The sequence below is a fragment of the Actinomycetospora atypica genome, assembly GCF_042653685.1.
Classification (GTDB): Bacteria; Actinomycetota; Actinomycetes; order Mycobacteriales; family Pseudonocardiaceae; genus Actinomycetospora; species Actinomycetospora atypica.
Genome location: NZ_JBHSIV010000012.1, coordinates 1 through 114,562 on the forward strand (window position 1 = coordinate 1; position 114,562 = coordinate 114,562).

Annotated in this window: 102 protein-coding genes (1 of these 102 cut by a window edge); 55 read left to right on the forward strand and 47 right to left on the reverse strand. The window is 74.4% G+C overall.

Translation table 11 applies throughout. The features are described 5' to 3' along the window. From ACFPBZ_RS13245 to ACFPBZ_RS13280, 8 genes are all read right to left on the reverse strand, one after another. The coding region (locus ACFPBZ_RS13245; protein WP_378036529.1) for a DUF222 domain-containing protein at positions 1-1,366 on the reverse strand (1,366 nt) is incomplete at its 3' end. Between the two features lie 340 nt (positions 1,367-1,706). Further along, complete coding sequence (locus tag ACFPBZ_RS13250) at positions 1,707-2,798, reverse strand: P-loop NTPase family protein (protein ID WP_378036530.1); 1,092 nt, start codon at positions 2,796-2,798, stop codon at positions 1,707-1,709. Positions 2,799-2,838: 40 nt separating this feature from the next. Continuing rightward, positions 2,839-3,726, reverse strand: a complete 888-nt coding sequence (locus ACFPBZ_RS13255) for a hypothetical protein (protein ID WP_378036531.1) — start codon at positions 3,724-3,726, stop codon at positions 2,839-2,841. Further along, positions 3,723-4,583, reverse strand: coding sequence for an STAS domain-containing protein (locus tag ACFPBZ_RS13260; RefSeq protein ID WP_378036532.1), 861 nt, complete (start codon positions 4,581-4,583; stop codon positions 3,723-3,725). The genes ACFPBZ_RS13255 and ACFPBZ_RS13260 overlap by 4 nt, the downstream gene beginning before the upstream one ends. A 125-nt stretch (positions 4,584-4,708) precedes the next feature. Next, complete coding sequence (locus ACFPBZ_RS13265; RefSeq protein WP_378036533.1) at positions 4,709-5,713, reverse strand: patatin-like phospholipase family protein; 1,005 nt, start codon at positions 5,711-5,713, stop codon at positions 4,709-4,711. Between the two features lie 33 nt (positions 5,714-5,746). Continuing rightward, positions 5,747-7,030 (reverse strand): hypothetical protein, encoded by a 1,284-nt coding sequence (locus ACFPBZ_RS13270; RefSeq protein ID WP_378036534.1) that lies wholly within the window; start codon positions 7,028-7,030, stop codon positions 5,747-5,749. Positions 7,031-7,112: 82 nt separating this feature from the next. After that, entirely contained in the window at positions 7,113-7,346 is a 234-nt protein-coding gene (locus ACFPBZ_RS13275; RefSeq protein ID WP_378036535.1) for a hypothetical protein, read from the reverse strand. A gap of 110 nt (positions 7,347-7,456) precedes the next feature. Next, entirely contained in the window at positions 7,457-8,980 is a 1,524-nt protein-coding gene (locus ACFPBZ_RS13280; protein WP_378036536.1) for a hypothetical protein, read from the reverse strand. 556 nt (positions 8,981-9,536) lie between these two features. On the opposite strand from ACFPBZ_RS13280, the gene ACFPBZ_RS13285 reads away from it, so the two are divergent. From ACFPBZ_RS13285 to ACFPBZ_RS13305, 5 genes are all read left to right on the forward strand, one after another. After that, entirely contained in the window at positions 9,537-10,754 is a 1,218-nt protein-coding gene (locus tag ACFPBZ_RS13285; RefSeq protein WP_378036537.1) for a cytochrome P450, read from the forward strand. Between the two features lie 110 nt (positions 10,755-10,864). Next, entirely contained in the window at positions 10,865-13,129 is a 2,265-nt protein-coding gene (locus ACFPBZ_RS13290; RefSeq protein WP_378036538.1) for a transglycosylase domain-containing protein, read from the forward strand. Positions 13,130-13,386: 257 nt separating this feature from the next. Beyond that, the gene (gmd, locus tag ACFPBZ_RS13295; protein WP_378036539.1) at positions 13,387-14,439 is read left to right on the forward strand and encodes a GDP-mannose 4,6-dehydratase; all 1,053 of its coding nucleotides are present in this window, start codon (positions 13,387-13,389) and stop codon (positions 14,437-14,439) included. A 334-nt stretch (positions 14,440-14,773) separates the two neighbouring features. Further along, positions 14,774-16,333, forward strand: a complete 1,560-nt coding sequence (locus tag ACFPBZ_RS13300) for a tetratricopeptide repeat protein (protein ID WP_378036540.1) — start codon at positions 14,774-14,776, stop codon at positions 16,331-16,333. A 4-nt stretch (positions 16,334-16,337) separates the two neighbouring features. Beyond that, positions 16,338-16,646 carry a Dabb family protein gene (locus ACFPBZ_RS13305; protein WP_378036541.1) on the forward strand — a complete coding sequence of 103 codons (309 nt, stop codon included), beginning with the start codon at positions 16,338-16,340 and terminating at the stop codon, positions 16,644-16,646. Positions 16,647-16,761: 115 nt separating this feature from the next. Here ACFPBZ_RS13305 and ACFPBZ_RS13310 read toward each other — a convergent pair whose 3' ends face one another. Further along, a complete protein-coding gene (locus tag ACFPBZ_RS13310; RefSeq protein ID WP_378036542.1) occupies positions 16,762-17,091 on the reverse strand; it encodes a PASTA domain-containing protein in 330 nt (109 codons plus the stop codon). A gap of 219 nt (positions 17,092-17,310) precedes the next feature. Here ACFPBZ_RS13310 and ACFPBZ_RS13315 point away from each other — a divergent pair, with 219 nt between their 5' ends. Both ACFPBZ_RS13315 and ACFPBZ_RS13320 read left to right on the forward strand, forming a co-directional pair. Beyond that, a complete protein-coding gene (locus ACFPBZ_RS13315) occupies positions 17,311-17,781 on the forward strand; it encodes a hypothetical protein (protein ID WP_378036543.1) in 471 nt (156 codons plus the stop codon). Between the two features lies 1 nt (position 17,782). Continuing rightward, positions 17,783-19,246, forward strand: a complete 1,464-nt coding sequence (locus ACFPBZ_RS13320; protein WP_378036544.1) for a multicopper oxidase family protein — start codon at positions 17,783-17,785, stop codon at positions 19,244-19,246. 161 nt (positions 19,247-19,407) lie between these two features. On the opposite strand, the gene ACFPBZ_RS13325 is transcribed toward ACFPBZ_RS13320, so the two are convergent. Further along, positions 19,408-21,147, reverse strand: a complete 1,740-nt coding sequence (locus ACFPBZ_RS13325) for an MFS transporter (protein ID WP_378036545.1) — start codon at positions 21,145-21,147, stop codon at positions 19,408-19,410. 181 nt (positions 21,148-21,328) lie between these two features. Between ACFPBZ_RS13325 and ACFPBZ_RS13330 the strand changes: the two genes are divergently transcribed. Next, entirely contained in the window at positions 21,329-23,152 is a 1,824-nt protein-coding gene (locus ACFPBZ_RS13330) for an NAD(P)-binding domain-containing protein (protein WP_378036546.1), read from the forward strand. A 68-nt stretch (positions 23,153-23,220) separates the two neighbouring features. Then, the gene (locus ACFPBZ_RS13335) at positions 23,221-24,192 is read left to right on the forward strand and encodes an aldo/keto reductase (protein WP_378036547.1); all 972 of its coding nucleotides are present in this window, start codon (positions 23,221-23,223) and stop codon (positions 24,190-24,192) included. A gap of 28 nt (positions 24,193-24,220) precedes the next feature. Here ACFPBZ_RS13335 and ACFPBZ_RS13340 read toward each other — a convergent pair whose 3' ends face one another. Beyond that, entirely contained in the window at positions 24,221-25,030 is an 810-nt protein-coding gene (locus tag ACFPBZ_RS13340; RefSeq protein ID WP_378036548.1) for a class I SAM-dependent methyltransferase, read from the reverse strand. Positions 25,031-25,370: 340 nt separating this feature from the next. Here ACFPBZ_RS13340 and ACFPBZ_RS13345 point away from each other — a divergent pair, with 340 nt between their 5' ends. Further along, positions 25,371-26,051: an acyltransferase gene (locus ACFPBZ_RS13345; protein ID WP_378036549.1), complete on the forward strand. Its 681-nt coding sequence runs from the start codon at positions 25,371-25,373 to the stop codon at positions 26,049-26,051. A 24-nt stretch (positions 26,052-26,075) separates the two neighbouring features. Here ACFPBZ_RS13345 and ACFPBZ_RS13350 read toward each other — a convergent pair whose 3' ends face one another. Then, positions 26,076-27,698, reverse strand: coding sequence for a hypothetical protein (locus ACFPBZ_RS13350; protein WP_378036550.1), 1,623 nt, complete (start codon positions 27,696-27,698; stop codon positions 26,076-26,078). A 495-nt stretch (positions 27,699-28,193) separates the two neighbouring features. On the opposite strand from ACFPBZ_RS13350, the gene ACFPBZ_RS13355 reads away from it, so the two are divergent. The 11 genes from ACFPBZ_RS13355 to ACFPBZ_RS13405 all read left to right on the forward strand — a co-directional run bounded on the left by ACFPBZ_RS13355 (position 28,194) and on the right by ACFPBZ_RS13405 (position 41,410). Then, positions 28,194-29,732, forward strand: coding sequence for a sugar transferase (locus ACFPBZ_RS13355; protein WP_378036668.1), 1,539 nt, complete (start codon positions 28,194-28,196; stop codon positions 29,730-29,732). Between the two features lie 38 nt (positions 29,733-29,770). After that, positions 29,771-31,108: a glycosyltransferase gene (locus tag ACFPBZ_RS13360; protein WP_378036551.1), complete on the forward strand. Its 1,338-nt coding sequence runs from the start codon at positions 29,771-29,773 to the stop codon at positions 31,106-31,108. After that, on the forward strand, positions 31,105-31,659 hold the full coding sequence (locus tag ACFPBZ_RS13365; RefSeq protein WP_378036552.1) for an LbetaH domain-containing protein: 555 nt from the start codon (positions 31,105-31,107) through the stop codon (positions 31,657-31,659). Before ACFPBZ_RS13360 ends, ACFPBZ_RS13365 begins: the two co-directional genes overlap by 4 nt. A 92-nt stretch (positions 31,660-31,751) precedes the next feature. Beyond that, entirely contained in the window at positions 31,752-33,293 is a 1,542-nt protein-coding gene (locus tag ACFPBZ_RS13370; RefSeq protein WP_378036553.1) for a hypothetical protein, read from the forward strand. Beyond that, positions 33,290-34,000: an acyltransferase gene (locus tag ACFPBZ_RS13375; protein WP_378036554.1), complete on the forward strand. Its 711-nt coding sequence runs from the start codon at positions 33,290-33,292 to the stop codon at positions 33,998-34,000. Before ACFPBZ_RS13370 ends, ACFPBZ_RS13375 begins: the two co-directional genes overlap by 4 nt. A gap of 69 nt (positions 34,001-34,069) precedes the next feature. Further along, positions 34,070-35,629 carry a tyrosine-protein kinase domain-containing protein gene (locus tag ACFPBZ_RS13380; RefSeq protein ID WP_378036555.1) on the forward strand — a complete coding sequence of 520 codons (1,560 nt, stop codon included), beginning with the start codon at positions 34,070-34,072 and terminating at the stop codon, positions 35,627-35,629. Beyond that, positions 35,626-36,417 carry a class I SAM-dependent methyltransferase gene (locus tag ACFPBZ_RS13385; protein WP_378036556.1) on the forward strand — a complete coding sequence of 264 codons (792 nt, stop codon included), beginning with the start codon at positions 35,626-35,628 and terminating at the stop codon, positions 36,415-36,417. The genes ACFPBZ_RS13380 and ACFPBZ_RS13385 overlap by 4 nt, the downstream gene beginning before the upstream one ends. Then, positions 36,414-37,184 carry a hypothetical protein gene (locus ACFPBZ_RS13390; RefSeq protein ID WP_378036557.1) on the forward strand — a complete coding sequence of 257 codons (771 nt, stop codon included), beginning with the start codon at positions 36,414-36,416 and terminating at the stop codon, positions 37,182-37,184. The genes ACFPBZ_RS13385 and ACFPBZ_RS13390 overlap by 4 nt, the downstream gene beginning before the upstream one ends. Continuing rightward, entirely contained in the window at positions 37,181-38,527 is a 1,347-nt protein-coding gene (locus tag ACFPBZ_RS13395) for an MATE family efflux transporter (RefSeq protein WP_378036558.1), read from the forward strand. The genes ACFPBZ_RS13390 and ACFPBZ_RS13395 overlap by 4 nt, the downstream gene beginning before the upstream one ends. Further along, the gene (locus tag ACFPBZ_RS13400; RefSeq protein WP_378036559.1) at positions 38,524-39,243 is read left to right on the forward strand and encodes a hypothetical protein; all 720 of its coding nucleotides are present in this window, start codon (positions 38,524-38,526) and stop codon (positions 39,241-39,243) included. Before ACFPBZ_RS13395 ends, ACFPBZ_RS13400 begins: the two co-directional genes overlap by 4 nt. Positions 39,244-39,262: 19 nt before the next feature. Next, the gene (locus ACFPBZ_RS13405; protein ID WP_378036560.1) at positions 39,263-41,410 is read left to right on the forward strand and encodes a glycosyltransferase family 4 protein; all 2,148 of its coding nucleotides are present in this window, start codon (positions 39,263-39,265) and stop codon (positions 41,408-41,410) included. Here ACFPBZ_RS13405 and ACFPBZ_RS13410 read toward each other — a convergent pair. The 7 genes from ACFPBZ_RS13410 to ACFPBZ_RS13440 all read right to left on the reverse strand — a co-directional run bounded on the left by ACFPBZ_RS13410 (position 41,400) and on the right by ACFPBZ_RS13440 (position 49,341). After that, positions 41,400-42,407 carry a beta-ketoacyl-ACP synthase III gene (locus ACFPBZ_RS13410; RefSeq protein WP_378036561.1) on the reverse strand — a complete coding sequence of 336 codons (1,008 nt, stop codon included), beginning with the start codon at positions 42,405-42,407 and terminating at the stop codon, positions 41,400-41,402. The genes ACFPBZ_RS13405 and ACFPBZ_RS13410 overlap by 11 nt on opposite strands. A 161-nt stretch (positions 42,408-42,568) precedes the next feature. Continuing rightward, positions 42,569-43,441: an LLM class flavin-dependent oxidoreductase gene (locus ACFPBZ_RS13415; protein WP_378036562.1), complete on the reverse strand. Its 873-nt coding sequence runs from the start codon at positions 43,439-43,441 to the stop codon at positions 42,569-42,571. Then, positions 43,438-44,292, reverse strand: a complete 855-nt coding sequence (locus ACFPBZ_RS13420) for an HpcH/HpaI aldolase/citrate lyase family protein (RefSeq protein WP_378036669.1) — start codon at positions 44,290-44,292, stop codon at positions 43,438-43,440. Before ACFPBZ_RS13420 ends, ACFPBZ_RS13415 begins: the two co-directional genes overlap by 4 nt. Further along, positions 44,247-44,699 (reverse strand): MaoC family dehydratase, encoded by a 453-nt coding sequence (locus tag ACFPBZ_RS13425; protein ID WP_378036563.1) that lies wholly within the window; start codon positions 44,697-44,699, stop codon positions 44,247-44,249. Before ACFPBZ_RS13425 ends, ACFPBZ_RS13420 begins: the two co-directional genes overlap by 46 nt. Beyond that, positions 44,696-46,612 carry an AMP-binding protein gene (locus tag ACFPBZ_RS13430; protein ID WP_378036564.1) on the reverse strand — a complete coding sequence of 639 codons (1,917 nt, stop codon included), beginning with the start codon at positions 46,610-46,612 and terminating at the stop codon, positions 44,696-44,698. Before ACFPBZ_RS13430 ends, ACFPBZ_RS13425 begins: the two co-directional genes overlap by 4 nt. Before the next feature lie 18 nt (positions 46,613-46,630). Beyond that, a complete protein-coding gene (locus ACFPBZ_RS13435) occupies positions 46,631-48,163 on the reverse strand; it encodes an acyl-CoA carboxylase subunit beta (RefSeq protein ID WP_378036565.1) in 1,533 nt (510 codons plus the stop codon). Between the two features lie 29 nt (positions 48,164-48,192). Beyond that, positions 48,193-49,341 (reverse strand): acyl-CoA dehydrogenase family protein, encoded by a 1,149-nt coding sequence (locus ACFPBZ_RS13440; RefSeq protein ID WP_378036566.1) that lies wholly within the window; start codon positions 49,339-49,341, stop codon positions 48,193-48,195. A 113-nt stretch (positions 49,342-49,454) separates the two neighbouring features. On the opposite strand from ACFPBZ_RS13440, the gene ACFPBZ_RS13445 reads away from it, so the two are divergent. Further along, positions 49,455-50,036 carry a TetR/AcrR family transcriptional regulator gene (locus ACFPBZ_RS13445; protein ID WP_378036670.1) on the forward strand — a complete coding sequence of 194 codons (582 nt, stop codon included), beginning with the start codon at positions 49,455-49,457 and terminating at the stop codon, positions 50,034-50,036. A gap of 449 nt (positions 50,037-50,485) precedes the next feature. Here ACFPBZ_RS13445 and ACFPBZ_RS13450 read toward each other — a convergent pair whose 3' ends face one another. Beyond that, complete coding sequence (locus ACFPBZ_RS13450; protein ID WP_378036567.1) at positions 50,486-51,286, reverse strand: helix-turn-helix transcriptional regulator; 801 nt, start codon at positions 51,284-51,286, stop codon at positions 50,486-50,488. Between the two features lie 80 nt (positions 51,287-51,366). On the opposite strand from ACFPBZ_RS13450, the gene ACFPBZ_RS13455 reads away from it, so the two are divergent. Continuing rightward, positions 51,367-51,789: a pyridoxamine 5'-phosphate oxidase family protein gene (locus ACFPBZ_RS13455; protein ID WP_378036568.1), complete on the forward strand. Its 423-nt coding sequence runs from the start codon at positions 51,367-51,369 to the stop codon at positions 51,787-51,789. Positions 51,790-51,879: 90 nt separating this feature from the next. Then, positions 51,880-52,461, forward strand: coding sequence for a DinB family protein (locus ACFPBZ_RS13460; protein WP_378036569.1), 582 nt, complete (start codon positions 51,880-51,882; stop codon positions 52,459-52,461). Between the two features lie 70 nt (positions 52,462-52,531). Here ACFPBZ_RS13460 and ACFPBZ_RS13465 read toward each other — a convergent pair whose 3' ends face one another. Further along, the gene (locus ACFPBZ_RS13465) at positions 52,532-52,981 is read right to left on the reverse strand and encodes a GNAT family N-acetyltransferase (RefSeq protein ID WP_378036570.1); all 450 of its coding nucleotides are present in this window, start codon (positions 52,979-52,981) and stop codon (positions 52,532-52,534) included. A gap of 104 nt (positions 52,982-53,085) precedes the next feature. Between ACFPBZ_RS13465 and boxC the strand changes: the two genes are divergently transcribed. Genes boxC through ACFPBZ_RS13480 form a run of 3 tightly spaced genes read left to right on the forward strand, consistent with a single transcriptional unit; the run spans position 53,086 to position 57,895 of the window. Next, positions 53,086-54,798, forward strand: coding sequence for a 2,3-epoxybenzoyl-CoA dihydrolase (gene boxC, locus ACFPBZ_RS13470; RefSeq protein ID WP_378036571.1), 1,713 nt, complete (start codon positions 53,086-53,088; stop codon positions 54,796-54,798). Between the two features lie 4 nt (positions 54,799-54,802). Beyond that, on the forward strand, positions 54,803-56,230 hold the full coding sequence (boxB, locus tag ACFPBZ_RS13475) for a benzoyl-CoA 2,3-epoxidase subunit BoxB (protein WP_378036572.1): 1,428 nt from the start codon (positions 54,803-54,805) through the stop codon (positions 56,228-56,230). Positions 56,231-56,272: 42 nt separating this feature from the next. Then, positions 56,273-57,895: a benzoate-CoA ligase family protein gene (locus tag ACFPBZ_RS13480; protein ID WP_378036573.1), complete on the forward strand. Its 1,623-nt coding sequence runs from the start codon at positions 56,273-56,275 to the stop codon at positions 57,893-57,895. 73 nt (positions 57,896-57,968) lie between these two features. Here the strand turns inward: ACFPBZ_RS13480 and ACFPBZ_RS13485 are convergent, their stop codons facing one another. After that, entirely contained in the window at positions 57,969-58,523 is a 555-nt protein-coding gene (locus tag ACFPBZ_RS13485) for a TetR/AcrR family transcriptional regulator (protein ID WP_378036574.1), read from the reverse strand. After that, positions 58,520-59,446, reverse strand: a complete 927-nt coding sequence (locus ACFPBZ_RS13490) for an alpha/beta fold hydrolase (RefSeq protein WP_378036575.1) — start codon at positions 59,444-59,446, stop codon at positions 58,520-58,522. Before ACFPBZ_RS13490 ends, ACFPBZ_RS13485 begins: the two co-directional genes overlap by 4 nt. Before the next feature lie 74 nt (positions 59,447-59,520). Here ACFPBZ_RS13490 and ACFPBZ_RS13495 point away from each other — a divergent pair, with 74 nt between their 5' ends. Continuing rightward, a complete protein-coding gene (locus ACFPBZ_RS13495) occupies positions 59,521-60,768 on the forward strand; it encodes an oxidoreductase (RefSeq protein WP_378036576.1) in 1,248 nt (415 codons plus the stop codon). Between the two features lie 76 nt (positions 60,769-60,844). On the opposite strand, the gene ACFPBZ_RS13500 is transcribed toward ACFPBZ_RS13495, so the two are convergent. Beyond that, positions 60,845-61,876 (reverse strand): phosphotransferase family protein, encoded by a 1,032-nt coding sequence (locus tag ACFPBZ_RS13500; RefSeq protein WP_378036577.1) that lies wholly within the window; start codon positions 61,874-61,876, stop codon positions 60,845-60,847. Continuing rightward, positions 61,873-62,859, reverse strand: a complete 987-nt coding sequence (locus ACFPBZ_RS13505; protein WP_378036578.1) for a zinc-dependent alcohol dehydrogenase family protein — start codon at positions 62,857-62,859, stop codon at positions 61,873-61,875. Before ACFPBZ_RS13505 ends, ACFPBZ_RS13500 begins: the two co-directional genes overlap by 4 nt. Positions 62,860-63,169: 310 nt before the next feature. On the opposite strand from ACFPBZ_RS13505, the gene ACFPBZ_RS13510 reads away from it, so the two are divergent. The 3 genes from ACFPBZ_RS13510 to ACFPBZ_RS13520 all read left to right on the forward strand — a co-directional run bounded on the left by ACFPBZ_RS13510 (position 63,170) and on the right by ACFPBZ_RS13520 (position 66,471). Further along, positions 63,170-63,724: a thermonuclease family protein gene (locus ACFPBZ_RS13510; protein WP_378036579.1), complete on the forward strand. Its 555-nt coding sequence runs from the start codon at positions 63,170-63,172 to the stop codon at positions 63,722-63,724. Positions 63,725-63,859: 135 nt separating this feature from the next. After that, positions 63,860-64,387, forward strand: a complete 528-nt coding sequence (locus ACFPBZ_RS13515; protein ID WP_378036580.1) for a hypothetical protein — start codon at positions 63,860-63,862, stop codon at positions 64,385-64,387. Between the two features lie 956 nt (positions 64,388-65,343). Then, positions 65,344-66,471 (forward strand): AI-2E family transporter, encoded by a 1,128-nt coding sequence (locus ACFPBZ_RS13520; RefSeq protein ID WP_378036581.1) that lies wholly within the window; start codon positions 65,344-65,346, stop codon positions 66,469-66,471. A 261-nt stretch (positions 66,472-66,732) separates the two neighbouring features. Here ACFPBZ_RS13520 and ACFPBZ_RS13525 read toward each other — a convergent pair whose 3' ends face one another. The 3 genes from ACFPBZ_RS13525 to ACFPBZ_RS13535 form a co-directional block, all read right to left on the reverse strand. After that, positions 66,733-67,194: a MarR family transcriptional regulator gene (locus ACFPBZ_RS13525; RefSeq protein ID WP_378036582.1), complete on the reverse strand. Its 462-nt coding sequence runs from the start codon at positions 67,192-67,194 to the stop codon at positions 66,733-66,735. Between the two features lie 142 nt (positions 67,195-67,336). Beyond that, positions 67,337-68,338 (reverse strand): alpha/beta hydrolase, encoded by a 1,002-nt coding sequence (locus tag ACFPBZ_RS13530; protein ID WP_378036583.1) that lies wholly within the window; start codon positions 68,336-68,338, stop codon positions 67,337-67,339. After that, positions 68,339-69,724 (reverse strand): FAD-binding oxidoreductase, encoded by a 1,386-nt coding sequence (locus ACFPBZ_RS13535; protein ID WP_378036584.1) that lies wholly within the window; start codon positions 69,722-69,724, stop codon positions 68,339-68,341. It abuts the gene before it with no gap. Positions 69,725-69,825: 101 nt separating this feature from the next. On the opposite strand from ACFPBZ_RS13535, the gene ACFPBZ_RS13540 reads away from it, so the two are divergent. The 3 genes from ACFPBZ_RS13540 to ACFPBZ_RS13550 all read left to right on the forward strand — a co-directional run bounded on the left by ACFPBZ_RS13540 (position 69,826) and on the right by ACFPBZ_RS13550 (position 71,893). Continuing rightward, positions 69,826-70,386 (forward strand): superoxide dismutase, encoded by a 561-nt coding sequence (locus ACFPBZ_RS13540; RefSeq protein ID WP_378036671.1) that lies wholly within the window; start codon positions 69,826-69,828, stop codon positions 70,384-70,386. 30 nt (positions 70,387-70,416) lie between these two features. Beyond that, on the forward strand, positions 70,417-70,794 hold the full coding sequence (locus ACFPBZ_RS13545; RefSeq protein WP_378036585.1) for a hypothetical protein: 378 nt from the start codon (positions 70,417-70,419) through the stop codon (positions 70,792-70,794). A 67-nt stretch (positions 70,795-70,861) separates the two neighbouring features. Continuing rightward, complete coding sequence (locus ACFPBZ_RS13550) at positions 70,862-71,893, forward strand: NAD(P)-dependent alcohol dehydrogenase (protein WP_378036586.1); 1,032 nt, start codon at positions 70,862-70,864, stop codon at positions 71,891-71,893. Here the strand turns inward: ACFPBZ_RS13550 and ACFPBZ_RS13555 are convergent. From ACFPBZ_RS13555 to ACFPBZ_RS13565, 3 genes are all read right to left on the reverse strand, one after another. Beyond that, complete coding sequence (locus ACFPBZ_RS13555; RefSeq protein ID WP_378036587.1) at positions 71,862-73,085, reverse strand: MFS transporter; 1,224 nt, start codon at positions 73,083-73,085, stop codon at positions 71,862-71,864. The two genes, ACFPBZ_RS13550 and ACFPBZ_RS13555, sit on opposite strands and share 32 nt — an antisense overlap. Continuing rightward, entirely contained in the window at positions 73,082-73,732 is a 651-nt protein-coding gene (locus ACFPBZ_RS13560) for a GntR family transcriptional regulator (protein ID WP_378036588.1), read from the reverse strand. The genes ACFPBZ_RS13555 and ACFPBZ_RS13560 overlap by 4 nt, the downstream gene beginning before the upstream one ends. An 83-nt stretch (positions 73,733-73,815) precedes the next feature. Then, positions 73,816-74,283, reverse strand: a complete 468-nt coding sequence (locus ACFPBZ_RS13565) for a GlcG/HbpS family heme-binding protein (protein ID WP_378036589.1) — start codon at positions 74,281-74,283, stop codon at positions 73,816-73,818. A 28-nt stretch (positions 74,284-74,311) separates the two neighbouring features. Here ACFPBZ_RS13565 and ACFPBZ_RS13570 point away from each other — a divergent pair, with 28 nt between their 5' ends. The 5 genes from ACFPBZ_RS13570 to ACFPBZ_RS13590 all read left to right on the forward strand — a co-directional run bounded on the left by ACFPBZ_RS13570 (position 74,312) and on the right by ACFPBZ_RS13590 (position 79,042). Further along, positions 74,312-75,943, forward strand: coding sequence for a PP2C family protein-serine/threonine phosphatase (locus tag ACFPBZ_RS13570; protein WP_378036590.1), 1,632 nt, complete (start codon positions 74,312-74,314; stop codon positions 75,941-75,943). Next, positions 75,940-76,962 carry a cobalamin B12-binding domain-containing protein gene (locus tag ACFPBZ_RS13575; RefSeq protein ID WP_378036591.1) on the forward strand — a complete coding sequence of 341 codons (1,023 nt, stop codon included), beginning with the start codon at positions 75,940-75,942 and terminating at the stop codon, positions 76,960-76,962. The genes ACFPBZ_RS13570 and ACFPBZ_RS13575 overlap by 4 nt, the downstream gene beginning before the upstream one ends. Further along, positions 76,959-77,282 (forward strand): STAS domain-containing protein, encoded by a 324-nt coding sequence (locus ACFPBZ_RS13580; protein WP_378036592.1) that lies wholly within the window; start codon positions 76,959-76,961, stop codon positions 77,280-77,282. The genes ACFPBZ_RS13575 and ACFPBZ_RS13580 overlap by 4 nt, the downstream gene beginning before the upstream one ends. A 58-nt stretch (positions 77,283-77,340) precedes the next feature. Continuing rightward, positions 77,341-78,159 (forward strand): crotonase/enoyl-CoA hydratase family protein, encoded by an 819-nt coding sequence (locus ACFPBZ_RS13585; protein WP_378036593.1) that lies wholly within the window; start codon positions 77,341-77,343, stop codon positions 78,157-78,159. Between the two features lie 187 nt (positions 78,160-78,346). Next, positions 78,347-79,042, forward strand: coding sequence for a hypothetical protein (locus ACFPBZ_RS13590; protein ID WP_378036594.1), 696 nt, complete (start codon positions 78,347-78,349; stop codon positions 79,040-79,042). Between the two features lie 10 nt (positions 79,043-79,052). Here ACFPBZ_RS13590 and ACFPBZ_RS13595 read toward each other — a convergent pair whose 3' ends face one another. The 7 genes from ACFPBZ_RS13595 to ACFPBZ_RS13625 all read right to left on the reverse strand — a co-directional run bounded on the left by ACFPBZ_RS13595 (position 79,053) and on the right by ACFPBZ_RS13625 (position 86,732). Beyond that, positions 79,053-80,210 carry a sensor histidine kinase gene (locus tag ACFPBZ_RS13595; RefSeq protein WP_378036595.1) on the reverse strand — a complete coding sequence of 386 codons (1,158 nt, stop codon included), beginning with the start codon at positions 80,208-80,210 and terminating at the stop codon, positions 79,053-79,055. Beyond that, positions 80,207-80,854 (reverse strand): response regulator, encoded by a 648-nt coding sequence (locus tag ACFPBZ_RS13600; RefSeq protein ID WP_378036596.1) that lies wholly within the window; start codon positions 80,852-80,854, stop codon positions 80,207-80,209. Before ACFPBZ_RS13600 ends, ACFPBZ_RS13595 begins: the two co-directional genes overlap by 4 nt. Then, positions 80,847-81,893, reverse strand: a complete 1,047-nt coding sequence (locus tag ACFPBZ_RS13605; protein WP_378036597.1) for an alpha/beta fold hydrolase — start codon at positions 81,891-81,893, stop codon at positions 80,847-80,849. Before ACFPBZ_RS13605 ends, ACFPBZ_RS13600 begins: the two co-directional genes overlap by 8 nt. An 822-nt stretch (positions 81,894-82,715) precedes the next feature. Further along, on the reverse strand, positions 82,716-84,332 hold the full coding sequence (locus ACFPBZ_RS13610) for an acyl-CoA dehydrogenase family protein (protein ID WP_378036598.1): 1,617 nt from the start codon (positions 84,330-84,332) through the stop codon (positions 82,716-82,718). 40 nt (positions 84,333-84,372) lie between these two features. Continuing rightward, positions 84,373-85,020, reverse strand: coding sequence for an antibiotic biosynthesis monooxygenase (locus tag ACFPBZ_RS13615; protein WP_378036599.1), 648 nt, complete (start codon positions 85,018-85,020; stop codon positions 84,373-84,375). Then, positions 85,020-85,586 (reverse strand): nucleoside deaminase, encoded by a 567-nt coding sequence (locus ACFPBZ_RS13620; RefSeq protein WP_378036600.1) that lies wholly within the window; start codon positions 85,584-85,586, stop codon positions 85,020-85,022. Before ACFPBZ_RS13620 ends, ACFPBZ_RS13615 begins: the two co-directional genes overlap by 1 nt. A gap of 81 nt (positions 85,587-85,667) precedes the next feature. Continuing rightward, the gene (locus ACFPBZ_RS13625; protein WP_378036601.1) at positions 85,668-86,732 is read right to left on the reverse strand and encodes an aldo/keto reductase; all 1,065 of its coding nucleotides are present in this window, start codon (positions 86,730-86,732) and stop codon (positions 85,668-85,670) included. Between the two features lie 24 nt (positions 86,733-86,756). Between ACFPBZ_RS13625 and ACFPBZ_RS13630 the strand changes: the two genes are divergently transcribed. From ACFPBZ_RS13630 to ACFPBZ_RS13655, 6 genes are all read left to right on the forward strand, one after another. After that, positions 86,757-87,719, forward strand: coding sequence for a cyclase family protein (locus ACFPBZ_RS13630; protein WP_378036602.1), 963 nt, complete (start codon positions 86,757-86,759; stop codon positions 87,717-87,719). Beyond that, positions 87,716-89,386: a class I adenylate-forming enzyme family protein gene (locus ACFPBZ_RS13635; protein ID WP_378036603.1), complete on the forward strand. Its 1,671-nt coding sequence runs from the start codon at positions 87,716-87,718 to the stop codon at positions 89,384-89,386. Before ACFPBZ_RS13630 ends, ACFPBZ_RS13635 begins: the two co-directional genes overlap by 4 nt. 103 nt (positions 89,387-89,489) lie before the next feature. Then, positions 89,490-90,026, forward strand: a complete 537-nt coding sequence (locus tag ACFPBZ_RS13640; RefSeq protein WP_378036604.1) for a DUF305 domain-containing protein — start codon at positions 89,490-89,492, stop codon at positions 90,024-90,026. A gap of 182 nt (positions 90,027-90,208) precedes the next feature. Next, positions 90,209-93,550, forward strand: coding sequence for an arabinosyltransferase domain-containing protein (locus tag ACFPBZ_RS13645; protein WP_378036605.1), 3,342 nt, complete (start codon positions 90,209-90,211; stop codon positions 93,548-93,550). Positions 93,551-93,632: 82 nt separating this feature from the next. Beyond that, a complete protein-coding gene (locus ACFPBZ_RS13650; RefSeq protein WP_378036606.1) occupies positions 93,633-95,042 on the forward strand; it encodes a PepSY-associated TM helix domain-containing protein in 1,410 nt (469 codons plus the stop codon). A 93-nt stretch (positions 95,043-95,135) separates the two neighbouring features. Continuing rightward, the gene (locus tag ACFPBZ_RS13655) at positions 95,136-97,376 is read left to right on the forward strand and encodes an HNH endonuclease signature motif containing protein (protein ID WP_378036607.1); all 2,241 of its coding nucleotides are present in this window, start codon (positions 95,136-95,138) and stop codon (positions 97,374-97,376) included. Here the strand turns inward: ACFPBZ_RS13655 and ACFPBZ_RS13660 are convergent. Next, the gene (locus tag ACFPBZ_RS13660) at positions 97,373-98,269 is read right to left on the reverse strand and encodes an isocitrate lyase/PEP mutase family protein (protein ID WP_378036608.1); all 897 of its coding nucleotides are present in this window, start codon (positions 98,267-98,269) and stop codon (positions 97,373-97,375) included. The two genes, ACFPBZ_RS13655 and ACFPBZ_RS13660, sit on opposite strands and share 4 nt — an antisense overlap. An 89-nt stretch (positions 98,270-98,358) precedes the next feature. Here ACFPBZ_RS13660 and ACFPBZ_RS13665 point away from each other — a divergent pair, with 89 nt between their 5' ends. The 9 genes from ACFPBZ_RS13665 to ACFPBZ_RS13705 all read left to right on the forward strand — a co-directional run bounded on the left by ACFPBZ_RS13665 (position 98,359) and on the right by ACFPBZ_RS13705 (position 107,283). Then, a complete protein-coding gene (locus ACFPBZ_RS13665) occupies positions 98,359-99,015 on the forward strand; it encodes a GntR family transcriptional regulator (RefSeq protein ID WP_378036609.1) in 657 nt (218 codons plus the stop codon). Continuing rightward, on the forward strand, positions 99,012-99,629 hold the full coding sequence (locus ACFPBZ_RS13670; protein WP_378036610.1) for an isochorismatase family protein: 618 nt from the start codon (positions 99,012-99,014) through the stop codon (positions 99,627-99,629). Before ACFPBZ_RS13665 ends, ACFPBZ_RS13670 begins: the two co-directional genes overlap by 4 nt. Further along, positions 99,630-100,709: an LLM class flavin-dependent oxidoreductase gene (locus tag ACFPBZ_RS13675; protein WP_378036611.1), complete on the forward strand. Its 1,080-nt coding sequence runs from the start codon at positions 99,630-99,632 to the stop codon at positions 100,707-100,709. Positions 100,710-100,749: 40 nt separating this feature from the next. Next, the gene (locus tag ACFPBZ_RS13680) at positions 100,750-101,262 is read left to right on the forward strand and encodes an HAD family hydrolase (protein WP_378036612.1); all 513 of its coding nucleotides are present in this window, start codon (positions 100,750-100,752) and stop codon (positions 101,260-101,262) included. Positions 101,263-101,378: 116 nt separating this feature from the next. Beyond that, positions 101,379-101,759: a hypothetical protein gene (locus tag ACFPBZ_RS13685; protein ID WP_378036613.1), complete on the forward strand. Its 381-nt coding sequence runs from the start codon at positions 101,379-101,381 to the stop codon at positions 101,757-101,759. Between the two features lie 42 nt (positions 101,760-101,801). Further along, positions 101,802-102,389 carry a TetR/AcrR family transcriptional regulator gene (locus ACFPBZ_RS13690; RefSeq protein WP_378036614.1) on the forward strand — a complete coding sequence of 196 codons (588 nt, stop codon included), beginning with the start codon at positions 101,802-101,804 and terminating at the stop codon, positions 102,387-102,389. 26 nt (positions 102,390-102,415) lie between these two features. After that, positions 102,416-104,173, forward strand: a complete 1,758-nt coding sequence (locus ACFPBZ_RS13695; protein ID WP_378036615.1) for an acyclic terpene utilization AtuA family protein — start codon at positions 102,416-102,418, stop codon at positions 104,171-104,173. Between the two features lie 26 nt (positions 104,174-104,199). Further along, a complete protein-coding gene (locus ACFPBZ_RS13700) occupies positions 104,200-105,678 on the forward strand; it encodes a CoA transferase (protein WP_378036616.1) in 1,479 nt (492 codons plus the stop codon). A 120-nt stretch (positions 105,679-105,798) separates the two neighbouring features. Continuing rightward, positions 105,799-107,283 (forward strand): LGFP repeat-containing protein, encoded by a 1,485-nt coding sequence (locus tag ACFPBZ_RS13705; protein WP_378036617.1) that lies wholly within the window; start codon positions 105,799-105,801, stop codon positions 107,281-107,283. Here the strand turns inward: ACFPBZ_RS13705 and ACFPBZ_RS13710 are convergent. From ACFPBZ_RS13710 to ACFPBZ_RS13730, 5 genes are all read right to left on the reverse strand, one after another. After that, a complete protein-coding gene (locus tag ACFPBZ_RS13710; RefSeq protein WP_378036618.1) occupies positions 107,280-107,732 on the reverse strand; it encodes a protein-tyrosine phosphatase family protein in 453 nt (150 codons plus the stop codon). The genes ACFPBZ_RS13705 and ACFPBZ_RS13710 overlap by 4 nt on opposite strands. 19 nt (positions 107,733-107,751) lie before the next feature. Beyond that, entirely contained in the window at positions 107,752-107,949 is a 198-nt protein-coding gene (locus ACFPBZ_RS13715) for a hypothetical protein (protein ID WP_378036619.1), read from the reverse strand. Between the two features lie 66 nt (positions 107,950-108,015). After that, positions 108,016-110,466, reverse strand: a complete 2,451-nt coding sequence (locus ACFPBZ_RS13720) for an ABC transporter ATP-binding protein (protein ID WP_378036620.1) — start codon at positions 110,464-110,466, stop codon at positions 108,016-108,018. Between the two features lie 151 nt (positions 110,467-110,617). After that, positions 110,618-110,758, reverse strand: coding sequence for a hypothetical protein (locus tag ACFPBZ_RS13725; RefSeq protein WP_378036621.1), 141 nt, complete (start codon positions 110,756-110,758; stop codon positions 110,618-110,620). 190 nt (positions 110,759-110,948) lie between these two features. Next, positions 110,949-112,163 (reverse strand): MFS transporter, encoded by a 1,215-nt coding sequence (locus ACFPBZ_RS13730; RefSeq protein ID WP_378036622.1) that lies wholly within the window; start codon positions 112,161-112,163, stop codon positions 110,949-110,951. A gap of 57 nt (positions 112,164-112,220) precedes the next feature. On the opposite strand from ACFPBZ_RS13730, the gene ACFPBZ_RS13735 reads away from it, so the two are divergent. Beyond that, positions 112,221-112,823, forward strand: a complete 603-nt coding sequence (locus tag ACFPBZ_RS13735) for a TetR-like C-terminal domain-containing protein (protein WP_378036623.1) — start codon at positions 112,221-112,223, stop codon at positions 112,821-112,823. Here ACFPBZ_RS13735 and ACFPBZ_RS13740 read toward each other — a convergent pair. From ACFPBZ_RS13740 to ACFPBZ_RS13750, 3 genes are all read right to left on the reverse strand, one after another. Further along, positions 112,799-113,974, reverse strand: a complete 1,176-nt coding sequence (locus ACFPBZ_RS13740) for an alkane 1-monooxygenase (protein ID WP_378036624.1) — start codon at positions 113,972-113,974, stop codon at positions 112,799-112,801. The two genes, ACFPBZ_RS13735 and ACFPBZ_RS13740, sit on opposite strands and share 25 nt — an antisense overlap. A 233-nt stretch (positions 113,975-114,207) precedes the next feature. Further along, positions 114,208-114,513: an NIPSNAP family protein gene (locus ACFPBZ_RS13745; RefSeq protein ID WP_378036625.1), complete on the reverse strand. Its 306-nt coding sequence runs from the start codon at positions 114,511-114,513 to the stop codon at positions 114,208-114,210. A gap of 21 nt (positions 114,514-114,534) precedes the next feature. Beyond that, positions 114,535-114,562, reverse strand: the 3' portion of a protein-coding gene (locus tag ACFPBZ_RS13750; RefSeq protein ID WP_378036626.1) for a TetR/AcrR family transcriptional regulator. Its footprint extends 560 nt past the window's final position; the window shows 28 of its 588 coding nt (coding positions 561-588); its start codon lies beyond the right edge, outside the window — the gene reads right to left on this strand; it ends in the stop codon at positions 114,535-114,537.

Consider the following 114,562-nt stretch of genomic DNA (forward strand, 5'->3'; position numbering starts at 1 on the left):
TAGTCGACGGTGAGGGTGAGCGCGATCCGTTCGCCGCCTTCGTAGTCGGGGCGGGCCCACAACGGCGCGGTCTTCCCCGGGGCTGTGTTCTTCGGTGGCGCATCCGTCGCCGTGGCTGACGGTTCCTGCTGGTCGGGCGCCGGTTCCTGGGCTGTTGTGCCGTCGGGTTCCGGGTCGGACGAGGAATCGACAGGCGGGTCGCCGGGAGTCGGGGCCTCGTCGGCGGCGGCGTCGCTTTCCTCGGGGTGCCGGTCGACCTCGTCGTTGTCGAAGCCGCCGAACGAGGCGTCGCTGTCGCGCTCGCTGTCGCGTCCGCGGTCGTGGTTCGTGTGGTCGTCGGGGACGTTGAGGCCGCGGGTGTGGGCTTCGGCGGCGAGGTCGAGCAGGGCTTGGGCGCGGCGGGCGGGGAGGGTGCGCAGCGCGTTCGCGCCGGGGCTCTCGCCGTGTTCACCGTGGGGGCCGGTCGGCCCGCGACCGTCGGTGTCGGCCAGCGCGGCGGCTTCGGCGGGTGGGGTGGCGGCGGCGAGGCGGCAATCAGCTGTTGGGCGGCGGCGGGGTCGCGGTAGGCGAATTTGCCTTCGAGGGTGCCGTTGTGGCGTTCGCGTAGGTGCAGTTCGTTGTCCGGGGGTGTGCTGTCGTCGGGGGCGGTGCCGTCGGCGTCGAGCAGGGCGAGGATGCCGGTGGCGGCCCGGTTCAGCGCGGCGGGGGAGCGGGTCGCGGCGAGTGTGGCGAGCTCTTCTCCGGTGGTGTCGATGACCTCGTCGGGCAGGGCGGTGTCGGCGGGCAGGGCGCGTAGTCGGGTGATGGTGCGTTCGATGACCTGGACGTGTTCGGCGCCGATCTCGCCGTCGGAGACCCGGGCGGCGGTCGCGGGCAGCGCCGCCGGCACTCGAGTGCCGGACGCGGTGGTGGTGGGGTGGAGGGCGGTGGCGTGGACGGCGAGGCGTTTGACGTGGGCGGGGTCGAGGCGGATGTGGTCCTCGAGGAGCCGCGCGAGGTTCTTGTAGCCGGTCTCGGTGACCGCGTCGGACTCCCGCAGCGCGGTAATGGCCCGGTAGAGCCGGGCGCCCTCGACGCGCATCGCCCGTGCCGCGGCAGTGACCTCCGCCAGCGCGGCCTGCGAGGTCCGCGACAGACCCCCGTCGCTCTCGCCCTCGTCGCTCGGCATGCCTGGGATCGCCCAGCCGGTGTCGTCGGGGTTGGGATCGAGGTCGTCCTCGGGTGGGGCGTCGAGGCGGTCGGTGAGGGCGTGGATGTCGGCGAGGGTGAGGTCGGGGCCATCGTCGTCGAGGGTTGGTTCGGGAATGGGCAGCAGCAGGTCGAAGGCCCCGTGGTCGGGGTCCTCGATCCATCGTGCTGCCGTCATGCCTCTATTGTCGAACAGGTGTTCGAGAAGATCGAGAGGTCATTCGGAGGCATTGCGACTGTGAACGTTCGGAGCAACGGGGAGGCGAATGCGCCGGAACTGTGTGCGTGACGCAATAGCGTGACAGCGACATGTCGAGTCGGCCGGCTGTGTGCGTGACGCAATGGCATGCCTGCGGCATATTGAGCCGGCTGGCCATGTGCGGGGCGCAACGGCATGACAGTGGCACGTCGGGCCGGCCCGCCGTATGCGCGACGCAACGGCGCGACAGCGACACGTCGAGTCGGCCGGCCGTACGTGGGACGCAACGGCTCGTCGACATGAGCGAGCGTCGACGGGATCAGCCCATCGGACCGTGCACTCTCCGGCGGACCACCCACACCGACGCGTCCGCGGCGCGGGCCAGCTCGGCCGCCGCGGGTGACCCGGGTTCGCCGGGGGCGTCGAGGACGATCCGGTCGTAGCGCTCGCGGAGGGCGTCGAGCACCCGCGCGACGTCGGCCCCGGCCAGCGGAGGGCCGGGCCGCCCGGTGGGGAGCACGTCGATCCCGCCGCGCTCCCAGCGTCGGACCGCCCGCGCGACCTCCGCCGATCCGGACAGGACCTCGCGGATGCCCGGGGTCGGGTCGGCCACGCGGCGCACCCGCGAGGACGACGACCCGGGGCCCGACTCCACGAGCAGCACCTGCTCTCCCGCGTCGGCCAGGGCGGTCGCGAGCTCGGCGGCCGCCGAGACCGGGCCCGACTGGGGCTCCACCGCCACCACCGCGACCACCCGCGTCGGGCCCACCGCGGAGCGCACCGCGGCCAAGACCGCGCGGACGGCCGCCGCGGCCGACTCGTCGGCGCCGCATACGGCCGGGTCGCGGGCGGCGCGGGGGAGCCGTCCGAGCACCGGCAGGTCCGGCGACCGGCCTCGTCGTCGGGACCGCACGACCGCGACCAGCAGCCCTGCCGCGAGACCGACGACGGCCCCGCCGACGAGCACCGGCGCGGGCGGCGGGCGCGACCCCTCGTCCCGCACCGCCTCCCCGACGAGCGTCACCGTCGGCCGGTTCACCGGGCGTCCGGCTCGGTCCGCCGACGCGAGCCGCCGCCCGGCCGCGGTCCCGACGGCCCCCGCGACCACCGTGGCCTCGTCGGACGAGGCGCCCTCCGCCCGCACGACGAGGACGTCCCCGGCCGGGGTCACCGACGCGGACCCCGCGAGCTCGTCCGGCCGCGGCACCCCGCCGAGCAGGACGGACGCGTCGTCGAACACCCCGGCGTCGAGCGGCGCGAGCGTGACGCCGGGGGCGACGACCACCTGGTAGGTCTGCGACACCGCGTGCCGCGCCGGCAGCGCCCACAGCAGGAGGCCCGCGGCGAGGAGACCGAGGACGACGCCGACGAGGACGGCGGCCACCGGCACGACTCGCGCGGCGGGCCCCATCACCCGATCGTGTCAGCCGGAATCGATCACCGGTAGTGGATCACCGGGTGCCGGTGAGGACCCGGACCGTCCGGCCGCCGGGCTCGTCGAACACGATGGCCTCGTCGCAGAAGCGGCGCAGGTGGGCGAAGCGCGGGTCGTCGGTGGGGGAGCCGGATAGTTCGAGCGGAGGACTGCCGTGGCATTCGGCGACCACGGCGCTCCCGCTCACGCGCACGTCGAGGCGATGGTCCCCGGGCGGGAGGTCGGCCGGCGGGCGCGACCCGTCGAGCTCCGCGCCGCAGGCGAGCAGCATGGCCTCGTGCGCGGCGAGGACCGCGGCCTCGGCCCGCTCCCCGACGAGCCCCGCGTCGGAGACGACCAGGGCGAACCGGCGGCGGAGGTCGGCGAGGGCGGACCCGTCGGGGACGGGCACGGTGGCGACGGGGAGGCCGAACAACCCGGCCGGGACGGGGCTCGTCGGGCTGGGCGGACGGTGGTCGGGGTTCGCGATGAGCCCCGCCGCGGTCACCAGCCAGGGGTGGGTGCGGCGGGCGAGGGCGACGCCCACCGGGTCGTCGGGGTCGTAGACGCAGAGGACAGTGACCGGCTCGTCGGCGAGGAGCAGGGTCAACGTGTCCTCGGCGAGGGCGGCGCCGTCGGGGTCGAGGACGGCCGCGTCGGCGCAGGCCGTCCGGACGACGACCCGCGGGCGGCGGGCCGAGCCGTGGACGAGGTCGGCGACGGAGGCGCCGACGGGGGAGGGGTAGGTGACGTCGGTGTCGGGCAGCGCCTCGCGGAACGCCCGGACGCACCGCCTCCCGAGCACCGCCTCGACCGGCTCCCCGGCCTCGAGAGCGGGTCGGATCTCGGGGAGCGTGAGGCGGACGAGCTCGTCGGGGTCGGAGCAGAGGACCGCCGCGTGGACCAGGCGCCCGGGCGTGCTCACGCGTGGTCACTGTCGGCGAGCACGATCGTCGCGGGCCGCTGCAGGGCGTCGAGGAGGCGGCGCAGCAGGCGCGGCGGGTCGTGCAGGACGAGCCGTTGGCCGCGGGGCACCGACCGGGCGGCGAGCACCATGAGCTGCGCGCACGCCACGTCGACGAACCCCACGCGGGAGAGGTCGACGTGCAGGTCGGTCGGCGTCGGGTCGGCCGCGTGGCGCAGGGCCCCGGTGAGGGCGCCGCCGAAGCGCTGGGCGACGTGGGCGTCGAGGTCGCCGCGGACCGACCAGCGGCCGTCCTCGAGGACGGCGCCCCAGCCGAGGTCGAGGATCCCGCCGTGGTGCACCCCGAGCGACTCGACGATGTGGACGTCACCCTCGACGGAGGTGGTCAGCTGGCAGAGCACGTGCAGCGGCCACTGGGCGGCGAGCACGTCGTACCCGCCCTCCTGTCGGGCGAAGTCGGCCACCTCGACGTCGTCGACGAGCTCGCGGCGCGACGACTCCTGGGTCATCGCCACCGACGGGAACCCGTCGCGCAGCGCGGAGTGCAGCTCCTCGGCCTGCAGCCGGTGCAGGCCCTCGGTGGTGCCCCCGCAGAGCTCGATGAGCCGCGGGTAGTCGAGGAACTCGAGCTGCCCGGTGCCGAGCGCCCGCCGGGTGCGCACCGTCGCCTGCGGCCCCGCGAGCCAGTGCTTCTCGAGCCGGCCGTCGTCGCCGAGCCAGCCCTTGTAGTAGACCTTCGCGCCGAACGCGAGCTCGTGGTCGACCCAGGCGGCGGTGCCCACGCGCTGCGCATGGTCGCTCTCCGCGACCTGCAGCAGGTGCGCGGATGCCGCGCTCCCGTCCACCGTCCGAGTCACGTCGCTCCCGAGTCGTCGTCTCCCGACGCCGGTCCATGGTGCTCGTCCGGCGCGCGCCGGGGCGACCCGCACGACACTGCGTCACCCGTTACTCGTGAGTTGTGACGGGCTGCGACCGACGACCGCTACCGGATCACCGCATCGGCGCGGAACCGTTCGCGGTAGGCATCCCAGTCGAAGCCGGCGAGGAAGACCTCCGCGGCGCGGTAGCCGCGGCGGAAGAGGGCGTCGGAGCGCTCGCGGGTGATCCCGAAGTCGAGCAGCCCGATCCCGCCCGCGTCGACGTGGATCGTCCGGGCCGCCACCCACGGCCGGTTGAGGTAGGCCTGGTCGCGCCCGACGACCATCGTCGTGAGCAACTGCTCGAGCAGGCGCAGCGCCGTCGGCTGCGGCCACTCGAACATCCGCGCGTGGAAGAGGGCCACGCGGTCGCCGATGCCGGGCTTGGGCGCCGTGGTGATCGTGATCCCGAACGTCGGCCACGCGGGGGCGGCGCCGTCGGTGCGGTCGAGCGAGTCGATCGGGAAGTTCGACAGCAGGCCGCCGTCGACGAGCGTGGAGGTCAGCCCGGTCCCGTGGCGCAGGGTCGTCGGCTCGAACAGGAACGGGATGGCCATCGAGGCGCGGACGGCCTCGGCGACCGGCTGGTCGTCGGCGTCGAGGCCGTAGACGTCGCCGTAGTCCCACGGGAGACGCACGAGCTGGCCGAGCGTGAGGTCCGAGCAGGTCACGACGAGGCGGTAGCGCTGCTCGGGCGGCAGCCCCGGGTCGTCGAGGCGCAGGTCGCCCCACGTCCGCACGCCGAGCGAGGCGAGCTCGGTGGTGATCCAGTCGAGGAGGTACTCGCCGCGGTAGAGCCCGGCGCCGGTCAGCAGCGCGAGCCCGGGACCGACCAGCGGCACCCGGCCCAGGCCGTGGCGGTCGGCGACCGCGCGGAAGTCGAGCCGGCGGGTGATCTCGCCGATCCGGTCGCCCCGGGCGCCCGCGGCGACGATCGCGCCCACCAGCGCCCCGGCGGAGGTCCCGGAGATCCGCTGCGGTTCGTAGCCGGCGTCGGTGACCGCCGCGACCGCCCCCGCGAGGCCGATCCCCTTGACCCCGCCGCCCTCGAGGACCAGGTCAGCGCGCATCGTCCCCGATGATGCCCCTGCCGGGAGCACCGCTCACACGCGGGACCCGCAGTTCCCGCAGAAGGTGGACCCGGGCGGGGCGGCGGTGCCGCAGAGCGCGCAGACCGCGTCGGGCGCGGCCTCCCGGCTCCAGGCCCGTTCGTCGGGCTCCCGCCGCGGGGCCTGCCACGCCTGTCCCGTCTCCGGCGGTGCCGGCGGAGGCCATTGCGACGCCGCGTGCCATCCCGACGACGAGGCGGGCGCCTCGCGCGGCGCGCTGACGGTCGCGTGGAGCCGGTCGAGCCCCCGGGCGACCGCGGGCAGCGGGGCGTCGCCGAAGTGGTGCCGGGCATCGTCGGGAACCCACAGCGCCCCCACGACGACCGCCGCGAGCACCAGCCCCGGCAGCGTCGTCGCGTCGAGGGCGAGAAGGGAGCCGAGCGCGACCAGTCCCGCGAGGACCGTCACGACCACCCGCGCGGGCCGGCTCCGGCGGCCCAGCGCCGCCGTCGCCCAGACCAGCAGTCCCGTGAGCCCGCCGAGCAGCAGGGCCAGGACCAGCGCGAAGCCGCCGATGACCCCGAGCAGCCCGCCCAGGGCCGACCCGAGCTCCGAGCGCGCCGCGCCCGCCGCCGCGGCGAGGCCGCCGACCACGGCGATCAGTCCGAGCACCCCGGTCACCAGCGTGCCCATCGCGGCGAGGATCGCCGCGGTGATGACGGCGGTGCGCGCCACGAGCAGGGAGACCGGGCCCCGCACCGGCCGGGCGTAGGGGCCGGCGAACCAGGCGCGGGCGTCGGGGACCACGACGAGCACCACCGCCGCGGCGAGCACGAGCAGTGCGGCCGAGGCCAGCGTGCCCACGAGCAGCCCGTTGAGCAGGGCGGCGGTGCCGATCGCTGCCCCGACGAGGACGAAGGCGCGGGCGGGGCGGCTGCCGAGGGCGACGAACCACGCGGCGAGGGAGAACCAGACGGTCCCGACGAGGCCGAGGGCGGGTGCGGCCTGGCCGGCGGTGCTGGCGAGCACCTGGAGCTCCGCGGTGGAGAGGGCGCCCGAGGTGGTCAGCGACTCGAGGACGGTCACCAGGCAGAGCACGGCGGCGAGCGCCAACGCCCCGATCGCGGCCCACAGCAGCACCGGCATGGCCTGGGCCCGGCCCCGGACCGCGAGCGCGGTGGGGGCGGGCCGGGCGGCGTGCTGCGGCGGTCCCGTCGTGACGCCCGGGGGCCCGGCGATCGGGGGCCCGCCGACCGGGGACACCGCGGCCGGGGCCCCGCACGAGCGGCACCAACCGCCCTGCACCGGCCCCCCGCCGCACTGGCGGCACTGCTCCATCGACCCTCCGGGCTCGCGCGCGGGATGAGGGCCCATGCCATCACATCCCGCCGCGGCCCGTGGGGCCGGCGGCGCCGCCCTCTCAGGCGGGGAGGAGCGACCGGCGGCGCTGCTCGGGGACCGTCACGGCGGCCGCTGCGGCGACCAGCGCCTCGCGGCGGCGGGCGCGGCGCAGCGTCTCGAGGCGGGCGGCCTCCTCGCGGACGACGGCGCGGCCCTGGTCGTCCAGCGTGCCGCGGCGGGCCATGGCGACGAAGGGCGCGGCGGCCCAGGCGGCGGTCCCGGCGGCGATGGCGGCAACGGCGGTGGTGATCATGTGACAAGTCCCCCGACTCTCGGTGACGCCCCCCGACGAAGCGTCTCGTGAGCTAGGTCGATCCGGGGCGTTCGGGCGTTAGCGGACTCACCTGATCGGACGAGCAACCTTCACCCGACCTGGTTGGCGGCGGCGAGTCCGATGGCGAGCGCGGTCCCCAGGAAGCTCACGACGAGGAGCACGCCGACCACCTGGCCGACCGCGCTCGAGGCCGGACCGAGCCGCCCGCCCCGCAGCGGCGCCGGCAGTCCGGGCGCGACCAGGGCGCCCAGCAGCCCGCCGAGCGAGCCCCACGCGAGACCGAGGACCACCGCCGGCGCGAGGTCGAGTCTCACGGCGAAGGGACCGGCCGAGACGGCGGTGACCACGGCGACGAGGCCCAGCACCACCGCGAGCGCGGGGCCGAGCGCCCATCCGCGGCGCAGCGCGGCGTCGGGGGTGGGCGCGTGCAGCGCGGCGGCCATCCCGCCGAGGGTGCAGACCACGACGCCGACCAGCGGGGCGAGCCACCACGACGGCCCGACCCCGAGCAGGTCGACCAGCCCCGTCCCGGCGTCCCCGAACGGCGTCCGGGCGACCACCGGCACCCCGAGGCAGAACGCGAGGGCACCCAGCAGCACGGCGGGCGCGAACACGACGACCGCGACGACGACCGCCACGGCCGGGGTGCCGGTGCCCTCGCCCGGCACGTCGGGCAGGAGCACCGCGCTCGGGTCGGACGCCCCGGCGAGCGTCCCGGCGACGACGAGCGCCAGCCCGCCGAGCCAGCTCGCGCCCAGGACGGCGCCGATCCCCGCGGTGGGTCCGGCGAGGAGGTCGCGGACCCGCCGGGCGCCGGGCGGCAGGACCTCGGGGCGCCGCCACGCGATGCCCAGCGCGAGCGCCCCGGCGAACCAGAGGAGGCCGCCGAGCACGGTCGGCGCCACGGCGACGGTGAGCGTGCCGCCGCCGGAGGTGCCGCGCCCCGCGAGGGCCACCGCCGTCAGCCCCACGACGAACACGACGAGCGCCCGCACCGCCTGGGCCGGCACCTGCGCGGCGGGGCGCGCCCGGGCCACGACGAGCGAGGTCCCCAGCGCCATGGCGGCGAGCGTCACCAGCAGCGGGGTGCCCGCGCCGTCGAGCCCGAGCCGGCCCAGGTCGACGCCCACCGACCCGCCGACCGCGAGCGCCACGGCGACGGGCACGACCAGCAGCGGCGACGAGTTCGACCCGTCGCTCAGCGCCACCGCGAGCACTGCGCCCGGGATCGCGAGGACGGCGAGAGTCCCGAGGGCGGCGAGCACGGCGGACGCCCACTCCTGCGGGGTGCCGAGTCCGGGGCCGGGCGTGGACGGCGCCGGGGTGTGCTGCAGCGGAGCGGACGGAGGTCGGACGACGCCGGGGGAGACCGCCGGGACGGGCCGGGAGGCCGGGCGCCGCTCGGCCTCGGGTCGGCGCGGGCGGGGGACCGGGGACGGCTGCCGGGGGCGGGGGACCGGGGACGGCCTGGGCCGCGAGCCGGTGGCCGGCACGGCCCGGGCGGGGGTGGCGTGGGCAGGGGTGGCTCGGGCTGGTGTGGCCGGGGCGGGCGTGGCCGGGGCGGGGGTGGCCGGTGGCCGGGCGTCGTGGGCGCCGCCGCGCGGGGCGGGCACGTCGACCGCCCCGCAGGCCCGACAGAAGGTCCAGCCCTCCGTCCGTGGGACACCGCACCGGGGACACGCCCCACCCGCGCTGGTCCCACCCGCCCATGTCCCGGCCGACCCCCGCGCCGTCTCTCCCGCCACCGGTCACACCCCCGTCGTCGTCCGCCCCCCGACGGCGCGGACGGACCGATCCCACGACCTCGGCGCGCCCCGGTGAAGGGACACGTTGGAGGGAGCGCGCCGGGCGGTACGGCCGAACAGGTGGTGGGCCCACGCCGCGAGGTCGTCCTGCCGAGGGCACGGACGACCGTGCGGCAACCGTGTCCGTCGGACACGGTCGCGCGGGCGGTCGTCGGGTCCGGGCCGACCGGCGGCGTCGGAACCGGGTCGTCGTGACCCGGTTCCGATGGGCCGCGTTCCGGACGAGCGGCCCGTCCGTCACCTTCTTCCGTGACGAGAGTGCCGTTCGTCCGGGTCCTGACGAGCCCCGGGACCGAGAGCGGGGTGGGCATCGTCGAGGTGGTCTATCGTTAGCCTCAACAATCATCGAGCCGGGAGGCGGACCATGACGGCGACCGTGGACGGCACCACCCAGGACGCGCCTCACTACCCGATGACGCGGCAGTGCCCGTTCGACCCGCCGCGCGAGCTGGCCGCGATCCAGGCCGACGAGCCGATCCGGCGGGTGACCCTGTGGGACGGCAGCACGCCGTGGCTCGTCACGCGGCACGCCGACGTCCGCACGGTGCTCTCCGACCAGCGGTTCTCCGCCGACAACCTCACGCCCGGCTACCCGGCGACCTCGCCCGCGGTGAGTGCGCGCCGGAAGAACGCGCCGAGCTTCATCGCGATGGACGACCCGCGGCACGCCTTCTTCCGCCGGATGCTGATCAGCGAGTTCAGCGTGAAGGCGATCCGGGCGCTCCGTCCGATGATCACCGAGACGGTCGACGAGCTCCTCGACGCGATGGCCGGCGCCGGGCAGCCCGTCGACCTCGTGCAGGCCTTCGCGCTGCCGCTGCCCTCGCTCGTCATCTGCCGGCAGCTCGGCGTGCCCTACGCCGACCACGCGTTCTTCCAGGCCCGGTCGCACACGCTCATCGACACCCGCTCCGCTGTCGACGAGGCGGTGGCGGCCCCGGACGACCTGCTCCACTACCTCGAGGGCCTCGTGGCCGAGCGGGAGCGGACCCCGCACGACGATCTCCTCGGGCGGCTGGCGCAGAACCACGTCGTCCCGGGGGAGATCACGCGCGAGCAGGCCGCCTCGATGGGGCTCCTGCTGCTGGTGGCGGGCCACGAGACCACCGCGAACATGATCGCGCTGGGGACGCTCGTGCTGCTGCAGCACCCGGAGCAGGCCGACCGCGTCCGCGACGACGCCGAGGCGGTGCCGGGCGCGGTCGAGGAGCTCCTGCGCCTGCTGACCGTCACCCACCTCGGCCGCCGCCGCGTGGCCGTCGAGGACGTCGAGGTGGGCGGGGTGACGATCCGTGCGGGGGAGGGCGTGGTGGCCGCCGGGGAGATCGCGAACCGCGACCCGCAGGCCTTCGCCGATCCCGACGAGGTCGACGTCGACCGGTCCCCGAACCACCACCTGGCCTTCGGGCACGGCGTGCACCAGTGCCTCGGTCAGCAGCTCGCCCGCGTGGAGCTCCAGGTGGCCTACCCGGCCCTGCTGCGGCGCTTCCCGGGCCTGCGGGTGGACACCCCGCTCGACGAGATCGCGTTCCGCGACGCGATGGTCGTCTACGGGGTGCATGCGCTGCCCGTCGAGTGGTGAGTCGCTCACGAGCGCTTTTCCCGGAACGGGGAGAATGGGCGTGAGCGGCGGGCGCGCATCGTCGTCGGGAATTGTCCGGTTTGGTCGGCAGTGAGTGGGTCCAGGGCTCGATGGTGTCCAAGGTGCGGCTGCTGGCCGTGACGGTGATCGCGGGGATTCTCGTGGCGGGGATGGCGTTCCCGCTGGTGGGAGGGCTGGGCCTGCTCTCGAACAACGCGATCGTGGGGGCCCAGGACACCTCCCCGGGCGTGCTCGGCGGCGACATGCCCTCGGTCACCACGGTCACCGACATGAATGGCGCGCCCATTGCCTACCTGTATGACCAGAATCGTCAGATCGTCCGGTCCGACCAGATCGCGGTGACGATGAAGGCGGCGATCGTCGCGATCGAGGACCGCCGGTTCTTCAGCGAGTCGGGCCTCGACCCGCGCTCGATCGCGCGGGCGGTGGTGAACAACGGGACCGGGGGCTCCACCCAGGGCGCGTCGACGCTCACCGAGCAGTACGTGAAGAACTACGACGAGTACGTGGCGGCGAAGACGCCCGCGGAGCAGCTGAAGGCCACCGAGGCGACGCTCGGGCGCAAGCTGCGCGAGGCGCGGGTGGCCGAGCAGCTCGACCACACGCTGTCCAAGGACGAGATCCTCACCCGGTACCTCAACGTGGTCTACCTCGGGAACCAGTCGTTCGGCGTCGCGGCCGCCGCGCGCACCTACTTCGGCACCACGCCCGACCGCCTCACCGTCCCCGAGGCCGCCCTCCTCGCCGGGCTGGTGCAGAGCCCCGCGGCCTACGACCCGGTGCAGCACCCGCAGGCCGCGGCCGGCCGCCGCAACGTCGTCATCGACCAGATGCGCCAGCAGGGCGAGCTCACCCCGGAGCAGGCGGCGGCCGCCGAGGCCGCGCCGCTGGGGATCCAGGCGCCGCTGCGCGGGATCACCAACGGCTGCGTCGGTGCCGGCGACGACGGGTTCTTCTGCAGCTACGTGCTCGACTACCTCGACCAGGCGGGCATCACGCCCGAGCAGCTGCGCTCCGGGGGCTACACCGTCCGGACGACGCTCGACCCCGCGGCCATGGCCGCCGCGAAGCAGGCCGTCGACGCCCAGGTGCCGCCGACGCAGCCGCACGTCGCCGACACCCTCGCCGTGGTGCAGCCGGGCGCGACCTCGCACCCGGTGCGGGCACTCGTCGCGAACCGCGGCTACGGCCTCGACCCGGCGGCCGGGCAGACCACCTACGACCTGCCCGCCGAGCCCGAGAACCTCGGCGCCGGGTCGGTCTACAAGATCTTCACCTCGGCGGCGTTCCTGGCCGGGGGCGGCGGCATCTCCACCGTCGTCCCGGTGCCCGCCAACGGCTACGCCTCGCCGCTGACCCCCGGCTTCGTCGTCTCCAACGACGGCAACTATCCGGGCGCCCTCACCCTGCAGGACGCGCTCGCGCAGTCGCCGAACACCGCGTTCGTCAAGCTCGAGGAGACCACCGGGATCGCCCCGGTGGTCGACATGGCCGTGCAGATGGGCATGACGTCGCTGGCGAAGCCGACCGCGGCGGGCGGGCCGTCGATCGCCGACACCGTGAAGGCGCAGAACCAGGCGTCGTTCACCCTCGGCGTGGCCCCGACGAGCCCGCTGGAGCTCGCGAGCGTCGGCGCCACCCTCGCCTCGCACGGCACGTGGTGCCCGCCCGACCCGGTCCTGTCGGTCACCGACGCCGCGGGCGCCCCGGTCGCGCTCCCCACCACGGCCTGCCACCAGGCGGTCGCCCCGCAGCTCGCCGACACGCTGATGACCGGGATGTCGAAGGACGACCAGCCCGGGGGCACCTCGGCCGCGGCCGCGACGGCGGCGGGCTGGAACCGGCCGACGGCGGCGAAGACCGGGACCACGCAGGTCTCGGAGTCGGGCGCCTTCGTGGCCGCGACCCCGCAGATGGCGGGCGCGTCGATCGTCTTCGACGACTCGGCGAGCCCGCGCCCGATCTGCAACGGCCGCCCGCCGACCACCTGCTCCACCGGCAACCTCTTCGGCGGCAACACCCCGGCGCAGACCTACTACCAGGCCATGACGACGATCCTGGCCGGCCAGCCGGTCGTCCCCCTGCCCGCCACCGACCCGCGCTTCGTCACCGGCGGGAACCGGATCACGGTGCCGGCGGAGATCGGGCAGCCGGTCGACCGGGCGGCCGCGGCCCTGCGGGCGGCGGGCTTCGTCGTGACCACCTCGACGGTCGACAACCGCTCGCCCGCGGGCACCGTGGTGTCCCAGACCCCGGCCGGCGGCACGGGGCAGGCGATCCAGGGGCAGACGATCGCCCTGGTGTCCTCCAGCGGTCACGTGGCGGCCCCGCCGCCCCCTCCCGCCGGCCCCTGACCCGGGAACCACCCGATCGGAGCAGGGCGACGAGCGGTCGCCACTCCATCGGGTGAACCGGCGACGATTCCGCGACATGACGCGCGGCCCCCTCCGTCGATAACCGGACAGCAGCCCACGAGAACTCGGCGCGATATCGAGAAGGTCACGGGCAAATCACGTGACCACGCTCGACCGACGCGGCGCTGTAGCGCGGGACGCATTCCGGGCGATTCACGGCTCGAATCGCACGACATTCCATGCAGGAGGACGCGATAGTGAGCCAGCCGACCGATTCGAGGACCGCGTTCGTCACCGGGATCACGGGCCAGGACGGGTCGTACCTCGCCGAGCTGCTGCTCGCGAAGGGGTACGAGGTCCACGGCCTGATCCGGCGGGCGTCCACGTTCAACACGCACCGGATCGACCACCTCTACCGCGACCCGCACGAGGAGAGCCGGCTCCACCTGCACTACGGGGACCTGACCGACTCCTCGCGCCTGGTGTCGCTGCTCTCCGAGATCGCGCCCGACGAGGTCTACCACCTCGCCGCGCAGTCGCACGTGCGCGTCAGTTTCGACGAGCCGGAATTCACCGGGAACACCACGGGACTCGGCACGATCCGCCTGCTCGAGGCGATCCGGATGATCGGGCTCGAGGTGCGCTTCTACCAGGCGTCCAGCTCGGAGATGTTCGGCTCGACCCCGCCCCCGCAGAGCGAGGACACCCCGTTCCACCCGCGCTCGCCCTACGGCGTGGCCAAGCTCTACGGCTACTGGGCCACCCGCAACTACCGCGAGGCCTACGGGATGTACGCGGTCAACGGCATCCTGTTCAACCACGAGTCCCCGCGCCGCGGCGAGACGTTCGTGACCCGCAAGATCGCCCGCGCCGCCGCCCGGATCGCCCTCGGGCAGGAGTCGCAGGTCTACCTCGGCAACCTCGACGCGGTCCGCGACTGGGGCTTCGCGCCCGAGTACGTCGAGGGCATGTGGGCGATGCTGCAGGCCGACGAGCCGTCGGACTACGTGCTCGCCACCGGCACCGCCTACACCGTCGAGGACTTCGCCCGGCTCTGCTTCGCCCACGTGGGCCTCGACTGGACCCGCCACGTGCGCTTCGACGAGCGCTACCTGCGCCCCACCGAGGTCGACGCGCTCATCGGCGACCCGTCGAAGGCGGCGGACGACCTCGGGTGGCGTCCGCGCACCTTCACCCCGGAGCTCGCCCGGATCATGGTCGACGCGGAGCTCTCGGGTCTGCGGGGCCCGGCCGCCGACGTCTCGCCGTTCCCCGTGCTCGGCGTCGCCGGCCGGTCGATCGCGGGCTGAGTTGTGAGCACCGGAGGGTGGTCGGCCGCATCCGACGAGGACGACCGCTCCGACCCGGGGCCGGTCCGGCGTCGCCGGCGCCGGGCCCCGGTGACCGCGGCGATCCTCGCCCGGCTCGCGCGCCGGGGCCGCGGATTCAGCTTCGTGCGTCTCTCGGACAGTCACGGTCGGTAGCCGGACGGTCTCGAGCCCCGGGGCGCGTCACCCACGCCCGACAACACTGCTCAACCCCGCGTGGACCTGCGGGTCCACCCATCGTGGAGCCACGTCTCGATGGTGGGGAGAAGCGTGACGAACCGTGCCCGACAAGTCCGGGACCCGTCACACTGCGTACGTGGTAGCCCCGACGACGACCGACCGGCAGCGCGCCTGGCAGGACGGCGTCCGTCGGGCGGTGCGCTCCGTGCAGACCCTCCGGACCCGGGTGGCCGACACCCCCGAGCTGCCCGACGGGCCGGGTGACTACCTCCCGCGCCTCGTCGACCCCCGGCTCGTCCACCTGCTCACCGCCGGGGGGAGCACGAGTTCCCCGGTGCTCGTCGTGACCGGGCCGCCGTCGGCGGGCGTCACCCGTACCACCGCCCACGCGGTGCGCGAGGCCCGCCCCGGCGACCACTTCATGGGGATCGACGACCCGTACCGGGTGGTCCTCTCCGAGCTCGTGGACCGCGCCCGGCGGCGGGCGGGCGCCACCCGCCGCGTGCTGATCTGGTGCGACGACGCCCCGCTCGCGCTGCTCGACCAGGTGCGGGCCGACGTCATCGCGGCCTGCTCGGACCAGGGCGAGCCGCTGGTGCGGATGGTGTTCACCGTGCGCTGGGGCCTCGTCGCCCTGTCCCGCGGCGAGCTGGCGGCCCCCCGCTTCGCGCCGGTGGTGGTCGCACCGCTGGCGCCCGCGGAGGTCGTCGGGAAGGAATCGCACGACGTCGTGGCCGCGTGCGGCGTCGACCGCGCGGTGGGCCGGCGGATCGGCGAGCTCGTGTCCCCGCAGGACGAGGCCCGGGCCGCGTTCGCGGGGGAGTCGGGCGACGTCCTGCGGCTCGCCGCGGTCTGGCACCGCCTCGGCGTCCCCACCGCGCTCGACCCCACGACCCTCGCCGCCCTGCGGCCCGACGACGCCGCCGGCGACCTCGACGACATCGTCGGGACCCTCGTGGCGCAGGGCTGGCTGCGGCGCACCGTGCGCGACGGGCAGCGCCACCTCGCCCCGGCCCGGGTGCTGGTCGACCTCGCCCGGCTGCCCTCCGAGGACCTCGTCGAGCGCATCGCCGAGCACCTCGACCACCACGCCCGCTACGTCGCCGCCCGCACCATGCTCGCGGCGGGGTTCGACAGCCTGGCCGCGGTGATCGTCGCCGACCTCGACCCCGACCCGCTCGGGCCCGGCCCCGCCCTGCGCATCGCCCGCGGGTTCGCCGGGCTCGAGCGCGACCGCGAGGCCGCCCAGTGGTTCGCCTTCGTGGTGGCCGTCGGCGAGGAGGACCAGGTCCGCGCCGCGCACCGGGGCCTCGGGCTGGTGTTCTACCGCTACGACCGGCTCGACCGCGCCCGCCGCCACCTCGACCAGGCCGCCGACCAGCTCGGCGTCCAGGTCATCCTCGCCGACATCGCCCTGCGCCAGGGCCGGGTCGACGACGCCCGCGACCTGCTCGTCCTGCTCGGCCGGTCCCGCGACCCGTCGCTCGCGGCGGAGGCGGCCTGCCAGCTGGGCACCCTCGACTCGTCGACCGGGCGCCCCGACTCCGCCCGCGCCGCCTTCACCGCCGCGCTCGGCGCCCAGGACCCGGCGGTCGTCGCGCGGGCGCGCACCGGCCTCGCGGCCCTGCCCGCCCTTCCCGACGAGGAGCCGGTGCCGGACGAGGCCCGGGCCGTCGCGGGTGAGGTGGCAGGCTGACGGCATGGCCGTCACACACGTCGTCTCGTTCAGCTGGGTCGAGGGCACCACGCCCGAGACGGTGGAGGGCATCCGGAGCGCGCTGCAGGAGTGGATCGACCGCAGGGAGGGGCTCGACGGGCTCGTCTCCTGGATCGGCGGCCCCGACCTCGGGCTCGCGGACGGCAACGCGCACTTCGCGGTCTCGGCGACGTTCACCGACCAGACCGCCTACGAGCGCTACCGCGACCACCCCGAGCACCGCCGCATCATCGCCGAGCAGATCGCCCCGCTGATCGCCTCCCGGTCGGCGGTCCAGTTCAGCCACTCCTGATCGCCACCGAGCCCGGACACACGTCGGGCCCGGCGTTCGCCGAGGCGATCCGCCGGGCCCTGGTGGGGGAGTAGCCGGGCTGCTGGGCCTGCTCGGGTTACGTGGCTTGCTCGGGTTACTTGGCGCCCGCGGTGGGCGTGGTGCGCGGGCCGTCGGGCACGCGGGAGCCGCCGCCCCCGCCGCCCGAGCCGTCGTCGTCGGGGCCCTCGTCGGTGCGCGGCCCGGCCGCCGGGTCGTCGACCCAGATCTCGATGGTGTCGCCCGGCGTCGCCGAGGCACCGGCCTTGGGGCGCTGGTTGGTGATGATGCTGCGCCCCGCACCGGTGTGCCGCGCGTTCTGGGGGACCGCCAGGAGACGCGCGTCGAGGGCCGCGTCGTGGGCGTCGTTGGCCGCGAGCCCGACGAGCTCGGGGACCGTGGTCGTGTCGGTGAGGCTGTCGGCCATGACCCCGACGGTACCGATCCGTGACGCGACGTGTCGGAGGCGGTGCCCGTCGGCGGGGCGATAGCCCTGGGGTCACGACTTCGCATCCACTCGAAAAGACTAGGGCTTGGATCACATTGTCGACCTAGAGTAGCCGCCAGTCGCGGAGGCACCGGTGGTCCACGGAGAAGTGCCCCTGATGCGGACGCGCGGCCACCACACGTCACCCCGGGGGTTCCGATGCGCGCCACCTACCGTGTCCTGGCCTATCTGCTCGCGCTCGAGGTGGTGGTCCAGGCCGCTGCCATCGCGTGGGCGGTCTTCGGGCTCACCGCGTGGATCGAGGGCGGGGGCGTGCTCGACAAGGCCGGCATGGAGAGCGAGTCGGTCGCCTTCGACGGGGTCGCCGGCTTCATGGTCCACGGGATGAACGGCACGCTGATCGTCCCGGTGATCGCGCTGTTGTTCCTCGTGGTCTCGTTCTTCGCCCGCTTCCCCGGCGCCGTGGCATGGGCGGGCGCCGCGTTCGTCACGGTCGTCGTCCAGGTCGCGCTCGGGATCTTCTCGCACTCGCTCCCGTCGCTGGGCCTGCTCCACGGCGCGCTCGCGCTCGTGCTGCTCGTCATCGCGCTGGTCGCCGCCCGCAAGGCCTCGGACGTCCCGGCCGCGACCGGCGCGCACCGCGGCGCGGCGACCGCCCCCGTCTCCTGAGGTGCTGACCTCCCCGCGCCCGGCCCCGGTCGAGCCCGCGCGCCCCCCGCGCGGGCGGCGTCGCACGCTCGTCGCGGTGCTGGCCACCCTCGTCGTGCTCGCGCCGCTCGCATGGATGTGGGGCTCGAGCCTCGCGCCCACGACCTGGTCGGCGGCGGAGATGGGGGTTCCCGACGAGGGCGGTGGTCCGGCCGTGATGGCCGGCCACGGGGACATGCCCGGCCGGTCGGTCGACTCGCTGCGGCTGCCGCCGGACGGGCCCGCCGACGTCGACGTCACGCTCATCGCCCGCGCCGCCGGGGCCCGATACACGCTGAACGGGCAGACCCCGGGTCCGGAGATCCGGGCGACGGCGGGCCAGGTGGTGCGGGTGCGGCTGGTCAACCAGGACGTGGCCCGCGGGGTCACGCTGCACTGGCACGGGATGGACGTGCCGAACGGCGACGACGGGGTCGCGGGCGTCACGCAGGACTCGGTGCTCCCGGGCGGGGAGTTCGTCTACCGCTTCCGCGTCGACGACGTCGGGACGTACTGGTACCACTCGCACCAGGTGGCCGACGAGCAGGTGCGCGGCGGCCTGTTCGGGTCGTTCGTGGTGCTCCCGCCCGGGCCGGCCGCGCCCGACGCCACGGCCCTCGTGCACCTGTTCGACGGGCGCCGCACCGTCAACGGCGTCCCCGGCGAGCTCGCCGTCCCGGCCGCGCCCGGCAGCGTCGTCCGGGTGCGCCTGACCAACACCGACGACGGGCCGATGCGCGCGTGGTCGGCCGCGCCGTACCGGGTGCTCGCCGTGGACGGGACCGACGTCCGCGGCCCCACCCCGGTCGCCGGGGCCGCCGTGCAGGTGACCGCGGGCGGGCGCGTCGACCTCGAGGTGACCGCGCCGGCGCGGGTCGAGCTCGGCGGGGCGGCCGTGGTGGTGGGTGGGGGAGGGCCGTCGTCCTCCCCACCGGCCGCGGTGCTCGACCTGCTCTCCTACGGCACCCCGACCCCGCGCGACCGCACGGGCCTCGGGTTCGAGCCCAGCACGCCGACGCGGGTGTTCGACTACGCGATCGGGCGGCGGCCGGGCTTCGTCGACGGGGTGCCGGGGCTCTACTGGACGATCAACGGCGGGATGTACCCCGACGTGCCCATGTTCATGGTGCGCGAGGGCGACGTGGTGCGGATGCGAATCAGCAACTCCTCGGGCGAGGTCCACCCGATGCACCTGCACGGGCACCACGCCGTGGTGCTCGCCCGCGACGGGGTCCCCGCGACCGGGAGCCCGTGGTGGGTCGACTCCCTCGACGTCCCCGACGGGTCGACCTTCGAGGTCGCGTTCGTCGCCGACAACCCCGGCGTGTGGATGGATCACTGCCACAACCTCGCCCACCCGAAGCAGGGCCTCGTCGCGCACCTCATGTACGAGGGCGTGACGACGCCGTACCGGGCGGGCTCGGGGACGGCGAACGACCCGGAGTAGGGGTGTCAGCGATGGCACTCCGCTGACACCGGACGTCCGCGGTGGCACTTCGCTACATCCGGGCCGGGCGCGGGGGAGCATGATCACGACTTCAGGAGCGACACGCCCAAGGGCTGCCGCGACTCGCCGCCGAAGTCCGGATCTCCCCGGGGAGACGCCGCTCAGGCGCGGGTGAGCGGCGCCGCCCGGACGTCCCGCGCCACGGCGAGCTCCGGCGCCGCCACCCGCACCCGCTCGGCGACGGGGCGCCGCCCGGGCGCCGACACGACGAGCAGGTAGTCCCCGGCCCGCGGCACGGCGAGGCGGTAGTGGCCGTCGTCGGCGGTCCGCGCGGTGCCGACCTGCCCGCCCGAGAGCGCGTCGATCAGGGTCACCGTGGCCTCGACCGGCGCCGACCCGTCCAGGACGCGCCCGGCCAGCCCCGAGGGCGAGGGGACCGTGTCGGGGCCGCCCCAGTGGTCGTCGGCCGCCGGTAACGAGCGCTGCGCGGGGGCCGCCGGGGCCGCGTGCGGACGACCCGCCGGGACGAGCGACCCGGCCACCACCGCGCCCACGACGAAGACGATCGAGGCGACGAGGAAGGCGCGGTCGTACCCCGCGAGCGCGGCCGCCGGCGGGGCGAGCCCGATTCCGAGCGCCGACGCCGTGGCCGTGCCGGCGATCGAGGACAGCAGCGCCGTCCCCACCGAACCGCCGACCTGCTGCATCGTGTTCACCGTCGCCGAGGCCACCCCGGCGTCGGCCGCCTCGACGCCGAGGGTCGCCGTGTTGATCGAGGTCGACATCGCTGTGCCCATGCCGAGCCCCATGAGGATCAGCGGGCCGAGGACGCCGCTCGCGTAGGTGGAGTCCGGCGTGAGGAACGAGAACCAGAACAGCGCGCCCGCGCCGAGCAGCAGCCCGACGAAGATCAGCGGCTTCGGGCCGAGCCGGGGCAGCACGTAGGCGGGGACGGTGGTCGAGGCCGTCACGATCGAGGCGACCATCGGCAGGAACGCGACCCCGGTGAGCACGGGGGAGAAGCCGAGCTCGGTCTGCATCACGTAGGCGAGGAAGAGCGAGAGCCCGAACATGCCCGTCGTGAGCACGAGGATCGTCAGGAAGGACCCGCCGCGGTAGCGGTCCAACAGCACGCGCAGCGGCAGCAGCGGGGCGGCGACCCGGCGCTGCACGGCGACGAACACGCCCAGCAGCACCACGCCGCCCGCGAGGAAGGCGTAGACCGGCCAGGCGCCCCAGCCGTCGGTCTCGGCGGAGGCGAAGCCGAACACGATGCAGAACAGGCCCGCCGAGGCGGTGAGGGTCCCGACGATGTCGAGGCGCGGGCGCCGCTCGGACGGCACCGCGGGCAGGAGCAGCAGGGCGCCCACCGCGGCGACCACCGCGAACACCACGTTGACGTAGAGGCACCAGCGCCAGTCGGCGTACTCGGTGAGGGTCCCGCCGAGCAGGAGCCCGATCGCCGCGCCCGAGCCGGCGAGCGCCGAGAAGACGCCGAACGCGCGGGCGCGCTCGGGGCCGGAGGGGAACGTCGTCGTGAGCAGCGACAGGGCGGCCGGGGCGAGCACCGCGCCGAAGACGCCCTGCAGGGCCCGCGCGGCGACGAGCAGCCCGAACCCGGGAGCGAGCCCGCCGAGGACCGACGCCGCCGCGAACCCGATCAGGCCCACGACGAACGCGGGCTTGCGCCCGAACAGGTCCGAGAGCCGCCCGCCGAGCAGCAGCAGGCTGCCGAAGGCCAGCGCGTAGGCGGTGATCACCCACTGGCGCTGGGCGTCGGAGAACCCGAGGTCGGCCTGGGCCGACGGCAGCGCGATGTTCACGATGGAGTTGTCGAGGATGACCATCAGCTGGGCGACGCCGATGACGGCGAGGATCCACCAGCGGCGCGTGGGTGCCACGACTCCCCACGGTAGGACCTGTCCCGGGACCCGGCTCCTCGTCGGGGACGACGCCCGGCGCCGGGATCCGGACATCTCGGCCCCCGCCGTCGCAACACCGCTGCAACCCTTGCTCCGGGTGGCGGTGTCGGGTGACCGTGCTCACGCTGGCAGTGGAATCCGAACGAGGAAGAGGTGCGCCGTGACACAGACCCTGGACCGACCCGGGAGTGACGTGGAGTCCCGCGTCGGGGCGTGGGTGTCGTCGTTCCAGGACGCGCTGAGCGCCCGGGACGTCGCCGCGGCCGTGTCGTTGTTCGCCGACGAGTGCTACTGGCGCGACCTGGTGTCCTTCACCTGGAACATCGCCACCGTGGAGGGGCGCGACGAGGTCGCCGACCTGCTGACCACGGTGCTCGACCGGGTCGACCCCGCGAACTTCGCCGTCGACGGCGAGCCGACCTCGGCCGACGGGGTCGACGAGGCGTGGCTGACCTTCGAGACGGCGGCCGGGCGCGGGACCGGGCACGTGCGCCTCAAGGACGGGAAGGCGTGGACGCTGCTCACCACGCTCGACGAGCTCAAGGGCTACGAGGAGAACCGGCGCGAGCGGCGCCCCTTCGGCACCGAGCACGGCGCGAACCCGGCGCGGGTGACGTGGAAGGAGACGCGGGAGCAGGAGGCCGAGGAGCTCGGCTACACCCGCCAGCCCGAGGTCGTCATCATCGGCGGCGGCCAGGGCGGCATCGCGCTCGCGGCGCGGCTGCGGCAGCTCGGCGTCCCCGCGATCGTCATCGAGCGCAACGAGCGCCCCGGTGACTCCTGGCGCAAGCGCTACAAGAGCCTCGCCCTGCACGACCCGGTCTGGTACGACCACCTGCCCTACATCCCGTTCCCCGAGAACTGGCCGGTGTTCGCGCCCAAGGACAAGCTCGGCGACTGGCTCGAGATGTACACGCGGGTCATGGAGATCAACTACTGGGGCTCGACCGCCGCGGAGTCGGCGACGTTCGACGAGGCCGAGGACCGGTGGACCGTCACGGTGCAGCGCGACCGCGGCGACGGGCCCGAGGAGGTCGTCCTGCGGCCGCGCCAGCTGGTGTTCGCCATGGGTGTCTCCGGCAAGCCGAACCGGCCGACCTTCCCCGGGATGGAGACCTTCCGCGGCGAGATCCAGCACTCGTCGGAGCACGCCGGCCCGGCGGGCTACGAGGGCAAGAAGATCGTCGTGATCGGGTCGAACAACTCGGCGTTCGACATCTGCGGCGCGGCCTGGGAGGTCGGCGCCGACGTGACGATGGTGCAGCGCTCCTCGACGCACATCATCAAGTCGGACACGCTGATGGAGCTCGGGCTCGGGTCGCTGTACTCCGAGCAGGCCGTCGCCAACGGGATCGACACCCGCACCGCCGACCTCGTGTTCGCGTCGCTGCCCTACCGGATCATGGCCGACTTCCAGCGGCCCACCTACGACGAGGCGAAGGTCCGCGACAAGGAGTTCTACGACAAGCTCCGCGAGGCCGGGTTCGCCCTCGACTTCGGGGACGACGACTCGGGCCTGTTCATGAAGTACCTGCGCCGCGGCTCGGGCTACTACATCGACGTGGGCGCGGCCCAGCTCGTCGCCGACGGCGAGGTGAAGCTGGTCAACGGGCAGGTCCAGGAGTTCACCGAGACCGGCGTCAGGCTCACCGACGGCACCGAGCTCGAGGCCGACCTCGTCGTGCTGGCCACCGGCTACCGCTCGATGATCACCTCGGTCGCCGACATCATCGGCGAGGAGATGGCGCAGCGGGTCGGCAAGGTCTGGGGCCTCGGGTCGGACACGACGAAGGACCCGGGCCCCTGGGAGGGGGAGCAGCGCAACATGTGGAAGCCCACCCAGCAGCGCAACCTCTGGTTCCACGGCGGCAACCTGCACCAGAGCCGGCACTACTCGCTCTACCTGGCCCTCCAGCTCAAGGCCCGCCAGGAGGGGCTCGACACCCCGGTCTACAAGCTGCAGCCCTCGCACCACGAGGAGTAGCGACCTGTGAGCACTAATCCGTGTCCAGGCACGGATTAGTGCTCACTGGCCGGAGGCACCCCTGCCTCATGGAGTACACGAAGCTCGGCTCGACCGGCCTCGACGTCTCGCGGATCTGCCTGGGCTGCATGAGCTACGGCCGCCCCGACGCCGGGGGCTGGCCGTGGTCGCTCGACGCCGACGACGCGAAGCCCTTCTTCTCCTCGGCGCTGGAGTCGGGGATCAACTTCTTCGACACCGCCGACGTCTACTCGGCGGGCACGTCCGAGGAGATCACCGGCCGCTGGCTGAACGAGATGGCCGACCGCGACGAGATCGTCGTCGCCACCAAGGTCTACAACCGGATGCGGAAGGGCCCGAACGGGGCGGGCCTGTCGCGCAAGGCGATCCTCAGCGGGATCGACGCGTCGCTGCGCCGCCTCGGCATGGACTACGTCGACCTCTACCAGATCCACCGCTTCGACCACGACACGCCGCTCGAGGAGACCCTTGAGGCGCTGCACGACGTGGTGAAGGCGGGCAAGGTCCGCTATATCGGGGCGTCGTCGATGTGGGCGTGGCAGTTCTCCAAGGCCCTGCACCTGCAGGACGCCAACGGGTGGACCCGGTTCGTGACGATGCAGGACCACTACAACCTCCTCTACCGCGAGGAGGAGCGGGAGATGCTCCCGCTGTGCGCCGACGAGGGCATCGGGGCGATCCCGTGGAGCCCGCTGGCCCGTGGCAAGCTCACCCGCGACTGGGACGAGAGCACCGCGCGCAGCGAGACCGACGAGTTCGGCAAGAAGCTCTACCTGGACTCCGACCGGCACATCGTGGAGAAGGTCGCCGAGATCGCGGAGAAGCGGAACGTCTCCCGCGCGCAGGTGGCGCTGGCCTGGGTCATGGCGAACCCCGTGGTCGACGCGCCGATCGTCGGCGCGACGAAGCTCCACCACCTGTCCGACGCGGTCGCGGCCGTCGAGCTGGAGCTCGACGAGCGCGAGATCGCCGAGCTGTCCGAGACCTACGCCCCCCGCGGGATCGCCGGGCACCAGTGACGCACCGGCCCTGACCGGCGGGGGAGGGCTACCGCCGGTCCGTGGCCACCACGCCGAACGTGTTCGGCCGCAGGAGCCGTCGCCCGACCTCCTGGACCCAGCCACCCTGCGTCGAGAAGTAGGGGTGCACCTCGACGTGGTCGAAGGAGAGGTCCAGGAGGTCGGCGACCGCCTTCTCGTCGACCCCGTCGCGCACCACGTGGTACTCGGACATGTCCGAGGGGATCGACTCGTCGTAGACGCCGCGCAGCCGGCGCGACATCGTCCGGAACCCGCGGCCGAGCTCGCCCTCGGTCACCCGCCAGGCGAGGGTCGCAGCCCGGGAGAGCGCGACGGCGCTGCGCGGCTGCCGGGGGTAGTAGAGCGGGTCCTGGAAGCTGACGACCGCCCCGCCCGGCGCGACGATGCGGCTGGCCTCGTCCAGGGAGGCGAGGTAGTCGGGGATGTGGTGCAGCACCGACATGTAGACGACGAGGTCGACCTCGCCGTGCACGTCGAGGCGGCCGTCGAGGTCGTGGTGGACGCTGACGTGCGGGTTGTGGCGGAAGCGGTCGCGCAGCAGGGCGGCGCTCGGGCCGCTCATCTCCGTCACGATCACCTCGGCGCCGGCGGCGACCAGGGTCTCGGTGAACCCGCCGTGCCCGGCACCGACCTCGATCACCCGCGGGGCGCGGTCCCGGCGGTCACCGAGGGCGGCGACGACGGCGTTGAGCGTGTCGCGCATCCAGCTGTTGAGGTAGGCGTGGCGCAGGTGGGGCGAGCCGGTGATGTAGTCGAAGCCGTCCCCGTGCACGGCCTCCTGCAGGTCGTGCATCGGCACGGCGATGTCGGTCGTCATGTGTCGAGCATCGTCGGGACCCGACCGCGCGTTAGGCCGTTCGGGCTAATCTCACCGGGTCGGGCGTACGGGGTCCCGACGATCCCGCCGGGTCACCGCTCGTCGTGACCCTCGGGAGGCGGGCCGGTCGCGACATCGGGCACGTCCGGTGGCTACACCACTCCTTCGGGCTACTTCTCTCGTCCGGACACGGACACCGTGCGCACAATCGGACGTGTACGTCGGTCCGAGGACTCGGCCGGTCGTGCGCGCCGGCGCCCTCGTCCCGGCGCCCGGCGCCCGGCGCCCCGGTCCGTCCCCCACGGGCCCGAGGTCGTGCCCTCTCTCCCGGAAGGACCCCATGATCCGTCACCGCCCGCTGCGGACCCTGCTCGCCGCCCTCGCCGTCGTCCTGCCGCGCCGGCTCCGCCGGTTCGTCCACGTGCGGCTGCTCGGCTACGAGCTGGCGCCGACGGCGACGATCGGGCACTCCCTGGTCGACGTCGACCGGCTGGTGATGGGCGAGCACGCCCGCATCGGGCACCTCGTGGTGATGCGCGGCTGCGAGCTGGTCCGCATGGGCGAGCGTGCGGACGTGGGCCTCCTGATCTGGGTCAACTCCGTCCGCCGGTCGGCCGGGTTCTTCGGGGGCGTGGAGGACCGGCGCCCGGAACTGATCATGGGCGACCACTCGATGATCACGGCCGTGCACCTCATCGACGCCTGCGACCTCGTCGAGCTCGGCGACTACGCGTGCCTCGCGGGCTTCGGGTCGATCGTCCAGACCCACGCCGCCGACCTCGAGGCGATGGCGCAGGACTCCAAGCCCGTCCGCATCGGCGACTACTCCATGGTCTCCACGCACTGCCTGCTGCTGCCCGGCGCTGAGGTGCCCGCCCGCTCGATCGTCGCCGCCGGCTCCACCGTGTCGCGCCCGCTCAAGGAGGGCAGTCACGTCTTCGCGGGCTACCCGGCGCGGGTGGCGAAGGCCATCGACCCCGAGATGCCGTTCTTCACGCGCACGTCGTCGATCCTGCGCTGACACCTCGTCACGTCCGGCCGGTCGTCAGATCTGCTGGCTGACGCACCCCTCCGGGGCCTCCCCGGGGAGGCGCCACGAGGCCGTGACCCGGTCCCCGACGATGCGGGTGACGGTCACGTCCCTCGCCGTCTCCACGTGGAACGCCTGGCCGGCGGGGGTTCCCGACGAGGCCTGGTCCAGGTTCAGCGTGATGCCCACCGGGTTCGACGGCCGCGGGTCGGTCCAGCCCAGGACCCCGTAGGCGTACATCCCCGGCCGGGTGCGCACGACGAGGGCGAGCGACACGTCCCGCGGCGGGTTGGCCGGGGCCTGGGAGTCGACGACCCCCCACACCGCCTGCTGCGGGCCCGACCCGTTGTGGGTGAGGGAGCCCGAGAACGACACCTTCCCGGTGCTGATGTTCAGCGCGCGGCGGTTGGCCGTGTCGCCCGGGCCGATGCCCACCTGGATCGCCGACATGGTGATGCCGTAGCTCTGCTCGCCGACGTCGACCGCGTCGGCGTCGACCCCGGCCGTCCCCGACGACGGCTCCGCCCAGGTCGCGGACACCTCCCGCACGATGCTCGTGTGCGACGAGTGCTTGAGCTCGATCATCCGGGAGCTGAAGCGGCCGTTGACCCGCTCGATCGTCGAGAGGCACAGGGCGTTGATGCCGATCATGTTCTCGGCGACGATCACGAGGTCGTGGAACCAGCCGCGCCAGACGCCGTTGCGGGCCGTGAATCCCGCGGAGTCGAGCCGGAGCCGGCCCACCTCGATGTTCTGGCAGATCGACCAGGGGATCCCCATGAAGTAGTCCGCGCCGTCGTTGACGCACAGCGTCGGCCCGTCGAGCACGGTCGGGTCGTTCGACGAGGCGACGATCGTCCACGGCACCGGGAGCTCCAGCCCGACGGTGCCGGTGGCGGCGCTGTAGGACGTGACCCGGTTCCACTGCTGGGCGTCGTAGACGGACGCGTCGAGATTGCGCATCGGCTCGTTGTTGCAGCGGACCATGACGATGTCGCCGACCTTGAGCGGCACCGACCCCATCGCCTGGGTCAGCCGGACCGACCGGGCCCCGGCGGTGATCGGCGCGAGGGTGCGGGTCGCCCACGAGATGCCCGCCCGGCCCGGCGTGAAGGCGGCCGGGTGGATGTCGCCGATCTGGAAGCTGTGGGCCTGGACGAAGTCGTAGGCCGTCGTCCGGCCGCGGGTGTTGCGCAGGACCGCGGTCGGGGTGGCGCCCGCGGCGCCCGCCCCGAGGTGGCGCTGGCCGTCGCGCACCACGACCGGCTGCGAGTGCAGGAACGTGCCGGCGGGGTAGAAGACGCCGGCCCGGCCCGAGTCGGTGGCCTTCTGGATCGCCGCCCCGTCGAGCTCGTCGGACAGGCTGCGGGCCGACGGGAAGACCCGCTGGGCGTCCGCGAGCGTCGCGTACCGGGTCGAGAGCGGCCGGGAGGCCCCGTCCCCGACCGCGCCGAAGTCCGTGACGATCGCGTAGCCGGCCGACCGGGCGGCGGCGACCGTCGTCGGGGTGCTCGCGCTGAACCCGGCCGGGGGCGCCGGAAGGGCGGCGGCGGCCGGCACCGCGGAGGCCACCATGCCGGCGGCCGCGAGTCCGCCGGCGGCGACGAGGAAATCGCGGCGGCTCAGTCCAGGGGTCATGGCGGAACAAGTAACCCGCTCGTCCGTCCGAGCGACCCCCGTCGGCGCCGGTTCACCTGAAGGAGCGGATCTTCCCCGCCGCCCCTTGTCAGGTGTCCTCCGCGGTGTCGCGCGCCCCCGGACCGGTGGCCGCGGGCGTCGTCCGGAGCGCCTCCGGTCACCCGGACGGGTGGTTCGGGTGCCATGAGGTCGTACGCAACCTGACTCGTCGCGAACGGCCCGTCCCCGACTCCGTCGTCCTCTATCGGGTGAATCCGCCCCGACCCGCGACAGCCGCGCGCGCCTCGCTCGTCCCTCTGCGCCGACCACCCTCCGAGGCCCCCATTCCGGGCCCGAAAGGGTCCGACGAGGGGTGTGTCGCTCTCCGTGAGTGGCCGTCCGAGGCCGGACGACTGCTCCGTTCGCTGTAGCGCGAGCCGCCGAACGGGCGATGCCTCTCCTGACGGCGCCCGGCGGTGCCGCGTTCACGAGACGAGGTGTTCACCGGTGACGAGCATGCGCGAGAGCGCCCACCCGAGCGGGATCACGGCGCCCCTGCCGCGGGGAGCGGAGTCCGCCTCCGCGACCCTGACGGGGACGCCGTGGGACGTGGCGGTCCCGGGCCGCGACCCGCTCACGGGGACGACCGGCCGCGCCGGGGTCGACGCCGTCCGGCGCCGCCGCCGGGGCTGGGCCCGGCGCGTCATGCTCGCCGACCTCCTCACCGTTGCCGTGACCGGCACCGTCGGGTCCGCCCTGGTGCCCGCCGCCGCGGCGCCCGGGACCGGGGTGACCGCGATGCTCGTCGGCGGTCTCGTCGTGCTCCTCGGGGTCGCCCTGGCGATCGGCCGCTGCTGGCACCCGATCCTGGTCTGCTCGGGCGGGCTCGAGTACACCCGCGTCCTGCAGGCCGGGACCGGGGCGCTGCTCGTCCTCGCGCTGAGCGAGATCGCGCTGCTCGACTACCGCCTCCGCCCCTACACGCTGTTCGTGCTCCCTGCGGCCGTGCTCGCCGTGCTCGCGGTCCGGGGGGTCGCCCGGGCCGTGCTGCACCGGCAGCGGCGCCGGGGGCTCGGGCTGACCCCCGTGCTCGCCGTCGGCTCGCCGGAGTCGGTCGAGGCCCTGGTCACCCGCACCCGCCGCGCCCCGGAGCACGGCTGGACCGTCGTCGCCGCCTGCACCCCGGCCGGTACCGGCTCCTGCGCCGGGGTCCCCGTGGTCGGCGACCTCGACGACGCCGGGGACCGGGTGCGCCGCGTCGGCGCCGAGATCGTCGCGGTGGCCGCGGCCCCGGGCTGGTCGGGCCGGCGGCTGCACCGCCTCGCGTGGCAGCTCGAGGGCACCGACCTCGACCTCGTCGTCGACCCGGGACTCATGGAGATCGCCGGCCCCCGCCTGCACATGACCCCGGTGGACGGCCAGCCGATGATCCGGCTGACCCAGCCCTGCTTCCGCGGCGCCGGCCGCGTCTCCAAGGCGGTCCTCGACCGCATCGCCGCCGCCCTCGCGCTCGTGGTGCTCGCCCCGGTCCTGCTCGGCGTCGCGATCATGATCCGGCTCGACGACCGCGGCCCGGTGTTCTTCCGCCAGGAGCGGGTCGGCCGCGAGGGCAACACCTTCAAGATGGTCAAGTTCCGCTCGATGGCCGTCGACGCGGAGGCGGTCAAGGCCTCGCTGAGCTCCGACGACGCCACCGGCCCGCTGTTCAAGATGCGCCGCGACCCGCGGATCACCCGCGTCGGCGCCACCCTGCGCCGGTTCTCCCTCGACGAGCTGCCCCAGCTGTTCAACGTCCTCGGCGGCTCGATGTCCCTGGTGGGCCCGCGGCCCCCGCTGCCGGCCGAGGTCGCCGAGTACGCCGACGACGCCCGCCGCCGCCTCCTGGTCCGCCCCGGCATGACCGGCCTCTGGCAGGTCAGCGGCCGATCCGACCTCTCCTGGGAGGAGACGGTGCGCCTCGACCTGCGCTACGTCGAGAACTGGTCGCCGGGCCTCGACCTCCACATCCTCGCCCGCACCGTGACGGCCGTCCTCGCCGGCCGCGGCGCGTACTGACACCCGCCCACCACAGAAGAGACCAGGGGGAACCCGCCATGAGCCTCTCCGTGCTGATCCTGGGCCTGAACTACGCCCCGGAGCCCACCGGCATCGCGCCGTACACCACCGGCACCGCCCGCTTCCTCGCCGACGCCGGCCACGACGTCCACGTCGTCACCGGGCTGCCCCACTACCCGCACTGGGAGATCGCCGCGGGCTACCGCTCGGCCCGGGGCGTGCTCCACGAGCGCGACGGGAACGTCCGCGTCACCCGTGTCGCCCACACCGTGCCCGCCGACCCCACCGGCACCGGCCGCATCCGGATGGAGGCCTCGTTCGCGAGCCGGGCCGCCCGGGCCCACCACGGGTCCCGCCCCGACGTCGTCCTCGCCGTCAGCCCCGCCCTGCTCACCGTGGGGGCGGCCCTGCGCTGGCGCGTCCCGGGCCGGACCTCGGTCGGCGTGATCACCCAGGACCTCTACGGCCGGGCGATCGCCGAGACCGGCGCCCTCGGCGGGCGGGGCGCCCACGCCGCCGCGGCGCTCGAGCGCACCCTCCTGCGCCGCGCCGACGGCGTCGTCGCGATCCACGAGAGCTTCCGCCGGTCCCTCGGCGAGCTCGGGGTCGACGACCGGCGCATCACCACCATCCGCAACTGGAGCCACGTCCGCCCGGTGCGGTCGGGCGGGGAGGACCTCCTCGCGCTGCGCCGCCGGCTCGGGTGGCGTGACGACGAGGTCGTGGCGCTGCACGCGGGCAACATGGGCGCCAAGCAGGGGCTGGAGAACGTCGTCGAGGCCGCGCGGGTCGCCGACGCCGCCGGCTCGGCCGTCCGGTTCGTGCTCCTGGGCACCGGCAACCAGCGGGCCCGCCTCGAGCGCCTCGGCGCCGGCATCGAGCGCCTGCAGTTCCTCGACCCGCTGCCCTCGGCCGATTTCGAGCTCGCGATGGCCGCCGCCGACGTCCTCGTCCTCAACGAGAAGCCCGGCGTCGAGGAGATGTGCGTGCCCTCCAAGCTCACCTCCTACTTCGCGGCCGGCCGCCCGGTGGTGGCCGCGACCAGCGCCCGCAGCGCGGCCAGCGCGGAGGTCGAGGCCTCCGGCGGCGGCGTCCGCGTCGACGCCGGGGAGCCCGAGGCGCTCCTGGGCGCTGTGCTGCGCACCGGCCTCGACGGGGCCACGGCCGGGGCGCTGGGCCTCAACGGGCAGCTCTTCGCCCGCGACGCCCTCTCCGAGGCGGCCGCCCGCACCGCCTACGTCGACTGGGTCGAGTCGCTGGCCGAGGCCCGCACCGCGCCCCGGTGGCCCCTGCGCGTGCCGACGCCCCGCACCGCGCCCGAGTCGGCCGCCGCGCGCGGCACCGTGAGCCGCCTCGTCGCCGAGGACGCGTCGTGACCGACCGGCGGCTGCAGCTGTTCACCGGCGCCGGCTACGACAAGGGCCGCTCGCGGGGCTGGCAGGTGGCGTGGTGGGTGGTCTCGCACCTGGTGTTCCAGGCGTGGTGGTGCCCGGCGCGGGTGCGCCCGGTGATCCTGCGGGCCTTCGGCGCCCGGGTGGGCCGGGGCGCGAACATCCGCAACGGGGTGCGCGTGCACTGGCCCTGGAAGCTCACGATCGGCGAGCACTGCTGGATCGGCGAGGGCGCGTGGCTGCTGAACCTCGAGCCCATCACGCTCGGCGACCAGGTCTGCGTGTCGCAGGAGGCGGTGCTGTGCACCGGCTCGCACCGCCGCCACGACCCGGCCTTCGAGTACGACAACGCGCCCATCGTCGTCGGGGACGGGGCGTGGGTGGCGCTGCGGGCGATCGTCCTGCGGGGCGCCGTGGTGCCGGCCGACGGCCTCGTCGCCGCCGGGTCGGTGCTCTCCCGCACGCCCGCGGCCCGGTCCACGCCCTCGGCGGCCCCGGTCCCGCGTCAACGCAGTGCGACCGTTCATTCGCTCTGAGTGAGTATTCGACGTACTGTGTTGCTCCGAACGGCCCAATTTAGTCCTCCGAGCGCGGGGACGACCGCGAGAACGACGAGGGGAGACGCACGGTGACCCTGGCGCTCCTGCCCCCGGTGGCCGCCGAGGCGGACCCCGCCTCCGGGCGACGCCTCACCGGCCTGGAGTTCCTCCTGCCGCTGTTCTCGGTGGTCACCCTGCTCGTCGTCCCGCTGGCCCTGTTCGTCGCGCCCGTCCTCGAGCTCGGGCCCGTCTCCTTCGGCGTCCCCGCGGCCCTGTTCGCGGTGTCGGTCGTCTACTGCGCGGTGCGGCTGGGCTCGCTGATGTGGGAGGCGGAACCGCGCTGGTCGGTGCTCGGGCTCTGGATGTTCTCCTACGCCTGGTTCGCGGTCTCGGGCCTGACCCAGACCCTCGCCGACCGCAACCCGCTCGGGCTCACCCTGCCCCACACGCTCGCGACCGAGCAGGCCGCGCTGCTGCTCGCCGGCCTGCTGAGCTTCGACCTCGCCTCCCGGCTCCGGCCGCGGCGCCCCGGGGGCGCCCTGCCCGAGGCGCTGACCCGCCGGCTGCGCGGCCGGGTCCTCTCGCCCGACCGCGTCCTGCTCCTCGGCGTGGGCACGCTGGTGACGGCCCCGGGGTTCATCGCGCTCCTGGGCGGCCCCCGGGTGCTGCTGGCGGACCGGCAGTCGGTCTACGAGCAGCTCTCCGCCTCCGGGCTCTACTCCTCGGCGTCGAACGCGACCGGCGGGCTGGTCGCCGTCATCGGGGGAGTGCTGCCCTTCGTCGCCCTCATCTGCCTGGCCAAGCTGCTCGTCGACGACCCGGTGTTCCGGCGCCGCGCCGAGGCCTGGGCGCTCGGGGTCGCGCTCGTCGGGCTGAACGTCCTGATGAACAACCCGATCTCCAACGCCCGCTACTGGGCCTTCGCGATCGTCCTCGCCTTCTTCTTCACCTGGCGGGGGTCGGCGCGCCCGGCCGTGCTCACCTCGTTCGTGACGGTCTTCGCCCTCAGCGCGCTGATCGTCTTCCCCTACCTCGACGCCTTCCGCGTCTCCGAGTCGACGATGAAGCTCTACGGCGTCCGCACCCCGGCCTACGACCAGCCGGTCGACTTCGTGCTGGGCAAGACCGACTATGCCTCGATCACCGACATCGCCGTCGCGATCCGCGTCGCCGAGCACCAGGGCCACACGTACGGCCGGCAGCTGCTCGGCGCGGCCACCTTCTGGGTCCCGCGGTCGCTGTGGCCCGACAAGCCCGACAACACCGCGTTCCTCATCGCCGACGAGATCAGCTTCCCCAACCGCAACCTCGACTCCCCGCTCTGGGCGGAGGGCTACGTCGACTTCGGCTGGGTCGGCGCCTGCGGCCTGCTGGCGCTCTGCGGCCTGGCGGCGCGCCGGCTCGACGACGCCTTCGTCGCCCTGCGCGGGCTCCGGACGCGCGCGGTGCCGCTCGTGGCCGTCGCCGTCCCGGTGATCGCGGGCTACGAGTACATCCTCATCCGCGGCTCCCTGCTCCAGGCCATGGCGCGCATCGTCACGCTCCTGGTCCTGCTGGTCGCCGTCTCCCACGTCCCCCGCCCCGCCGCGCGCCACGAGGCGCGACCCGAGCCCGCCGGGAGCCTCCCGTGAGCCGCACGGTCCGAGGGCCCCTGGCCCGCCGCCTGCACACCCTGGTCTGGCTGCTCCCGGCCTCCGGGGTGAAGAACCGGCTGCTGCGCCGGTTCGGGCACGTCATCGCCCGCGACGCCTCCCTGGGGTCGTGCGTCGTCCTCACCCTGGGGCACCTGCACGCGGGGGAGCGCGCCCTGATCGCCGCGGGCAGCTTCGTCCGCGGGATCCGGGAGATGGTCCTGAGCGACGACGCCGCCGTCGGCCCCTGGAACATCCTCACCGCGCACCCGGCCTTCCAGCATGAGGGGGAGAACGGGGTGCTGTGGGTCGGCGCCCACGCCGTGATCACCAGCCGGCACAGCATCGACTGCTCGGGGCGGGTCGTCCTCGGGGCGTTCTCCTCCGTCGGCGGGCACGGCACCCAGGTGCTGAGCCACGAGGTCGACTTCACGGGCCCCGTGCAGACCTGCGCCGACATCGAGATCGGTGACCACTCCTTCGTGGGAACGCGATGCACCGTCCTGTCCGGTGCGCGTCTCCCGGACCGGTCGGTCCTCGCCGCGGGCTCGCTGCTGCGACGCGGACCCGACGAGGGCGCCGGTCTCTACACGGGGTCCCCGGCCCGGCGGAAGCAGGCGCTCGACGGCGCGTGGTTCCACCGGCCCGTCGGCCAGACCCGGTCGCTGTGCGACCGCTCGGGGCAGGTGCTCCACGGTGCCTTCTGACCGGCTCGCCCGTCCCGACGACCGCCCGTACCCGCCCCGCCCCTGCCCAGCCTCCGGAAGGACCACCCGGTGACCGCCCGCGAGTACCTCACCCTCCTCGTCCAGCAGTGGCGGTGGATCGTCGGCGCCGCGCTCGTCGGGGTCGTCGTGGCGGGCGTCGTCGTGCTGCTCACCCCGGCGAAGTACGCGGCGTCGGTGACGCTGTACGTCTCCACGGGGTCGAACGTCAACTCGACCGACGCCTACCAGGGCAGCCTGCTCTCCCAGGACCGCGTCAAGTCCTACACCGAGCTGCTCTCGAGCTACCGGCTCGGCCAGGACGTCGTGGCCGACCTCAAGCTGCCCGACGACCCGCAGGACATCGCCGACGAGGTGTCGGCGAGCGTCACCCCGAGCACCGTGCTGCTCAAGGCCGAGGTCACCGACACCTCGCCCGAGCGCGCGCAGGCCATCGCGGGCGCCGTGGGCCGGCGCTTCCCGGCCCTGGTGGCCGACCTCGAGCGCCCCGCCGACCGCACCCAGCCCGCGGCGGTCTCCGCCCGGGTCGTCGAGGGACCCGTCCTCGAGGCCGGCCCCGTGTCGCCGCGCCCGCTCGTCGACCTCGGTCTCGGACTGGCGGCCGGGCTGCTCGTCGGGATCACGATCGCGGTGGTGCGGCGCTCGCTCGACCGCTCCGTGCTGGGCCTGGCCCAGCTCGCGAAGCTCTTCCCGCGCCCGCTGCTCGGCACCCTGCCCCGCGACCGGCACGTCGAGCGCGCGCCGCTGTTCCTGCGCGACCGCCCGACCTCCCCGGCGGCGGAGAGCCTCCGCGCCGTCCGCACCAACATCGGCCTGGCCGGCTCGGGGGACGCCACCCGGGTCGTCACGGTCACCAGCGCCGTCGAGGGCGAGGGCAAGTCGACCCTGCTGGTCAACCTCGCCCTGGCCGAGGCGAACGCCGGCGCCCGGGTCCTCGTCGTCGAGGGCGACCTGCGCCGCCCGCGCGCCTCGGGCTACCTCGGGCTCGGTGACGGCGACGGGCTCTCGGGGCTGCTGGCCGGGCGCGGCGAGCTCCCCGACGCGGTCCGCCCCGGCCCGGTGGAGCGCCTCACCGTGCTCTCCAGCGGGCCTCTGCCGGCGAACCCCTACGAGCTGGTCGAGTCCGACCGCATGGACGCGGTCCTCGCGGCCGCCCGCGAGCAGTACGACCTGGTGCTGGTCGACGCGCCGCCGCTGCTGCCGGTGGCCGACGGGCTCGCGCTCGCGCGCCGGGCCGACTCCGTCGTGTTCGTCGTCCGCGCGGGCTCGACCGGCGCCGCCCTCGTCCGCCGGGCCTACGAGCAGCTCGAGACGGCGGGCGTCAGGCACGTCGGGGTGGTGCTCAACGGCGTCACCACGGCGATCGAGGGCCAGTACGCCGGCGACTACCACGCCGCGACCGGCCTGCGCCGCGAGGCGCCCGAGCCCGCGGCGCGGGCCGTCCCGAGCAGCCACCGCCGCGCCCGCGGCACGCCCCAGCGCCTCCCGGCGAGCGGCGGCAGCCATCGCACGCCCACCGGCGGCATCGCCGTCGGCGACCTCGTCGGCCGGCTCGCCGCCCGCGAGGCGAAGCAGTCCACCACCCGCCCCCTCCACGAGAGGTCGTCATGACGCTGTCCGCCCCCCGCCCGGTCGCCGCCGCGCCGCGGGACGCCGTGGCCGACCCGCGCTCCGCCGTGTTCCCCGAGGTCAGCGCCGGCGGCTACAGCCGGCTCGACGGCTCCGTCGAGTTCTGGTCGCGGGTGAACGCGGTGCTCCCGCCCGACGCGACCGTCGTCGACCTCGGCGCGGGCCGCGGCTCGTTCCTCGAGGACCCGAGCGGGTTCCGCCGGTCGCTGCACGACCTCAAGCCCCGCTGCGCGCGGCTGATCGGGCTCGACGTCGACCCCGCCGTGAAGCAGAACCCCGCCCTGCACGAGAGCCACGTGATCGACCCGCAGGGCCGCTTCCCGCTGGCCGACGCGTCGGTCGACCTGCTGGTGAGCGACTGGACCTTCGAGCACGTCGCCGACCCGGCACACACCGCCGCCGAGATCGACCGGGTGCTCGCGCCCGGCGGCTGGCTCTGCGCCCGCACCCCGCGCAAGTGGGGCGCCATCGGCATCCCGACGAGGCTCGTCCCCAACTCTTTGCACACCGCCGTCCTGCGCCGGCTGCAGCCGGCCAAGGCCGAGGTGGACACGTTCCCCACCGCCTACCGGATGAACTCCCGGGCCGCGCTGCGCCGGTGGTTCCCCACGTCGCGGTACACCCACTGCGTCTACGAGTTCGACGCCGAGCCCGCCTACGTCGGGCGCTCGCCGGGCGCGCTGCGCACCGGTCTGCTCCTGCAGCGCCTGGTCCCCGCGCGCGCCGCGTCCACCCTGATGATCTTCATCCACAAGGGCGGGTCGCGGTGAGGGTCCCCGTCCGGCAGGCCGACGTCGAGGCCCCCGTCCGCGACGCCCCCGAGATCGACGTCGAGTCGGTCCTCGTCTGTCCCCGCCGCCACCTGCGCAGCCGCCGGCTGCGGCTGCTCGTCGCGCTCGTCATGGTCCTGGCGCCCCGGCGGGTCCGCCGGTTCCTCGCCGTCCGCCTCCTCGGCCACGACGTGCACCCCCGGGCCCACCTCGGGCGGGCGCTGGTCGACGTCGACCGCCTCGTCATGGACGAGGGCTCGGTGATCTCGGCGGGCAACGTCATCCGGGGCTGCGAGCTCGTGCTCCTCGAGCGCGACGCCAAGATGGGGATGTTCAACCTCGTCAACAGCGTCCGGCGCGACACCGGCTTCTACGCCGGGGTCGACCGGCTCCCGTCGCTGGTCATGCGCCGGGCCGCGCTGATCACGACGCTGCACGTCATCGACGCCTGCGCCCGCGTCGAGTTCGGGCCGTGGGGGACCCTCGCGGGCTTCGGCTCGCTCGTCCAGACGCACTCCGTGGACTTCGAGGCCGTGCGCCAGGACGCGCTGCCGGTGTCGGTGGGGGACCACGCCCTGGTGATGAGCCGCTCGGTCCTGCTGCCGGGCAGCTCGGTGCCCGACGCCTCGCTGATCGCGGCCGGCGGGGTGGTCTCCCGGGCCCTGCCCGACGAGCCCGCCCTCTACGGCGGGGTGCCGGTGAAGGCCGTGCGGCCGCTCGACCCCACGGCGGCGTTCTTCGTCCGCCGGGCGGTGGACGTCCATTGAGCAACTCCCGCCGCGCGGTGCTGGGGGTCGCCGACCAGGCGGTCAGCTCCGCCACGAACTACCTCACCGCCTTCGTCGCCTCGCTCGTGCTCGTCCCCGAGGCCTTCGGCGCGTTCGTCGTGGCCTACGCCGTGGTCACCGTGCTCGCGGCGGCCACCCGCGCGGTCCTCTCCGAACCCCTGATCGCCCACCTGCCCGGCGTCGCGTCGGCCGACCGGCGGCGCCTCCTCGCGTCCTCGGCGCTCGGCGCGGCCACCGTCTTCGGGCTCGGCGGCACCGTGGTCGTCGTCGTGCTCGGCCTCCTCGGGGGCCCGCTGCTCTCGTCGCTGCTCGTGTTCGCGCCCTGGATCGTCGGGGCGTTCGTCGTCGACGCCGGGCGCTACGTGCTGCTCTCCCGCCTGCGCACCGGCGCGACGCTGGCCGTCGACGGGGCCTGGGCCCTCGCGCAGGGCGTCGGCCTCGGGGTCGTCGCCGTGACCGGCGTGTGGACGACGGGTTCGCTCGCCGCCGCCTGGGGCGTCGGGGCGCTGGCCGGGCTCGTCGTGCTCGTGGTGGTGGGGGTCGAGCGCCCCGGCCGCCCGGGGGCCTGGCTGCACGAGGGGCGCTACCTCTCGGGCTGGTTCACCGTCGTCTCGATCCTCGGCCAGGTCCAGATGTACGCCGTGCTCCTGCTCGCCGGCGCGATCGTCTCGACCACCGACATGGCCGGGCTGCGCGCGGTCCAGCTGTTCGTCCTGCAGCCGCCGACCACGTTCATGGCCGCGGTGCTGGTGCTCGCCACCCCGATGTTCGCCCGGTTCGCCGTCACCCCGGACGGCGGCCTCCCGGCCGGCTTCCACGCGCTGCGCCACCGCGCGACGATTGCCATGGCCCTGCTGGGCCTGCTGATCCTCACCGCGATCCCGCTGCGCGACGTGCTCATGGGCCTGCTCTTCCCGCGCTACGTCGACTACACCCCGCTCGTCGCCCCCACCGCACTCATGGTCGCCGTGCTCGGGCTCTCGGTGCCGTCGGCCGCCGCGCTGCGCGGCATGCGGCGCGGCCGGCTGCTCTGCGGCATCCAGGTGTTCACCAGCGTCGCGATCGTCGTCGGGGCACTGGCCGGGCTGCTCGTCGACGGCGTCCTCGGGCTCTCCTGGGGGATGGCCGCGGCGGCCGTCCTCGTCACCGTCGTGCAGTACGCCGCCGTCGCGCGGGCCCGGCCGCACCCGGCGGAGGAGGTCCCGGCGCTCGCGACCCCGCTCGACGTCCCGGCGCCCACGGCCTCCCCGGAGGACGAGCCGTCCGAGGTGGCTGCGTCCGAGGTGGCTGCGTCCGAGGTGGCTGGGCGCCCCGTCCGATGACCCGCACCCCCCGGCCCGCCGTGGGGCGCCGCACGGCCCTGGCCCTCGGGCTGGCGGCCCCGGTCGCCCTGCTCGCCGCCTGCGCCACGGAGACGGCGCCGCGCCCCGCGCCCGGCCCCGTCCGGGTACGCACCGACTGGAGCCGCCGCCCCGAGGGCACCGCCGCCGCGGTCGGCGACGAGGGCGCCCCGGTGCGGGTGGTGCTGCGCGACGCGCCCCTGCCTCCCGTGGTCCGGACGGGCGCGCTCGTCGGGCAGCTGCCCGACGCCCACGGCGCCTCCTACGTCAACCAGGACGTCGGGTCGACCGTGGTGCGGATCGGCGCCGACTTCGCGTTCGGCCCCGGCTCGGAGGCCGGCTCGCTGTGTCTCGCGGCGTGGACCGGGGTCCCCTACGAGACCCCGGCCGTGCGCACCCACTGCCACTTCGTCCTCACCCCCGCCCGCTGGATCTACGGCGTGATCGAGGACGGGACGAGCCTGCGGGTGATCGAGAGCGGCACGTACGCCGCCGCGCTGCGCCAGGACGGCACGCCCTGCTCGACCGAGGCCGTGATCACCGGGCCGACGGCCTCGCTGACGCTGCCCGACGGCACGACGAGGGCCGTCTCGGACCCGGCGATCCGGGCGCTCGGCGGGAGCTGGGCGTGCTGGGAGTTCTACAAGGACACCGCGGGAGCGGCCGACGTGCGCCTGCTGCGCAGCTGGGCGGGATGAGATGAGCCGGAGCACGACCGTGGCCTTCGTCGGACCGCTGCCCCCGCCGGTCCACGGGGCGAGCCTCGTGACGGTCCGGCTGCTCGAGCGGGTGCGCGAGCACGCCGGGGACGTGCGGGTGGTCGACGTCGGCGGCTCGGGGACCGGGGTCCGGTTCGCCGCGTCGCGGGTGTGGGCGCACCTGCGGGCCCTCGCGGTCGTCGTCGGGCTGCCGGCCGGCGCCGTCGTCTACCTCTCGCTCTCCGGCGGCCTCGGGCTCTGGTACCAGGTGCCGCTGGTCGTCGCGGCCCGGCTGCGGGGGCTGCGCGTCGTGGTGCACCACCACTCGTACGCCTACCTGACCGCCCGCTCGGTGCCGATGGTGCTCGTGACCCGCCTGCTCGGGCCGGGGGACCGCCACCTGTTCCTCTCCGCGATCATGCGGACGGCGTTCCTGCGCCGCTACTCCTCGCGCGCCGACCACCAGGTCGTCAGCAACGCCCACGTCGTCACGCCCGGTCCGGTCGGTCCGCCGCGCCCCCCGACGGGGAAGCTCGTGCTGACCCACGTCAGCAACCTGGGCGTCAGCAAGGGCTCGGTCGCGGCCGTCGGCGCCGCCGAGGTGCTGCGCCGCCGGCACCCGGGAGCGAGCCTGACGCTCGTCGGGCCGTGCGGCGACGAGGAGACCGCGGCCGCGATCGCGGCGGCGGGCGACGCCGTGCGGTGGCTCGGCCCGCTCCCCACCGCCGGCGTCAACGAGGTGCTCGACGACGCCGACGTCTTCCTGTTCCCCTCGAGCTACGTCAACGAGGCCGAGCCGCTGGTGGTCCTCGAGGCCCTCTCGCGCGGGGTGCCGGTGATCGCGACCCGCCGCGGCGCCCTGCCCGACCTGCTGCCGCCCGAGTGGCTCGTCGAGAGCCCCGATCCCGACGAGATCGCTGCGCGCGTCGAGGCCCTCTGCACCGGACCGACGTGGCGGGCCGACGCCGCCGCGCGCGCCCGGGCCCTGTTCGCGGCCCGCCGCGCCGACTCCGACCCGGTCGGGCTGGTCCTGGACGCGCCGGAACCCGACGTGCCCGTCCCCGGGCCGGCCCGGACCGCCGTGCTCCAGGTGCTGCCCACCTTCGACGACGCCTTCGGCGGGCCCGTGTCGGCCGCCCTCGGGGTGTCGGAGAGCTACGCGGGGGTCGACGGGATCTCCCTGTGGACCCTGGGCGCCGGGCGTCCCGGGGAGGCGTGGGAGCCCTACCGGACGGTGGCCCGCCGGTCGTGGTCGAGCCCCGTCGGGCCGCGGCACACCCTGTCCGTGTCGCTCGGGATGCTCCGGTGGCTGCTGCGGCACCTGCGGGGCTTCGACCTGGTCCACGTGCACTTCCACCGCGGCCTGACGATGGTGTGGGTGCCGCTGCTGGCCCGCCTGCGCGGCGTTCCCTACGTGCTGCAGACCCACGGGACGTGCGCCCCGTGGCGGGGACCGCTGGCCCTCGTCGACCGGGTGTTCACGCGCCCGGCGATCCGCCACGCCCGTGCCGTGTGCGTGCTCAACGCCGCCGAGCGCGACCAGCTGCTCGACCTCGTGCCCGAGGCCGCCGTGGTCGTCGTGCACAACGCCGTCCGCACCTCCGGCATAGCGCCGGGGTCGCGGTCCCGTTCGGACGCCCCGCAGCTGCTGTTCTGCGCGCGCCTGCACCCCCGCAAGGGGCTCGGGTGCTTCCTCGACGTCGTCGAGCGGCTGGCGGCCGAGCGCCCGGGCCTCACGGCGCACGTCGTGGGGCACGACGAGGGGGAGCTCGCCGCGGCCCGCGCCCGGGTCGCGCGGACCGGGCTCCCGGTGACCTTCCACGGCGGGCTGGAGCGCCACGAGGTGGACGGCCGGATGGCGGAGTGCGACGTGCTGCTGCACCCGGCGGCGGGGGAGCCCTTCGGGATGTCGATGCTCGAGGCGTTCGCGGCCGGGCTGCCCGTGGTGGCGTCCGCGACGAGCGACCTGGCCGGGGTGTTCGCCGCGGAGGGGGCGGCCCTGCTCCCGCCCGACGGGGACGTCGACGCGTGGACCGAGGCCGCGCGCCGCGTGCTCGACGAGCCCGAGCTGCGCGAGCGGCTGCGGGCCGGCGGGCGCGCGGTGCTCGACCGGCACTTCTCCCGGGCCTCCCTGACCCGGGTGCTGGCCGGGCTGGTCAGCCGGTAGCCGGCAGCACCGGCGGCAGGGTCACCACCTGGGCGGCGAAGGTCAGCCCGGCGCCGAACCCGCACAGGAGCGCGAGGTCGCCGGGGCGGGCCTGCCCGGAGGTGAGCACCTCGTGCATCGCGAGCGGCACCGAGGCGGCCGAGGTGTTGCCGGAGACCGCGACGTCGCGGGCCACGGTGACGTGCTCGGGCAGGGTCAGGGCGCGCACCAGCGCGTCGGTGATCCGCGCGTTGGCCTGGTGCGGCACGAAGGCGTCGAGCTGCTCGGGCTTGCACCCGGCCTTCTCCAGCGCCTCGGACGTCAGCGACACCATGCGCGAGGTGGCCCAGCGGAACACGGCCGGGCCCTCCATCCGCAGCGCGGGCCGCCGCGGGTCGCCCGCGGCCACCTCGCCCCACGTCGGCTCCTGCCGGATCAGGGTCGACTGCGAGCCGTCCGCGCCCCAGGCGGCCGGCCCGATCCCGGGCTCGGTCGCCGGGCCCACCACCGCGGCGCCCGCCCCGTCGCCGAAGAGGAACGCGGTGGAGCGGTCGGTGGGCTCGACGATGTCGGTCATCCGCTCCACGCCGACGAGCAGCACCGCCCGGTGGCCCGCCGACACCAGCGACGCCGCCACCTCGAGGGCGTAGCAGAACCCGGCGCAGGCCGCACCGATGTCCATCGCCGCCCCGTGGACCGCGCCCACGGCGTCGGCCACCCGGGTGGCCACCTGCGGGCACGTGGTGTCGGCCGACATCGTCGCGACCAGCGTCACCCCCACGTCGGCCGGGGAGAGGCCCGCCGCGGCGAGCGCGTCGCGGGCGGCGGAGGTGGCCATCGCGACCACCGTCTCGTCGGGCTCGGCCATGCGCCGGGTCGCGATGCCGGAGCGGGCGAACACCCAGTCGGCGTCGACCTCGAGGTGTTCGCACACCTCGTCGTTGGTCACCACGCGGCGGGGCCGGTAGGCGCCCAGACCGAGCAGGGCGGCGGGATGGCCGGTGGAGATCGAGCCCACGAGGTGCCTCGTCAGACGCTGGGGGGAGGTCGTCCCCTCCACCGTCACCCCGACCCGTGGTTACTTGGAAGTCCTACTATCCGGTACGGCCATGTCCCTGCTCACAAGGGGTGGGCTACGCCCATGTGAGCACTGATCCGTGTCTCGACACGGATTTCTGCTCACAGGGCCTCGGCCACCCCGCGGATCGCCGTCTCGTGGTCGCCCTCGGCGCACAACGGCCCGAACAGGATCTGCTCCGCGCCGGCGTCCGCGTACTCCCGGAAGCGGGCCACCACCTCGTCGGGCGTCCCGTGCGGCACGCAGGCGTCGACGATGCCGCTCATGTCCTGGCCGTAGATCCGCTGCAGGGTCTCGACGGCGAGGGTCCGTGCCTCAGCCCGGGTGTCGGCCACCGCCGACCAGGCGAGCAGGCCGCCGGTGACCGGCCCGCGGCCCTGCTCGGCGGCGACGTCGTTCGCGAGCCGCAGGCCGCGCTCCACCCGGTCGGGGCTGCACAGGTACGGCATCCACACCTCGCCGGCCCGCCCGGCCCGGCGCATCGCGGCCTCCGAGCGCCCACCCACCCACACCGGCACCGGCCCGGTCGGCAGCGGGTCGAGCCGCGTGGGCCGGCCGTCGACCGGCACGGCGTCGCCGGCGAGGTAGGCGCGGACCACCGGCAGCGCCTCGTCCATCCGGCGGCCCCGGGCGCTCACGGGCACCCCGCAGGCCGCGAACTCGTCGGGGTTCTCCCCGCCGACGCCCACGCCCAGCTCGAAGCGCCCACCCGCGATCCGGTCGAGCGTCGCGGCCATCTTCGCCGCGAGGGCCGGCGGGTAGAGCGGGAGCAGGGTGACCGCGGAGAGCAGCCCCACCCGCGAGGTCGTCGCCGCGGCCGCGGCCAGGGCGACGAACGCGTTCGAGGTGGGGCTGCCGAACAGCACGTGCTCGCCGCTCGCCACGAGGTCGTACCCCAGCTCCTCGGCCTGCGCCGCGAGGGCGGGCACCTCGGCGGCGTCGGCGCCCGAGGGCAGCATCAGGCCGACCCTCACGCCTCGCCCACCTTCGCCAGGATCGCCGCGGCCATCCGGAGGTGCACGTCGTCGACCATCTCGCCGTCGACCACGCCCACCCCGGCGGAGCGTCCGGCCTCCACCACCCGCCGCGCGTGCTCGACCTCGGCGTCGGAGGGCGTGAACACCTCGTGCGCGAGCGTCACCTGCGTGGGGTGGATGCAGATCTTGCCGTCGTAGCCGAGGTCGCGGCCCGCGGCGGCGTCGGTGCGGAAGAACGCCTCGTCGCGGACGTTCACCACGGCCTGGTCGAGCGCCCCGACCCCGCCGACCCGCGCCGCCAGCAGCACCTCCGAGCGCGCGAACAGCACCTCCGCCGACGACGCGGTGCGCCGCCCGCCGACCGACGCGATGTAGTCCTCGGCCCCGAAGTACGCGGCGGTCACCTCGGCGCCCTCGAGCAACTCCCGCACCCGCGCCACGCCCCGGCCGGTCTCGATCCCGACGATCACCGGACGGTCGCCCACCGCGTCGCGCAGGGCGTGCAGCTGGGCCCGGTCCTCGTACTTGGGGAGCACCACGCCGGCTGCCGACCCCGCGACCACGGCGACGTCGTCGTCGTACCAGGGCGTGCCCGGGGCGTTGACACGGACCAGGACGAGGCCCCCGTGGTCCGGCAGGTTCTCCAGCGCCGTGGTGCGCGCGGTGTCCTTCGCGTCCGCGGCGACGGCGTCCTCGAGGTCGACCGCGATCGCGTCGGGGCCCGGGCGCGGCGCCTTCGCGATCATGTCGGCGCGGCCGCCGGGCACGAACAGCAGGCTGCGGGGGATTCTCGGCGCGGGGGTCAGCTCGGCCTCCGGTGCATCAGGCCCGTCCGGCGGACGGTGCAGACGGTCTCGTCGCGCTGGTTCTGCGCGCGGTGGGCGAACACGACGATGCCCGCGTCGGGCCGCGACCGCGACTCCCGGGTCTCGACGACCTCCGTCGACACCCGCACCGTGTCGCCGTGGAAGACCGGCTTCGGGAAGACCGCGTCGGTGAGCCCGAGCTGCGCGACGATCGTCCCGAGCGTCAGCTCCGGCACGCTGAGCCCGACGACGAGGGCGAGGGTGAACATGCTGTTCACCAGCGGGCGGCCGAACTCGGTGCGCGAGGCGTAGTCGTGGTCGAGGTGCAGCGGCGCCGGGTTCATCGTCATCGTCGTGAACAGGACGTTGTCGGTCTCGGTGACCGTCCGCCGGGTGGCGTGCTCGACGACGAGGCCCTCGGGGAGGTCCTCGAACCAGAGGCCGCTCACGCGCGCACCGCCGAGGCCAGGGTGTCGAGCGACGACGGATCCTCGAGCGCCGAGGTGTCGCTGCGGGCCTCGCCGTACAGGAGCACCTCGCGCATCAGGCGGCGCATGATCTTGCCGGTGCGGGTCTTGGGCATGGCAGCCGTGACGATCACGCGGTCGGGCCGGGCGATGCCGCCGATGGTGTCGCCGACGAGCCGGATCACCTCGTCGGCCACGCCGTCGCCGCTGTCGCCCGACACCGTCACGAAGGCCACCGGCACGGTGCCCTTGGTCGCGTCGGGGACCCCGACGACAGCCGCCTCCACCACCCGCGGGTGCGATCCGACCACGGCCTCGATCTCCATCGTCGAGAGCCGGTGCGCGGCGACGTTGATGACGTCGTCCGCGCGCCCGAGCACCCAGAGGTGCCCGTCGGCGTCGACCACGGCCTCGTCGTTGGTGGCGTAGCAGCCGGGGAAGCGCTCGAAGTAGGTCGAGAGGTAGCGGTCGTGGTCGTCCCACACGGTGCGCGCCAGTGTGGGGAAGGGCCTCGTCATGACGAGGTTGCCCTTCGTCCCGTCCGGGACCTCCCGGCCGTCGTCGTCGACCACCCTGCAGGCGTGCCCGGGCAGCGTCGTACCGGTGGAGCCGGCCTTGAGGTCGTCGACGCCCGCCACCGGATAGGTCCAGGTCGACCCGGTCTCGGTCTGGCCGTAGGCGTTGACCACGGGAATCCCGAGAGTGTCGGTGGCCCATGCGAACGTCTCGCCGTCGAGGGGTTCGCCCTGCACGGTCACCAGGGAGAGCCGGGGGAGGGGATGGGCGTGGGCGAGGTCGTCACCGAACTTGCGGAGCATCCGCAGCACGGTCGGCGCGCACAGCACCTTCGTGATCCCGTGCTTCTCGCACACCTCGTAGAAGCGGGCGGAGCTCGGGGTGTCGAGCGCGCCCTCGTAGCAGGCGATCGTCGCGCCGTTGGCCAGCCCGCCGATCACGGCCTGGATCGGGAACGTCAGCCAGCCGACGTCCGCGGCCACCCAGTAGACGTCCTCGTCGGTGATCGCGGTCTGCCAGTGCGCGTTGGCCCAGGTGCCCAGCAGGAAGCCGCCGACGGAGTGCACCACGCCCTTGGGGCGCGACTCGGTGCCGCTCGTGAAGATGAGGAACGCCGGCTCGTTGGGGTCGAGCGCCACGAGCTCGCTGCCCTCGGGGTGGTCGGCCACCAGCGCGGCGTAGGAGGTCTCGCCGTCCTGCAGCGGCACGCCGTTGCCGGTGCGGTCGACCACCACGGTGTGCTGCAGCGTGGGGGCGTCGGGGCGGGCCGAGCGCAGCGTGTCGAGCAGCGGCACCGGCTTCCCGCGCCGGTAGATCGCGTCGGCCACGACGACCACCGTGGCGCGTGCCGAGGCGAGCCGGGAGGCCACGGCGTCGCGGCCGAACCCGGAGAACAGCACCGTGTAGATCGCGCCGATGCGGTTGCAGGCGTGGATCGCGGTGAAGGCCTCGACGAGGTTCGGCATGTAGATCGCGACCACGTCGCCCTTGCCCACCCCCAGCGCCGTCAGGCCCGCGCCGAGGCGCGACACCTCGTCGGCGAGCTCGGCGTAGGTCACCGTGCGGCTGTCACCGGGCTCGCCCTCCCACACCACGGCGGGGCGGTCGGGGACGGTCTCGGCCCAGCGGTCGACGCAGTTGTCGGCGACGTTGATCAGCCCGCCGTCGAAGTAGCGGAAGTCGCCGAGCTCCCCGGTGCGCACGGTGTCCCATCGGCGCATCCAGCGGTGCTGCTCGGCCACCCACACCCAGTAGTCGTCGGGGTCGGCGTCGTGCAGCGCGCGGGCGTGCGCGATCTCGTCGGCGTAGCGCGCCGAGCGCTGGTCGGGGCGCAGCGGGATCAGCGGCGCGGCGATCAGGGCGGTGAGCGAGTCGTCCATGACCGGCTCCTCCTGTACTCAGACGGGGCTGACGATGTGGTGGCGGCGGGGCGCCGACCGGGTCCAGTTCTCGGCGTGCCGGAGCCGCACCGCCAGCTCGGTGCGCAGCTCCTCGGGGGGCACCACCGTGTCGACGACGAGGTCCGACGCCATGCGCAGCAGGTTGATCTCCGCGCGGTGCTCCTCGACGAGCCGCGCGACGGTGGCCGCCCGCTCGGCCTCGTCGGGCATCTCGGCGATCTTGCGGGCGTAGACCGCGTTCACCGAGGCCTCCGGGCCCATCGCGCCGATGAACGCCGTCGGCAGCGCGATCGTGGCGCGCGGCTCGAAGCCCGGGGCGCACATCGCGTAGAAGCCGGCGGCGTAGGCCTTGCGCAGGATGATCGAGAACTTCGGCACCTCGGCCGAGCTCATCGCCGCGATCAGCTTCGCGCCGTGGCGGATGATGCCCTGGCGCTCCACCGCCACGCCGACCATGAACCCGGGCACGTCCTGCAGGAACAGCAGCGGGATGTTGAACGCGTCGCACCAGGAGACGAAGCGGGCGGCCTTGTCGGCGGAGTCCACGTGGATCGCGCCGGAGCGCACCTCGGGCTGGTTCGCGACGAGGCCCACCACGCGGCCCTCGAGGCGGGCGAGGCCCACGACGATCTCCTGGGCCCAGTCGGGCTTGATCTCGAAGAACGTCCCGGCGTCGACCAGCCGGTCGATCACCTCGACCACGTCGTAGCCGGTCACCGGGTCGTCCGGGATGACGCCCGACCAGTCGAGCACCTCGGGCTCCACCGGCTCCGCGAGGGCGGGGCGCTGCGTCCAGTCGGCGGGGAGGTAGTCGAAGAGCAGGCGCGCCGCGGCGATCGCCTGCCAGTCCTCGTCGAACACCGAGTCGCCGCAGCCGGAGACCTCGGCGTGCATGCGGGCGCCGCCCATCTCCTCGGGCGTCGTCCGCTCGCCGGTCACCTTCTCGGCCACCCGCGGGCTCGCGAGGAACATCGAGGCCCGGCCCTCCACCATGCCCACCCAGTCGGTGAACGCCGGCATGTAGGCCCCGCCCGCGGCCGACGGGCCGTGCAGGCAGCAGATCTGGGGGACTCGTCCGGAGAGCGCCACCTGCAGGCGGAAGATCGCGCTCGCCCCGCGGCGGCCGGGGAAGAACCCCATCTGCTCGGTGAGCCGCCCGCCCGCCGAGTCGACGAGGTAGAAGACCGGGAGCAGGTCGCGGTCGGCCCGCTCGAGGATGCGGATCTGCTTCTCGCAGGTCAGCTCGCCCCACGATCCGGCCTTCACGCCGAAGTCGTGGGCGATCACCGCGACGGGCCGGCCCTCGATCGTGCCGACGCCGGTGATCACGCCGTCGGCGGGCAGGGAGCCCGCGAGCAGCCCGTCCTCGACGAAGCTGCCCTCGTCGAGCAGGACCGCCAGGCGCTCGCGCGCCGAGAGGGTCCCGGGGTAGCGGCTCGTGTCGCCACCCCGGCGGGCGATCTCCGCCGCCAGGACGACCTCGTCCGCCGAGGGAGGTGCCGGCGCCCCAGGGGGGACGGGCGCCGACACCTCCCTCAGCGGACGTGCGTCGCTCGCCGTCACGGGACCAGCCGCTTGGACAGGATCTCGAGCTGGATCTCGTCGGTGCCGCCGCCGATGCGGAGGATCCGGACGTCGCGCTGGTGCCGGACGATCGGGGTCTCCTCGAGGTAGCCCGCGCCGCCGAAGAGCTGCAGGGCCTCGTCGACCACGTGCGCCGCGGCCCGGCACGCGAAGTACTTGGCGGCGGCGACGGAGCGCCCCGCCTCGGGGTGGCCGCGGTCGATGCGGTCGGCCGCCTGGTAGGTCAGCGCGCGGGCGGCCTCGAGCTCGATCTCGGCCGCCGCGATGCGGTGCCGGATCGTCTGCAGCCCCGTCAGCGGGGCGCCGGACACCTCCCGGCCCTTCACGTACTCGATGACCATGGTGAGCGCCTCGGCCGCGTGGCCCAGGCCCATCCCGGCGAGCACCACGCGCTCGAGCTGGAAGGCCTCCATGATCTGGTAGAAGCCGCGGTTCTCGGCGCCGAGCACGGCACTCTCGGGGACCTCGACGTGGTCGAGGATCACCTCGCGGGTGTCCGACGAATGCCAGCCGAGCTTCTCCAGCGGCTTGCCGGTGGAGAGCCCGGGGGTGTCAGCCGGGACGACGAACGTCGTGATGCCGCGGTGCCCGGTGTCGTCGGTCCGCGCCCCGACGATCAGCACGTCGGCGATGCCGCCGTTGGTGATGTACATCTTGCGGCCGTCGATCACCCACCCGTTGTCGGTGCGATGGGCCTTCGTCGTGATGCCCGCGACGTCCGACCCCGCGCCGGGCTCGGTCACGGCGATGGCCGCGACGGCCGTCCCCGCGGCGATGGCCTCGACCCAGTCCTGCTTCTGCTGCGTCGTCCCGTAGCGCACGAGGTGGGGGCCGGCCATGTAGGCGCTGACCAGCGCGCCCACCGCGATCCCGCCGCAGGCCCGCGCCAGCTCCTCGGAGAGCACCGTGACCGCGGTGGCCTCGCCGCCCTCGCCCGCCGAGCCGCCGAACTCCGACGGGGTGAGCAGACCGAGCAGGCCCGCCTCGCCCATCTCCTTCCAAAGCCGCTCCGGGGGGTGCCCGGCGCGCTCCGACTCGTCGACGAGGGGACGGATCCGCTCGTCGGTGAACCGCCGGACCGAAGCCCGGAAATCCTCGTGCACCTCGTCGAGCTCGAACGCCACGTGATCCTCAATCCTCGATCGCCCGGTCGGGATCCCACGTTCTCGACCGACCGGTCGGGCGAATGTAGGCTGGGCCACACAACGGGGTCAAGTCCTAGGGTCGGGGGGTGGCGATGGGGAGTCGGGCCGACGAACAGCGCCGCCGGATCCTCGACGCCGCCGTGGTGGTGTTCAGTCGTCGCGGCTACCGCGCGACCTCCATGAACGACGTCGCCGCCGGCGTCGGGCTGTCCAAGCCGACGCTGTACCACTATGTGCGCACCAAGCAGGACCTCCTCGTCGGCATCTACGAGCAGGTCCTCGACGAGAGCCTCGCCTCGGCCCGCGCGATCGTGGCTGCGGCACCGACCCCGCTCGAGGCGGTGCGGGCGCTCGTCGTCGAACGGGTCCGCTACACGTGCGAGCACCAGGACCTGCTGAAGATCTGCTTCGAGGAGGAGTCCGAGCTCCCCGACGAGCTCGCCGAGCCGATCCTCGAGCGCCGCCGCGCCTTCGAGGCGGTGGTGCTCGGCGCGGTGCAGGCGCACCTCGACGAGGCCGGCCTGGAGGTCCCGATCCCGCCGAAGGTCCTGGTGAACACCGTGCTCGGCGCCGCGAACTGGGTCTACAAGTGGTACAGCCCGTCCGGTCCGCTCTCGCCCCGCGAGCTGGGGGAGCAGGTCGCGGCGGTGCAGCTCGCGGTGCTGGGCGGCTGACGTCCGGTCGACGGCCGCGTGGGTCGACTTCAGTGGTGACGCGCCGTCCCGGGGCTGCGGCGCGCCGCTGACCTCCGGTCGACCGGACGATGATCGTCTTCAGTGGAGCGAAGAGGGGCGGGGACTGATCGGTCCGCTCCACCGCTGCCGATCATTCGGCCCGGTCGGCGCGGAGATCCCGTCGACCGGCGCGAAGTGGGGTCAGGACCGATCGGTCCGCGCCGCGGACGAGATCTTGCCCAGGAGCGCCGCGCAGTCCCGCTGACGTCCGGTCGACCGGACGGTGATCGTGCTGAGTGGAGCGAAGAGGGGCGGGGACCGATCGGTCCGCTCCGCACCTCCCGATCACGCCGCCCGCCAGCGCGAAGATCCCGTCGAGCGGCGCGGAACGGGGTCAGGACCGATCGGTCCGCGCCGCCGGACGAGATCTTCCCCGGACGGCCCCAGGATCACGACGAGGCGGCGACCTCGGGCCCGGCGGACGAGGACCGGAGCTCGCTCGGCGCGACCCCCCGGTACCGGCGGAACGCGGTGCTGAAGCTGAACGGGTTGGCGTAGCCGACGCGGCGGGCGACGGCGGCGACGGTGGTGTCGGGCTCGGTGAGCAGGGCGCGCTCGGCGAGGTCGAGGCGGTGCTCGCGGACGTAGGAGAGCGGCGAGGTGCCGACGGCGTCGCGGAAGCGGCGGGCGAACGCGGCCCGGCTGATCCCGCTCCGGCGGGCCAGGCCGTCGACGGTCCAGGAGGAGGCCGGGTCGGCGTGCACCGCCGCGAGGGCCTCGGAGACCCCGGCGTCGGCGACCGACGCGATCGGGGCCGCGCCGGTGAGGACGTCCCGGACGACGTCGGTGACCAGCCAGTCGAGGAGGCGGCCGGACACCACGTCACTCGTCCCCAGCTGCCCGACGAGGCGCTCGATCAGCAGCCGGCAGAGCTCGGAGTCGGCGGGCACGACGACGTGGTCGGGCAGCCGGACGAGGCGCTGCGCCGCACCGTGCAGGGCGAACCGGACCACGAGCATCGTCGTCCCGGGCTCGACGACCCGGGCCGGGACGCCGCCGCGACCGCGGAGCAGGACGACGTCCCCCGCGTCGAGCGGGCCGTCGAGGACCTCGACGCGTCCGTGGGCGACGGCGAGCAGGGCCCACCGGTCGCCGGTCGCGAGGGAGGTGGCCCCGGGCTCGAGCTGCTCCACCGCGAAGGTGGGATCGCCGACGTGGACCGTCCCGAGCAGTCCCTCGACCGTCTCCACGCCCGCAGGATAGACGCCCGCGAAGGTGCGCAGGAGCCGCGCGGATGGGCGGGTCGAGTTCCGCGACGGAGGCTGGACGCATGACGTTCACGGCTTCCGACCGGGCACTCCTCGACCGTCCGGTGCACGGGCTCCTCACCACCCTGCCGGGCCCGGGCCGGCTCCCGGCGCCCCGCCCGGTGTGGTTCGAGCGGACCCCCGACGACGACGTGCAGCTGTTCTCGATGGCGGGCGCGCTGAAGCTGCGGCGCCTCGAGGCGGACCCGCGCGCGACGTTCGTCGTGATGACCCTGCCCGACGACGATCCCGAGGGCTGGGTGTCGATGGAGGCGGAGGCGACCGTCCTCGACCACGGGGCCTCGGAGCTCGCCCTCCGGCTCTCCGAGCGCTACTGGGACACGAGTCGGTCCGAGTACCGGGAGATCCTCGACCTCTACCGGGTGGAGGAGAACCTGCGGCGCATCGTCCTGCACCCCACCCGGGTGACCCGGGGGCCGGCCTGACCCGGACATCTTCCCCCTGGAGGAGGACAGGAGCTGACCGCCTCGGGTCCTAACGTCGACCTCACCAGCCGCGATGAGGAGACAGTCCCGATGAGCATCACCCCGGAGGTCAGCATGGCGATCGACCCGAGCACCCTGTCCGGCGAGCGTCGCGACCTGATCGAGAGCCTGCAGGTGCACCGCGGGTTCCTCCTGCAGACCGTGCAGGGGCTCACCGAGGAGCAGGCGCGGACCCGGTCGACGATCTCGGTGCTCAACCTCGCGGGGCTCATCAAGCACGTCGCGCTGACCGAGGCGGGATGGCTGGCGTTCGCGAAGGAGGGCCCGTCGTCGATGTCGATGGAGTGGCCCGAGGTCGACTGGAACGACCCGGTGATCCAGGAGCGGATGGCCACCGGCGACATGCGCCACGACGAGTTCAACCTGCTCGGCGACGAGACGCTCGAGTCGATGCTGGCGTTCTACGCGAAGGTGGCCGACGAGACCGACGCGTTCATCGCCGAGGCCGACCTGGACGTCTCGCACCCGCTGCCCGAGGCGCCCTGGTTCACCCCCGGCGCGACGAGGTCGGTGCGGCGGGTGGCGATCCACATCATCGGGGAGACCGCGCAGCACGCCGGGCACGCCGACTTCCTCCGCGAGGCCATCGACGGGGCGAAGACGATGGGCTGAACGGCGGCACCGCTCGTCGGAGCGAACGGCACTCTCGCGCACATAGAAGCAGCGAGAGTGCCGCTCGCTCCTACTGGGAGGGCGCCGTCGTGGCCGCCTTCGTGGTGACGCGGCGCCGGAGCTCGCCGGTGTCGCGGGCGTCGAACCCCTGGGAGGCGAGCCAGGCCTCGACGCCCTCCCGGTCGGGGTGGGACCGGGGGACCACGTTGTAGACGTAGTTGAGCGACCGGGCGGCGGCCTCCTCGCCGAGCTTGTCCATCGCCCAGGAGCCGACCCCGCGGGTGCGGAACGCCGGAACCACGGCGACGAGGACCTCGGCGTCGCCCCAGGTGTCGTCGAGCCGCCCGAACGCGGCGACCTCGCCGTCGGCCGACTCGACCCGCCACCACGCGTCGCCGAGCGCGTCCCCGGGCGCCGGCGAGCCCAGTCCGTGCACCGCCGGCCCGGCGGGGGAGAAGGCGTCCGCCTTGGCCTCGTCCCACACGGGGGTCGGCTCCGCGGTCCAGGTCCACTCGGTCACCGCTGACCACTTCCTCACGCCTTGCCCTCACGACTGTCTACGGGTCTTCCCGCCTGCGTCACAGTGTCGTAGAATGTGGCACAGGCGACAAGGGGAGGTCCACGGTGACGGTCCTGGACGAGCCGGTCAACGAGACCGTGGCGCCGGAGCGGGTCCCGCCGGTCGACTTCGACACGGCGCCCGGGGAGTACCGGCACTGGCGCTTCACGGTCGACGGCGACACGGCGTGGGTGTACCTCGACGTCGCGGAGGACGGCGGGATCGTCCCGGGCTACGAGCTGAAGCTGAACTCGTACGACCTCGGGGTCGACATCGAGCTCTACGACCTCACGCAGCGCCTGCGCTTCGAGCACCCGCAGGTCCGCAGCGTCGTCCTGACCAGCGGCAAGGACTCGAACTTCTGCGCGGGCGCGAACATCCGCATGCTCGCGGCGTCGAGCCACCCGTGGAAGGTGAACTTCTGCAAGTTCACCAACGAGACCCGCAACGGCATCGAGGACATGACCGCGGCGGGCCAGACCTGGATCGCGGCGCTCAACGGCACCGCGGCCGGCGGCGGCTACGAGATGGCCCTGGCGTGCGACCGCATCCTGCTGGTCGACGACCGCTCGTCCGTGGTGAGCCTGCCCGAGGTCCCGCTCCTCGGCGTGCTCCCGGGCACCGGCGGGCTCACCCGCGTCATCGACAAACGCCGCGTCCGCAAGGACCGCGCCGACGTCTTCGCGACGAAGTCCGAGGGCTTCGGTGGCAAGAAGGCCGTCGAGTGGAAGCTCGTCGACGAGGCCGTGCCGCGCCGCGACTGGGACGAGACGGTGCGCGCCCGCGCCACCGAGCTCGCGGGGGACCGGCCCGCTGACGCGCAGGGCATCACCCTGCCCCCGCTGCGGCGCACCGAGAGCGACGGCGACCTCACCTACGACCACGTGCGCGTCACCCTCGACCGCGCCGCCCGCACGGCCACGATCGTCGTCGCCGTCCCGGAGATGTCCGACGACCCGGCCTCGCTGCACGAGCTCGGCGCGGCGCACCCGCTGCTGGCCCTGACCCGCGAACTCGACGACGCGATCCTGCGGCTGCGCACCAACGAGCTCGAGATCGGCACCTGGCTGCTCCTCACCGAGGGCGCGCCCGAGAACGCCCTCGCCGCCGACCGGCTCATCGCCGACCACCAGGACGACTGGCTGGTCGCCGAGACCACCCGCTACCTCAAGCGCACCCTCAAGCGCCTCGACGTCACCAGCCGCAGCCTCATCGCGCTGATCGAGCCGGGCAGCTGCTTCGCCGGCCCGTTCCTCGAGATCGCGCTGGCCTGCGACCGGCAGTACATGCTCGAGGGCACCTTCGAGGAGGCCGAGGACGCGACGCTCCCGAGCGGCGCGGAGGCCACGGAACCGGCCGCGCTCGTCGTCACGCAGGCGCAGTTCGGCACGTTCCCGATGGGCAACGGCCTGACCCGGCTGGAGAGCCGGTTCTACGGGGACGACGCCACGGTCCGGGCGATCCCGCTCGACGAGCCCCTCACCGGCTCCGACGCCGAGGAAGCCGGCCTGGTGACCGACGCCCCCGACGACATCGACTGGACCGACGAGATCCGGATCCTGCTGGAGGAGCGGGCCTCGCTGAGCCCCGACGCCCTCACCGGCATGGAGGCCAACCACCGGTTCGTCGGCCCCGAGACCATGGAGACCCGGATCTTCGGGCGCCTCACGGCGTGGCAGAACTGGATCTTCGTCCGGCCCAATGCGAGCGGACCCGAGGGTGCGCTGCGCAAGTACGGCACCGGCCGCAAGGCCGACTTCGACCAGAAGCGGGTGTGATCACATGACCAGTGCGCGACCGAAGATCGACTTCGACTCGAAGATCCCGAACAACGTCGACCTCGCGGGCGACCGCAAGCTCCAGCGGGCCCTCGAGCGCTGGCAGCCGAACTTCCTCGACTGGTGGGGCGACATGGGCCCCGCGGTCGACACGAAGGACGTCTACCTGCGTACCGCGGTCGACGTCGGCCGCGACGGGTGGGCGCACTTCGACCACGTCCCGATGAACGAGTACCGCTGGGGCGTGTTCCTCTCCGAGCACGACCCCGACCGCAAGATCGCCTTCGGCGAGCACAAGGGCGAGCCGGTCTGGCAGGAGGTGCCCGGCGAGTACCGCGCCGACCTGCAGCGCCTCATCGTCATCCAGGGCGACACCGAGCCCGCGTCGGTCGAGCAGCAGCGCTTCCTCGGGGCCACCGCCCCGTCCCTCTACGACATGCGCAACCTGTTCCAGGTCAACGTCGAGGAGGGCCGCCACCTCTGGGCGATGGTCTACCTCCTGCACGCCTACTTCGGGCGCGCGGGGCGCGAGGAGGCCGACCAGCTCCTGGCCCGCAACTCCGGCTCGGACGACTCGCCGCGCATCCTCGGGGCCTTCAACGAGGAGACCCCCGACTGGCTGTCGTTCTACATGTTCACCTACTTCACCGACCGCGACGGGAAGTACCAGCTCGGGACGCTGAAGGAGTCGGGCTTCGACCCGCTGAGCCGCACCTGCGAGTTCATGCTCAAGGAGGAGGCCCACCACATGTTCGTGGGCACCACCGGCATCGACCGCGTGGTCCGCCGCACCGCGGAGCTGATGCAGACCCACGACACCGAGGCGGTCGCCGGCGCCGGCGGCATCCCGCTGACGATGATCCAGAAGTACATCAACTTCCACTACACCGTCTCGCTCGACCTGTTCGGCAACGAGTCCTCCACCAACGCGGCGAACTACTTCACCGCGGGCATCAAGGGCCGCTGGCAGGAGGAGCGTCGCGACGACGACCACCTGCTGGCCGACGACGCGAGCCACGTCGACGCGTTCCGCGACGGGCAGATCTCGCGCAACGAGGTCCCGGCGCTGCTGGCGCTCAACCAGGACCTGCGCCACGAGTACATCAACGACTGCAAGACCGGTCTCAAGCGCTGGAACCGGATCCTCGCGAAGGCCGGCATCGACGCCGAGCTCTACCTGCCCCACGTCGGGTTCAACCGCCAGGTCGGTGCGTTCGCCTCGGCGAACATCACCCCCGACGGCAAGGTCGTCAGCGAGTCGGAGTGGAACGCGCAGAAGGACCGCTGGCTGCCCACCGAGCTCGACAAGACCCACGTGCGCAGCCTGATGCACCCGGTCCTCGAACCCGGCAAGATCGCGGGCTGGATCGCCCCGCCGTCGACCGGTATCAACGACAAGCCCGTCGACTTCGAGTACGTCCACTTCCAGTAGCCGTCCCGAGCCAGTAGCCGACCCGAGCGCCCGGAGGCGGCCGTGCTGTCCCACCACCAGCAGTTCAACGCGTCGCACTACCTCCTGCACCGCCACCTCCCCGCGGGGGCGTCGCGGGTCGCCGTCCGGGCGCTCACCCCGGGCGGGGTCCGCGAGCTGACCTACGGCGAGGTGGCCGAGGAGGTCGGGAAGGTCGCGTCCGGCCTCCGGGGGCTCGGGGTCCGCCCCGAGCAGCGCGTGCTCATGGTCTGCTCGGACGGGGTGGAGCTGTTCACCGCGATCCTCGCGACGATGCGGATCGGTGCGGTCGCCGTGCCGGTCTCGACGATGCTGCGCGGTCCGGAGCTCGCGAAGCTCGTCGGCGACTCGCGGGCGACGGTGCTGCTGTGCTCGCCGGAGTTCGGCGAGGTCACCCGCGTGGCGGTGGAGCTGGCGGGCTCGCCCGACCTCACCGACGTCGTCGTCACCTCCGCCGGCGTGCCGGTGAACGACCCCGACCCGCTCGCCGGCTACCCGGTCCGCACCCGCGACTGGACCGACCTCGTCGCCGCGGGCTTCGGGCACGACGACGGCCAGTACCCCACCTGGGACGAGTCGCCCGCCCTCTGGCTCTACACCAGCGGCACCACCGGGACGCCGAAGGCGGCGATGCACCGGCACGCCGACATCCGCACCGTCTGCGAGACCTACGGCGCGCAGGTGCTCGGCATCCGCGCCGACGACGTCTGCTTCTCGGTGGCCAAGCTCTTCTTCGCCTACGGCATCGGGAACTCGATGTTCTTCCCGATGGCGGTCGGCGCCTCGGCGGTGCTCTCGCCGGGCCGCCCGTCCCCGGGAGCGATCGCCGCGGTGCTCGCCGAGCACCCGGTCACGCTGTTCTACGGCAGCCCGTCGGTCTACGGCCCGCTGCTCGCGAGCGACCTTCCCGACGATGCCTTCGCGCGCGTGCGCCGCGGGGTCAGCGCGGGGGAGGCCCTGCCGGCCCGGATGGTCGTCGGGATGCGCGACCGGTTCGGTCTCGAGGTGCTCGACGGCATCGGCTCCACCGAGGCGCTGCACATCTACCTGTCGAACCGGCCCGGCGAGGTCGCCCCGGGCACCTCCGGGGTGCCGGTGCCGGGCTACGAGGTGGAGATCCGCGACGACGACGGCACGATCGTCGCCGACGGCGAGAAGGGCACCCTCTACCTGCGCGCCGACTCCCTGTGCACCGGCTACTGGTGCCGCACCGACGTCAACCGCCGCGTGTTCGAGGGCGAGTGGATGCGCACCGGCGACACCTACGTCCGCAACCCCGACGGCACCTACCAGTGTCTGGGCCGCACCGACGACGTCCTCAAGGTCGGCGGTATCTGGGTCACGCCGATGGAGGTCGAGGAGCGGCTGATCACGCACCCGTCGGTGGCCGAGGTGGTGGTCGTGGGCGTGCCCGACGCCGACGGCCTCGACCGCACGGTCGCGTGCGTCGTCCCCGCCGAGGGCGCGGTCGTCGACCCCGACGCGCTCATCGCCTGGTGCCGCGAGGGCCTCGCCTCGTTCAAGAAGCCGAGCCACGTCCTGACGATCGACGCGGTCCCGCGGACGGCCACGGGCAAGGTGCAGCGGTTCCTCGTCCGCGAGCTCGCCGCGAAGGTGCTGGCCGAGGGCGTCCTCGCGGGTGGTTAGGCCGTCGCGCAGACGGCGACGAAGACGAGGCCTTCTGCTGCCCCGGCGCGCAGGTGCCGGGACGACTCCACCGTCAACCTACGGGCGCCACCAGGCGGAGGGCGACCTCGGGGTCGGGGACGAACGACGGGTCCGCCAACCTCTCGGCCACCAGCCCGTCGATCGCGCCGCCCAGGGCGACCGCGAGCGTCCGCGGGTCGCCGGGACCGCACTCGCCGTTCGCCTGCGCCGCCTCGACCAGGGCGGCCACGGGGCGCCAGCGGGCCGGACGGTCGTCGCGGTCGTGCACCACGGCGGCGTCGAGGGAGTCGGCCAGCACCCGGGCGTGCTCCGGGTTCGCGCCCAGGTGCCCGAGCATCGTCGTGACGTAGGCCCGGAGAGCTTCGCCGGGTCCCGCCGCCGCATCGACGGCGTCGCCGACCGCCGCGACGAGGGCCTCCAGGACGTGCGCGTACGCCGCGCGGACCACCGCGTCCTTCGTCCGGAAGTGGTAGAGCACCGCTCCCTTGGTGACGCCCGCGGCCTCGGCGATCCGGGCGAGCGAGCACCGGCCGTAGCCGTGCTCGGCGACCAGCGCGATCGTCACGTCCACGAGCTGGCGGCGCCGGGCGTCCTCGGTGAACGTCACGTCGTCAGGACAGCAGCGACGTCGCCGGCGATCCGCTCCGGGTGCTCACCGGAGATCGCGTGCGAGGCGTCCGGGTAGGTGAGCACCCTCGCCGTCGGGTTCAGGCGCCGGGCGTTCTCGGCGGCGGCCGCGCTGTCGTGCATCACCGAGCGCCCGGCGAGGATCACCAGGGTGGGGACCGGGAGGCGTGGCTCGAGCAGCGTCGGCTGCGGCAGGGCGAGCGCGTAGGTCTGCATCCCGGCCTCGATCATGTCCGCGACCGGCTCGTGCTCCACCGGTGCCCCGTTCGCGGTGTATGAGCCGAACGCGTCCCGCCAGCTGCGGGGCAGCCAGCGCACCGAGGCCGGGACCGACCGCACCACGGTCCCGAGCGGGATCGGCGCGAAGGTCTGCGCCGGCTCGATCAGCGTGAGGCTCGCGAGGCGTTCCGGACGACGCACGGCGAGGTTCGCCGCGGTCCACCCGCCGATCGAGAGCCCGAGCACGTGGACCGTCGGGGTGGGGAGGGCGGCCAACGCCTGGTCGAGCCACGCGGCCTGGTCGGCGTCGTCGACGATCGGGCGCGACTGGACGCTGCGGCCCGGCTCGCCCAGGAGATCCATGGCGTAGACGGTGCGCAGGGCGCGCAGCGACGGGACGTTGTCCGCCCACACCGGCGAGGCCGACGCCCGGCCGGGAATCAGGACCAGCGGTGTCCCGGGCGGTCCGTCGAACCGGTACATCCGGACGACGCCGTGGTCGGTCCGCACGTCGAGCGTCGCGTCCGGCACCGGCATCCGGGTCATCGCCGCGCGGTAGGCGACATCGAACCGGTCGTGCCCCTCGAGGGAGGTGAAGTGACCCACGGGAGCCGTCCGCCTCGTCGTCAGGACGACCGTGGCGACCAGGGCCAGCACGACGGCGACGAGCACGGTTCTCCGCATGATTAGAAGTCTGACCGGTCGGTCAGACGACGGTCAAGTGCACCGTCGCCGGTCGGGGACGGTTGGATCATGGCGTGACCGTCCTCAGCGACCCCCTCGAGCTCCCGTGCGGCGTCGTGCTGCCGAACCGGCTCGTCCGCGCGGCGATGACCGAGAGCATCGCCGACCGCCGCCACGACCCCTCCGAGCGCCACGACCGCCTCTACCGCGAGGCCGCGGCCGGCGGTCCGGGGCTGGTGATCACCGGGAACGTCATGGTCGACCGCGCGCACCTGGAGCGGGCCCGCAACGTCGTCGTCGACGGCGAGACCGATCCCGCCGCGCTGCAGCGTTGGGCCGCCGCGGCCTCCGGGGTGCCGACGATCGTGCAGCTCTCGCACCCTGGGCGCCAGGAGACCCGTTACGTCAACCCGCACCCGGTGGGGCCCTCGACCGGTCCGGCCGTCGCGCTCGGCGGGGCCTACGCGCGGCCCCGAGCGCTCGCGGCCTACGAGATCGCCGAGCTGCAGCGGCGCTTCGTCGACGCCGGGGTCCGGCTGGTCGGGGCCGGGTTCGCGGGGGTCGAGGTGCACGCCGCGCACGGCTACCTGCTCTCGAGCTTCCTCGACCCGGCGACCAACCGGCGCACCGACGCCCACGGCGGCTCGCTGGAGAACCGCGCCCGGTTCCTGCTCGGGATCGTCACGACGATGCGCCGGGCGCTGCCGCCGCACGCGGCGGTCGTCGTGAAGCTCGACGCCCGGGATGACGACGAGCTGGTGACGCTCGGGCGGTGGCTGCAGGACGCGGGGGTCGACCTGCTCGAGGTCTCGGGCGGCAACTACGAGGCCCCGGCGATGGTCGGCCTCGACGCCTCCGGCGCGGAGCTGGCGGGGGAGCACGAGTCGCCGTTCTGGAACTCGGCCGCGGCGCTCGCGGGCGCGGTCGACGTGCCGGTGGTGCTCACGGGCGGGTTCCGCACGCGGGCGGAGGTCGATCGGGCGTTGGACGCCGGGGTGTGCGCCGCGGTGGGGGTGGGGCGCCCGCTCGCGGTGCGGCCCGACCTCGCCGGGCGCTTCGTCCGCGGCGAGACCGACGACCTCGACCGGCCCGCTCCGCGCCTCGGGGGACCGGCGCCGGTGCGCAAGCTGCTCGGCGCGGCGGTGGGCGCCGGGTGGCACCGCATCCAGCTGGCGCGCACCGCCGACGGCCGGGGCCCGCTGCTGGGCCTGCCCGCCCTCGCGGCCGGGGTCGACTACAGCGTCGGCGACTGGACCCGCAGCCTCGTCGAGCGCCCGGGCCGGATGCGTCGGGCCGCGCGGGAGCGGGCGGCCCGGCACTGAGGCCCTGGTGGTTGGAGCGAACGGCACTCTCGCTCACGTAGAAGCAGCGAGAGTGCCGTTCGCTCCACCAGAAGGCTCAGCCCCCGAGCTCGGCCAGCGCCGTCTCGGCCTGCTCGGTGATCGCCTCCGGGCCGGTCACCTCGTCGGCGTCCGCGCCCTCACCCATGTCGCCGGCCTGGTAGCGGGTCCACACCCCGGCGTGGATGCAGGCCGCGCGCCAGCGGGCGAACGCGATGTAGAAGGCGATGTCGGGCAGCGTCGTGCCGGAGGTCTTCTCGTACCGCGCGATGAGGTCCTCGCGGGTGGGGAAGCCGCCGAGCTGCGTGGGGTTCGGCAGGGCCGCCGGCACCGTGTCGCCCTCCTGGGACCAGGAGACGAGCACGTGCCCGAGGTCGCAGTAGGGGTCGCCGATGGTCGCGAGCTCCCAGTCGAACACCGCCGCCGCGGACCCGTCGTCGAGGTAGGAGATGTTCCCCGACCGGTAGTCGCCGTGCGCGATCCGGTTCGCGGGCGGCTCGGGCACCCGCGCCGACAGCGCCGCGTGCGCCGCGTCGATGGCCGACAGGTCCTCCATCGCCGACGAGTGCGCCTGGCGGTGCCACCGCTTGAGCTGCCGCTCGACGAAGTTGCCGGGCCGCGCCATGTCGTCGAGCCCGACCTCGCCGGGCTCCACCGCGTGCAGCGCCGCCAGCACGTCCATCGTCGACTCGCCGATCCGCGTCTTGACCTCCGTCGAGGTCACCCACGACGCGTCCTCCGGGCTGTTGAGCACCCGCCCCGGCGCGAAGTCCATGACGTAGAAGTCGACGCCCGCGATGTCGTGGTCACTGCAGAACGCCACGGGCGGCGGCACCGGGACGTCCGTCGGTGCGAGCGCGGAGAGGAAGCGCCACTCGCGGCCCATGTCGTGCGCGGTCTCGAGCACCCCGCCCATCGGCGGACGGCGCAGCGCCCACGTGGTGCCGGCCTCGTCCTTCACGCGGTAGGTCAGGTTGGAGCGGCCGCCGGTGATCCGCTGGAACGTCACGTCCCCCTCGATGCCGGGGACGTTGTCGCGGAACCAGGCCACGGCCTCGTCGGGAACGCCGCTGTCGCCGGAGAGGCTCATCGCACCGTCACCACGATCTTGCCGACCTGCTGGTTGGACTCCAGGTACTCGTGGGCCTCGACGATCGTGTCGAGCCCGGAGAACACCCGGTCCACCTGTGGGGCGAAGTCGCCGGAGCGCAGTCCCGCTCCCACGAACTCGCCCGCCCGCCGCAGCCGTTCCTCGTCGTGAGTCATCGCGAAGAGGGTATAGCTGCGCATCCACAGATCGGGGAGCGTCTCGGCGGGAAAGATCGTCGGTTGCCCGGAGAGCAGGCCGTGGATCGTCACGATCCCGCCCTTCGCGGTGGCCCGGCACAGGTCGGTGACGCCGGGGCCCGCGACCGCGTCGAACACGTGCTCCACCCCGCGGCCCCCGGTGATCTCCAGGACCTTCCCGACGAGGTCCTCCTCCCCGGTCGCGACGACGTGCGCCGCCCCGGCGTCGAGCAGAGACTGCGCCTTCGACGACGACCGCGAGGTCGCGATGGGGATCGCACCGACCCGCCGGGCCACGGCCATCGCGGCGAGCCCGACGCTCGAGGTGGCCGCGGTGATCAGCACGTGGTCGCCCGCCGTCAGCCCGCCGGTCTCGACGAGGCCGCCGTAGCCGACGAGGAACGGCATCCACACCGCGGCGCCGTCCACCCAGGACGTCGCGTCGGGCAGCGGGACCACCGCGCGGGCGGGGACGAGGGCGCGGTCGGCGTAGACCGAGTAGTCGTTCATCGAGAACCCGGGCACGACGCTCACCCGGTCGCCCACCGCGAACCGGCCGGGCTCGCCGACGGCCGAGACCGTGCCGGAGCACTCGTAGCCCAGCCCGGCGGGGAGTCGCGTCTCCTCGATGTAGGTGCCCTGCCGGAACATCGACTCGGCCCGGTTCAGCCCGATCGCTGCGACGTCGACCACGAGCTCGCCCGGGCCCGGCACCGGGTCGTCGACCTCGGTCACCTCCAGCACCGACGGGCCACCCAGCTCGGAGAACCGCACCGTCCTCGTCATGCTCCGCCCACCTCCCGTCGCGTCGCCCGCCCGGAGATCGTGCCCGTCGGGGGTGCCCGCGCGCCCCCTCTGCCCGGACGGGCGCCGCGTGGGCGCCCAGGGCCGTCCGGGGAGCCCGGAGCGCCCACTCGGCGGTGCGGCCAGGGCGCCCGGTCGCCGTCGGTCGTGCCCCGCTCGACCGGCCGGTGGACCGCGCCCCGACGGGGACGAACGGCTCGATCGTGCCCGGGAGCTGCGTGGAAATCGTGCGCTGAACTACACGGGGTGACCGGTGGCGCAGTGATTCTCACGGTGCGTCACACTGTCGCGCGTGAACACTGGCACCGCGCCCCGGGTGCTCCTCGCCATGGCCTGTCTCCTCGGCCTCGTCGGGGCCGTCGCGGTCCTCGTCGGCGCGACCGGCGCCCCCGTTCCCGCGGAGCCGCGCCCGGCCGCGGTCGCGGCCGTCGCGCCGCAGGACCTGCCCGACGAGCGCGGAGAGCCCGCGACGGTGCTCGCCGTCGCCGACCCGGTCACGATCGACGTCCGGCTCGAGGGCGGGCGGGCACTGCGGGTCCGCGTGCTCGGGGTGCAGCCGCCCGGCGCGTGCTATGCCGAGGAGGCGCAGCAGTTCGCCCGTGGCGCCCTCGCCGGCAAGGCCGTCAGGCTCGTCGGCGACGGGCGCTCCGACCGCTTCTCCCGCGCGCTCGCCTGGGTGTCGCTCCCGCAGGGCGAGTACGCGGTGCTCGCCGCCGAGGCGGGCGTCGTCACCACCTACGCCGCCGACGCGCCGCCCGAGCGCATGCCCGCCGTCCGCGCCGCCCAGGAGCGGGCCGAGAACGCCGGGCGCGGGATGTGGGGCCCGGAATGCGTCACGGCCTCGTGAGTGCCGAGCCGCCGACATCATCCGGGAATCGTCGGCAATCGTGCTCACCTGCGTGAACCCGCCATTCTCGGCCCCTCTCGTTCGGACGAATCGACGATCGGTACCGTCGGGTCGACCAACATCGGGGGGAATCACGTGAAGAATCTGCTCAAGAGCAAGCGCGCGAGGGTGGCCGTGATCGTCGGCGGCGCACTCGGCATCGTCGGGATCGCGCTCGCCGCTTTCCTGCTCACCGCGACCGTCACCGGGGGTGTGACGTTCCGCGATCAGAATGCCGACTTTCGCGTCTCAGCGTCGGGCACTCTCGGGACCAACGGAATGGACTGCACCAACAGCAGGGTCACTGACGGCAACAACATCTCCATCAACCCCGTCATCGCCCGGTTCACCAGCCCCGGGAAGCCCGCTCAGGTCCCCGCGCAGCAATGCACCGTCGCCGTTCGGATCGACAACACCGGGAGCGTGCCCCTCGCCGTCGACGGCACCTTCAGCGCTCCCGCCGGTGTCACCTTCGCCTTCGGTGGCGGCCCCGCCAATGGCAGCATCCCCGCCGGTGGCCGGGCCGACTACACCGTCAACCTCGACGTCGCCGCTGGTAGCCAGCCCTCCGCCGGCCTCATCACCGGAGAGCTGCGGCTCACCAGCTCCGGGGGCACCCAGTAGTCCGTAGGTCCACGAGAGCGGCCCCTTCCCGGACGGGAGGGGGCCGCTCCGGGTCCGGCACGAATGCGGAGAGGCACGGGGCGGCGGCCGGTATGCGTGCGGGCACCGGTCGATCCACTGCGCGGAGGAAGCTCTTCCGCTGAGGATCGGTGGCATTTCGGGCAGCGAGTCGATCGTCCCTGACCGGTGAGTTGTCGGACCGGAACGCCGGCGACCGGGTCCACCCGTACGGAACAGCGACAGCGGGAATGACGTCGCACGGAGTGCGGGCCCACCGGAGAATCGCATGGCCCTTGCCGCATTCGGAGCGGGTGCGGCGATCTCTCCTGTGATCGCGGTACTGACGCACGGGCGCTTCGAGTTGGTGCAGCCGATCGTGAGGATTCGGCTGCTCTCCACGCCGACCCGCAGTCCCTGTCGCCCGTGCCCCTTCGACGAATTCCGAACGGTCGGTACGTCCGTCACCGGTCGCGTCGACGTGCTTCTCCTGTGGTGTGGATACACCACCGCCGCCGACGTCCTCGACCGGTGGCTGGAGGCGTCGGGGAGGGGTTGGTAGCGCCCGGTAGGACCGGCGGCCGGACGAATCGGAGGCTCCCGACCGCCTCGACCCGGCAGGCGAGCACCGTGCCGTCCGTTGTGTCCTTCGGGGCCGATGCCCCGGTGCTCGCCCGGCGGGCACGGTGACACCGACGCGACCGCACGGAGGTGGCGAGGACACCGAGCTCTGCGACATCGCCACCTGGTTCGTGGCGTGCCGGACCCCCTGATCCGCGGCTCTGCCGTCGAGGTCGCCGACGGGTCGCGCCGCCCCGGCGTGGGTCGGCCGGTACCCCGAGAGAGGACACCTCGTGACCGAGACGACCCGGCCCACGGAGAGTGCGGACGAGCCGCGCGGCGCCACGCCGGACGGCCGTTCCCCGAAGGCGGGCGGGGGGCGCGGGCACCATCCCTCGGTGGCCCAGCCCCACCTCGACACGGAGGGACCGATCGCCGAGGCCGAGGCGAGTGCCTCGCGGTCGAGCACCGCCCAGGAGCCCCTCGGCCCGCTGGGTCCGCCGTTGAACCGCCGCTCGCCGTTCCTGATCGGGCTCAGCGCGGCGCTCGGCGTGGCGGCCGTGATCGCCCTGGTGCAACTGGTTCCCGCCGCGGCCGACGTCCTGATCCTGATCGGGGTCGCGCTCTTCGTCGCGCTCGGGCTCGAACCGGCGGTGTCGCGGCTGGCCCGCCGCGGGCTGCGGCGCGGGCTCGCGGTCACCCTGGTCTGCGTCGGGTTCGTCGTGATCGTGGGCGGCTTCCTGGCCGTGGCCGTTCCGCCGATGATCGAGCAGGCGGCCGGTTTCCTGGCCCGGACCCCGCAGTATCTGCAGCTGCTGGGCGACCGCAGCTCGATCATCGGACAGCTCGACGCCCGGTTCGGCCTGCAGCAGCACCTCCAGCAGGCCCTCGCCGACAACAGCTCGACGCTGATCAGCGGTGTGCTCGGGGTGGGGTTGGCGGTGCTGGGCTGGCTGGGCGACACCGTGGTCGTCGTCGTGCTGACGGTGTACTTCCTGGCGGCACTGCCCGGGATGCGCCGAGCGGCGTACCGGCTGGCGCCGGCCTCGCGGCGGCCTCGCACCGTGTTGATCGGCGACGCCATCTGCGTCCGCTTCGGCGGCTACGTGCTGGGCAACGTGGTGATGTCGGTGATCGCCGGCGTGGTCACGTTCGTCTGGCTGCTGGTCGCCGGGGTGCCCTATGCGCTGTCGTTGGCGGTGCTGGTCGCGCTGCTGGACCTGATCCCCGCCGTCGGTTTCGTGATCGGCGGCGTCCTGATCACGCTGGTGGCACTGACCGTGTCCTGGCCGGTGGCCCTCGCCACGCTCGGGTTCTTCGTGGTCTACAACCTCCTCGAGGAGTACCTGCTGACGCCGAAGATCATGGGCAGGACGGTCGAGGTCCCCGCCGTGCTCACCGTGGTCGCGGTCCTCGTCGGCGGTGCCCTGCTCGGGGTCGTCGGAGCCGTGGTGGCCATCCCGGTCGCCGCCGCCGTGCTGCTGGTCGTCCAGGAGATCGTCTTCCCGCGCCTCGACCGCTCCTGAGCCGCACGACCGCCGTCGGGCATCGCCCGGCGTGCAGGCTCCGGTGGGCGGGACGGAGCCTTGACAAAGTCATTCGACCGTCGAAATATGTGGGCGAGGTTGGTGGCGCGCGGAGCACGACGGTGCACAGCGGACACACGGGCATTCATCGCCGAGAACAGCCTGCGATCCCCTGGTGCGGTTTGTCCCCCCGAACCGCAGCAGGCCCGGGGTCGACCGGTTCAGGTCCGCCGAGTGCGGAGCGGCCGGTCGGCCCCTTTCTCATTCCGCCCGCGAGGGCCCCGGGCCGGCTCGATGGCGGCTCTCCTGCGCGCCGGCGTCGTTCACCGACCTGACGCGCCCGGCATCGCCGGCATGTGTCCTCAACGACGCTGCCATGGCACGGAAGAGGCTCGTGAGCGTTCGGCACAGCTCCGGATCGTCAGCCACCCGAGGCTCGGCCCGGAGCAACGCCTCGTCGAGGTCGGAGACGAACAGCGAGAACATGGTCTCGATCGACGACCGACCCTGCCTCGTCAGATCCACCAGCACCCGACGGCGATCGTCGGGATGCGGCGAGCGGTCCACCATGCCGGCCGACACCAACCGGTCGATCAGGGCGGTGGCACTCGCGGGCGTCAGCCCGGCCCGTGCGGCGATGGACGTCGGGGTCAGCGCGCCCTCGTGGAGCAGTTGTCCCAGGACCGCCGCCTCGGTGGTGCTGACCCCGACCTCGGCGGCCATCGTGCGCCGGTAGTCGTCGGTCGCGACGATCAGCTCACGGAGGTGCCGAGCAACGTCGTCCATCCTGGCTCTTTCTGCGGAAGCGTGTGGCCTGGCGGCGGAGAGGGAGGAACGTCGCGCGGGAATTGTCAGTACCTGACGATCACCGGGCGGGAGTGTGCTCCCGGCCGAGGAAGGCCGCGCAGGCCTCGACCATGAGCCCGCGGAAGGCCCGCATCGAGGGCGCGTCCTGCGCGTTCGCGTCGGCCCCGTGGTACATCCCGGGCTCGACGTGCAGGGTGCACGGCACCCCGGCCGCGCGCAGCCGGCGGGCGTGCTCGCGGTCCTCGTCGAGGAAGAGGTCCTGCTCGCCCACCCCGATCCACGTCGGCGGCAGGCCGGAGAGGTCCCGACGACGGGCGGGGGCGGCCTCGGCGAGGACGTCGGAGTCCGCGTCCCCGAGGTAGGCGGCCCAGGCCCGCCGGTTCATCCGCGCGTTCCACACGAAGCGCCCCCGGCCGTCGGGGGAGGGGCCCGTGCGGTCGTCGAGCATCGGGTACTCGAGCAGCTGGAACGCGACCGGACGGCCGGCGTCGTGGGCGCGGTGCACCGTCGCCGCCGCGAGACCGCCGCCCGCGCTCGCGCCGCCGACCCCGATGCGGGCCGGGTCGACGCCGAGCTCGGCCGCGTTCTCCTGCAGCCAGCTCAGGGCGGCGTGGCAGTCGTCGAGGTCGGCGGGGAACGGGTCCTCGGGGGCCAGGCGGTAGTCGACGCTGACGACCCTGACCCCGGCCTCGAGGACGAACCGGCCGCAGAGGGCGTGGTCCATGTCGGGGTCGCCGACCAGGTGCCCGCCGCCGTGGATCCACAGCAGCGCCCCGGTCGGGGAGCGGTCCCGGCCGTCGTCGTACACGAGCACGTCGACCGACCGGCCGGCCGCGGAGGTGACGCGACGGCGCTCCGCCGAGACGCCCTCGGGCAGCGGGACGTCCTGGCGCATCCGGCTCCGGAGCACGGGGACGACCCGCATCGGCACCCAGGCGAACGACAGCGGCAGGCGGGGGCTCCGCAGCTCGGGGGAGACCCGGGCGAGCGCCCGCACGGTGTTCACCGTCCAGGTCCCGACGGCGGTGAGGACGACGAGGCCGAGGGCGCGGCGCAGCATCTAGAGGACCTTCCCGGGGTTGAGGATGCCGTGGGGGTCGAGGGCGGCCTTGACCGCGCGCTGCATGGCGAGGACCTCGGGCGACTGCTCGGCGACCAGCCCGTCGCGCTTGAGCAGGCCGACGCCGTGCTCGCCGGTGACGGTGCCGCCGAGGTCGAGGGCGTCGGCGAGGATCTGCTCGAACGCGGCCTGGGCGCGCCGTTGGGCGGGCTCGTCGCCGACCGGGGTGATCAGCAGCGGGTGGAGGTTGCCGTCGCCGGCGTGGGCGATGTTGGCGATCGTCGTGGAGTGGCGCTCGCCGGTGGCCTGGATGCGGGCGAGCATCTCGGGGACGGCGGCGCGGGGGACGCAGACGTCCTCGGTGAGCACCGGGCCGAGGCGCTCGAGCGCGGGGTAGGCGAGACGGCGGGCGGCGAAGAGCGCGTCGGCCTCCTCGGCGTCGGTGGCCTGCGCGGAGAACGTGGCGCCGGCCTCGTCGAAATGGCGGATCATCTCCTCGGCCTCCGCAGTCCCCGCAGCGCCCGGCGCGTCGGAGCGCCCGAGCAGCAGGACGTCGGCCTCCGCGGAGATGCCGAGGTTCTTCCAGGCGTCGACGGCCTCGAGGCAGGTGCGGTCGACCAGCTCCAGCGCGCTCGGCGTCATCCCCGCCGCCGTGATCGCCGCGACCGCGCGGCCGGCGTCGACGACGCTGGAGAAGTAGCCCGCGACGGTGTGCTCGGGGGCGCGGGCGGGCCGCAGCTTGACGGTGACCTCGGTGATCAGCCCGAGGGTGCCCTCGGAGCCGACCATCAGCCCGGCGAGGTCGAGCCCGGCAACGCCCTTCGCGGTGCGCCGCCCGAGCCGGACGAGCTCGCCGAGCCCGTTGACCACCTGCATGCCGAGCACGTAGTCGCGGGTCACGCCGTACTTGACGCAGCAGACCCCGCCGGCGTTGGTGGCGACGTTGCCGCCGATGGTCGACCAGGGGGAGCTGGCCGGGTCGGGCGGGTACCAGAGGCCCTGCGCGGCGCAGGCGGCGCGGAGGTCGTCGTTGACGATGCCCGGCCCGACCACCGCGAGGCGCTCGGTGGGGTCGATCTCGTGGATGCGGGTCATCTGCTCGACCGACACGACGACGCTGCCGGCGGTCGCGTTCGCCCCGCCGGACAGGCCGGTGCCGGCGCCGCGGGGGACCACCGGGACCCGGTGGGCGAGGCAGGCGCGGACCACGGCCTGGCACTGGGCGGCGTCGACGGGCCGGACGACCGCGGCGGGCAGCTCCCACGGGGCCCACTCGGCGTCGTCGTGGGCGTAGGAGGCCAGCACGTCGGGGTCGTCGATCACGCGGTCGGCGGGCAGCGCGGCCCGCAGGGCCTCCACGACGGGGGCGGGGGCGACGGTCGTCATGGCGGGGGACCTCCGCGATCGGTGGACAGGACCTCACGGTAACCGGCGGCACCGACAGTGCCGCCCGAGCAGACGGGGCGTTCTGCGACGATCGGGGCGTGATGCGCCGGATCGTCCTGTTCCTCGCCGTGGTTGTCGTCCTCGCCGGGTGCAGCAGCACCTCGGAGGTGCGCCGGGCCAGCGGCGGCCCCCTCGCCGCCCCGGGGACCCCCACCGCCACCGCCGTGACCTACGACCCGGCCGCCGCCCCGCCCGGCGCCGACGTGACGGTGGAGATGGTGCGGGCCGAGGCGGACACCTCGGTGGCGCTGACGGTGTCCGGCCTGCGGCCGGACCGGGGCTACGCGGCGCACCTGCACACCCGGCCGTGCGGGCCGACCGGTGCCGACGCCGGACCGCACTTCCAGAACCGGGTCGACCCCGCGGCGACCCCGCAGCAGCCCTCGAGCGACCCGGCCTACGCGAACCCGCAGAACGAGTTCTGGCTCGACGTGCGCACCGACGCCGCCGGTGCGGGGCAGACCCAGAGGACGGTGCCGTTCGCGCTGACCGACCGGCTGCCCGCGTCGCTGGTCCTGCACGAGAAGGAGATGACGGCGACCGCCCCCGGGCAGGCGGGCACCGCGGGCGGCCGGCTCGCGTGCGTCACTCTCACGTCGTAGGGCGCGGGTGATCGCCTAGCGTGGTCCCCGATGCCCCGCACCCCGTCCGGTCCCACCGTCACCCTCTGCCGCGGCTGCTGCTGCGGCACGCTGCGCAAGCACCCGGAGGTCGACCACGTCGGCCAGGTCGAGCGGCTACGGGAGGGGACCGCGGGCGCGGGCCGGGTCAAGCTCAGCGACTGCCTCGACGCGTGCGCCCAGTCGACGGTCGCGGTCGTCTCGCCGTCCCCGGCCGGTCGGGCGGCAGGCGGGAAGCCCGTCTGGCTGCTGGGCGTCCTCGACCGCGAGACCGAGGACGAGATCGCGGCGTGGGTGCAGGCGGGCGGGCCCGGGGTGGCCGACCCGCCCGGGATGCTCGACCTGCGCGTCTTCACCCCGGCCCGGCGGATCCGCCAGCAGGTGCCGTAGCTCGTGAGCAGTCATCCGTGTCCCGGCACGGATGAGTGCTCACCAGCCCGTAGGGCACCCTGGAGCCATGCAGCGTGTGGCGGTGCTCACGGAGCCGGACAACGTCGTCCTCGAGGACCGCGAGGTCCCCGACCCCGGGCCGGGCCAGGTCCAGGTGCAGGTCCGGGCGGTGAGCGTCTGCGGGTCCGACGTCCACTACTACGACCACGGGCGCATCGGCGGCTTCGTCATGCACGCCCCGCTGGTGCTCGGGCACGAGACCTCCGGTGTGGTCAGCGCGGTCGGGCCCGGGGTGACCGCGCCCGCCGTCGGGACCCGCGTCGCGGTGGAGCCGCAGGCCGAGTGCGGGCGCTGCGACCAGTGTCGGCAGGGCCGCTACCACCTCTGCCCCGACATCGCGTTCTTCGCGACCCCGCCGATCGACGGCTCGTTCGCCGAGTACGTTGTCGTCCCGGCCCACCGCGCCCACCCCGTGCCCGACTCCCTCTCCGACGAGGCCGCCGCGCTGATCGAGCCGCTGTCGGTCGCGCTGCACGCCGCCTCGAAGGCCGACATCGGGCCGGGGACCCGGGTGCTCGTCAGCGGCGCCGGGCCGGTGGGGCTGCTGTGCCTGCAGGTGGCGCTGGCGCGCGGCGCATCGCCCGTCGTGGTCACCGACGTGATGGCGCTGCGCCGCGAGGCGGCCACCGAGTACGGCGCCACCACCGTCGTCGACGCCAACTCCTTCGACGACGGCCTCGCCGGGGTCACCGCCGCGATGGGGCAGGCCGACGTGGTGCTCGAGTGCACGGGCGTGCAGCCGGCGGTCGACCTCGCGGTGGCGGCGACCGCGCCCGCGGCCACGGTCGTCCTGGTGGGCACGGGCGCGACGGTGACCCTGCCGCTCGACGTGCTGCAGTCGCGCGAGCTGACCGTGAAGGGCACGTTCCGCTACGCCCACGTCTACCCGGCGGCGATCGAACTCGCGGCCTCCGGGCGCATCCGCCTCGACGACATGGTGACCTCGCACCACCCGCTCGAGGACGCGGTCGGGGCGCTGCTCGCGGCCCGCCGCGACCCCATGGCCCTCAAGGCCGTGGTGCACCCCTCGTCGTCCTGACCACCACGGCGAGACAGGCCAGCGCGATCAGGCCGAGCCCGACGAACAGCACGCTGTAGGAGACGAGGCCGGAGAGCACCGCGAGCACGGCCGGCACGAGGAAGCCGGAGTAGGCCAGCGCGTAGAACACGGCGTTGAGCCCGGCGAGGTGGCGCCGCGGGGCGATCCGCGCCACCTCGGCCAGGCCGCTGACCAGCGCGAACCCGTAGGACACGCCCAGGACCGTCGCCGCGAGGACCGCGAGGAGCACTCCGGGCGAGGCCGCCGTGGCCGCGGCGAGCCCCATCCCGACGACCGCGCAGGCCTGCCCGAGCATCCCGCCGCGGGCGTCGGTGAGCCCGCACCGCTTCGCGACCGTCTGGGCGGCGAACCCGGCGACGAGCGTGATCGCGGTCATCAGCGCCGCGAAGGCGATCGCGTGCCCGGGGACGGCCCGCGCGACGAGCGAGGGCAGGACCGCGTAGGCCACCCCGGCGCTGGTGAACACCCACGGCGCCACCGGCACGACGATCGTCGCGAACTCGCGGTGCTCGCCGACGGGGATCCGCAGGTCGTCGCGCAGGCGCCGCGTGGGGGCCTCACCGCGGTACGGATGGTCGAGCTCCGCTCCGCTGCGTCTCCGGTCGAGGGTCTCGACCGTACGCAGGGCCAGCAGGCCGAGCGGCACCCCGACGACCACGTGGACGGCGTAGGAGAGGACCTCCGGGTACGGGGCCCACTGGGCGAGCATCCCGGCGGCGACCGGGCCGAGCAGGAAGCCGAGGGTCAGGGACATCGCCGCGCGGGAGGCGCCGCCGCCGTCGGGGGAGAGCTCGCTGATCCAGGTGGAACCCACGGCCATCGCGATGCCGAGCGCGAGCCCGGCGAGCACCCGCCCGGCGAACAGCACCGGCACGTCCTCCCCGCCGAGGCCCAGGACGACGCTGCCGAGGATCGCCAGGGGCGGCGCGGCGAGCATCAGCGGCTTGCGGCCCAGGCGGTCGGAGAGCGGGCCCCCGACGAGCATGCCGGGCACTATCCCGAGGACGTAGGCGCCGAGCAGGACGTCGACGGTCGCGGGGGAGAACCCGCCGAGCTCGCGGTACATGACCATGAGCGGGGTGAACTGGTTGCCGCCCCAGGCGACGACGAACAGGGCGAGCCCCACCGGGAACCAGGCGGTCGAGGTGCGGGTGCGGGTGGCGGCGGTCATCGGGGGCCTCCTCGTCCGTGGGTGTCGTCGAGGTGGGCGTGCAGGGCGGCGGCGAAGGCGTCGACGTCGCGGGCGGCGAGCAGGTCGCGCAGTCGGCGGTGCTCGTCGAGGACGGTGCCCGCGGCGGCGCTGCGCCCGCGGACCGACTGGGCGGTCATCCGGCGCTGCCGCTCGCGCAGGGTGCGGTAGAAGCCGGCGAGCAGGCTGTTGCGCCCGGCGTCGGCGACGAGCTGGTGGAACTCCGCGTCGGCCTCGGTGTAGCCGGGGAGGTCGCCCCGGTCGTGGGCCTGCTGCTGGCACCCGATCGCCGCGTCGAGGGCGGCCAGGAGGTGGGCGAGGTCGTCGGGGCGGTGCACGACGTCGGCCGCCGCGTGCGCCTCGACCAGCGCCCGGGCGTCGAGGACCTCGTCGACCTCGTGCGGGGCGACCGGCACCACGAGGGCCCCGCGCTTGGGGAACAGCCGCAGCCACCCCTCGACCTCGAGGCGCAGGAAGGCCTCCCGGACGGGGGTGCGCGACACCTGCAGCGCCGCCGCGACCTCGCCCTCGCTGACCATCCGGCCGCCCTCGAGCTCGCCGGTGAGCACCCGGTCCTTGACGTGGCGGTAGACGGCGTCGGCCGCTGAGGCACCACTGGGATCGGACATAGATACAAGTGTACGCGGAGCGCTCGTGAGCATTTCGGGGGGCTATAGCCCCGCTTAGTGCTCACGAGCGCAGCGCGCACAGGTCAGGCGCCGGTGCGTGCCACCAGCCCCGCCGCCTCGATCCCGGCCACGACGGCCTCCTCGTCGGCGGTGGACGCGTCGCCCGACGCGCCGGCCGCCCCGATGACCTGGCCGTCGGACGAGCAGATGAACACGCCGCCGGGCACGGAGAAGACCTTGCCGCCGGCGAGGGCGGCGACGGAGGTGAAGAACTCGGGGGAGTCGGAGGCCCGCTGGGCGATGGCACGGCTGTCCATCATCAGGCCGATCACGCCGTGGGCCTTCGCGATCGCGACGTCGGGGCGCAGGAACCCCGACCCGTCGGCGCGGCCGAGCGCCACGAGGTGACCCCCGGTGTCGAGCACCGCGACGGTGAGGGGCTTGTAGCCGGCCGACGTCCCGTGCTCCAGGGCGGCGGCGACGATGGTGCGGGCGTTCTCGTAGGTCAGGTCGCTCATGCGGACGGTCTTCCCCGACGGGGTATCGGTCATGTGACCCAGCGCGAGATAACGTGACGCGATGGAGCCGACGATGCCGGCCCGGGGCATCCGCAGCCTCGAGGCGCGTGTCCTCGACGGACTGTCCGAGGCGGTCGTCGTCACCGGGTACGCGCGGGGACGACGACCCCGGCGGATCGTGTACGCGGTGAACCCGGCGGCGCATCGGCTGCTGCCGGGCCTCGTCGTCGGGGAGCCCGTCGGGAACCCCGACGTGTTCGCCGCGGCGGTCGCGGACGGGGCCCCGGGGTTCGAGGCCGAGCTCGCGGGCCGGGTGGTGGTCGGACGGGGCCGGCGGCTCATCGAGGAGCACGAGCCCGACGGGCCCGACGTCCTGACCTGCTGGTACCTGCGCGACGTCACCGAGGAGCGCCGCGGCTCGGCCTCGCTGCAGCGGGCCCAGGCGAACGCCCAGTTCCTGGCCGAGGCCGGGCGGGTGCTCCACGGGGTGCTCCACCTCGACCGGACGCTGCGCGCGGCCGCCTCCCTCGCGGCCGGGACGCTGGCGCCGACGGTGCTGGTGCTGTTCGCCGACGGGTCGGACACCGTCCGCTGGGCCCGCGGGGAGGCCGGGCACGACCGCGCGCGGACCGGCGAGCTCACCCGCTCCGACCTGCGCGTCGCCCCGCGTCTGCACGAGGCGCTCATCGGGGAGGCGGGGGTCGATCCCTGGATCACGGTCGAGCTCGCCGACCTGCCGGTGTGGGCCGAGCCGCCCGCCGACCGTCTCGTCGTGGTCCCGGTGCCGGGAGCGGTGGTCCGCGGCGTCCTGGTGCTCGTGGGGCCCTCCGACGAGGAGGTCCTGCCGCTGGCCCAGGAGTACGCGGTGCGGGTGGGCACCGCGCTCTCCGCGGCCGCGCTCTACCGCGAGCAGGCCCACCTCGGCCACGTGCTGCAGGCGGGCCTGGAGCCGCCACCGCTGCCGACGGACGGCCACGACCGGCTCCGCATCGGGAGCGCGTACCGGCCGGCGCGGGAGAGCCTGCGCGTCGGCGGCGACTTCTACGAGGTGCTGCCCCGCACGTGCGACGGAGAGACGCCGTTCCTGCTCGGCGACGTGTGCGGCAAGGGCATCGAGGCCGCCGTCCTCTCCGGGCGGGTGCGCCAGTCGCTGCACGCCCTGCGCCTGCTCGAGCGCGAGCCCACCACCCTGCTCGGCCTGCTCAACACCGCGCTGCTCGACGCCGCCGACCTCGACGCCGCGGTCGCCCTGCCCCGGTTCGCGACGATGGTCCTGGGCGACGCCCGGCCCCTGGACGGCGGCGGGGTGCTGCTCCGGCTCGCGACCGGGGGCCACCCGCCGCCGCTGCTGCTCCGCGCCGACGGCACCGTCGAGGAGACCGAGGTCGCCGGGTCGCTCGTCGGGGCGCTGCGCGACGCCGAGTTCGGCGCCACCGAGGTCGTCCTCGCGCCCGGCGAGACCTGCCTGCTCTACAGCGACGGCGTCACCGAGGCCCGCGGCGGGCCCGGCGGGCGCGAGTTCTACGGCGAGGAGCGGCTCACCGCGGCGCTGGCCGGGTGCGCGGGCGCGCCGGCGCCGGTGGTCTGCGAGCGTGTGCTGCAGCTGCTCTCCGAGTGGCTCGGCGGGCGCGACCACGACGACGTCGCCCTGCTCGCCCTGCAGGCCGCGCCTCACGTCCAGGAGGCCGCGTGACCGCCCCCGCCGTCGCGACCGACTCCGTGCGCGCCGACTACCTCGACCGGCTCGGCGCCTCCGACGAGGAGGGGGCGGTGGCCGTCGCGCTCGCCGCCCTCGACGAGGGCCTCGACGTGGAGGCGGTGCTGCTCGACGTCGTCGCCGAGGCCCAGCGCGAGGTGGGGGAGCGGTGGGCCGCGGGGGCGTGGACGGTGGTGCAGGAGCACGTCGCCACCCACATCTCCGAGCGCGTCGTCTCCGCGGTCGCCCGGCACCGCCCGCCGCCACGCCCGAGCGGGATCGGCAGCATCTCGGTGGCCTGCCTCGACGGCGAGTGGCACGGGCTGCCCGCCCGCCTGCTCGCCGAGGTCCTCGCCCGCTACGGCTGGGCCGTCACCTTCCTCGGGTCGAGCGTGCCCGCCGGGCAGATGGCGGCCCACCTGCACGAGGCGGGGCCCGACGTCGTCGCGGTCTCCAGCTCCCTGCCCTCCCGGCTGCCCGCCGCCCGCCGGATGGTCGAGGCCTGCCACGCGAGCGGCACCCCCGTCCTCGCCGGCGGCGCCGCCTTCGGGCCCGACGGCCGGTGGTCCCGCGCGGTCGGCGCCGACGGCTGGGCCCCCGACGCGCGGGCCGCGGCCGCGCTGCTCGCCGAGTTCTCCTTCCGCGACGACGACGGCGCCGCCCGCGTCGACGACTCCTCCCGCGACGAGCAGACCGTCCTCCAGGCCCGGCGCGGGGAGCTGGTGGCCGGCATGACGACCGCCCTGCGCGGGACCTCCGTCGACGAGCAGCTCCACGACGACCTCGGGCACCTCGTCGACTTCCTCGCCGCCGCGGTCTACGTCGACGACCCCGCGCTGCTCGCGAACTTCCTGCGCTGGGTGGGCACGGTCGCGGTGCCGGGCGGGCTCACCCGCGACGAGCTCGCCCCGGCGCTCGACGACCTCGCCGAGCGGCTGCGCGACTCGCCGCGCACCGTCGCCCTCCTGCGCTCCGCGGACGTGCGGGAGGCGTGCACGCCGGAGGGCGCCGCGTGACCCCGCCGGCCGACTTCGCGGTGGAGGTCTCGAAGGACGGCGACTCCGTGGTCGTCACGGTCTCCGGCGACGTCGACTACACCCACTACACCGAGCTCGAGGCCGCGATCGACCACGAGATCGCCCGCGCCGGCGGGCCGGTCGACCTCGTCGTCGACCTCGCCGACGTGCCCTACTGCGACTCCTGCGGCATGCGCGTCCTGCTCGGCACCGCGCAGCGCGTCGCCGCCGACGGCGGGCACTTTGCCCTGCGGGGCGTGCAGGGCCAGCCGTCGCGGGCGCTGAAGCTCACCGGCCTCGACCGGGTGCTGGGTACGTGAGCCTTCCCGACGATGCCCGCGTTGTCCCCCGGCCGTCGCGGGTGATCTAGTCGGACCCATGACGTCAGCGCTGCCGGACACCCTCGAGACCCTCGCCGTCGACCGGCCCGCCGAGCACGTCGCGCGCGTGTCGCTGGTCGCGCGCGCGATGGCGCCGGCCTTCTTCGCCGAGCTGCCCGCCGTGTTCTCCGCCCTCGACGCCGACCCCGCGGTCCGCGCGATCGTCGTGACCGGCGCCGACGGGCGCTTCTCCTACGGGCTCGACCTCATGGCCGCGGCCGGCTCGATCGGCGGCGTGCTGGGCGACCCGAGCGCCGCGAACCGGGAGGGGTTCCTGCGCCACGTCCGCGACCTGCAGGCCTCGATCACCGCCGTCGCCGACTGCCGCACCCCGGTGGTCGCCGCGGTGCAGGGCTGGTGCGTCGGGGGTGGGGTCGACCTCGCGACGGCCGCCGACGTGCGCCTGGCCAGCGCCGACGCGCTGTTCTCGGTCCGCGAGGTGCGCATGGCGATGGTGGCCGACCTGGGGTCGCTCCAGCGCCTCGTCGGGATCGTCGGCGACGGGCACCTGCGCGAGCTGGCCCTCACCGGCGACGACGTCCCCGCCGCCGAGGCGCAGCGCATCGGGCTGGTCAACCGGGTGGTCGACACCCCGGCCGAGCTCGAGACCGCCGCCGTCGACCTCGCCACCCGCATCGCCGGGAACTCCCCGCTGGTGACCCGCGGGATCAAGGACGTGCTCGACGCCGAGCGCGGCCCGCGCGTCGAGGCGGGGCTGCGCTACGTCGCGGCCTGGAACGCGGCCTTCCTGCCGAGCGCCGACCTGCAGGAGGCGTTCACCGCGTTCGCCGAGAAGCGCCCGCCGCAGTTCGGCTGAGCCGCCCCGGGGGTCCTGTCGGGCGATCGGGGGACACCGCTGTCGTCCGCAGGACCGGCTCCTCGGGGGACGGGACGGGGGCCCGGCCGGAGACATGCTTTCTCCTGTCAGCACGGAGAACGCCCAGCACCGAACCTCAGGGCCCGGACGCTCCCCGCACCACCTCCCTCACCCCCGGGAGCACGTCATGCGTCTCACCCACCTCGCCGCCGCCACCCTCACCGCGACCGTCCTCACCTTCGGGTCCGCCGGGGTCGCCCTCGCCGACACCGTCACTCCGGCCACCAGCGGCACGAGCTCGGTGGTCAACCAGGCCGAGCCCGGTGTCCTGACCCTCTCGACCTCCTCGGTCAAGCCCGGCCAGTCGATCACCTTCTCCGGCACGTTCGCCGAGCCCGCCGCCTCCACCGCGACCGGCTCCATCACCGTCACCTCCCCGGCCTTCTCCGGCCCGGCGACGATGGACCGGACCAACCCCGAGGCCTTCTCCGGGTCGGCGACGATCGCGTCGGGCGCCAAGGCCGGCACCTACACCGTCACCGCGTCGTCCTCGGCCGGCACGGTCAGCACCCGGCTCACCGTCGCCGGCTCGGGCCCCGCCCCGACGCCCGCGCACCACGGCACCGGCGGCACCACCGGCACCGGCACCGGCACCCACCACGGGACCGGCACCGGGTCGTCCTCGGGAGCGGAGACCACCGACTCGACCCTCTCGATCGCGGAGACCACCGGCTCCGACGTCCTGCCCTGGGTGCTCGGCGGCGCCGGCGTGATCGTGCTCGTCGGGGGCGGCGCCTATGTCGTCGGCCGCGGCCGGAAGGCCGACCGGGAGGTCGAGCAGCAGTACCGCGAGCCGCGCACGGAGGTCATGAACCGCCGCTGACCGGCGGCCCTCAGCGGGGGACGCGGACCACGGTCCGCGTCCCCCGCTCGCGCGTGTCCACCGTGAACGTCCCCCCGACGCCCTCCACCCGCGCCCGGACCGACGCCAGCCCGATGTGCCCGTCGGCGAGCCGCGCCCCGAGCACCGAGCGGTCGAGCCCGACGCCGTCGTCGGTCACCTCGAGCGTCCGGGTCCCGTCGGCATCGGCCATCCCGACGACGACCGCGTCCGCCGCCGCGTGCTTGGCCGCGTTGGTCAGCAGCTCGCGGGCCACCCCGAAGAGGAGCCGGTCGTGCGGGGAGGGATCGAGGTCGCCGCCCGTGACCGTCACCGTGAACCCCGCCCGCTCCGCAGTCCGCTCGGCGACCCGCCGGACCGCCACGACGAGCCCCGCCTCGTCGAGCACGTAGGGGTGCAGGGCGAAGACCACCTCGCGGAGCTCCCGCACCCCCGCGCGCAGCGCGTCGTCGGCCGCCTCCGCGCCCGGGAGCTCGTCGAGCTCCTGACCGGCGACGATGAACGTCTGCAGCGCGTGGTCGTGCAGCTCCTCGGCCAGCCGGCGCCGCTCGCGGGCCTCCGCGTCGAGCACCTGCGCGGTGAGAGCGTCGGCGTCGGCGAGCAGGGCCCGGATGCGGTCGGCGCGGCGCGCCAGCACCACGGCGAGCAGGAACGTCGCGACCGCCACCAGCGCCAGCACCGCCGCCTCGGCCGCGAGCGTCGTCGCCGCCACGGGGGCGCGCTCCACCGCGGCCGTCACCAGGAACGACAGGATCGTCGCGACCCCCACCGCCGCCGAGAGCTCCGGCCGGTACCGGAACGCCGCGAGCACCGGGACCAGCACGTAGGCGAGCGTCGGGAGCGTGCCGCCCCCACCCGCGAACAGGGCGAGGACGGTGATCGCGACGAGGTCGACGGCCGTCGCGACGAGCCCGGTCCGCGGGCTCACCGGCCGGCGGAGCACCCGCGCGAGCCAGACGACCGCGAAGAGCGCGTAGACGGCGGTCGCGCTCCAGAACTCCGGGCCCTCCACGCGCGCCGGGTCGAGCACCGCCCCGAGCGCGACCAGCCCCACCAGGCCGAACCGCAGCAGGCTCGTCGTGCGGGACGCCTCGGCCTCGAAGGTGGCGAGCGCCCGGGAGGCCGGGGTGGTGGTCGCGGGGGTCGTCATTCGAGCAGGCCGCGCCGCATCGCCTCCGCCACCGCGGCGGCGCGCTCGGTCACCTCGAGCTTCTCGTACATCCGCTGCACGTGTGTCTTCACCGTGCTCGGCGCGACGAAGAGCCGCTTCGCGATCGCCGGCGTCGTCATGCCTTCCGCCATCAGCTTGAGGATCTCGGTCTCGCGTTCGGAGAGCTGCGGGCCGCGGTCGGCGCGCCGGTGGCGGATCTCCCCGGCGAGCTCGGCCGCGAGGTCGGCCGGGAGCACCGTGCCGCCCTCGGCCGCCGTCCGCACGGCCTCCACGAGTTCCCGACGACGCGTCTCCTTCGGCAGGTAGCCCGCCGCCCCCTCCTCGAGGGCGCCGTAGACGAGCGTCGGGTCCGTGAACGCGGACAGCACGACGATGCGCGTCCTCAGCCCGTCGCGGGCGGCCCGCCGGACGATCTCGGTCCCGTCCGCGCCGGGCATGCGGTGGTCGACCAGCGCGACCTGCGGGCGGTGCTCGACGAGGGCCGCGAACGCCGCCTCGCCGTCCTCGGCCTCCGCGACGACGTCGATCCACCCGCTCGCCACGAGCGCGCGGACGACGCCGTCCCGGTACATCTCGTGGTCGTCGGCGACGACCACGGTGATCTTCTCGCTCGAGTCACGCACCCGCCCAGAACTCCGTCGCGATCTCGAGCCAGCGCTCGGCGGCGTCGACGTGCGGCCCGTGGCCCGACCCCTCGAACATCTCCGTCCGCGCCGAGCCCCCGGCCTGCTCGTAGCGCTCCAGCACCGTCCGGATCTGCGCGACCATCGGCTGCGGCGGGAACGTGTCGGCGCCGGGCCAGCCCGGGACGATGCCCGCCTGACCGAGCGTGCCGAGCTCGAGCATCGAGGCGTCCGACACGACGACGTCCCGCGTCCCGTGGGTCCACAGCACCGGCGGCTTGGGGTCGAGCTCGGGCAGCCACGACCAGTCGCAGTACTTCGGCGACAGCGCGTTCAGCAGACCCCGGGTCCCCGGCGCCGCCCCGGGCCAGTTCGACGAGGTCGTGGAGTCGCCCGGGTAGCCGTCGTCGCCGATGTTCGACAGCAGGATCTCGTCGACGAGCAGGTCCTCGCGCTCGCGCGGCAGGCGGAAGTCGGGGGACCAGTAGGTGCCGGCCATGACGTTGCGGGGGCTCAGCGGGTCGTCGCCCGACCGGTCGCCCTGCCGCAGCTTCTCCACGAACTGCGGGTTCGCGACCCCGGCGCCCGACCCGGCGTAGTCGTCGTGACACGGCCGCCCGTCCGCGAACGTCCCGCCGTAGCCGTAGGGCGAGACGGGGTCGAGGAACGTCAGGCTCGCCACCGGGACCTGTCGGGCCACCAGCGCGATCGCGGCACCCGCCGTGGACCAGCCGACGAGGTGCGGGCGCGTCACCCCCAGGGTCTCGAGGTAGGAGACGAGGTCGTCCGCCCAGTCGCCGAGCCCGCGCGTGGCGTCGATCGGCGCCTGCTCGGTGCGCCCGAACCCCCGCATGTCGGGCGCGAGGAACCGCCACCGGTCGCTCGCCGGGGACATCAGGTGCTCGTAGAACCGCCCGGTCGACAGGTTGCCGTGGACGAGCACCACGGGTTCCCCGTCGGCCGGGCCGGAGGTGAGGTGGTGGATGCGGATGCGGGCATCGACGGTGCCGGCCTCGACGCCGGGGAGCAGCTCACTCATGGTGGCCGGAACGCTAGTCAGGAGCGGCCGTCCGGGGAACCGTCGCCACACTGAGGGAGCGTGTCGCCACGGGCTGCGGCAGCCCCGCCGCTCGAGAAGGCCCGGTGCTCCCTTGCGCGCCGCACACGGCTGCTGCTGCTCGATCGCCGCGGGCAGCGCGTTGCGGGACGCACACGGCTGGGCCTGCTCGATCGTCGCGGGCAGTGCGTTGCGCGCCGCACACGGCTGGGCCTGCTCGATCGTCGCGGGCAGCGCGTTGCGGGACGCAACGGTGCGGCAGGGCCACCGCCGTCGGCGAGCGAGCCGTGGGCGTCGAGTCGGCGCGGCGGAACGGGCCGGGCGAGGGCGATTCAGTGGCGCGTCGCGCTGTGCCATGGGCGTGTCGCCACTGACGTCGGGAGCCCGCCGATGAAGATCTCGTCGAGCGGCGCGGACCGATCGGTCCCCGCCCCACTCCGCGCCGTGGAACGAGATCTCTGCCGGGGGAGGCCCACTGCGTCGACGACGTGTGTGCGAAGCGCGCAGGTCGGGCGTCGAGACGGGGGAGTCGTGTGCGGGACACCGCCACGTGGCGGGAGCCCGTCGCCTCTCGGCGAGGTCCGTTGCCTGGCGCATACGGCTGGTGGTGCTCGCACGCCGCCGTCGAGGCGTTTGCGGGGCGCAACGACGCGGCGGCGGTACGCCCACCGAGCCGACCGTGCGAGGGACGCAACGACGCGCTAGCGGTACCTCGCCCGAGCCGGCCGTGTGCGGGGCGCAACGACGCGGCGGCGGTACGCCGACCGAGCCGGCCGTGTGCGCGGCGCAACGCGAGCGGCAGGGTCAGGCGGGGAGGGGGAGGCGGTCGAGGAGCCCGTCGACGTCGGTCCCACGCGGCAGGGTCCCGAAGGCCGCGCCGTGCTCACCCGCCACGCGGGAGGCGACGAACGCGTCGGCCACCGCGGCGGGGGAGTGCCGCACCAGCAGGGACCCCTGCAGGACGACAGCCATCCGCTCGGCGAGCCAGCGGGCGCGGTCCTCGGCAGGGTCGCGGAGGTCGTCCTGCAGGGCCTTCCACGCGGCGTCGAGGCGGTGGTCGGCGCCCGAGGCCGCCTCGACCTCCACCCGGTAGGCCTCGACGGCGGCGGGCTCGCGGGAGAGGACCCGCATCAGGTCGAGCGCGTTGACGTTGCCCGAGCCCTCCCAGATCGAGTTCAGCGGCGACTCGCGGAACAGCCGCGGCATGCCCGACTCCTCGACGAACCCGTTGCCTCCGAGGCACTCGAGCGCCTCGCCGACGAGCGTGGTCTGGCGCTTGCAGATCCAGTACTTGCCCAGGGTCACGCCGATCCGGCGGAAGGCGGCCTCGTGCGGGTCGTCGGCGGAGCGGTCCTGGGCCCCGGCGAGGCGCATCGCGAGGGTCACCGCCGCCTCGGACTCGAGCGTCAGGTCGGCGAGCACCCCGCGCATCAGCGGCTTGTCGATCAGCGCCGAGCCGAAGGCGTGGCGGTGCCGGGCGTGCCAGGCGGCCCGCCGGACGGCGTCGCGCATCCCGGCGGCGGAGCCCAGGGCGTTGTCGAGCCGGGTGCAGGCGACCATCTCGATGATCGTCCGGACCCCGCGGCCCTCGTCGCCGACCCGGAACCCGACGGTCCCGTCGAACTCCGGTTCCGACGAGGCGTTCGAGCGGTTCCCGAGCTTGTCCTTGAGCCGCTGGATGGCGAACGGGTTCCGCGAGCCGTCGGGGAGGATCCGCGGGACGAGGAAGCACGTCACGCCCGCGGACGTCTGCGCGAGGACCAGGAACACGTCGCACATCGGGGCGCTGGTGAACCACTTGTGGCCGGTCAGCACGTAGGTGCCGTCGGACTGCTCGACGGCGGTGGTCGTGTTCGTCCGGACGTCGGACCCGCCCTGCTTCTCGGTCATCCCCATGCCCGCGAGCAGGCCGGGCTTCGACGAGGGGTCGCGCAGGGTGCCGTCGTAGGAGCGGCTGAGCAGCCCGGGCCCGTAGCGGTCGAAGAGCTCCGGGGAGACCTTCAGCGCCGGGACGACGGCGTGCGACATCGACACCGGGCAGCCGTGGCCGGCCTCGGCCTGCGACCACACGAGGAACCCCGCCGCCCGGGCCACGTGGGTCCCCGCGGGGCCGTCCCAGACCGCGCCCGCGAACCCGCGCGAGACGGCCTCGCCGAGCAGGGCGTGGTAGCCCGGGTCGTAGTCGACCTCGTCGACCCGGTTCCCCACGCGGTCGTGCGTGCGCAGCCGCGGCTCGTTGCGGTGGGCGGCGTCGGCCCACTCCCGCACCTCGGCCGACCCGGCGCGGCGCCCGGTGTCGTGCAGGTCGTCGAGGGCCCACCCGGCCCCCTCGCGGTGCAGCGCCTCGAGCAGGGGCGGGTCGGCCGCGAGGTCGACGTCGACGAGGTCGGGGACCTGGTTGGTGACGACGTGGGTGGGCATGCCGCGATCCCACCACGGGTGGGCTACCCGCCGGTAGGGCTCACCCGGTCAGCAGGGCGAAGACCGCCGCCGCGCCCGTGAGGAACAGCAGGGAGGCGACCGTCCCGACGACGTCCGTGCGGGGCCGGCGTGCCCCGGCCGGCGGCTCGAGCCAGAAGGCGAGGACCCGGGTGACCACCGGCATGACGAGCCAGGTCAGCGCGCTGACCGACAGCACGTTGCCGACCAGCAGGCTCGCCCACAGCGGCGCCGCCGGCCACACCGCGGAGAGCCCGAGGGTCAGCAGGACGACGGTCGGGTACAGCCCGACGAGCACCGACAGCGCCGTCTTCCAGGACGGCGTCGCCGGACCGGCACCGCTGTTCGTCGGGAACCAGCTCCCGAACGACGCGGTGACCCGCTGCAGGCGGAAGTCGCGGAAGCGCTCGCTCTCGCGGATGAGGTGCTCGCGCTCCGGGGAGGAGAGCCAGGTCTCCAGGTCGGCCTCGGTGGCGAACCGGGTCACCGCCACCCAGTCGTCCTGCACCCTCGCGACCGGCGGGTGCAGCTCGGTGCCGCGGTGGCCCGGGGAGCGTCGTTCGGCCTCGGTCATGCGGTGTTGCCAGGCGAGGAAGGCAGCCTCGTCGTGGGCGGGGACGGCGTGCGAGACGACGACCGTGACCAGGTCGGTCGCCGGGTCGACGCTCATCAGTAGGGGTGGCGGTCGGGGGTGGCGAGGTACTCCTCGTACATCGCGGCGCCGAGGTCGGGGCGCAGCTGCTCGATCTTGATCCGGCGCTCGCTCAGGGGCCGCTTGAAGTCGTCGTACTGGAACTCGTCGTCGAAGCCGACGCCGCGGGTGGCCTCGAGGTCGTTGGCGAAGTAGACGGCGTCGCAGCGGGCCCAGTAGATGGCGCCCATGCACATCGGGCAGGGGATGCCGCTCGTGTAGACCTCGGTGCCCATGAACATCCGGGCGCGCGCCTCGACGACGTCGGGGGAGCCCTTCGGGCGCGGGACGAGGGCGAGGTGGCCCTCGGCGCGCTGGTCGGGGGCGATCGTCGGGGCGTACGGGTTGAGCACCGACGCGGCCTTGCGCAGCATCTCGATCTCGGCGTGCGCGGTGACGTCGCCGGTGATCAGCACCCGGTTCTGCCCACGGGCGACGATCTCACCGTCCTTCACGAGGACGGCGCCGAACGGGCCGCCCCACCCCCGCCGCACCGATTCCGCCGCCAGCCGGCAGGCCTCCGCCATCAGTTCGTCGTGGGTCATGGCGCGAACGCTAGGCCGAACAGGCGTACCCCAGATAGCTCGAACGGAGCAACGGATGATCACGTCGGGGACACGGAGGCACTAGAGGATCTCGAGCCGGCGCTTGCGGTCGGGCGGCGGGAAGGCGGCGTCGAGGGTGGCGAGGTCGTCGTCGGTGAGCGTCACGTCGAGGGCGCCGCGGTTCTCTGCCATCCGCGCCGGGGTGGAGGCCTTGGGGATGGCGATGGTGCCGGGGCGGCGCAGGACCCAGGCGATCGCGACCTGGGCCGGGGTGGCGCCGTGGCGGTCGGCGATCTCGCGCAGGGTCGGGTCGCCGAGGAGCCGTCCCTGCTCGATGGGGGAGTAGGCCATGACCGGCAGGCCCTGCTCGGCCGCCCACGGGAGCAGGTCGAACTCCGGGCCGCGGCGGGTGAGGTTGTAGAGGATCTGGTCGGTGGCCACGGCGGTGCCCGCGAGCTGCTGCATCTCGTCGACGTCGAGGTTGCTCACGCCCCAGCGCCGGATCCTCCCGGTGTCGACGAGTTCGGTGAAGGCCTCGACGGTCTCGCTCAGGGGGTAGCGGCCGCGCCAGTGCAGCAGGTAGAGGTCGATCCGGTCGGTCCGCAGCCGGCGCAGGGCGCGCTCGCAGGCCTCGACGGTCCCGCGGCGCGAGGCGTCGGAGGGCAGCACCTTGTCGACGACGAAGGCCTCGTCGCGCCGCCCGTCGAGGGCCTCCCCGACGAGCTCCTGGGCGCCGCCGTCGGCGTACATCTCGGCCGTGTCGACGAGGGTGAGCCCCTCGTCGAGCGCGGCGTGCAGGGAGGCGATCTCGTCCCGACGACGGCCGGGGTCCTCCGCGTAGCCCCAGGTGCCGGCGCCGAGGACCGGGATCGGGGTGCCGTCGGGGAGGGGCGTCGTCGGGATGTCCATGGCCCGGGAGTGCCTCCCGCCCGGGTGCACCAATCCGGGCCCGACCCGGATTCGTCCCCCCGGGCCGGAGGCGCCTCCCCGGGTCTGGCATCCCGGCACGACGACGCCGGGGGCGACCCCGAGCTGCTCGCGGCCGAGCGAGGCGTTCGAGGAGATCGCGGTGATCCCTCCTCGGACGGTCAGGAGCGCGTCGCGCCACCCGATCGTGGGTGGCAGGGTGAGACCGGGGTCACCCACTCTCGACGACGAGGAGACAACACGATGGCCGACGCACCCTCGATGGCGGAGCTGCTCGGGGACAACCCTCCGAAGAACTGGGGCAAGTGGGGTGACGACGACCAGGTCGGGTCCCTCAACTACCTCGATGCCGCCCAGGTGCTCCGTGGCGTGGCGAGCGTGAAGACCGGCCAGGTGTTCACGCTGCAGTGCCCGATGGGCCACCCGCACGGCGACCCGGTCTTCCCGGGCCGCGAGGGCATCAAGCGCGAGATGGTGTGGGACCAGGAGCTTTTCGAGTCGGGCAACGGCCCGTCCTTCCCGGGCGGCATCCGCGCGAGCGACGACAAGGCCGAGATCTTCCTGCAGGGCTCGTCGCAGTACGACGCGCTCGGGCACGCCTGGTACGACGACACGCTGTGGAACGGCAAGTCCGCCGACACCACCAACGGCGGCGGGATGAGCTGGGCGTCGGTCCTGCCGATCGCGGAGCGCGGCATCGTCGGGCGGGGCGTGCTGATCGACATGGCGCGCCACCGGAACAAGGAGTGGCTCGACAAGGGCGAGACGTTCACCCACACCGACCTCGAGGAGGCCGCGGCCGCGCAGGGGACGTCGATCGAGGACCGCGACATCGTCCTGATCCGCACCGGCTTCCTGAAGTACTTCTACGCGACGCCGGCCGAGGAGTTCTACGAGGGCTTCATCGAGCCGGGCCTGACCTACTCCCGCGAGCTCGTGGAGTGGTTCCAGACCAAGGAGATCCCCAACCTCGTCACCGACACGATCGCCAACGAGGTGACGGCGAACCCCGAGACCGGGGTGCTGCTCCCGCTGCACGCCTCCCTGCTGCGCAACCTCGGCGTGAGCCTCGCCGAGATCATCTGGCTCGACGACCTCGCCGACGCCTGCGCCGCCGACGGCCGCTGGGACTTCCTCTACACCGCCGCCCCGCTGAAGATCCACGAGGCGACCGGTGCGCCGGTGAACCCGGTGGTGATCCGGTGAGCGACTCCGTCTACGAGTCCCGGCCGTGGCTCGCGCGCTACCGCGACGACTACAACCACGGCGCCGTCACCCTCGAGTTCGCGAGCGCCCTCGACATGGTCCGCGCGGCCGTCGAGCGCGACCCCGACTGCGAGATCGTCCGCTACTTCGACGGCACCCTGACGCTGCGCGAGCTCGACGAGCTCTCGGACGCGTTCGCGGTGGCGCTGACCGAGCGGGGCTTCGCCAAGGGCGACCGGCTCGCCACCTACCTGCAGAACATCCCGCAGGTGCTGGTGGTCGTCGTCGGGACCTGGAAGGCCGGCGGCATCGTCGTCAGCGTGAACCCGATGTCGCGGCAGCGGGAGCTCACGACGATCCTCACCGACTGCGACGCGTCGGCGATCGTCTCGCAGGAGGACCTCTGGTCGATCGCTAGCGGGGTCGTCCCGAACACGAACGTCCGCATCGCGTTCACCACCTCGCCGCTGGAGTTCCAGACGAGGCACGACGAGCGCCTCTTCAAGGGCATGGAGCGCACCGCCTGCGAGGGCGCCGAGGACCTGACGACGACGCTGGAGCAGTTCCGGGGCCGCACGCCGGACCCGGTGGAGCTCGGGGGCGACGACGTCGCGTTCCTCGGCTACACCTCGGGGACGACGGGCCCGCCCAAGGGCGCGATGAACACCCACGCCAACATCGTGTTCAACGCCCAGACCTACCGGGACTGGATCAAGCTCGACCGCGAGGACTCGGTCTTCGGGGTGGCGCCGCTGTTCCACATCACCGGCGTCGTCGGGCACCTGGCGATCGCGCTGCTGCTGCCCTGCCCGCTGGTGCTGGCCTACCGGTTCGAGCCGGGCGTGGTCGTCGACGCGATCCGCGAGCACCGCCCGACGTTCTCCATCGGGTCGATCACCGTGTTCATCGCGATGATGAACGCGCCGAACGCCGACTCCGATGCCCTGTCCTCGATGGTCAAGGTGTACTCGGGCGGCGCGCCGATCCCGCCGTCGACGGTGAAGGCGTTCCAGGACCAGTTCGGGCACTACATCCACAACTTCTACGGGCTCACTGAGACCAACTCGCCGTCGCACGGGGTGCCGCTCGGCGCCACCGCGCCGGTCGACGAGGCCTCGGGCGCGCTGTCGGTGGGAGTGCCGGTGTTCGACACCGTCGTGCGGATCGTGCGCGACGACGGCACCGAGGCCGACGTGGGCGAGGTCGGGGAGATCACCACCCGCGGCCCGCAGGTGGTGCCGGCCTACTGGGGCAAGCCCGAGGAGACCGAGAAGGCGCTGCGCGGCCCGGGCGGCGTGATCGAGCTCAGCACCGGCGACGTCGGCTACATGGACGACCAGGGCTGGTTCTACGTCGTCGACCGCAAGAAGGACCAGATCAACGCGGGCGGCTACAAGGTGTGGCCGCGCGAGGTGGAGGACGTCCTCTACGAGCACCCGGCGGTGCGGGAGGCGGCGGTCGTCGGGGTCCCCGACGAGTACCGGGGCGAGACGGTCAAGGCGTTCGTCTCGCTGCGGCCCGGCGCCACGGTGGAGGTCGAGGAGCTGATCGCGTTCTGCAAGGAGCGCATGTCGGCCTACAAGTACCCCCGCCAGATCGAGCTCCGGGACGAGCTGCCGAAGACGGTCACCGGCAAGCTGCTGCGCCGGGAGCTGCGGGGGACCTGACCCGTGCCGGAGCGAACGGCACTCTCGCTGCTTCTACGTGAGCGAGAGTGCCGTTCGCTCCGGCGTACGGCGACCCGACGCCGCGTGGGGCAGTCTGGTGATCATGCGGACAGCGGTGCGGACGGCGTGGCTGGTCGTCGTGCTGGCCCTCGCCCTGGTGGCCGCGGGGTGCGCCGCCGAGACGCCGCCGCCGCCGGCCCCGGCCGCCGACGACGTCGGGTTCGCCGCGGCGATGATGCCCCACCACGAGCAGGCCCTCGAGCTCTCCGCGCTGGTCCGCGGGCGCTCCACCGACCCCGAGGTCACCGACCTCGCCTTCCGGATCGACCGTGAGCAGGTCGAGGAGGCCGGGCAGCTGCGGGGGTTCCTCGCCCTGCGCGGAGGGGCCCCGACGATGCCCATGACCGGCATGGCGGGCATGGCCGACGCCGCGACGCTCGACCGGCTCCGCGCCTCGTCGGGACCGGCCTTCGACCGGCTCTGGCTGGAGACGATGACGGCCCACCACGAGGGGGCGCTGACCATGGCGCGCCAGTACCTCGCGGGCCCGCCCGGGGCGCTGACGGACTTCGCGCGCGCCGTGCTGCTCTCCCAGCAGGCCGAGATCGACCGGATGCGGGCGGCGCTGGCCCGGCCCTGAGCCGGACCCTGTGAACCAGGCCACCGCGGGATGCGGACACTGGGCGTAATCGCCGCCGCCGTTCGCACCCCCGGAGCCTCCTCCTGACGACCACCTCGCCGACCGAGCGGATCGACGCACCGCTCCTCGGACCCGACCCGGAGCCCGGGCCGGCCCGGCGCGCGTGGCCGGAGACGGCGACGGTGCGGCGGATCCTGCGGCTGCTGGTCGTGCTCGCGGCGCTGGTCACCGGGGTCGCGGCCGTCGTCGTGGCGGCCGAGGTGCCCGGGGCGCCGGTGGTGTCGTCGACCTCGACCGTCACGTGGCCGCGGGAGGGTGAGGCGCCCACCGCGACCACGCTCTTCCTCGTCCCGTACCGGCCCGCCTCGCTCGAGGTGACCGTCCCGTGCGGGGCGCTGCAGGCCGCGCGGGACCGGACGGGCGACACCACGGTGCTCGCCACCGCGGTCGGCGCGCCGGTCGACGGGCTCGCGGTGCGGACCCGACCCGGCACCGACGGCGGCGCGACCGCGGTGCAGGTGATCTCGAGCGGACGCGTGGTGCCGGTCGAGGTGCCGGACGACGACTGCGGGCTGCGGATCGTCGCCGACGGGGACGGGCTGGCGGTGACCGTCGGGAAGCGGGCTCCCGTCACCGTGCCCGGCGACCCGGTGCCCGAGGTCTTCGCGGCCACCACCGACCTCACCGGCCCCGACGCGGACGGCCTGGCGCTGACCGCCCGCACCCCGGCCTGGTTCGACAACGCCCCCACCCCGGAGAAGTCGGCGCTGATCACGGCGGCGCCCGCGCTCGCGTTCGCCTCGGTGCTGCTCGTCGTCCTCGCCCGGGTCCTCGTCCCGACGACGCCCGCCGGGCGCACCGTCCGCGAGCTCGCCTCGGCACGGGGGCTCGCGATCGCGCGGACGCGGTGGCGTCGTGTGCGGCGGCGGTTCCTCGTCACGGCGGGCCGCCCCTGGGTGCTGGGCCGGCTCGCGGTGGACGCCGCGGTCGCCCTGGGGGTCACCTGGTGGTCGATCGTCGGGCCGCTGACCGACGACGACGGGTTCGCCGCCGTGATCGCCCGGCAGACCGGCGCCGGCGACCCGGCCAACTACTACCGCTGGTTCAACGCCTCCGAGGTCCCCTTCGGCGCCAACCAGCGGCTCCTCGCCTCGATGGACGTCGGGGCCGGCCCCCTCGAGCTGCGGACCCTGAGCGTCGCCGCCGGCCTGCTGCTGTGGGTGGTCCTCACCCGCGGCGTGCTGCGGCCCGCGCTGGGAGCGGCGGGCCGGACGATCGTCGTGCGGGTCCTGGCCGCCCTCGCGCTGGCCGCGTGGTGGCTGCCCTACGACCTCGGCGCCCGCCCCGAACCGGTCGTCGCGCTCGGGACCGTCGTCGTCATGGCCCTCGTGCTCCGCGCCGCGACCCGGGACGGGCGGGGCCACCCCGTCGTCCTCGTGGCGGTCGCCGCCCTCGTCGCCGGGCTCACGGTGACCGTCGCCCCGTCCGGGCTGATCGCGGCGGCGCCGTTCCTGCTGTGCCTGCCCCGGCTGCTGCGCGCGGTCCGCGACGGCTCGCCCCGCGAGGACGGCCCCGTCGCCCGGGCGACCCGGCTCGTGCTCCCGGCGGCGCACCTCGCGGCGGTCGCGGGCCTCGCCGCGCTGGTCCTCGTCGTCGTGTTCGCCGACCAGTCGTGGCACGGGTTCGAGGTCGCGACCGACGTCCACCGCCAGATCGGGCCGAACCAGCCCTGGTACGCCGAGTGGCTGCGCTACGGCTACCTCTTCGGCGAGGACTCCTGGGGCGCCGCGGCCAAGCGGGTGCCGGTGGTCGCCGGGCTGGTGCTCGGGGGGACGGGACTCGTCGTGCTCGCCCGGGGGACCGCACCCCTCGGCCGGGAGTCGGTGCTCCTGCTCGGCCTGCTGCCCGCCGGGTTCGGGCTGCTCGCGGTCACCCCCTCGAAGTGGTCGCACCACTTCGGCGCGCTCGCCGGGTTCGGCGCCATCGGCCTCGTCGTCGTCCTCGTCGCGCTGGGCCGCGCCAGCCGGCAGCGCGAGCCGGTCGTCGCCGCGACCGCCGCGCTCGCGACCCTCCTGCTCGCCCTCGGCGCCGCCTTCGCGTTCTCCGGGCCGAACGCCTGGTGGGCCTACTCCGGCTTCGGGATGCCGGGATCGACCGGCCCGCAGCGCCCGTTCGACTCGATCGTCCTGTGGCTCCTGCTCGCCGTCGGCATCGCGGTGGCCGCGGGGGTGCTCGCCGGGGTGCGGTGGTCGCCGGGTCCCGACGACGAGGGGCGCGGGTCGCGTCCCGTGCGCGCGGTCCTGGCCGCGGCGCCGCTGGTGCCCGCCGCGACCGGCGTCGTCGTGCTCCTGGTGTCCGTGCTGCTCCTGGCCTCGTCGTTCTCGACCGCCGGCGACCGGGACGGCTACTCGCTCGCGGCGCAGAACCGCGCCGCCCTGGCCGGGGCGCCGGGCGCCTGCGGGCTGCAGGACCGGCTCCAGGTGCTGACGACGGTGCGCGGCGGCCCGCTCACCCCGGTCCGTGGCTCGACCGCGACGCTGTCGGGGTTCGTGGCCGACGGGGGAGCGGTCGACCCGCCACCGTCGCGGCCCGACCAGACCGACGGCAGCGAGGGCACCACCGACACCCGCGACGGCCGGTTCACCTGGGGGAGCCGCGGCGACGGCGACGGGTCGGTCGGCGAGATGACCACCGGCTGGTTCGGGCTCACCCGCCCGCGCGCCGGCCAGGAGCTCGCGATCGGGGTGGCCGGGCGGACCGCCGACGGGGCGTCGCTGACCTGGGAGTTCGGGAAGGGCGACCGGGTGGTGGGCGAGCGGCGCGTCGTCGAGACCGCCGAGCCCGACCGCGGCTACAAGGGCTACTCCGGCTCCGTCGAGCAGGAGCGGCTGCAGGACGCGGCGAGCCGGCGCGACCGCTGGCGCACGGTGACCCTCACCCCGGACGAGGTTCCCGACGAGGCCGACCGCGTGCGCCTGCGCGCCACAGACGACCGCACCGACGCGGGCGGGTGGATCGCGTTCACCGGGCCGCGGGTGGTCGAGCCCGAACCCCTCGACCAGTGGCTCGCCGACCGCGGCCCGGTCCTCGTCGACTGGGCGATCGCCTTCGCCTGGCCGTGCACGGGCGAGCTGCCCCGGGTCGCAGGCGGGGTCGCCCAGACGCCCGGGGTGATCATCACCGCGCCGGGCGCCCCGAACGACCCGGTCCCCGGCGAGCGCACCACCAACCCCAGCCCGCCCGGCGACATCGTCCCGGAACGCTGGACCGGCGGCACCGACGGCCTCTACACCGGCCAGGACTCGGGCGGCAGCTTCGCGGGGCTGACCGCGGCCGCCTCCCTGCGCGAGCTCGACACCCGGCTTCCCGACGAGCCGAGTCGGCGCTGGGGGCGGGTGCTGGTCCCGGACCTCGAGGACCTGGAGGCCGACCGGTACTCCGTCGCGACGGAGACCCGGACGATCCCCGGGACCGACGGCGACCCCGCGCCGGTGGTGAACCCGGCGCCGCTGCCGGTGCCCTGATCCTCGGCTTTCGCGGGAACCAATCGCTCGATCGGGACGACTGGGTCGGTGTCGCGCTCCCCACGCCTGCGAGGACCTCCCCGTGTCAGACACCCTCGACCCGCTCCTCGACGAGCCCCGTCCGACCCCACCCGTCCCCGCGGGCCGCACCGGCGCCTGGCGGGGGCTGCGGCCGCTCGTCGTGCGGCTGCACTTCTACGTCGGGATGTTCGTCGGCCCGTTCATCCTGCTCGCGGCCCTGACCGGGCTGATCTACACGATCACCCCGCAGCTCGACCAGCTGCTCTACCGCGACGCCCTCACCGTCCCGGCGGCCCCGACCTCGCTCGACCTGCGGAGCCAGGTGGCCGCGGCCTCCGCGGCGGTTCCCGACGGCACGGTCACCGAGGTTCGCCCGGCCCCCGACCCGGCGTCGACGACGCGGGTCTCCTTCGACGCCCCGGGCGTCGCCGAGGACTACTCCCGCACCGCCTTCGTCGACCCGCACACCGGGCAGGTCCGGGCCGTCCTCGAGACCTTCGGGGAGTGGCTGCCGACCCGGGCCTGGATCGACACCCTGCACCGCACCCTCCACCTCGGCGACGTCGGCCGGGTGTACTCCGAGCTGGCCGCGAGCTGGCTGTGGGTGCTCGCGGTCAGCGGCCTCGCCCTCTGGGTCGTGCGGCGGCGTCGTCGGTCCGCTCTACGCCGCACGGTGCTGCCCGAACAGTCGGCCCGGGGCCGCGCCCGCCTCCGGTCGTGGCACGGGTCGGTGGGGCTGTGGGCCGCGGTCGGGATGCTGTTCCTCTCCGCCACCGGCCTGACCTGGTCGCAGTTCGCCGGGGAGAACGTCTCGGCGCTGCGGAGCGCCCTGTCCTGGACCACGCCGTCGGTCTCGACGGAGCTGCCGGCGGCGCAGAGTCCGACGACGGACGCGCCCCCGATGGTCACGACCCCGGCGGTCCCGGACGCGCCGGACCTCGTCGGGACCACCGCCGAGCGGGTGCTCGCCGCCGCCCGGGGGGCCGGCCTGAGCGATCCCGTCGCCGTCACCCCGCCCGAGGAGGCGGGACAGGCGTGGACGGTCAGCCAGGTCAAGCGGTCGTGGCCGTTGAAGCAGGACGCGGTGTCGGTCGACCCGTCGACGGGTGCCGTGCTCGAGACCGTCCGCTGGGCCGACTGGTCGATCCCGGCCAAGCTCGCCGAGATCGGGATCAGCGCCCACATGGGCATCCTCTTCGGGGTGGCCAACCAGCTGCTGCTGGTCGCGCTGGCCCTCGGGATCATCGTGGTCGTCGTGTGGGGCTACCGGATGTGGTGGCTGCGCCGCCCGACCCGTCCCGGCGCGACGGCTCCGGGCGGGACCGAGCGGCCGGGCGTCGGGGCGACCGTCTCCGTGGGCGTCGCGGCCGTGGTCCTCGGGGTCTTCTTCCCGGTGCTCGGGGTGTCGTTGCTGGCGTTCCTGCTCGGCGACGCCATGTGGCAGGAGCACCGCCACCGGCAGAGCGCCTAGTCCGTGATCGTGATGAGCCCGTGACCTGCCCCGGGTGCTCCTCCTGGGCTTTCGCGGCCGTGACTGTCGGACCTTCGAACTAATATTCGATCCATGACGGTGACCGAGGGGTTCCTGCGGCAGGACGGGGTGTTCGACGAGCCCCTGCCCGCCGCGCCCCTCGGTGACCCCGCGGACTGTGTGGGGCAGGACGCCGAGGCCGGGCTGGTCGCCTGGCACGAGGTGCTGAACCACGTGACGTGGCGGCGGCTGCGCTGGATCCGGGAGACCGCCCGCGCGCGGGCCGATGTGCTGGAGCGTTGGCCCGAGCCCGACCCGCGGGTGATCGCGGCTGCTCTGGGGTGGTCGGTGGGGATGGCCGCGTCCCGGATCGAGTTGGCCGAGGGGGCCCTGGAGCGGATGCCGCGGCTCGGGGCGGCGATGCGCGACGGGCACGTGGAGGAGTCCAAGGCCGGGAAGTTCGTCGTCGGGCTGCGCGATGTCGACGACGAGCAGGCCCGCACCGTGGTCGACGCGCTGATCGACGAGGCCCCGGGGCTGGGAGTGTTCGAGCTGGAGCAGAAGATCGCGGCGGCGGTGAAGGACGTCGACCCCGACGGGGCGGAGAACCGCTGCAAGGCCGCGGTCGCCCGGGCGCGGGTGCGGACGAGGACGGCGCCGTCGGGGGCGGTGGAGATTCACGGGATGGACCTGGACCCTGACGTCGCGGTCCCGGCGTTCGAGCGTCTGGCCGCGATCGCCGACGAGGTCTCCGGGCGGCTCAAGGCCGCCGGTACCGATGTGCCGCTGTCGCGGGTGCAGGCGTCGGTGTATCTGCGGTTGTTGCACGGCTGCCCCGATGGCGACAACGACGACCTGGCGATCGCCGACCACGTCACCGAGGAACTCCTGGACCCGCCCACCCCCGACGACGGTGGCCCGGACGACGGTGGCCCGGACGACGGTGGCCCGGACGACGGTGGCCCGGACGATGGCGGCCCGGACGACGGCGGCCCGGACGACGGTGGCCCCGCCGGCGGCGGCCCGGACGACGGCCCGCGCGATGACGAGGGCCGCAGGGACGGCCCCGCTGACGGTGGCTCCGGTCCTGATGACCCCGGTCCTGGTGGTCCTGATGACCCCGGTCCTGGTGGTCCTGGTCCTGGCCGCCCTGCCGACGGCCACGGCCCCGCTGCCGGCTCCGACGACGTCACGCCGTCCGGTTCGCCGACTCCGGCAGGCGTTCCCGACCTCGACGCCCTGACCGGGCGCTTCCCGGCGGACGTCGACACCCGGGACAACGGCCCGGACGATGACCACGCCGAGCCGGAAGCGTCGCCGCCGCCGTGGCAGCCCGGCGACCCACCCCCGGAGCCGCCCCCGGACGACACCCCGGACCTGACGATCCCGACCGGGGAGCCGCCACCCCCGCTGACCGCCCGGCTCACCGACCGCGGGCTGGAGTTCCGGCCGGCGACGCTGCGGACCTCGCTGTTCACCGCGCTCGGACTCGCCCGCGCCCACGGCCACCTCCCCGTGGGCGCCCTGACCGGCGGCGACGCCCACGCCCTGGCCTGGGCCCGGACGTGCGCCCAGTTCCGGGTCCTGCTCCACGACGACGACGGCCACCTGCAGTGGGTGCTGCTCGTGCGGCCTCCGCACCGACCGGGCGCCGACCCCCGCTACCGCCGCCAGGTCGTCGAACTCACCGCCTCCACCAGCGACCTCGACACCCTCGACGTCGAGGGCCGGCTGGTCGGGCACTTCGCCGAGCTCGCCCGCCGCACGAAAGCAGCCCTCGAGAGACAGCGGGCCCGCCCGCCCGTAGATCACCCCGCCACGACCACCGCCGACGCCATCAACCGGTTCCCCGGCGCCGAGCTCGCGCGCTGGGTGCAGGCGAGGGACCGGACGTGCCGGTTCCCGATGTGCACCGTCGCGGCGGTGGCCTGCCACCTCGACCACACCCACGACTGGCTGCTCGACGGCCCCACCCAGGCCGACAACCTCGGCGCCCTGTCGGTCGGGGACCACCTGCGCAAACACGACCTCAGGAGCGGCTGGACCGTCGAACAACCCACCCCGGGCAGGTTCGTGTGGACCTCACCGACCGGCACCACCCACACCGTCGAACCCGAGCCCCACCGGGCACTGCGACCGATGCGGCGCGCCCGCTACGACCACGGGATCACCGACACCGACGAGCCGACGACGCAGCGCCCGTGGCGGCCGCGCACCGACAAGCACGGCCACATCACCGATGCCGCCCGAGCCACCCTCGAGGAGATCGACCGCCGACACCGCGAACGACAGAACCAGCCACCCAGCACCTACGACGGCGATCCGCCCTTCTAGGCCTTGTAGCGCTCCTCGAGCTCGCGGATCTCGGAGATGCCCACGATCTCGGTGAACGCGTCGAGCCCGGGCACATCGAGGTCGCCCAGGGCGGCCGAGGGGGAGCCGTCGTCGTGCAGGCGCGTGAGCATCGTCCGGATACCCGATGCGGCGGCCAGCAGCGTCGACACCGGGTAGAGGATCAGCGAGAACCCGAGCTCGGCGAGGCGGTCGTAGGAGGGGAGCGGGGTGCGCCCGCCCTCGGCGCCGTTGAACACCAGCTGGTGGCCCGACAGCTCGGAAGCGACCTTCTCCAGCGCGTCGGAGGAAGTGGGCGCTTCGACGAACAGCAGGTCGGCCCCGGCGTCGGCGAACGCCCTCGCCCGCTCGATCGCGGCGTCGACGCCGTACTGCTGGGCGGCGTCGGTGCGGGCGATGATCACGAGGTCGGGGTCGGTGCGGGCGTCGACCGCGGCCCGGATCTTCGCGGTCATCTCCTCGAGGGGCACGACCTCCTTGCCCGCCAGGTGCCCGCACTTCTTCGGCAGGCTCTGGTCCTCGAGGTGCAGCCCCGCGATACCGGCCTGCTCGTACTCGCGGACGGTGCGGATGACGTTGATCGGGTTGCCGTAGCCGGTGTCGGCGTCCGCGATCAGCGGCACGTCGACCACCGAGGCCATGCGGCGGGCGTTGTCGACCATCTCGGCCTGCCCGAGCAGCCCGACGTCGGGCCGGCCGAGCAACGAGGCGGTGGTCCCGAACCCGGTCATGTAGACGACGTCGAAGCCGGCCTGCTCCACCAGGCGCGCGGACAGCGCGTCGTAGGCCCCGGGGGCGACGACCGGGCGGTCGCCGGCCAGGAGCGACCGCAGGCGGGCGCGTCGTCCGGTGGGGTGGCTGAGCAGATCGGCCATGGCTGGTCCTCCCGCGATGTGTACAAACCGGCCGGAAACTCTGGTCTTCCAGCGCGGGTGACCCTACGTTGCATGCAACGGAGGTGGGAATGGTCACGACGACGACGGCTGGTCGCGCCTCGGAGCGCGCCCACGTCGCCCTGCGGGAGGCCATCCTGCGCGGCGAGCTGGCCGCCGGCGCCCACCTCGGGGAGGTCGAGCTCGCGGAGCGGCTCGGGGTGTCACGCACCCCCGTCCGCGAGGCGCTCAGCCGGCTCGCGTCCGAGGGACTCGTCGAGGTGCTCCCGCACCGCGGGGCCCGCGTGGTCACGTTCTCGCCCGACGACCTCGACGGCATCTTCGACGTCCGCCTCGCCCTCGAGCCGCGCGCCACCGGCCGGGCCGCCGGTCGCGCGACCGCCGACGACCTCGCCGCCCTGGACGACCTCGCGCGCCGCATGCTCGTCGTGGGGAGCCCGGGGCCCGACCAGGACCTCGACGCGCTCGTCCCGCTCAACCGCGAGTTCCACGCCCGGCTGCTCGACGTCGCCGCGGCGCCCGCCCTGTCGAGTGCGCTGGCGAACGTCATGCACACCCCGGTGGTGCTGCGGACCTTCCACACCTACGACGCGGCCTCGCTGCACCGCAGCCTGGCCCACCACGCGGAGATCGTCGCGGCGCTGCGGGCCGGCGACCCCGACTGGGCCTCCGCGGTCATGCGGAGCCACATCGGCAACGCCCGCGCGGTGATGGTGAGGCGCTCGTGAGCAACCCCCACGGTTCGAACTTCGCGCGCCGCGTCGGCTGGGGCATCAACCCCGCCGTCGTGGTGGTCGACCTCGTCCGGGCCTACGTCGAGCCCGAGGGTCCGTTCTTCCTCGACGGCGCCCAGGACCGGGTGCTCGCGGCGACCGCGGAGCTCGTCGGGGCGGCCCGCGAGCACGGCGTGCCCGTGGTGTGGACCGTGGTCCGCTACGCCGCAGACCTCGCCGACGCCGGGTTCTTCGCCGTCAAGGTGCCCGCGCTGGCCTGCTTCGCCGACGGCGCCGAGGGCGGGTGGGGCGAGCTCGTCCTCGCCCTCGCCTACGACGACGCCGTGCTCACCAAGCAGCACGCGTCGGCCTTCGTCGGGACCTCCCTGGCCGCGACCCTGCGGGCGCGGGGCGTCGACACCGTGGTGGTCGCGGGCGTGTCGACGTCGGGGTGCGTGCGCGCGACCGCCACCGACGCCCTCGCGGCGGGCTTCCGGCCCGTCGTCGTGGACGAGGCCTGCGGCGACCGCACCGCGGCCCTGCACGAGAACAACCTGGCGGACCTGGACGCGAAGTACGCCGACGTCGTCGGACTCGCCGAAGCCCTTCAACACCTCGGAGGTCGTTAGATGCAGTACGGCGTCTTCATCCCCAACGCCACCAACGGCTACATCCTGTCCACGGGCAGCCCGCAGTACCGGCCGAGCTTCGCGCACAACGTCGCGATCACGCAGGAGGCCGAGAAGCAGGGCCTCGACTTCGTGCTCTCGATGATGAAGCACCGCGGCACCGGCGGGCCCAGCGACTTCTGGGGCGAGTGCCTCGAGTCGTTCACCCTGTTCGGCGGGCTGGCCGCGGTGACCGAGCGGATCGGGCTCTACCCCTCGGTGACCACGCTCGCGACGCACCCGATCATGGCCGCGCGCATGGTCGCGACGATCGACGAGATCTCGGGCGGGCGCTGCGGGCTGAACATCGTCACCGGCTGGAACAAGCCGGAGTACACGCAGATGGGCCTCTGGCCCGGGGATGAGTACTTCAACCGGCGCTACGAGTACGCCGCGGAGTACGTGCAGGTGCTGCGGGCGCTGTGGAGCGAGGGCACGACGACGTTCCACGGCGAGTTCTTCGACTTCGACGAGGCCGACATGCGCCCGAAGCCGCTGCACACCCCGACCGTGGTGTGCGCGGGCCAGTCGCCCGCCGGCCAGGCGTTCACGGCGCAGTACGGCGACCGGAACTTCATCATGGCCGAGCGCTCGAAGGTCGGGGCGATCGCGAACGGCGTGAAGGAGCTGGGCACCGGCCAGGGCCGCGACGTCGGCACCTACGCGCTCTACTGCATCATCGCCGAGGAGACCGACGAGGCCGCCGACAAGCTCTGCGACCACATCGTCGCCACGGCCGACCTCGACGCGATCAGCCACATGACCACCGGCGCCTCGCTCGACTCCAACCCCGACGGCACGTCCGCCCAGCTGCTCGCCTCCCTGGAGCGCCCGGCCGCCGAGGGCAACATGGCGTTCCTGTCGCTGCCGGTGGTCAAGGGCTCCTACGAGCGGGTCGCCGCGCAGCTCGACGAGATCGCGGTGACCACCGGAATCGACGGCGCGCTGCTCACCTGGCCCGACTTCGTGGACGGCGTGACGAAGTTCGGCGAGCGCGTCAAGCCGCTGCTGCGGGAGGCCGCGCCCGCCGCGACGGTCTGACCGGCAGGCCGACCGGGCCGCCGACCGATAACCTCGGCCGGTGCTCAGGCCCCCGGCCACCCCGATGCTGTTCGTGGAGATCGACGCCGTGCGGCGGTCGGCCGAGGACCTCGGCCGGCCGCTGCGTGGTCCGCTCGACGTGGAGGTCCACCTCGACGCCGTCGAGCGGATGCGGCTGTGGAAGGCCGCGGGCGGGCGCATCGTCGGGTTCGCCCACGTCCCGGAGGTCGCGCGCGGGGAGCTCGGCGAGGACGTCGCGGTCCGCCTGCTCTGGACGGTGCACGAGCGGGCGGGCAACCCGTTCGACACGCTCGTGCAGTGCCCGCACGACCCCGACGCACCCACCCCCGACCTCGCGCGCTGCTGGTGCCGCCCGCCGAAGCCGGGCCTGCTGATCGCCGGGCAGGAGCAGGTGGCCCTGCGCCAGCGCGAGCGCTACCCGGTGTGGATGGCGCTCGTCGTGGCCGCGAGCGAGCCGGTCGCCCAGTGCGCGCGCGACCTGGGGATCGACGTGGTCGACGCCACCGCCTGGCGGTGGGGCGCGGCCGGGTGATTCGTGCCCGAAGGGCCCTGACCTGGGCGGATGGCGCCGATCGTCCCGTCGACAGCATCGTCGGGAAGGCGTAGTCCGGAGTCACGAGACACCCGTGACGAGGATGGTGACCGGCGATGACCGAACGACCGATGAGCGAGCGCAAGCACGTGGTGCCCGCGCCCCCGCCGCACTGCTGGGAGGTGCGCGGCTGGCAGCCGCCGCCCCCGGGGTCGGACGAGGCGCTCGGGTGGCACACCGTCGCCTTCACCCCCTCGCACGACGACGCCGTGGTGATCGCCCACGCGCTCGTCGCCGGCAACGGTCCCGACGAGGGCGCGACGCTCGCCTCCGTCCCCGCCACCCCGTTCTCCTACGTCGAGGTGTGGGGGCCCTCCGAGGAGGAGGGCGGCCGCTCGCACACCTGCGAGCGCTACCCGGAGCCGAGCCCCGACGAGCGCCGCGAGATGTGGCTGCGGGCGGCGTCCTCGCTCTACACCGACGGGCTGAGCGTGTAAGCGCTTGCCGGCTTGTTCCGCTCCCGTGGGAGACTGCGTCCCATGGGATCGGCCACCAGGGAGGCGTTCTTCGACGCCGCGTTGCGTCTGCTCGCCGCCGGCCACGACGACGGCCGGGCCGTGGAACCCGCGGTCCCCCGCGCCGGGCTGAAGCTGGCCCCGCTGTGCCGCACCGTCGGGGTGACCACCGGGTCCTTCTACCACCACTTCGCGGGGTGGGACGCCTTCGTCGAGGCGCTGCTCGGGCACTGGGAGACCACCGAGACGGCCCGCCTGGTCGAGGCGGCCGGGCGGGAGGCCGACGCCGGGCAGCGCCTCGCGCTGCTCACCCACCTCGCGCTGACCTTCCCGCACGAGGCGGAGGCGGCGATCCGGGCGTGGGCCCACCTCGACCCCCGGGTCGCCGTGGTGCAGCGCCGGGTCGACGACACGCGCCGGGCCGCCGTGGCCGACTGCCTGGTCGAGCTCGTCCCGGAGCGCGCCGAGGAGGTCGCCGCGCTCGCGGTCGACACGCTCATCGGGATCCAGAGCGGGCTGCGCCCCATCGACGTCGACGTCCTGCGCGCCCGCTTCGGGCTCGTGCTCGAGCTCGCCGGGCTGCCGCGCTCGGAGGCCCTGCTCCCGCACTGACCTCGGCCGATCTAGGGTGACCGGCCATGGAGGCCGTTCGCATCGCTAACTGTGCCGGCTGGTTGTGGGACCGGTTCTCCGGGCTCCGCGACGCGCTGGAGGGACCGGTCGACGTCGTCACCGGCGACTACCTCGCCGAGCCGACCCTGCGCCAGCTCGCCCTCGAGCGCGGCAAGGACCCGTCGCTCGGCTACGCCCGCAGCTTCCTCGCCCAGTTCACCGACGCGGTCGACCTGCTCGTCGAGCGCCGCGCGAAGCTCGTCGTCGACGCCGGGGGCCTCAACCCGGCCGGCCTCGCCGTCGAGTGCCGCCGGGTGATCGCCGAGGCGGGGCACACCCTCGTCGTCGCGCACGTGGAGGGCGACGACGTCCACGGCCGGCTCGGCGAGTTCGGCCCGCTGCCCCATCTCGACGACGGCCGTCCGCTCGCCAACTGGGGCCACGAGCCCGGCACCGCGAACGCCTACCTCGGCGGCTGGGGGATCACCGCCGCGCTGGCGGCGGGGGCCGACGTCGTCGTGACCGGCCGGGTCACCGACGCCTCCCTGACCACCGGCGTCGCCGCCTGGTGGCACGGCTGGGGGCCCGAGGACTGGGATCCGCTGGCCGGCGCGGTCGCCGCGGCGCACGTCATCGAGTGCGGGCCGCAGGCCACCGGCGGGAACTTCTCCGGGTTCACGTCGGTCCCGCGGGTCGACGACCTCGGCTACCCGATCGCCGAGATCGCCGCCGACGGCACCGCCGTGATCACCAAGCACGACACCGCGGGCGGCACGGTCACCACCGACACCGTCATCGCCCAGCTGCTCTACGAGATCCAGGGGCCCACCTACCTCAACCCCGACGTCACCGTCGACCTCACCGACGTCACCGTCACGCAGGCCGGGCCCGACCGGGTGTCGCTCACCGGCGTCCGCGGCACCCCGCCCTCGCCCACGACGAAGCTCGCGGTCACCGCACCGGGCGGGTTCGAGTCGAGCGTGTCGTTCTACGCGACCGGGCTCGACCTCGAGGCGAAGGCCGCCCTGCTGACCACCCACGTCGAGCGCATCACCGCGGGCCTCGACCTGTCGCTGCTGCGGATCGACCGGATCGGCGCCCCGGTCCAGGACCCGCCCGACCAGTGGGCCGCGGCCCAGCAGATCCTCGTCACCGCCCAGGCCCGCGACCGCTCCCAGGTGGGCGCCGAACGCTTCATCGCGCCCCTGACCGGCCTCTTCCTGCCCGGCTACCCGGGTCTCTACGTCACCCCGCTGAAGGTCGCGGCGCCCGTGGTCGAGTACTGGCCGAGCCTCGTGCCGACCGAGGCGCTCGACCACGAGGTCGTCCTCGCGGACGGGTCCCGGCTGCCGGTGAAGGACACCCCGGTGCGTGCCGACTTCGCCGGCCAGCCGGCCTCGGTGCCCGCTCCGGTCGGCGGGATCTTCCCGACGACGATGCGGGCGCCGCTCGGGTACGTCGCCCACGGCCGGTGCGGCGACAAGGGCGGGAACTCCAACATCGGGTTCTGGCCGGTCGGGGCTCCCGACGAGGACCTGGCCGAGCGGCGCTGGCAGTGGCTGCGCGCGGCGATCTCCGAGCAGCGCATCCGCAACCTCTACCGCGAGGCCGCCGACGCGCGGATCGAGCGCCACGAGTTCCCGGGCCTGCGCGCGGTCCACCTGGTGGTCCACGGGGTGCTGGGCAAGGGCGCCTCGTCGAACGGGCGGCCCGACATCGCGGGCAAGGCGATCGCCGAGTTCCTGCGGGCCCGCTACGTCGAGATCCCGGAGGAGCTGCTGTGAGGGCGAGCGGAGCGACGGGAGAAGGCATGAGTGACCTGACGACCCGTCTCGAGAAGGCCTGGGCGAGCCCGGTCGGCGCCGAGGAACCCTTCGACCTCGCCGGGGAGCTCGACGAGGTCCTCGCCGGGGTCGGGCTCTCGGCCGCCGACGCCGGGGGAGCGGTGACCAGCGAGGGCGCCGACCCGGTGGTGCCCTCGCCGATGCGGATCGGGGGCGCGGCGACGCTCGGGCTGCTGGCGAAGTCGGTTGCCGCGGCCGCGGTGCACCGGTGGCGCGGCGGGCCCGGCCAGGACGTGCACGTCGACCTGCGGCGCTCCCCGCACCGGCTCTGCCCGTTCTACGACCGGCGGTGGGAACGGCTCGGCCGCTACCCGGTGGCCTCGTCGTTGGAGCACGGCAACGCGATGGGCTTCTCCTTCTTCCGGTGCGCCGACGGCCGCTGGGTGATGCCGCAGAACATGTACGCGGGGCTGCGCGAGCGGGCCCAGGAGCTGCTCGGGGTGCCGCTGACGAAGGACCGGGTGGCGGCGGCGATCGGGGAGTGGACCGCGCCGGAGCTGGAGACGGCGGCCGCGGACGCGGGCGTCGTCATGCCGATGCTGCGCACCCTGCCCGAGTTCCTCGCCGAGCCCCACTACCGCGAGGCGCTCGCCGACCTGCCGCTGATCGAGCTGACGAGGGTCGGCGACGCGCCGCCGCAGCCGCTCCCGCCGGCCGGGGAGCAGCCGTTCTCCGGGCTGCGCGCCCTCGGGATGGGGCACGTCATTGCCGGGGCGGGGTTCGGGCGGTCGTTCGCGCTGCACGGCGCCGACGTGCTCAACCTGTGGCGCCCGGGCGAGGGGGAGCACGAGACGACGTACGCGTCGGCGAACGTCGGGATGCGCTCGGCGTGGCTCGACCCGCGCGCCGACCGGGCGGAGCTCTCCGAGCTGCTCTCCGGCGCCGACGTGTTCTTCCACAACCGCCGCCAGCAGTTCCTCGGCGAGATCGGCCTGACCCCCGAGGAAGCGTGCGCCGAGCGCCCGGGACTGGTCTACGTGACGGTGTCGCTGCACGGGCTCGAGGGGCCCTGGGCGGGGCGGCCGGGCTTCGACCAGTCGGCCGGCTCGGTCACCGGGATGATGCTGCTCGAGGGCTCGGTCGACCGCCCGCGGCTGCCGCCGATCATGGTGGTGAACGACTTCATCGTCCCGTGGCTCGCGCAGGCCGGGGTGGCGGCGGCGCTGCGTCGTCGGGCGGACGAGGGCGGGTCGTGGCACGTGCACGTCTCGCTGACCCGCGTGGCGCTGTGGATCCTCTCGCTGGGGCTCTTCGACAAGCAGTGGGCGCACTCGGTGGCCGGCACGGCGGGCGAGCACGAGTACCTCGACCCCGAGACGTTCACCGCCGCGACGCCGATGGGGCGCTACCAGGGGGTGACCGACCAGGTGGCGATGTCGGCCACCCCGGGGCATTACGACCCGGTTCTCGACGCCCGCGGCTCGTCGGACCTCGTCTGGCGCTGAACCCCGCCGGCAGTACCGCGGCGGTCGTCGGGCACGCTGCACCCCTCGGATACGCGCCGTGACCACTGCGGCGACTCCGGGTGAGGTCCGGGGGGACGCATGGGTGGGCATCGGGCCGTCGTGGCTCCGCGACGGATGGTGGCGGCGGGCCTGGCGGCCCTCACGGTGGCGGCGGTGGGGTTCGGCCTGGCCGTCGCGCCCACCCGCGCGCAGGCGGCGGCGCCCGTGGTGCCGGGCGACACCTCGGCGGCGTACATGGTCTACGACCGCACGACGAGGAAGGTGGTCGAGCAGGCGGGCGAGCACCGCTTGTTCCGCTCGGCCTCGCTGGTCAAGCTGCTGATCGCGCTCGACTACCTGCAGACCAAGGGCTCGACGAGCGCGGTCCCGGCCGCCGACCGGACGCTGCTCGACTCGATGCTGCGCTCCAGCGACGACGACGCCGCGAGCACGCTCTGGGTGCGCGGCGGCTACGAAAAGATCGTCCAGCGGATGGTCCCGAAGCTCGGGCTGGTCGACACCCAGCCGCCGACCGACCGCCGGTACTGGGGCTACACCGCCCTGAGCGCGGCCGACGTCGTCACCACCTACACCTACCTGCTCGACAAGGCCCCCGCCTCGTTCCGCGATCTCATCGTCGGGGACCTCGAGCGGTCCACCCGGTGCGCGTCCGACGGGTTCAACCAGGCGTTCGGGCTGCCCCGCGCGGTCACGGGGACGAAGGCGGTCAAGCAGGGCTGGTCGGGCTACGGCTCGGCGCCCACGGGGCCGGCATGCGTGGAGGGCCAGGAGGACGTCCCGCCGAACGCCGACTCGCAGCAGGCCGCCGAGGAGGCGCCCCAGGCCGTGGCCGACTCGCGCCCCGCGACCCTCGCCACCCCCGCGCTCGACCTGTCCAGCCGCGCGATGCACACCAGCGGCCTCGTCGACGCCCGCCGCCGCGTGATGGTGGTGCTGACGTTGAGCCCGAAGGCGAAGACGTTCGACGCCTCGGCGACGACGATCACCGGGATCGCCCGCACGCTGCACGACAACGCCGTGGCCGCCGGCCCGACGACCACCGTCCCCGTCACGACGAAGCCCGCCGTGCCCACCACCACGACGAAGCCCGCCCCGTCGTCCCCGGCCATCGACGCCTACGCCGCGCGCAACGCCGCCCGCCTCGGTCCGGCCTCGTCGGCCACCTACACCGTCCCCGGCGGGACGGCGCGCGACTACCGCGCGGGCACGGTCTACGCCTCCGACGCCACGGACGACGCCCGGCTCGTCGCCGCGGGCCCCACCCTCACCCGCTACCGGGCGCTCGGCGGACCGGGCGGCCTCCTCGGCTTCCCGACCACCGACACCACGGCCACCCCCGACGGCCGCGGCCGGTTCACCCACTTCACCGGCACCGGCGGCGCGTCGCTCTACCTCAACCCGGCCCGCAACCAGGCCTACGCCGTGTACGGCGCGATCCGGGTGCGGTGGTCCCAGCTGGGCTGGGAGCGCTCACGGCTCGGCTACCCGACGAGCGACGAGGTGGCCGTCAGCGGCGGCCGCCGGAACACGTTCGACCACGGCTCGCTGACCTGGAACGCCCGCACCGGCGCCGTCACCGGCTAGAGGCGGCGCAGGAGGTCGACGAACTCCGGGTTGTTGAGCGCGCCGTGGCGGGCGTCGCGGACCGCCTCCATCGCGTCGTCGGCGCTCCAGCCCTCGCGGATGAGCGACGCCGCCGACAGCAGCCCCGAGCGGTTCATCCCGGCCGCGCAGTGCACCAGCACCCGCTTGCCCGACGCCCGCATCGAGCGCACGAGGTCGGCGAGGGCGATGAGGGTGTCGCGGTCGGGGGCCGGGCCGTCCTCGATGAGCCAGTGGACGTAGAACTCCACGTCCTCGAGCGGGTCCTCCTCGCCGCTCAGGTCGAACACCGCGTCCCAGTTCTCGCCGGGGCTCGGGTGCCCCGACTGCCAGAGGCCCGGCACCACCTCGTCCGCGGGCCAGGGCGGCGCCTCGTCGTCGCGGTCGTCGCGGAGGTGGGCGGGAACGTAGCCGTCGAGCGAATCGGTCACCCGGGATGTGTACCCAAGGTCAGCTCCGCCACGCGGACACCACGAGTCCACCCGCCACGAGGACCAGCGCCACGGAGAGCAGGTCGGCCGTGGTGATCCCGTGGCCCTCCTCGATCCGGTAGAGGATCGGGCCCTCGACCGGGCCGTTGACGAACACCCACACCACCGCCAGGACGACGAGCACCGCCGCGGTCACCAGGCGCGGGCGTCTCCGCACGGGCGTCCTCCGGGGTGATCGACTTCCGCGTGGGGGAAGTGGGTGGGGACCGAACGGTCCGCCCGATCATGCCCCGCCGCGCGCCCCGGCCGGGTCGGGGCGGCGGTGCGAGGTCGGCGACGGGGTCGGGGACGGGGTCGGGGTCGGCGGGCGCTCGGTGTGGGCGAGGAGGTCGGCGACCGTCCGGCGGGCGAGGCGGCCGGTGGGGGGCGCGGCCTGGTGGCGGCTCGCCGGGGTGGGGCTCGACCCCGGGTTGCGCGGCCCCGGGACGAGCCGCGGCGGGAGCGCGGGGGAGGCCGGGGGAGCGGGCCGCGGGGTCGGCGGTGCGGCGGGGGCCGGCGGGATGGGGGTCGGGCGCGCGGCAGGGGCCGGCGGGACGGGGGTCGGACGCGCCGCGGGGGCCGGTGGAGCGGGCCGGACGGGAAGGTCGGATCGAGGGGAGCGGACCGATCGGTCCTGGCCCCGGTCCGCTCCGCGGAAGTCGATCGAGGTGCTCGACGGACGCGGCCGACCGGCGACGGGCACGGGGAGCGGGCGCGGGCGCAGCGGGGTGGGCGCGGTGACGTCCGAGGGCCGGGCCGACATCGCCGCATCGGCCCGGGCGAGCGCGAGCAGGCGCAGCGGGTTGGTCACGGCGTCGGGCAGCACCCCGGCCGGCACGGGCGCCGGCCGCCGGGGTGGCACCGGGCGCAGCACGACCGACGGGACCACCTCGTCGTCGGGGGCCTGCGCCCCGCTCTGTGCCGCCCACAACGTGGCGTAGACACCGGACTGCGTGAGCAGGTCGTCGTGGCGGCCCTGCTGCACGATGCGGCCCTCGTCGAGCACGACGACGAGGTCGGCGTCGCGGGCCGGGGTGAGGTCGTGGCTGACGACGATCGTGGTGCGGCCGTCGGCAAGGCGGCGCAGCGGGTCGAGCACGGCGCGGGCCGTGGGGGCGTCGAGGCCGGTGACGGGCTCGTCGAGCACGAGGATCGGGGAGGTCCGCAGCAGCGCCCGGGCGATCGCGAGGCGCTGGCGCTGCCCGCCGGAGAGGGTGGCGCCGTCCTCGCCGACGACGGTGTCGAAGCCTTGCGGCAGCTCGCGGACGAAGTCGAGCGCGCCGGCGTCGCGGGCGGCGGCCTCGATCTCGGCCTCGCTCGCGTCGGGCCGGGCGTAGGCGATGTTCTCGGCGACCGTGAGGTCGAACAGCATCGGCTTCTGCGGCAGGAGGGTGACCGCGCGGCGGACCGCGGCGACGGTGCGGTCCCGGACGTCGACGCCGTCGAGCCGGATCGACCCCGACTGCGCGTCGACGAACCGCAGCAGCATGCGCGTCAGCGTCGACTTCCCGGCGCCGCTCGGGCCCGTGACCAGGACGAACTGCCCCGGCTGCACGTCGAGCGAGACGCCCGCGAGCCCCGCGGCGGCGGTCCCGGGGTAGACGTAGCGCACGTCGCGGAGCTCGAGGCGGCCGCGGCGGACGGGGGAGTCGTCGGCGTCGGGGGCGTCGGCGACCTCCGGGTCGGCGTCGAGGATCTCGACGAGGCGCTCGCAGGAGGCCGACGCCGAGGTGACCGTGAGGTGCAGCGAGCCGAGCTGGGACAGCGGCGGGTAGAGGTAGCCGAGATAGGCGGCGAACCCGAACAGGCCGCCCACGGTGAGCTCGCCGGAGGCGATGAAGGCCGCGCCCGCGACGAGGACGGCGAGCAGGGCCCCGCTCTGGATGAGCGTGGTGATCGGCGAGTAGATCATCTGCAGCCGGCTCTCCCGGGCGCGGGCGCGCCACCAGACCTCGCCGTGCCGGTCGAGCCGGGCGCTCTCCACGTGCTCGGTGCCGTAGGCCTGCACGAGCGGGAGGTTCTGCAGCGACTGCTGGATCGCGGTGCCGACCTCGCCGGCGGCGGCCCGCTCCACGCGGGCGGCGGTCCGGGTGAAGCGGCCGGTGATCCGGCTGGTCACCCACATCAGCGGGGCGAGCGCGACGACGATCAGCGCGAGCTGCCACTGCACGATCACCGCGGCCGCGGCGTAGGCGATCGCGGTGCCGACGGCGATCACGGTCGAGACGATCCCCGACGACGCGAGGCCCTCGACGGCGTCGATGTCGGTGGAGAGCCGGGAGATGAGGTCGCCGGTGGCGTGGTGGCCGAAGAACGAGGGGCCCAGCCGCTGCAGGTGCGCGAACACCGCGTGGCGGAGCCGGAAGACGAACCGTTCGGCCGCGCCGACCATGAGCCAGCCGCCGATCACCGACAGCACCCCGCCGACGGCGGTGAGCACCATCCACTGGATCGCGGCGGGCCACACGGCGTCCATCGAGCGGGCGGTGGTGGCGCCGTCGACGATCCGGGCGAACATCGTGACGACCACGGTGTCGCAGGCGGTCGAGGCGGCCATGAGGAGGAAGGCCGCGAGGAGCTTCAGGCGGTCCGAGGCCGTGTAGACCCAGAACCGGCCGATGATCTGCTTCAGGGTGAGCGACGGGGTCCCGGCGGCGGCCGGGTCGTCGGTGCCCGCGGTGGAGTGCGCGCCCACGGCGTCCCCTCGGTCGTCCCGGGAACCGGTCGGTGGCCACCCGAGGGGAGCAGGGCCACCGACCGGCCCGGAGGTCGGCGGTGCACCGGCCGGCCGGAGCCGGACCGGTGCGGCGGCGACCCGCTAGGGGCGGGTCACCGCGGGACGCGACCTAGTCGTCGCAGCAGTGCTTCGGCTTGCAGTCCTTGGGCTGGTGGCAGCTCTGCGGGGGCTTGCACTCGTGGCAGCAGCAGCTGCGGTGGTGGTGGTGACGGTGCCTCGGGGGAGCGCACAGCTCGAAGAAGTTGCCCACGTCGGACTCCTCGGGGAAAGGAACGGCCCCCCTCCGGTCGGCGGGGAGCCAGGTCACGATCGGGTCACGACGTAAGAGTCAGCTGTGAGCGAGCTGTCCCCCTGTCGAGTGATACGCACATGTCTGTGAATGCCTACAAAGTTTCGTCAAGGACGGGCCGCGGACGGAAACCGCCGGTCAAGGGCCGCCCTCAGGCGGGCACGGGGCGGCGCCGGGCCCGGACGAGGTTGATGGCCGCGGCCAGCGCGCCGAGCACCACGACCACCCCGCCGTAGATCTCCGCCGCGGTGGCCAGCCCGACGAGGCCGCTGCCCACCCCGGCGATGACGGCCGGCACGGAGAACGCGGTGTAGGAGATGACGTAGGCGACGGCGAAGAGCTCACCGCGTTCGTCGGGACCGGCGATCTCGGCGAACACCCCGAAGCAGGCGAGGGCCGCGGCGCCGAACCCGATGCCGGCCACCACCGTGCCGAGGCCCGCGACGACCACCGAGGTCACGGCGATCCCGACGAGCGTCACCGCCGTCCCCAGCGCCAGCAGACCGGCGGCGGGGGCGACGAGCGAGCGGACGGGCCGGGCGCGGAGCAGGAAGCTCGCGACGGCGCCGGTGCCGCAGAGCAGCGTCACCACCAGGCCCCCGACGAGCCGCGACTGCACCCCGAGCAGCGACGACGCGATCGACGCGCCGAGCGAGAGGTAGAGCCCGCCGAGCGCCCAGCTCGTGAGGAGCACCGGGGTCACGGCCAGGACCTCCCCGCGCAGCCGGGGCGCCACCCCGACCCGCGGGATGAGCGACTTCCACACTCCGGGGCGGCGGGTGGAGGTCTCGGGCAGGACGGCGACGACCACCGCGGAGAGCGCCAGCAGCACGAGCAGGACGATCCAGACGAGGCGCGTCGGCGCGGGGGCGAGCTGGATGAGGGCGCCCGCCCCGACGGCGCCGGCCGCGAGGCCCGCGAGGGTGCCGACCCCGGTGACCATCCCGGCGCGCTGCGGGGCGTGCGGCGGCGCGAGGTCGACCATCGTCGCGCCGAGGGTGGTGATGGCGGCCCCGGTGGCGATGCCCTGCAGGACCCGCGCGACGAGCAGCGCCGGGACCCCGCCGGCGAGCAGGAAGACGACAAACGACACGGCCTCGAGCGCCAGGGCCCCGACGAGCACCGGCCGGCGCCCGATGTGGTCGGACAGCCCGCCCACGACGAGCAGCGCGCCGAGCAGCCCGAGCACGTAGACGGCGAACACGACGGTGAGCGTCGCGGCCGAGAAGCCGAAGAGCTGCTGGTAGAGGGGGTAGAGCGGGCTCGGCACGCTCGAGGCCGCCGGGTAGAGGACGACGACGAAGCCCACCGCGGCGAAGAGCCGGGCCCGGGTGCGCTCTTCGAGCAAAGATCGCTGCGTTTGCACGACGACGACGCTAGCACGGTCCGCGCAGCGATCGCTGCGTTAGGTACAGTCCGTGCCATGACGGAGCGGGGCGTGGCGGAGTCGGCGGGGACCCGGCCGGGTGGTCGGTCGGCGCGGGTCCGGGCGGCGGTGCACCGCGCGGTGCAGGACCTCGTGTCCGAGGGCGTGCTCACCGAGGACCTGACGATCCCGGTGGTCGCCGCGCGGGCGGGGGTGCACGCGACGACGGTCTACCGGCGCTGGGGCTCGGTGGCCGAGCTGCTGGCGGCCGTGGCCGAGCACCGGTTCACCGGCGACGTCGTGGTGCCCGACACCGGCGGGCTCGGCGGCGACCTCGAGCGCTGGGCCGGCGACGTCGCACGCGACCTCACCGACCCCGACACCCTCGCGCTCATGCGCGCCTCGATCGGCGCGGGCGAGACCGCCTCGTGCGCCTGCACCGCGGATCGTCGGGCCCAGATCGAGGCGATCCTCGACCGGGAGCGCGGGCGCGGCGGGGAGGTCCCCGGCGTCGACGCCGTCGTCGACACGGTGCTCGGCCCCTTGTACTACCGCGCGCTGTTCGAGCCCCTGGACGCGCGAGAGCCCGCACCCGGGAGTCGGGTACGGGCTCTCGTCGGGAAGGTCCTGGGCGGTCAGGCGGTCTCCGCGACGCCGTAGCGGGCGCGCTTGCGGGGCAGGACGTTGGCGAGGGTGAGGTCGCCGTCGTAGTGCGCGCGGACCTTCGGGTCCATGATCGCGCGCCACAGCGGCGGGAAGATCGCGATGACGATCATCGTGCCGTAGCCCGAGGGCAGCTGCGGGGACTCCTCGAAGTGGCGCAGCGTCTGGTAGCGCCGGATCGGGTTCGCGTGGTGGTCGGAGTGGCGCTGCAGCTGGTAGAGCAGCAGGTTCGACACGGTGTGGTCGGCGTTCCAGCTGTGCCGGGGGTCGACCCGCTCGTAGCGGCCGTCGTCCCGCTTGCCCCGCTTGAGGCCGTAGTGCTCGAGGTAGTTGACGACCTCGAGCAGGCTGAAGCCGACGACGGCCTGCACGACGAGCCACGGCAGCACGGCCCAGCCGAAGGCGACGATGAGCGCGCCGAAGAGCACGATCGTCATGGCCCAGGCCTGCAGGATGTCGTTGCGCCAGGTCCAGGGGCTGTTCCCGTGGCGGGCGAACTTCTTGGCCTCGAGGTGCCAGGAGCTCGTGAGGCTGCCCCAGACGCTGCGCGGCAGGAAGCTCAGCCAGAAGTTCTCGCCGAGCCGCGAGCTGGCCGGGTCCTCCGGCGTGGCGACCCGGACGTGGTGCCCGCGGTTGTGCTCCACGTAGAAGTGCCCGTACGCCGAGGTGGCGAGCGCGATCTTCGAGAGCCAGCGCTCGTTCTCCTCGCGCTTGTGCCCGAGCTCGTGCGCGGTGTTGATCGCGATGCCGGAGACGACGCCCATGGTCAGCGCGAGGCCGAGGTTGCTGACGAACCCGAGGCTCTGCGTCGCCCACACCCAGCAGCTGAAGACGAGGCTGACGTACTGGATCGGGAGGAACAGGTAGGTGATCCACCGGTAGTACTTGTCGGCCTCGAGGCGGGCCCGCTCGGAGTCGGGCGGGTTGTCGTCGGTGCGGCCGATCAGCATGTCGAGCGCCGGCAGGATGACGAACAGGATGATCGGGCCGATCCACCAGAAGAGGCTCAGGCCGGTGAGGTGCACCAGGCCGTAGGCCGCGATCGGCAGGGCCGGCATCACCGTGCCGAGCGGCCAGAGGTAGCGGCGCCTGTCGCGCCAGGGCTCCTGGGTCTCGATCCGTTCCTGTGGTGCCTGTTCGACGGTCATCGTCGGCCTCCCTCGTGTCCCCGCATCGCAAATGACTGTGACACGGTGTCGCACTAGAAACAAGACCGAGTTTTTGTCTCAGACACGTACTCGTGCCCGGGTCCCGGGGGTGCATGATCACGTCGATCGGGCGCGTACAGCCCTCGCGCGGGGGCCGGAAGGGCGCTGGGTGACCGATCGTCGTGATCACGCCCGAGGGCCGGGGGAACGTCAGTGGCGCGCCGCCGCTGAGCTCACTCGAGGTGGGGGCGCATGAAGGTGCGCTCGTGGCGCAGGACGCAGCCGGACTCGTCGCGGATGCGGTCGGCCGCCACGAACTCGGGGTCGACGCCGAAGCGCTCCCGGTAGACCTCGTAGTCGGCGAGGCTCGGGAAGCTGAAGAGTGCGAGGGCCTCGTCGCTCGCGCCCTCGCCGGGCAGGAAGTAGCCGTGGTGGGTGCCGCCGTGCCGGTTCACGAGCTCGATCCAGGCGGAGGCGAAGCGCTCGAAGGCCTCGATCTGCGTGGGGTCGACGGTGTAGCGGACGACGCAGGTGATCACGCCGGGGGGAGTACCCCGTGGTCAGGCCGAGAGCAGGCAGCCGGCGATC

Bases quoted from the DNA above. Each gene is read 5' to 3' on its own strand.
- ACFPBZ_RS13250 (WP_378036530.1), bottom strand. From the start codon at position 2,798: ATGGGGCCCGCCGCGCGAGTCGTGCCGGTGGCCGCCGTCCTCGTCGGC.
- ACFPBZ_RS13265 (WP_378036533.1), bottom strand. From the start codon at position 5,713: ATGCGCGCTGACCTGGTCCTCGAGGGCGGCGGGGTCAAGGGGATCGGC.
- ACFPBZ_RS13270 (WP_378036534.1), bottom strand. From the start codon at position 7,030: ATGGAGCAGTGCCGCCAGTGCGGCGGGGGGCCGGTGCAGGGCGGTTGG.
- ACFPBZ_RS13275 (WP_378036535.1), bottom strand. From the start codon at position 7,346: ATGATCACCACCGCCGTTGCCGCCATCGCCGCCGGGACCGCCGCCTGG.
- ACFPBZ_RS13285 (WP_378036537.1), top strand. From the start codon at position 9,537: ATGACGGCGACCGTGGACGGCACCACCCAGGACGCGCCTCACTACCCG.
- ACFPBZ_RS13290 (WP_378036538.1), top strand. From the start codon at position 10,865: ATGGTGTCCAAGGTGCGGCTGCTGGCCGTGACGGTGATCGCGGGGATT.
- ACFPBZ_RS13305 (WP_378036541.1), top strand. From the start codon at position 16,338: ATGGCCGTCACACACGTCGTCTCGTTCAGCTGGGTCGAGGGCACCACG.
- ACFPBZ_RS13310 (WP_378036542.1), bottom strand. From the start codon at position 17,091: ATGGCCGACAGCCTCACCGACACGACCACGGTCCCCGAGCTCGTCGGG.
- ACFPBZ_RS13315 (WP_378036543.1), top strand. From the start codon at position 17,311: ATGCGCGCCACCTACCGTGTCCTGGCCTATCTGCTCGCGCTCGAGGTG.
- ACFPBZ_RS13335 (WP_378036547.1), top strand. From the start codon at position 23,221: ATGGAGTACACGAAGCTCGGCTCGACCGGCCTCGACGTCTCGCGGATC.
- ACFPBZ_RS13340 (WP_378036548.1), bottom strand. From the start codon at position 25,030: ATGACGACCGACATCGCCGTGCCGATGCACGACCTGCAGGAGGCCGTG.
- ACFPBZ_RS13345 (WP_378036549.1), top strand. From the start codon at position 25,371: ATGATCCGTCACCGCCCGCTGCGGACCCTGCTCGCCGCCCTCGCCGTC.
- ACFPBZ_RS13350 (WP_378036550.1), bottom strand. From the start codon at position 27,698: ATGACCCCTGGACTGAGCCGCCGCGATTTCCTCGTCGCCGCCGGCGGA.
- ACFPBZ_RS13355 (WP_378036668.1), top strand. From the start codon at position 28,194: ATGCGCGAGAGCGCCCACCCGAGCGGGATCACGGCGCCCCTGCCGCGG.
- ACFPBZ_RS13360 (WP_378036551.1), top strand. From the start codon at position 29,771: ATGAGCCTCTCCGTGCTGATCCTGGGCCTGAACTACGCCCCGGAGCCC.
- ACFPBZ_RS13385 (WP_378036556.1), top strand. From the start codon at position 35,626: ATGACGCTGTCCGCCCCCCGCCCGGTCGCCGCCGCGCCGCGGGACGCC.
- ACFPBZ_RS13400 (WP_378036559.1), top strand. From the start codon at position 38,524: ATGACCCGCACCCCCCGGCCCGCCGTGGGGCGCCGCACGGCCCTGGCC.
- ACFPBZ_RS13430 (WP_378036564.1), bottom strand. From the start codon at position 46,612: ATGGACGACTCGCTCACCGCCCTGATCGCCGCGCCGCTGATCCCGCTG.
- ACFPBZ_RS13445 (WP_378036670.1), top strand. From the start codon at position 49,455: ATGGGGAGTCGGGCCGACGAACAGCGCCGCCGGATCCTCGACGCCGCC.
- ACFPBZ_RS13455 (WP_378036568.1), top strand. From the start codon at position 51,367: ATGACGTTCACGGCTTCCGACCGGGCACTCCTCGACCGTCCGGTGCAC.
- ACFPBZ_RS13460 (WP_378036569.1), top strand. From the start codon at position 51,880: ATGAGCATCACCCCGGAGGTCAGCATGGCGATCGACCCGAGCACCCTG.
- boxB (WP_378036572.1), top strand. From the start codon at position 54,803: ATGACCAGTGCGCGACCGAAGATCGACTTCGACTCGAAGATCCCGAAC.
- ACFPBZ_RS13490 (WP_378036575.1), bottom strand. From the start codon at position 59,446: ATGCGGAGAACCGTGCTCGTCGCCGTCGTGCTGGCCCTGGTCGCCACG.
- ACFPBZ_RS13500 (WP_378036577.1), bottom strand. From the start codon at position 61,876: ATGAGCCTCTCCGGCGACAGCGGCGTTCCCGACGAGGCCGTGGCCTGG.
- ACFPBZ_RS13505 (WP_378036578.1), bottom strand. From the start codon at position 62,859: ATGACGAGGACGGTGCGGTTCTCCGAGCTGGGTGGCCCGTCGGTGCTG.
- ACFPBZ_RS13525 (WP_378036582.1), bottom strand. From the start codon at position 67,194: ATGGCCGCCGAGGTCGGGGTCAGCACCACCGAGGCGGCGGTCCTGGGA.
- ACFPBZ_RS13530 (WP_378036583.1), bottom strand. From the start codon at position 68,338: ATGCTGCGCCGCGCCCTCGGCCTCGTCGTCCTCACCGCCGTCGGGACC.
- ACFPBZ_RS13535 (WP_378036584.1), bottom strand. From the start codon at position 69,724: ATGACGACCGTCGCCCCCGCCCCCGTCGTGGAGGCCCTGCGGGCCGCG.
- ACFPBZ_RS13540 (WP_378036671.1), top strand. From the start codon at position 69,826: ATGCGCCGGATCGTCCTGTTCCTCGCCGTGGTTGTCGTCCTCGCCGGG.
- ACFPBZ_RS13545 (WP_378036585.1), top strand. From the start codon at position 70,417: ATGCCCCGCACCCCGTCCGGTCCCACCGTCACCCTCTGCCGCGGCTGC.
- ACFPBZ_RS13550 (WP_378036586.1), top strand. From the start codon at position 70,862: ATGCAGCGTGTGGCGGTGCTCACGGAGCCGGACAACGTCGTCCTCGAG.
- ACFPBZ_RS13555 (WP_378036587.1), bottom strand. From the start codon at position 73,085: ATGACCGCCGCCACCCGCACCCGCACCTCGACCGCCTGGTTCCCGGTG.
- ACFPBZ_RS13560 (WP_378036588.1), bottom strand. From the start codon at position 73,732: ATGTCCGATCCCAGTGGTGCCTCAGCGGCCGACGCCGTCTACCGCCAC.
- ACFPBZ_RS13565 (WP_378036589.1), bottom strand. From the start codon at position 74,283: ATGACCGATACCCCGTCGGGGAAGACCGTCCGCATGAGCGACCTGACC.
- ACFPBZ_RS13570 (WP_378036590.1), top strand. From the start codon at position 74,312: ATGGAGCCGACGATGCCGGCCCGGGGCATCCGCAGCCTCGAGGCGCGT.
- ACFPBZ_RS13585 (WP_378036593.1), top strand. From the start codon at position 77,341: ATGACGTCAGCGCTGCCGGACACCCTCGAGACCCTCGCCGTCGACCGG.
- ACFPBZ_RS13590 (WP_378036594.1), top strand. From the start codon at position 78,347: ATGCGTCTCACCCACCTCGCCGCCGCCACCCTCACCGCGACCGTCCTC.
- ACFPBZ_RS13595 (WP_378036595.1), bottom strand. From the start codon at position 80,210: ATGACGACCCCCGCGACCACCACCCCGGCCTCCCGGGCGCTCGCCACC.
- ACFPBZ_RS13605 (WP_378036597.1), bottom strand. From the start codon at position 81,893: ATGAGTGAGCTGCTCCCCGGCGTCGAGGCCGGCACCGTCGATGCCCGC.
- ACFPBZ_RS13610 (WP_378036598.1), bottom strand. From the start codon at position 84,332: ATGCCCACCCACGTCGTCACCAACCAGGTCCCCGACCTCGTCGACGTC.
- ACFPBZ_RS13615 (WP_378036599.1), bottom strand. From the start codon at position 85,020: ATGAGCGTCGACCCGGCGACCGACCTGGTCACGGTCGTCGTCTCGCAC.
- ACFPBZ_RS13620 (WP_378036600.1), bottom strand. From the start codon at position 85,586: ATGACCCACGACGAACTGATGGCGGAGGCCTGCCGGCTGGCGGCGGAA.
- ACFPBZ_RS13630 (WP_378036602.1), top strand. From the start codon at position 86,757: ATGGCCGACGCACCCTCGATGGCGGAGCTGCTCGGGGACAACCCTCCG.
- ACFPBZ_RS13640 (WP_378036604.1), top strand. From the start codon at position 89,490: ATGCGGACAGCGGTGCGGACGGCGTGGCTGGTCGTCGTGCTGGCCCTC.
- ACFPBZ_RS13655 (WP_378036607.1), top strand. From the start codon at position 95,136: ATGACGGTGACCGAGGGGTTCCTGCGGCAGGACGGGGTGTTCGACGAG.
- ACFPBZ_RS13660 (WP_378036608.1), bottom strand. From the start codon at position 98,269: ATGGCCGATCTGCTCAGCCACCCCACCGGACGACGCGCCCGCCTGCGG.
- ACFPBZ_RS13665 (WP_378036609.1), top strand. From the start codon at position 98,359: ATGGTCACGACGACGACGGCTGGTCGCGCCTCGGAGCGCGCCCACGTC.
- ACFPBZ_RS13675 (WP_378036611.1), top strand. From the start codon at position 99,630: ATGCAGTACGGCGTCTTCATCCCCAACGCCACCAACGGCTACATCCTG.
- ACFPBZ_RS13685 (WP_378036613.1), top strand. From the start codon at position 101,379: ATGACCGAACGACCGATGAGCGAGCGCAAGCACGTGGTGCCCGCGCCC.
- ACFPBZ_RS13690 (WP_378036614.1), top strand. From the start codon at position 101,802: ATGGGATCGGCCACCAGGGAGGCGTTCTTCGACGCCGCGTTGCGTCTG.
- ACFPBZ_RS13695 (WP_378036615.1), top strand. From the start codon at position 102,416: ATGGAGGCCGTTCGCATCGCTAACTGTGCCGGCTGGTTGTGGGACCGG.
- ACFPBZ_RS13700 (WP_378036616.1), top strand. From the start codon at position 104,200: ATGAGTGACCTGACGACCCGTCTCGAGAAGGCCTGGGCGAGCCCGGTC.
- ACFPBZ_RS13735 (WP_378036623.1), top strand. From the start codon at position 112,221: ATGACGGAGCGGGGCGTGGCGGAGTCGGCGGGGACCCGGCCGGGTGGT.
- ACFPBZ_RS13740 (WP_378036624.1), bottom strand. From the start codon at position 113,974: ATGACCGTCGAACAGGCACCACAGGAACGGATCGAGACCCAGGAGCCC.